This is a genomic window from Rheinheimera muenzenbergensis (genome assembly GCF_036984005.1).
GTDB classification, from domain to species: Bacteria; Pseudomonadota; Gammaproteobacteria; order Enterobacterales; family Alteromonadaceae; genus Alishewanella; species Alishewanella muenzenbergensis.
This window is the reverse complement of the sequence record NZ_JALAAR010000008.1, coordinates 115,344-217,144: the sequence shown is the minus strand read 5'-3', so window position 1 is coordinate 217,144 and position 101,801 is coordinate 115,344. Positions and strand designations below refer to the sequence as shown.

Genomic DNA, 101,801 nt, shown 5'->3' with positions numbered 1-101,801 from the left:
AGAAGTGTTAAATCGAGCAAACTTAAGTATCCCGTTAAAAAGAAAAATGCCGGTCAGCTTAACTGACCGGCATTAGGCCGAAGCCGCCTTGTTAGTATTACTGATATCAGAAGTTAACGGTTAAATCTGCTGAGCAGGAGTCAGTACCTGCCAGGCATATTTTATAGGTTACCGTTGCCGCCTGCGAATTAAAGCGATCACGATAGCGGCCATTGGCGCTGGTGGTATCGATTAATTGACTGTCGCGGTAAATATCAACCGAGTCTGCTGTTCCGGTCCAGCGCAGGTCAACGATAGTTGAACCGGTGCGGGTACGGATTGAACGATGTAACGTTAGTGATAAGTCACTGTCAGCTTCGCTAACACTAACCGCTTTCGTTACTGTGTGGCTTAAGCCGGTAACGTCGGTGGCGGTTAGGCTAACGTTGTAGCTACCTGCGGCTGCATAGCTGTGTGTAACGTTGGCATCGCTTGAACTGGTGCCGTCACCAAAATCCCAGCTCAGGCTCTGAATATCATTGTTTGCATCAGTTGACATGTCGGTGAAGCTGGCAGTTAAACCCGATACCGTGAAACTAAAATCGGCAACCGGAGCCACCGGATCTGGCCCGGTATCACCATCGGTCAGTGCTGTGATGGTCAGATCCCAGCTATTTAAGGTACCAGTGTCAAGACCTGCATTGTCAGATACCAATAAGGTCCAGTCGCCCTGCATAGCTTCGCCGTTAAAGGCAGATGTTTGCCAGTTTTGTATCAGATCGTCCTGATTACCGCCGCTGCGATTGTGCAGTGTATGCTCCGTGCCTTCTGGTGAGCGCAGTTTTACCAGTAAGTCACCTTGCCAGGTGTGTGTAATGTTTACACCCACATTGGTGCCAAACACAAAGCCGGCTTGCGGTACATTTATAACGCTGCTGATCCCCTCAGCATTATTGTCCGGGATTGCAACAGGCGTGGTATTGTCATACTCATAATCCTGCAGGCCTTGTGGCAGAACGCTCAGGCTGGCATTAACCGATTTAACTAACTCACCAGTGGCTACATCGGTACCGGTAACGGTGAATTGGTAATTACCCCATGGCGTATCGGCTGCAGTAGTGACATCCAACGTCAGGGTTTGACCTGGCTGGCCGCTGCTGGCAGATAAACTAACACCGGCTAATGCTGGCTGAACATCAACGCTTAATGCTACATCGCCCATCCAGTCTGAAACATTACCGATATCCAACGTATATTGCGCGCTGTCGCCAGCGGTAATTTGTTGGGTTCTTGGCGTTAGCGACAGTTTAAATGTTGGGGTCGGATCTGCTTCGTCCAGCGCATTTACCAGGTTTAGTCGTTTACCTGATACGGTTTTACCTTCCAGCGCCGGCAATGCATCACCGGAATCCATCAGTATGGCTTTCATTTCTGCCGGAGTCAGATCCGGATTAACCGACCATAACAGCGCTGCAGCGCCTGCTACATGAGGAGACGCCATCGAGGTGCCGGAGTAACTGGCATAACCGTTACCTGGTACTGTCGATAAGATGGCTGAACCTGGCGCACCTAAATCAACAGACGTTGCACCGTAGTTTGAAAATCCTGACATGGCATCATTACGGTCAGTAGAGGCCACTGACACTATGACGTCCAGGTCATAGGCTGCCGGATACATAGGGGTAGAATCAGCATTACCACCATCGTTACCGGAGGCGGCAATAAACAATATGCCGGCATCGCCCGCAGATTCTATCGCCGCTTTTAAGGTTTCAGAGAAACCACCGCCGCCCCAGGAGTTATTGGTCGCTTTAATATCAACACCGTGATTGATTTTCAGGTCAGTAAAGTAGTTGATACACTCAATGGCTCCGGCAGTGCTGCCACCACTTGGGCCTAAAAACTGACAAGGCAGCAGCGTAACGTTCCAGTTAACGCCGACAACACCAGTACCGTTGTTGCCAGAAGCACCGATAGTGCCAGCAACATGGGTACCATGGCTATCGCTATCCATTGGGTCCAATTCAGCGTTTAACGTAGAGTAGCCGTAAGTGCTACCAGGCAATGAACCCGGATTAACCCAGCGGTTATCAATCAGATCAGGATGGTTGTAATCCATACCGGTATCAATAATACCTATAATAATGTCCTGGCTACCAGTGGTAATATCCCAGGCATCGACTGCTTTAATGTCTGCACCGGCAGTACCACCTGACTGACCAGTATTGTGTAAACCCCATAAATCGCCAAAGCTTGGATCATTTGGCGTGGCCAGCGCTTTTAATGGAAAGTCCGGCTCAGCAATTTCAATGGCCGGATGTAAAGTCAGCTTTTTAATCAGTTTGTCTCTGTCAGCACCCTTAGGTAGCGTTACTTTGACAATTCTGCCATCGGCAACATAACGTAGCTTCATATCACGGCCATTGTCATCCAGCTGGCGTAAGCTGGCACCGCTACCTTTAACCGCGTCAATACGTTCTTGTTTGCCGACACCCGGCTTAAACATTACCAATATTGCGTCTTCTCCCGGAACAGCTGCAGCAACTGCTGAAACTGAAGCAAGGCTTGCCGCTATGGCAAGTGCGATAAGATTTTTTCTCATCATAGTTATTATCCATTTTTAATTAAGTGTTAAACATATGTTCCAAGTGTTGCTCAATAATGGATAGCACGTGCTGCAGCATTGTTTAAACGTTTTTGTAAAAATAACCCGAAAGTATTAGTCATATAGGGTGGGTAAATGTAAACGGCATTCGCTATGTTACTGATATTCAGACTTATAATAAATGGCAATGTGTTAAGCCTATGTGAAAAAATAGGTGTTTATTCCTATTGCAGCTTTTGAACAGTGCTTTAGCCTAGGTCTGTAAATTAAGTGCGGGGTTAAAAGTGAATAAGATGTTGAAGTTGTCTGCAGTGGTGCTGTTTGCGCTGACAAGCTATCAGGTAAAAGCGGATGTATCGCTACAGTTTACTTCATTACTAGAACGCCACGCGCTGGCAAATGGGGTTGATATTGCCCAATTTGGCGATTTAAACGTTGCAGATGTTACTCAGACAGGACAGGGACACTACGCGGTGTTGTTACAACAAGGCGTACTGAACCAAATTCTGTTGCAACAAACGGGGAGCGGAAACAGCGCGCAAATCAACCAATATGGCAGCAATAATTCTGCTCTGGTTGTTCAACATGGTGAAAATAACCAGATCCAGATCGAGCAGTGGGGAAACCGGCATTTTTCGATTGAGCAGTCCGGCGTCGGTGAAGCCATTTCTATAGTCCAGTACTAATACATAGTTCAGTACTAATGAAATACTAATAATAAGTTAGGGAGAATGTGATGAAACTGAGTTTTCCACGTAAACATATGTTGGGGTTAGCTATAGCGCTAGTTGTCAGTGGTCAGGCAATGGCTACCGGTAATGAAGCAATTATCAATCAGACATCAACTTCTGTGGCTGAAGGTAACACTGCTGAAGTAACACAGAGCGGCGATATTAACCTGGCCGTTGCTGAGCAAAATGGTGCCTTAAATACCACAGCTATCAGCCAGACCGGTGTATGGAATGAGGCCTATACTCTAAGTTCAGGTGATGATAACCAAATACGCATTGAGCAAGCTGACGACTGGCATATCAGTACCGTAGAAATTGCCGGGCAGGAAAATACTGCTACCGCAACACAAAGCGGTTTTTTTAACCAGGCTCAAGTGTTAGTAGACGGCAATGCCAATGATGCCGCTGTAACTCAGGCCGGCGACCTTAATGAAGCCATCGTTACTTTAACCGGTAACACTAACCTGGCAGAAATCGAACAAAATGGTGACAGCAACTGGGCAAATGCCGGTTTTGTTGGCGATGAAAATGAATTAAGTGTGCTGCAAGAAGGCAATAGCAACGAAGCTGGCATGTTTAATCTTAGCGGCAATGCCAATATCTTCGCGTCTGAACAATACGGCGACGGCAACGTTGGTGGTATTGTTGGTGTACAGGGCGACAATAATGACATCGCGATACTTCAGGATGGCAATGCTAACGTTTTTATTGCCTTTGACGTCAATGGTAACAATAACCTGGTTGATGTCTTTCAGCGTGGTGACGGTAACGAATTTTTGCTCGACCCGCTGGCTGGCAATGACAACGTGGTGGCAATCGATCAACGTGGTAACGGTAATGTGATTGAAGCTCCACTGGGTTTGGTTGGTAACGATAACCAGATTGATGTCTGGCAAAACGGTGACGGCAACAGTGCTTTCTTTGCTACTGTTGGTGATGGTCACAATGTCGAAATCCATCAGCATGGCAACGGCAATATCAATGAAATGGTATTGGTTGGGGCAAATAACATCGGTAACATTTACAGTAATGGCGATAACAATATTGCCGGTATCGGCCTGAATGGCACCGGTAACCTGGCTGAAATTCGTCAGATGGGCGATGATAACTTTGCCGTAGTTGATGTTATCGGTGATGACAACACCTTTGATATTGAACAAAGCGGTGTAGAAAACACCACACTCTTTACCAGTGAGATGGCTGTGTCTGCAAACAGCGCCACAGTTAAGCAGGACGGTGGTATTAATCTGGTTGATATTTTACTGGCCGGCAACGCTAATAGCATTGATATATTGCAATCTGGCAGCGGTAACTGGGTTGCCGGTGACAGCGGCTATTTCGCCGTAACCGGCGATAATGGTTTGCTGAGCGTTACTCAGCAGGGCAATGACAACCTGGTATTAGGCAGCCAGGGTGGCAACAGCAACCTGATGTCAGTAACCCAGGTCGGTGATTTTAATACCGCTATTGTGGTACAAAACTAAGTTGTAGTAGGGCGGCGCAAGCCGCCTTTACCTTGTAGATCAGAATGAAAACATTTCTAACTCAGCTGTTTGTATTGCTGTTATTCAGTGTTCCGGCACTGGCGGATGATATCGCCTTGGGTGGTTTGGTGCTGGATCGTACCATTTCCCGTTTCGGAAAAGACTTTTCTTTCTATTACTCTGGCTATTGGCGTGATATGCCTGCGACAGAGGGCGTCACTGTGGTGATCTATGAGCAGGTTTATCCGCAGGCTGGCACCTTCCTTTGGGTTGAGATGAATCAGAAACGTATCTATCAGACCTATTTTGGCCGCCGCTACAATGATGTAAAACATATGGCTGAGCAAGCCGTGTTACTTAGCGTAAATGAACTGGCTAATATACAAACTGAAAAAATGTTAGGACAGAATGATCTGTCTGTGTGGTAAGGGGAATAATAATAATGAAACTGATGTACCTCTTGTTGTTTGCATGCAGCTTTGTGGCAAGTGCCACTGAGCTGGTTTATACGCCAATTAATCCCAGCTTTGGTGGCAACCCGCTAAACGGCAATTTTTTGTTGCAAAAGGCACAAAGCCAGAATGCGCACAAACCGGAAGATCGCGGTTTGTCATTTATCGAAAAATTTCAGGATGCTTTGGAGCGTAATATTATTAACTCGCTTACACGCCGTATTGCAGATGGCGAGTTAGTTGAAGGTGTGTATAACACCGGCGAGTTTTTAATTGAAGTGCAAAACGGTACTGACGGCAGTGTAATCGTCAACATTACCAATTTGGAAACCGGTGAAATAACCGTCATTACTATTCCGGTTATTGGGGGCTAAACATGAAAATTGCATTACTCATGACAGCCTTGCTACTGGGCGGTTGTTCTATGGTGCCTAAACCAGAATTAAACATTACACCTGCAGCTATCGATAGCATTAGTCCGCTAATGCAACAATTACAACAACAGGGAACACCGCGCTCGGCGATTCCGGTATCGGTATACGCGTTTCGCGACCAAACTGGGCAGTATAAACCGCAGGCCAACGTATCAAGTTTTTCTACCGCGGTAACGCAGGGGGCCACCTCGGTACTGACTCAAATTTTACTCGACAGTGGCTGGTTTGCCCCGCTGGAGCGGGAAGGGTTACAAAATCTGCTTACCGAGCGCAAAATTCAGGGTGCCAACAAAAAGTCGCAGGAATTGCCTCCTCTTAAAGAAGCCCGGCTGCTATTTGAAGGCGGTATTACCGGTTATGAAACCAATTTAACCACTGGTGGCATTGGTGCCGAGTACTTTGGTGTCGGAGCATCTGAGTTGTACCGGGAAGATCAGGTAACGGTATATCTGCGTGCTGTTGATGTGCATACCGGCCAGGTATTGTTGTCGGTGTCGAGCACCAAAAAGGTGTTTTCGCAGGAACTACGTGCCGGGCTGTTTCGTTACGTGGCGCTAAATCGTCTGGCTGAAGTTGAAGGCGGCTATTCAACCAACGAGCCGGTACAATTTTGTGTGCGTCAGGCTATGGAAGCGGCTGTGGCTGAAATAGTTGCGCAAGGGCAACAACGTGGCTTCTGGAAAGCTGACAGTCAAAATGCTTTAAATGACGCCGGAGCATCATAACGTGCTGAGCCTTGTTGTGAACGTAGCAACTCGACCCGGTTTCTGGCCTGTGTTTTACGAAAAATAGCCGACAAGTGGGCTTTGACAGTATGTGCACTAATATTGAGTTGCTCGGCAATTTCTTTATTACGTGCACCTTCTGCTACCAGTTGAATAATACGTTTTTCTTGTCTGGTCAGTAAATTACTGTCCGGTAACTTGGCAGATTGTTGTGCCAGGGCCAGTTTAGGTTTAAGCATTTCATCCAATAATTCAGACATAATTGGCCGGCTATAATACAGCTGGCCATTCATCATGGTTTTTAATGCCGTCAGCACCCGGTCAAGTTGTTCGTCGCGAAACACTACACCACGAATACCGGAATAAACGGCCATTTTTATGTCAACCATAGACCGCTCAGCCTGAAATAAAAAGCACGGCGCCTTTTTCTGCAGATACTGCAATTCAATCGACAAGCCTTTTTTATTTAAATCTGAGCTTAAATAAGGACAGGCAAATAAAGTACCGGCTTTTTGTTCGGCGGCAGCCATAAGCGCTATTCGGCTTTTTTGTTCAACTTGCAACCCAACTGATTGTGCCAGCAATACCAGACTATGCGGAGACTCCTGCTCCGTGATTACAACAAGTTTATTAAACTTATCCATCAGATAAACTTCCTTACAACCTAACTACATTGATACTGCTATCGCTTATACTGTACCCGCTGTGATTGTAATGCAACCATTTAACTTAATGTTTAATATTTGGTGACAAACATTGTTAGCATACAAGGATGAAAATGAAAAAACTGTTATTGGTTTGTCTGGGTAATATCTGTCGCTCACCGACGGCACATGCCGTATTGCGGCAGAAAAGCGCTGAATTAGCCGTGGCACTGGAAATTGAATCGGCCGGAACCAGTGCCTCACACAAAGGCCAGGCACCGGACCCTCGCAGCGTACGGGAGGGCGAGCGGTTGGGTTATAGTTTTGCTGGCATCAGATCACGCCAGGTTCAGGACACGGATTTTGCCTACTACGATCTGATCCTCGCTATGGATACAGATAATCTGGCCGAACTGAAACGTCGCTGTCCACCCGCGTTCCAGCATAAACTACAGCTGTTCTTGCAGTATCATCCGCAATATCCGCAGTACAGCGAAGTACCGGATCCTTATTATGGCGGTAGCAAGGGCTTTGCCCTGGTTTTGCAATTGATTGAACAAGGTTGTGCCGGTCTGTTGCAGCAGCTTAAATAGCGGGTACAGGCCTGTTTAAGCTACGCAGCGCTTAAAAAATAACCGGCAATGTGTAAAAGTGGTGAATTTGTCATAAATTATGCCATCTGCGGCATTGAATTTACGTCCAGAAGTCTATAACTTGCTTGGCAGGTTAATAAGCATAGGAAAAACATCGTGACCACCTGGACGCCTCAAAGCTGGCGCAGTCTGCCGATCCAACAGCAACCAAACTATCAGGATCAACATTTATTACATAGTGTTGAACAACAGCTGCACAAATACCCTCCACTGGTATTTGCCCAGGAAACCCGGGATTTGTTTAGCCAGTTGGGCAATGTTGCCGAAGGTAACGGCTTTTTACTGCAAGGTGGCGATTGCGCCGAAAGCTTTAACGATTTTAACGCCCCCAAAATCCGCGATACCTTTAAGGTATTATTGCAGATGGCAGTGGTGCTGACTTTTGCCGGTGGGCTGCCGGTTGTTAAGGTCGCCCGCATGGCCGGCCAATATGCCAAGCCACGCTCCAGCGATCTGGAAACCATCAACGGTATTGCCTTGCCAAGTTACCGCGGCGATATCGTCAACAGCTTTGAATTTACTGATGCTGCACGTCAGCCTGATCCGAACCGGCTGACAACGGCCTATCATCATTCTGCAGCTACGTTGAACCTGCTACGGGCTTTTGCTCAGGGTGGCTTGGCCGATTTACACCAGGTAAGTAAGTGGAACCTGGGATTTGTTGAGTCCAACCCGTTAAAGGACCGCTATCAGGACGTGGCGCAGCGGGTACAGGAAGCCCTGCGTTTTATGGAAATTTGCGGGATCACCGCGCAAAACTCTCCGTCGATCCGGGAAACCCAGTTATTCACTTCACATGAAGCGTTGTTGCTGAACTACGAAGAGGCGCTAACCCGACGTGATTCGCTGACCGGCGACTGGTATGACTGCTCTGCCCATATGGTGTGGATTGGCGAACGCACGCGGCAGCTGGATCATGCTCATATTGAATTCTTCCGTGGTATTCATAACCCGGTTGGCGTGAAAATTGGCCCGGGCATGCAGCCTGATGAGTTAATAAAGCTGATTGATGCATTAAACCCGAATAATATTCCGGGTCGCTTAACGCTGATCACCCGTATGGGGGCTGATAAACTGGCCGACAAACTGCCACAGTTGGTACGCAGGGTACAGCAGGAAGGCCGTAAAGTCGTATGGAGTTCAGATCCGATGCATGGCAACACTGTTAAAGCCAGCAACGACTACAAAACCCGTGACTTTGAAGCCATACTGCGAGAGATCCGGAATTTCTTCGCCGTACACAAGGCCGAAGGCAGCCATGCCGGTGGTATTCACCTGGAAATGACCGGTGAGCACGTGACGGAATGTACCGGCGGTGCTTATGGCTTAAGCGAGCATGATTTGGGCAAGCGCTACTTTACTCAGTGCGATCCGCGTTTAAATGCTGATCAGGTACTGGAATTAGCCTTCCTGATTGCCGATACTCTACGCTTAGCGCGTAAATAGTCTGCGCGCTCTGAGGAGCGCTATGTTATCAACACATCCATCAACGCAGGACGCTGGTCAGCTGGCAACAGCTGGTCAGCGTTATTGTGTTGGCATAGTCGGCGCCGGTAATGTTGGCTGTTATTTTGGCGCACACCTGTGTCAGGACAGTGCGCTGGATGTGAAGTTTTTTGGCCGTGAAACTATGGCACTGGAGCTGGCAGCGCACGGCCTCTGTGCTATCTCGGTGGATAAACAAAACTACTTTGCGCAACCTGTTGCCTTTTACAGCGCGTTAAATAGCTTAATTGAATGTGATGTAGTGTTGTTAACGGTAAAAGCGACAGCATTACTTGCCATGATTGCTCAGCTAAAACGTTTTTTACGACCGGACGTGCCAGTCATTGCGCTGCAAAACGGTATTGGCATAGCGCAAATGCTGGCGCAGGACTTACCCAATCCAATACTGCGCGCTCTGGTACCCTTTGCCATCAGTAAAGGCAATGCCGGCCAATTTTGCCGCAGCACAGATGGCAATATCAGCTGGCAGCAAAATGATTTTGCGGTGGTGAATTACCTGATTTCAGTATGCAATAGACTGCAGTTAAAGGTTGAGCTGCACACTGACATTATTGCCGCAGAATATGGCCAGTTGTTGCCGGCACTGAATGACGCCATTAATGTGCTAAGCCAAATACCACTACAGCAGCAATGGCGCAGTGCTGATTACCGGCATTTGCTGGCAGCCGCTATGCAGGAATGGCTTAAGGTATGTACTGCCGCAGGCATAGCCACGCAACCCTGTTGTGGAGTCCCTAACCGTTTGTTGCCGTTTTTACTGCGCTTACCCACCCGAATGTTTAGTATGCTGCTGGGGCGGCGCTTAAATATCGAAGCGCCCGGGCACAGCGCCATGTGGGAACAGCTGCAGGCAAAAAAGCCGACCGAAATAATGTTTTTAAATGCGGCAGTGGTGCGCATGGCACAACGTTATGCGATAGCTGCGCCGGTAAACCAATTGCTGACGGACTGGATAAAGCGGGCTGAAGCCGGTGAAACGGATTTTCCATCGGCCAGGGCGCTATTAGCGCAGGCCGGCAAACGCTGAGCTGCCGTCACACCGCTTAATATTTGTGCCGTTTTAAGCCGGTTTTTGCGATTATTTTCGCTGAGATTTCTTCAATCGATAAATGCGTGGAATTTAAAAAAGGGATTTGCTCGCGCTGATACAGGTTTTCCACTTCGGCCAGCTCTAACTGACACTGGCGTATAGACGCATAACGGCTGTTGGCCCGGCGCTGTTCGCGAATTTGGCTCAGCCGCTCCGGGGTAATAGTTAAACCAAATAGTTTAGCTTTATTGCGTTTTAGCACCTCAGGCAGGCGCAATTGTTCCATGTCTTCTTCAACAAAGGGGTAGTTAGCCGCCTTAATACCGTATTGCAGCGCTAAATACAGACTGGTGGGTGTTTTACCCGAGCGGCTAACGCCCACCAGAATTATATCGGCCTGGTCAAAGTTCTTTAAATTGGATCCATCATCGTTGGCCAGCGCGAAGTTAACCGCATCAATACGAAAATCGTAAGTTTTTTCATGAATGCTATGCGTGCGATGGGTTTTCGGTACTGGTGCAACACCCAATTCGCGTTGTATTGGCTCAACAAAGGTATTAAGAAAGTCATAGCAGACGCCATTACTGCTGTTAATAATTTGCCGCAGCGTATCGTCAACAAAGGTTTGAAAGATTAACGGCCGTTGTCCCGTTGTTTTATAACGATCGTTAATGCGTTGCTTTACCTGCTCGGCCATATCGCTGGTTTCAACAAAAGGTATGGTAACGTGTTCAAATTGTGCAGGAAAAAGCGTAAGTAAGGCATGGCCAAACACTTCTGCCGTTATGGCTGTACCGTCTGAAATATAAAAGGCTGTACGCACAAAGTCTCCATTTGTCGTTATAAAATTACATTGAAAATTAAGGTTTTAATTCATTCCTGCACCGGTGTAAAATTATCCGGCCTTGTAACGCTTGCTGTAAGCTTACACGCCATACGACAAAAATTGGAGACGAACTGTGCAAGAATTTGTGATTTGGTATGAAAACCTGGGGATGCACGATGTAAACCGGGTTGGCGGCAAAAATGCTTCCCTCGGCGAGATGATCAGTAATCTGGCCAATGCCGGTGTGCAGGTGCCCGGTGGTTTTGCTACCACGGCCTATGCCTTTAACCAATTTCTTGAACAAAGCGGCGTTAACGAGCGCATCTACCAGCTGCTTGATGGTTTGGATGTCGATGATGTTACGGCTTTAGCCAAAGCGGGTGCGCAAATACGCCAGTGGGTTATTGATACGCCATTTCAGCCAGAGCTGGAACACGCCATTCGCGACGCCTACCAACAATTACACCCGGATGCGGCGCACGATGTATCCTTTGCCGTGCGTTCATCAGCCACAGCCGAAGATATGCCGGATGCTTCCTTTGCCGGTCAGCAGGAAACCTTCTTAAACGTGCGTGGTTATGATGCGGTGATCGTTGCCATTAAACACGTGTTTGCCTCGTTATTTAACGACCGTGCTATTTCGTACCGTGTGCATCAGGGCTATGACCACCGTGGCGTGGCATTGTCGGCCGGTGTGCAAAAGATGGTGCGCTCAGATTTAGCCTCATCAGGCGTCATGTTCAGTATAGATACCGAATCTGGCTTTGAAGATGTCGTGTTTATCACCTCCTCTTATGGCCTGGGTGAAATGGTGGTGCAGGGCGCAGTTAACCCGGACGAATTCTATGTGCATAAACCAACGCTGGCCGCAGGGCGCCCGGCAGTGGTGAAACGCAACCTGGGCAGCAAAAAAGTCGAGATGGTGTACTCCGGCGAGCAGGGCCATGGTAAACAGGTAAAAGTGGTCGACATTGCAGCCCAGCGCAGCCGGCAGTTTTCACTGACCGACGCTGAGGTAGAAGAGCTGGCGAAACAAGCCGTGATCATTGCTAAGCATTATGGTCGGCCGATGGATATCGAATGGGCCAAAGACGGTAACGACGGCAAGCTGTACATCGTACAGGCCCGGCCGGAAACCGTAAAAAGCCGTGAAGACAGCAACAGTATGGAGCGTTTTCAGCTATTGGCGAAAGCGCCGGTATTAGTAGAAGGCCGCGCTATAGGCCAGCGCATTGGTAGCGGCACTGCCAAGGTGCTAAAAGGCATCGAACAGATGGATCAAATTCAGCCTGGTGATGTACTGGTCACTGATATGACCGATCCGGATTGGGAACCGATCATGAAGCGCGCTTCTGCTATCGTAACCAACCGTGGTGGCCGCACCTGCCATGCCGCCATTATTGCCCGTGAATTAGGTATTCCGGCCGTGGTAGGTTGCGGCGATGCCACCAGTAAAATCAGCACCGGCCAGCAGGTTACCGTGTCTTGTGCCGAAGGCGATACCGGTTTTATTTACGACGGTAAGCTGGAATATAAAGTGGTGAGCAGCCGCGTTGATCAAATGCCGAAGCTGGATTTAAAGATTATGATGAACGTCGGCAACCCGGAGCGGGCATTCTCTTTTGCCAAGCTGCCGCATGCCGGTATTGGTTTGGCGCGCTTAGAGTTTATTATTAACCGTATGATTGGCGTGCACCCTAAAGCACTGCTTAACTTTGACGCCCAAACCTCAGAGCTTAAAGCCACTATCAGCGAGATGATTGCCGGTTATGCTAACCCGGTCGAGTTTTATATCGCTAAGCTAACCGAAGGTATTGCCACCCTGGCTTGTGCTTTTGCACCGCAAAAAGTCATAGTGCGGATGTCTGATTTTAAATCAAACGAGTACGCCAACTTAGTCGGTGGCCGCCAGTATGAGCCGCACGAAGAAAACCCGATGATCGGTTTCCGTGGTGCTTCGCGTTATATCTCACAAGACTTCCGTGACTGCTTTGCGTTAGAAGTTGAAGCATTAAAGCGGGTACGCAATGTGATGGGCTTTACCAATGTCGAGGTAATGATCCCGTTTGTGCGTACTTTAGGTGAGGCCAGTGCGGTAATCGATTTGTTAGCCGAGCACGGCTTAAAACGCGGCGAAAACGGTCTGCGCGTAATTATGATGTGTGAGTTGCCATCTAACGCCTTGTTAGCTGAAGAGTTTTTAGAATACTTCGATGGTTTTTCTATCGGCTCTAACGACTTAACCCAGTTAACGCTGGGGCTGGATCGTGACAGCGGCCTGATTGCACATCTATTTGATGAGCGTAACCCGGCGATATATAAATTGCTGGAAATGGCCATTAAAACCTGTAAAGCCAAAGGTAAGTACATCGGAATCTGCGGCCAGGGCCCGTCAGATCACGAAGATTTTGCTGCCTGGTTAATGCAGCAGGGCATCGACAGCGTATCGCTTAACCCTGACACCGTGCTGGAAACCTGGCTGTATCTGGCCGAAAAATACGGTAAGTAAATGTCAGCCCCGCCAAGTGCGGGGCTTTTTTATCAGGTGCCACAAAACGTATTGCTGATGCACTGCTCAGGCTTTGGCGGCAGTGCTAAGTCAGCCTGTGCTTCGCTTAATGTAAAAGGGGTTTTCAGCGCAGTATGCAGGCAGTTAAACAGCGTTAAATCCCCTTCGGTTGTCGCACGTTCTATCGCCCGTGCAATCTGATGATTACGCGGGATCAGCGCCGGATTGCAGTTATCCATCTGCTGTTGCACCTGCTCTGATGCTATGTTTTGCGCCGCCAGTCTGGCATGCCAGCTGGCACACCATGACTGCCAACTGCCGCTATCGGCAAACTGTATAGCCGCGCCTTGTGAGGCATCGGGCACAGACCGGCTTAGCAGGCGAAATGTCTGGCTAAAATCGGCTTTACTCGCACTCATCAGGTTAAGTAAATCCCGGATCAGCCCTTCATCATCTTTAGTTGCTGCCTTAAGACCTATTTTTTCACCCATCAGCTGTAAAAACGCCGCTTCATTCTCAGCGTTAAAGCTGTGCAGCGTCGCTGTGGCCTGCTCAACAGCCTGTTCTGGCTGCGTAGCGATGAGCGGCAGCAGTGTTTCAGCAAAACGTGCCAGGTTCCAGCTGGCAATACGAGGTTGGTTACCCCAGGCATAGCGGCCTTGTTTGTCGATAAAGCTGTACACCTGCGCAGGATTAAACGCATCCATAAAAGCGCAGGGGCCATAATCGATGGTTTCGCCGGCAATGCTCATATTATCGGTGTTCATTACACCATGAATAAAACCAATGCTCATCCATTTGGCAATGAGCTTAGCCTGAGCACTCACCACAGCACTTAACAGCGCCAGATAGGGATTAGCACTATCTGCACATTCTGGGTAATGGCGTTGTATTACATAGTCGGCGAAGGTTTTTAATTGCTCCCGATCGCCATGGTTGGCAATATACTGAAAACTGCCAATACGGATATGGCTTTTCGCCACCCGGGTAATTATCGCACCGGGCTCTGCCGTTTCACGTTGCAGCCAGTCACCGGTCAGCACTGCAGCCAGGGCGCGGGTGGTTGGCACACCCAGCGCATGCATCGCTTCACTGACTAAATATTCACGCAGCACCGGGCCTAATGGCGCGCGGCCATCACCGCGGCGGGAAAACGGCGTTTGGCCGGCGCCTTTAAGCTGCAGATCAAACAGTTGGCCGCTGCTATCTGCCAGCTCTGCCAGCAGCAACGCCCGGCCATCACCTAACTGCGGCACAAAATGGCCAAACTGATGTCCGGCATAGGCATGCGCTACCGGCTTTACCCAGTCGGGCAGGGTATTGCCACTAAACAGCGTTAAACCGGCATCGGTAAGCCAGTATGATTCGGGTAACTGCAGCTGAGCAGCCAGTTCCGGGTTAAACGCCAGCCACTGCGGCACGGCAACCGGCGTTGGATTGCAAGGCAGTGAAAAAGGCGTACCTAAATCCGCCAGGCTGTGTTGTACGGTAAAATTGCTCATATCAGCTTTTAGCTTTGATGGGTTATAGCGCTAGTGTACAGAGCGGGCACTATAGTTACAAAAAAACCAGCTAAATGCTGGTTAAGATGTTGGTTGCGGGAGCCGGATTTGCAGACCTTCGCCCCGCGGTTATAAAGAGGAGCCCGAGGGCGAATAACAGGCACAAAAAAACCGACGTTTAAGTCGGCTTAAGTGTTGGTTTCGGGAGCCCTGATCTTTGTGAAGAGCGAACCGACGACCTTCAGGTTGTTGAAATTTAGGCACAAAAAAACCAGCTAAATGCTGGTTAAGATGTTGGTTGCGGGAGCCGGATTTGAACCGACGACCTTCGGGTTATGAGCCCGACGAGCTACCAGGCTGCTCCATCCCGCGTCCGTGATATTACAACTGAGCAGTTATTGTAATATGTTGTTTTACAATGCCGTTTCAACGTTAAGTTGGTTGCGGGAGCCGGATTTGAACCGACGACCTTCGGGTTATGAGCCCGACGAGCTACCAGGCTGCTCCATCCCGCGTCCGTCATTGCGGGGCGCATCTTAGTGTTTTTGCAGATGCCTTGCAAGCGCTTAACAGCTTTTATTTTTAATAAGTTGTTTAACTGCCGCTTTCTTATACAAGCCGCTATTAAATCCAGCAATTATGGCGTCAGATAAAAAGCCAACCGGTTAAAGCTGGTCTTCTGCTATACTGTGCGCCATTTTTGTTTCGGGTGTAATGCAATGCTGCAATTCTGGGCGTTAACGTCTAAAGGGGTAGAGGAGTTGCTGGCGGATGAAGTTCGTCAGCACGGCGGTGAAGTCTTAAAAGTGACCATGGGTGTGGTGCGCTTTACGGCGGAGCTGCGTACAGCTTATCAGCTATGTTTATGGTCGCGCCTGGCGACCCGTATTTTGCGCCTTATACAGTCAGAGCCGGTTACCGCCGACAGCGACTTATATCAGGTCGCACAGAAAATTGACTGGCTGCAGCATATGGCGCTGCGTAACACCTTAGCAGTAGAGTGTGTGGGTAAACACCCTAAGATTGATAATACTCAGTTTGGTGCGATTCGCTTAAAAGACGCCATAGTAGATCAATTCCGCGAAGAAACCGGTAACCGGCCTGACGTTGACCGCATGGCGCCGGATGTGCGCTTTCAGGTGCGGTTAGATAAAGCACATTTTCACTTTTTACAGGATTTCTCCGGCCCGTCCTTGCACCAGCGTGGTTATCGCGCCGGTCAGGGCGAGGCGCCGTTAAAAGAACATTTAGCCGCAGCATTAATAAAGCGCTCTGGCTGGCAAGTTGAGCAACCCTTTTTTGACCCGTTTTGCGGCAGTGGCACCATAGTGGTGGAAGCGGCGCTGATAGCGTTGAACAAAGCGCCTGGCTTAAGCCGGGAGAAGTTTGCTTTTGAAGGCTGGCCAGGCCATCGTGATGCAGTTTGGCAGCAATTAAAGCAAGAGGCTAAAGCGGCAGAACACAATTTGCCCGCAACTGTGCAGTTTTGGGGCTCGGATTTTGATGAGCGCAATTTGGCCAAAGCCAAGCAAAATGCTGCCCGTGCCGGAGTTGCCGCTTATGTACAGTTTGATTATGCTGATGCCACAGCGTTAAAAGCTGCGGTATCTAATACGCCAGGCGTAATTGTTACCAACCCGCCTTATGGCGAGCGATTGGGCGACTTACCCTCGTTAATACCGCTGTACAGTAAGTTTTCACTGGCGTTAAAGCAGCATTATAGTGGTTGGCGTTTAGCCATTATTACCTCAAATACCGATTTGTTGCGTGCGCTGCGTTTATCGAAAAGCAAAAGCTATAAATTTACTAATGGTCCGCTCGATTGTGACTTTACCCTGTTCGATTTAACCGAAAAGCAAGTGGCGGTAAGCTCTGATGCACCGGCATTGTTTTTTAGTGAGAGCAGCTCTTTTGGCAATCGTTTGGCGAAAAATCTCAAGCAATTACAGAAATGGGCCAAAAAAGAAGGTTTAAGCTGCTACCGGTTGTATGACGCTGACATTCCTGAGTATAACGTTGCTGTTGACTGGTACGACGGCGAAGTTGTGGTGCATGAGTACGCAGCACCTGGCACAGTCGATGAGCAGGTATCACAAAAGCGCTTATTTGATGTGGTAAACCAGGTACCCCAGGTATTAGGCATCAGCTCAGATAAGATGATTTTAAAGGTACGGGAAAAGCAAAAGGGTACATCGCAGTATCAGGCGCTGAACAAAGCCGGCCAGTACAAAGAAGTAACAGAGTACGGCGCTAAGTTTTTAGTTAACCTGCGTGATTATCTCGATACCGGTTTGTTTTTGGATCACCGTATAACGCGGCGCATGATCCAGCAGCAGGCCAAAGCTAAAAGCGTATTAAACCTGTTTGCCTACACCGGTAGTGCTTCTGTGCACGCGGCGGTTGGCGGCGCAGCCAGCGTAACAACGGTGGATATGTCTAACACTTATTTAGACTGGGCTAAGCGCAACTTCAGCATCAATGGCTTAAGCGGTAAGCAGTACCAGTTTGAACAGGCCGATTGTTTGCAATGGTTAAGCCGTTGTCGTAACCAGTTTGATTTAATCTTTGTCGATCCGCCGACGTTTTCTAACTCAAAGCGGATGCAGGATAGCTGGGATGTACAACGTGATCACGTTAACTTACTGAACATGTTAACTGCACGCTTAGCGCCAGGTGGCAAAGTCATTTTCTCTAACAATAAACGCCGCTTTAAAATTGACGCCCAGGCGCTGAATGATGCGGGCTGGCAGGTAAAAGATATTTCTGCAGCTACCTTGCCGGAAGATTTTAAACGTAACCCGAATATTCACGTTTGTTTTGAGTTAACACGGTAAAGCATGCAGCCGGTATTAACCTTATACACCACCTGGGGCTGTCATCTGTGCGAGCAGGCCGAGCAGCTATTGCTTAATCTTGGCCTGGCCGGACAGTTTCAATTGGTGGATATCGTAGACGATGAAGCGGCGTTCGCACGCTACCGGGTGGCGATACCTGTGCTAAGACAGGGTGATAACGAATTATACTGGCCCTTTGACGAGAGCCAGCTTGCAACATGGCTTAAGGATGTAAAGTAGTGGAATTATTACGTTTTCAGCAGGCGTGTTTAGCCTTTGGCACCCACCCGATTTTAGATCATGTCGACTTTAGCTTATTTAGCGGCGAGCGGGTGTGTCTGGTTGGTCGTAATGGCGCCGGTAAGTCGTCTTTTTTAAAATTGCTGACCGGTCAGCAAAATCTGGATGATGGCCAGATAGTCGTCAATACTGGTGTCGTATTAAGCCGTCTAGAGCAGGATCCGCCGGCAAAAATGGATGTGAAAATAGCCGATTTTATTCGTGAAGGTGCCGGCGATTTAGCGCAAAAAGCGCAGCAGTTTTATACCTTGTCAGAAAACTTAGATGGCGCAACAGATGCCGACTATCGCCTGTTTGAGCAGCTGCAGGCTGAAATGGATACCCGTGATGGTTGGGGGTTGGAGTCACGCGTTACCGATTTATGCCAGCAATTTGACATGAACCCCGACGCCAGTTTAGCAACTTTATCAGGCGGTTGGCTGCGTAAAGCAGCCCTGGCGCGTGCACTGATAGCCAAACCGGACATTTTGCTGCTGGATGAGCCAACCAACCATTTGGATGTGGCGGCAATACAGTGGCTGGAACAGTTTTTACTGAATTTTTCCGGCGCCATTATTTTTATCTCGCACGACCGGGCTTTTATCCGGGCGTTGGCCAGCCGTATTATTGATCTTGACCGTGGCCAGTTAACCTCTCATCCGGGCAACTATCAGGAATATCTTGATCGCAAACAAAAGATGCTGGAAGACGAGCAGCAACACAATGCATTGTTTGACAAAAAGCTGGCCGAAGAAGAAGTGTGGATCCGTCAGGGCATTAAAGCCCGTCGTACCCGTAACGAAGGCCGGGTAAGGGCACTTAAAGCCTTGCGCCGCGAGCGCGCCGAACGGGTAGAAACCTTAGGCAAGGTCGATTTTAACATTGAGCAGGCCGATCGCTCCGGCAAGCTGGTATTTGAAACCAAAGCCATCAGCTGCGGTTTTAATGGCAAAACGGTGATTGATAAGCTCGATCTGCTGGTAATGCGCGGCGATCGTATTGCGCTGGTCGGGCCAAATGGTGTTGGTAAATCGACACTGATCAAGCTGTTACTGGGCGACTATAAACACGATAGTGGTGATATTAAGCGCGGTACCAACATTGAAGTGGCCTATTTTGACCAGCACCGCATAGCCCTGGATTTAGAAGCCACAGTGCAGGACAACGTGGCCGAAGGCAAGCAGGAAATTACCCAAAACGGCAAAACCCGCCATGTACTGAGCTACCTGCAGGACTTTTTATTTCCACCGGCGCGGGCGCGCACGCCGGTAAAAGCCTTATCGGGCGGTGAAAAAAACCGCTTGTTGCTAGCAAAGTTATTCGCCAGACCCAGCAACCTGTTAATACTGGATGAACCAACCAACGATTTAGACGTTGAGACACTGGAGTTGCTGGAGGACATACTGCAGCAATATCAAGGCACAGTGCTGCTGGTTAGCCACGACCGTGAATTTGTCAATAATACCGTTACCAGCTCGCTGCTGTTTGCCGGCGAAGGTAAAATAATTGAAATTGCCGGAGGCTATGACGATGTTATTGCCTATCAGCAACGCAATCAAGTTACCGCCACCTTACAAAAAGTGACAAAAAATAGCCCGGCTGCAGTTGAACAAACTGCGGTACAGGCTTCTGTTAGCAGTACTAAGAAGTTATCATACAAAGAAAAACGTGAGCTGGAAGAGTTACCGGCACTAATAGAGCAGCTGGAAACCGAACTGGAAGCATTGCAGTTAACTGTAAACGACGCCGAGTTTTTTAAACAAAGCAGCGAGCAAACCCAGAGCACGTTGAACCTATTGCAACAGACCGAGTCGAAGCTGGCGCAAGCATATCAGCGCTGGGAACAACTAGACGCATAAGAAGAAGTATTTTAGGGGCTTAGAATGAAGTTATCTCGTATCAGTCTGGCAATAGTGCCGCTGTTAAGTGTGTTTTCTGTACAGGCGGCAGTATACAGCGTCGTTGAAGTTGGCCAGGTTGAAGAGCTTAAATCTACCTACGCTGCAGGCATCAATAATGCAGGCGATATGGTGTTTAACGGCGCCATTAAGGTAACCAAGTATGATGCTATTTTAAACCGACAGTATACGGACTTCCAATTATTTGATTTTCCACTGGATTTAAGCTTAATTGACTTTGAAAACGAGGCGATACAAGGCTTATTTACTGAAGCGGAATTGGCCGATCTGCTAAACGGCATTGTCAGCGCTGAATCGTTGAAAATTTTGTTAGAGCTTAACACGATATCGGCATTTCAGCCTATGGGCGATGCTATCAGCTATCTGAAAACTACCAATGCCGATGCAGAGAATATTTTGCTGCGTGATAGTCAGGCCAAACGCGGTAACAGTGAATATTTGCTGGCAATTAATGATGCCGGTATCGCCGCGGGTTTTGCCAGCAGTACCTTTAGCTATCAGAGCTTTACACCAGCGCCAACCGACGACGTGCCAGAGCCTGAGGCGGTAAATTATTGGGTACCAACTTTACCCTATTCATCAGCAGTCGTGTTTAACAACAATACTGTAACGATGTTATCTGCACCTTACACCGAATTAGGTGGTGGTTTTAGTGTCGCCAGAAATATCAGCTCTGACAACCGCATTGCCGGTTATGGCAGTAGCGGCATGGGTGAAGCGAGTTTTGAAGCCATTACAACCACTTGCAATGGTGCCACCTTGCCTGTCGATTTATGTTTGTATAGAAATGCCATTAGTGGCAGTTATCAGCAGCGGGCCTTGGTGTGGCAGTTGCAGAGCGATGGCAGTGTGAACGCGCCGCAAGTTTATGGCTATTTAGGTGACAAAAATACCGGTGAGGCGTTTGAAGGAGTGGGTATTAACAATATTACCTACTATAGCCAGGCCAATGCTGTAAACAATAAAGGTATTGCCGTTGGCATATCGATGTTTAGCGATTCTGATCGCATAAACCGCTACATATTTGGCAATGGATATGCCGACGGTATTTACCGTCAGGCCCACGCCAGTATTTTTGTTGATGATCAGGTGTTACCTATAGTTGACCCGAAAGAATGGTTCATTATTCCAGGCAACATTGGTAACAATGTTGCTGGTAGTGTCGCTATCGATATTAATGATAATAATATTGTTGTGGGCTATGCCAATAAAATCATTAACAGCAATGCAAGCAGCAAGATGTTTGTGCACGACTATGCCAGCGGTGAAACCAATTTTCCAACCGGCTTTTTCACCAGTTCGTCGACCATTCCCAATGCGATTAATAATATCAATCAGGTCGTCGGCAATGCAGAAGTGATCATAGGTGGTACTACAACCCGGCGTAAGCACGGTTTTGTCTACGACATCGCCAGTAATAGCTTTACTGACTTAAATAGCCTGATTGGTTGTAACACCCCTTACACCATCGTTGATGCTGTTGATATTAACGACCATGGTGTTATTACGGCCACGGCTTTGATGAAAAGAGAAAGCCGCGATCTGCTGGGTGAACCGGTACTCGACAGTGCCGGTAACCCCGTGTTGGAAGATGTCTCAACGGTGTTACAGCTGCAACCGATTGCCAATGGCGAAGCAGAAGATTGTAATGCTGCCGACGCAGTGTATGAACGTCAGGGCGGGGCGGTTAGCTTTGCCTGGTTGTTAGCTGGAGCTGGGTTATTATGGCGTCGGCGTTTTAGCCGTTAATACGATAAAAGCTGCTGCGGCAGCTTTTTTTTTGCCCTCAATCGGTTGGATAAAAAAAGCATAAAACCCAGATTTTTTAGTTTAATTAGATCTAAATAAAATTGTCATCAAATCTTAAACAACTTCAGTTCGTTAGCTTTTGTCAAGCTTATAATTTGCTGAATGCAGATTGAACCTTTTGTCCTGCTCAGCTATCAATTAAAGGGTAGCCGCTGCTGAGTTAGCGGTTATTTTAATCTTAAAAGTTGAGGAAGACTGCCGTATGAAAAGACAAAAACGTGATCGTCTGGAACGTGCTCATGCTCAAGGTTACCGCGCTGGTGTTACCGGACGGTCAAAAGAAATTTGCCCATATCAAGGTTTAGATACGCGCTCCCAATGGTTAGGAGGCTGGCGCGAAGCAATTGAAGACAGAAATGTAGGCTTGTTTAATAAAGGTCAGTGATTTTCGCTAAATTAGCAGTAAAGCCCCGCCAACAATGCGGGGCTTCGTCATTTTACAGCAGGGTAAACTTAGAAGTTGGACGTATCCTGAAACAGGCCTACTTTTAGATCTGTAGCGGCATAGATATCGCGGCCGTCAACGCTTACCACACCATCGGCAATGCCCATAAACAGCTTACGTTTAATTACGCGCTTAATATTAATGGTATAAGTTACTTTTTTGGCGGTTGGTAAAACCTGGCCGGTAAACTTAACTTCACCAACGCCTAAAGCCCGGCCTTTACCTGGTCCACCGGACCAACCTAGAAAAAAGCCCACCAATTGCCACATTGCATCCAGACCTAAACAGCCTGGCATAACCGGGTCGCCTTTAAAGTGACAGGCAAAAAACCATAAATCCGGCGATATGTCTAATTCGGCGATGATTTGGCCTTTGCCATACAGGCCGCCGTCTTCAGAAATATGCACGATACGGTCAATCATCAGCATGTTGTCTGAGGGTAATTGGGAGTTGCCATCACCAAATAAGGCGCCATTACCGCAGGCGATTAAATCTTCTTTTGTAAAGCTATTCTTTGTCATGTATGTTTAATCCAGTGAAAATGCGCGGCCACTTTAGCGAACACTTGTACGCCAAACAAGTCCGATTTGTCTTATTATCGTAAATTACACCGCAATCAGTAGTTTAGTGCGGGTATGACAAGGTTATTGCCACAGAGTGACAATATGACTAGTAAAACAGCAAAAGCTTTAACGAATGCAGAAAAACAACAACGCTATCGCGAGCGGCAAAAACAATCGGGTAAAAAAGAGTTACGCGGTTATTTGACGCAGGAAGCGCTGAGTTGTTATCAGGAAATACAACAAAAAACTGAATGGACAGACAGCGTGCTGCTAAGCAATGCTATCCGCTTAATGTATGCCGCACATAAATGTGGCCAGGTCGGCATTTTAAATAGCTGGTTAACCGAACATAAGCGTTAAAACTGCCGCTACCCGGTGTTGTCATCGCGGCTATACCGGTATAATAACGGCCTATTTTTGCTTGTAGAGAGCCAGCCATGATTTTGTTTGTACGGGATTTAACCGTTATTGATTTTTCTTATTTGTGTGCTGAACGCGGCATGCTGGGCGAGAGCTATATTGTTGATGTCGAGCTGCACGGCAAGCTGGATGCCACCTCTATGGTGCTGGATTTTTCTAAAGTAAAAAAACTGATTAAGCAGGCTATTGATCAACTGGTTGATCACAAATTAGCGTTACCTGCCAACTGTCGCAGCCTGACATTGCAGCAAGAGGGCGAACAAAACGTACTGCAATTTGACAGTGGCCGCGGCCGCATTAGTATGGCCGCCCCGGCAGAAGCCATAGTTGCCATAGCGGCAGAGCAGATAAATGAAGCCAGTCTGACCGAGTTTTTGCAGCAACAAATAAAGCCATTATTGCCCGACAATGTGGCTCAGCTGGTGCTAACCTTACGGCCAGAAGCCAGCCAGGGCTTTTATTATCACTACAGTCATGGCCTGAAAAAGCACGATGGCAATTGCCAGCGCATTGCCCATGGCCACCGCTCTACTATTCAAATTTATACCGACAATATGCTGTCGCCACGCTTAAATAAATACTGGTGTGAACGCTGGCAGGACATTTACCTTGGCACCACGGAAGATTTATGTGACTCAGCTGCACTGCAGCACCTGAGCGCCTCTGCAGATGATTACAGCTTTCGCTATCAGGCCGCGCAGGGCTGGTTTGAGCTGTGCATTCCCAAAGCACATTGCGAAATTGTGCCCTGCGATACCACTGTAGAATGTCTGGCCGACTATATTGCAGCCGAGCTTAAACAACTGGACAACACAAAAGACTATAAGGTAGTAGCCTATGAAGGCGTGGCTAAAGGCGCTGTTGCTTACAGCTAGTGTATCTGGCGCTGCAGCAGCTATTGAGGTGGAATTAAATGGCGACTTTACCCAGGGCGCTATTATTTTCGGTAAGGCACCAGCAGGTAGCCAGGTGTTATTTAATGACACTGTACTGCAGTTGAATGACGAAGGGCGTTTTGTCTTTGGTGTTGGTCGCGATGCGCCGCTAGAGCATAGTCTGACTGTAAGCTTTCAGGATCAAACCCTGGTTAAACCCCTGACGCTAAAAGCCAGACAGTACGATGTGCAGCATGTTAATGGCGTAGCTCAAAAATACGTTACGCCACCGGCAGAGGTTACCGCACGTATTCAGCGTGATAATCTACGTGTTAAAGCGGCCCGACAAAATATATCTGACTCGGAGGCTATATTTCAGCAGCCTATAATGCCGGCACAAGGGCGTATTTCAGGCGTTTATGGCAGCCAGCGGGTGTTTAATGGCCAACCCCGTAATCCGCATTATGGGCTGGACGTGGCCGCAGCTGTTGGTGCGCCGGTTGTAGCACCATTGGCAGGTAAGGTGCTGCTGGCAGACGATCTGTATTACTCTGGTCTGACGCTAATTATTGATCACGGTTTTGGTATCAGTTCTACTTTTATGCATTTAAGTAAGATGGATGTTGCGCCTGGTGATACTGTGGCCAAAGGCGACAAAATTGCCGAAGTAGGGGCGACAGGCCGGGTAACCGGGCCACATCTGGATTGGCGCATTAACTGGCTACAGGAACGGTTAGACCCGGCACTGTTGCCGGGCTTACCTGTTAGTCGCTAGCAACCAGCCATTGTTGGCATAAGCCCGGATCGGTAACTGTAAGCACCGCTACCTGTTGCGTAGCGACAGCTAACGTTATGCTGGTTTGCAGTAAGCGATCCTTACGAAACAAACTCAGCTGCACGGTACTGTTTAGTGGGTGACGCTGCAGCAATTCTGGCCAGGTAGAAGCGGTAATTTTACGGCCATCCAACGCCAGCAACTGATCAGCCACCATTATGCCAGCCTGGTGTGCGCTGCTGCCATGATAGACCTGCGTCACTTGCAACAGGCCGTTATGCCATTTGCTCTGAATACCGATAAAAGCCACCTCAGTTGTAACTTCGCCTCCCAGGTCATCACTATGCTGCATTGGCCTGAAACTAAGGTGTAAACCAAGCTTGCTCAAGGCCGAGGGGAGCGGCAGCGCTTGGGCATTATGGAGCCAGTTATCGCATTGTGCTGCCAGTTCTGCAAAGCCCATGTTCTGCAGGGTTAGCTGCAGTGCATTGTCAGGCGTACCGCCAGGCAAATAGCTCTGCCACAACTGGGCCACAACGTTATCCAGACTGCTTCCGGCCGCTGCCAGCTCACTGTGCAGGCACAAGGCCAGCAGTGCGCCTTTGGCATAATAACTGACTACAGCATTAGGTGCGTTTTCATCTTGCTTATAAAACTTTGTCCAGGCATTAAAGCTGCTATCGGTAAGGCTTTGCTTGTCATTGCTTGGGTTACGCGTGACTCGTGAAATGAGTTTTTCCAGTGTGGTGATATAGCGCTGCTGGCTAATCAGGCCGCTGCGCACCAGGGCCAGGTCATCATAATAAGAGGTAAAGCCTTCATACAGCCAAAGTTGGGGAGTGTACTGCTCAGTATTTAACTGATAGCTGGCAAAACACTGCGGTTTTAACCGTTTTACCCACCAGGTATGAAAATACTCATGACTACACAGCGCCAGTAAATCCTGATAATGCTCATTAATCTCTGTCACCGTGCCGGCTGAATGGGCGGGTAACGGCAAGGCTTTGCGGTTACTTAGCAATAACGTGGCATCTTTATGCTCCAGACCGCCGTAACCGTCTTCGCTGATCCAGAGTAAAAACCAATAGCGGGTTAAATCTGTTGGCAGGCCACCAAACAGCTGTTTTTGTGTCTGGCAAATACGACTTAAATCAGCGGTAAACCTGGCTTGATCCGTCTGATTGTCACCGCTTATCACCAGATAGTGCGGTATAGCGTCAATACTAAACTCTGACAGGCTAAACACCCCGGCTAAAACCGGCGCGTCTATCAACTCGGCATAGTTTTTTGCACTATAGCCACCAAAATCAAGCCAGGCGGTGTCTGCAGCCGGTGTTAACGATGTGGCCAGGCGCCAGTGCTGGTAATTGCCAGAGGAGGGTTTTATCAGCTCGAGCTTATGTAGGTGTTGCTGCAATCCACTAACGGCTAAGCACAGGCAAGCGGGGTTGAGTATTGCAATTTCATCATCAACATAGGCCGCTCGTACTGACAGGTCATAGGCGTACACCCGGTAACGGACTGTCACGCGGTGTTGTCGGCAGCTTAGCTGCCAGCTTTGTTTATCGGTTTGCTGTAGCTGCAGAGCACCTTCACTGTCACCGGCGCTGATGCTGGTAATATTCCGGGCAAAATCGCGGATCATATAGCTACCCGGGATCCACGCCGGCAGAGTCAGGCTATGCTGCTTTTCTGTCGGCGTAAAGTGCAAGCTAATCTCAATAATATGGCCAGCGATATCTGCAATATCAATTTGATAAAACACCGATTTTGTCATAATTCACTTTGCCTGCATGCTGTGGTCGTATTAAGCTGGTTATTATGCCGCGAAAAGCAGACAAGGAAAACGCCATGGCAACAGAAACGGTATTCAGTAAGATAATCCGCCGCGAGGCAAGCGCTGATATTCTGTACCAGGACCAGTTGGTCACGGCGTTTCGGGATATCCGCCCGCGGGCGCCGGTGCATATTTTATTGGTTCCTAATCAGTTGATCCCAACGGTAAATGATGTTGAACCGCAACATGAAGCCGCACTTGGCCGTTTGTTTACTGTGGCGCGAAAACTGGCTGCCGAGCATGGCATTGCAGATAAAGGCTATCGGTTAATTATGAACTGTAATTCGCATGGCGGGCAGGAGGTTTATCATATCCATCTGCATTTGGTCGGCGGCAGAGCACTTGGCCCGATGCTGAGCCGGTAAAGGCCAGCTTGAATTCTGCACGGCTGGCGTTTTTATCAACCATACTGTTGCAATTGCGCACTGGTCTTATAGAATCCGCGCCTTGCAATGGTAAAGAGTAATATTATGAGTAATGAAGCGCTGATCGCCAAACGGATAGAATACGCAGTAACCCGGGTAACTAAAACCGTGTTTCCCGGCCGGACAAATCATCACAACACCTTATTTGGTGGCGAAGCGTTGGCCTGGATGGATGAAGCCGCTTTTATCGCCGCTACCCGGTTTTGCCGCAAACCGCTGGTAACGGTGAGCTCGGACCGGGTTGATTTTAAGGAATCTATTCCGGCCGGTACTATAATTGAGCTGGTCGCTAAGGTGGAACACGTTGGCCGCACCAGTATCCGGGTGCAGGTTGATATCTTTGTCGAGAATATGTACCACGATGATCAGCACAAGGCTATCTCCGGTAGTTTTACCTTTGTCGCCTTAGGGCCGGATCGCAAACCGACTCCGGTACTGCCTTAAATGGGCAACAAATGCGATTAATGTCTGTTGCAATACGGCAGGTGTTACAGGCAGCAACAGCTGAATTAGCTATAATCGGCCGTTATCATTAGCCCCTCAGGTTGGTATTTTGAAGCATATTTTTGAAGACAGAAACCGACAGTTTTGGCTGCTACATACGTTAGGCTGGCTCGGCTTCGCTATTGTTAATTACCTGAACTCGCTGGTTCTCGAAACCCGTGATGCCTATGTTATTGTGGTAGTTCTGGATGCCTATATTGGCTGGCTAATTACGATTCCACTGCGATATGCCTATCAGCGTATCTGGCACTGGTCGCCGTGGAAACTTGCCAGCACCGTATTGCTGGTAACAACCCTGATTGCTGCAATCTGGACGGCAGTGCATAATTTCAACTATTGGGAAATTTATAAACATGGTGGCCGGCCGCAAGACTGGCTGAAGTATGTGCGTGATACCCCCTTTGCTTTTTACGTAATGCTAAGCTGGAGTGGCTTATATTTTGGTATTAAGTACTATCAGACATTGCAGCAGGAAAAACAGAAGTCATTAACTGCCACCAATAAAGCGCACGAAGCCCAGCTAAAAATGCTGCGCTATCAGCTAAACCCGCACTTTTTGTTTAATACCCTCAACGCCATTTCTACGCTGGTGCTGATTAACGAAACTGACACTGCGAATAAAATGGTTACCAGACTTAGTGACTTTTTACGCTATTCGTTGTACAAAGATCCTATTAACAAAGTGGCACTAGAACAGGAAATTTACGCCGCCAGATTATATCTGGAGATTGAAAGAGTGCGGTTTTCTGAACGATTGTCGATAGTGTTTGATATTGAACCCGGGACAGAAAAAGCTCTGGTACCCAGTTTGATTTTACAGCCATTGATTGAAAACGCGATTAAGTATGCTGTCGCCAGCCAGATAAATGGTGGCGAAATTGCGATTACGGCGAAAAAGTTCGGCCATGATCTGCTACTGGAAGTAGCCGATAACGGGCCGGGCATGAGTATCACTAACGGTTTGCCGAAAAGTAACGACAGTGGCGTAGGCCTGGTTAATACTAAAGAGCGCCTGGCTGCTTTGTACGATAATGACTTTGCACTGGTGCTAACCCATAATCAGCCGCGTGGCCTGAAGGTGAATATCAGGATCCCATTACAATTAGAACAAACGGAACAGGAACATGCTTAAGGTTATAGTAGTTGATGATGAGCCGCTGGCACGCAAAGGTATGCAAGTCAGGTTAAAAGAGTTTACTGAGCTGGACGTAATTGCTGAATGCAGTAATGGCGAACAGGCAATTGAAGCCATTAGTCGCTTGCAACCCGATTTGGTCTTTCTGGATGTTGAAATGCCTGGCATGGACGGTTTTACCGTACTGAAACAGCTGCAGCAATTAAACAGCCCGTTACCTTATGTAGTCTTTGTTACCGCTTATGATCATTACGCCTTTAACGCCTTCGAAGTCAGTGCTCTTGATTATGTGTTAAAACCAGTTGAACCGGAGCGACTAAAACAAGCGGTTGAAAAAGCCATCAAAGTCGCCCGGGCAGACGATTCTCGGCTGCACAAAGGCCAACTGGCCGAAGCAGTAGCCCGCCTGACTGGCGACGATGCAGACAATATCCTGCAGCGGTTGGACAACGCTGAGCCAGTGGTAAATGAGCGTTACCCTGAAGCAATCAGTATTAAAGATAGTGGCGAAATTACCCGGGTGCCGGTTAGCGCCATTGAATGGGTAGACGCCGCCGGTGATTATATGTGTATCCATACCCGCGATGGCCAAACCCATATTTTGCGGCGCACCATGAAAGAGCTCGAGCAAGAGCTGGATCCGCGTTTATTTGTGCGGGTGCATCGCTCAGCCATCGTCAATGTGCATACCATTGCCAAACTGCAAATGCTGGCAAACGGCGAGCATCAGCTTATGCTGACAAACGGCCAGGCTGTTAAAGTAAGCCGCAGCTACAAAGATCGCGTCAAACAGGTATTTAGCCAATAACCTTAGTCGCTGGCGATCTGTTGTTGCCAGCGTACTAAATAAGGATCTATCTGCTTAGTCCGCTCGCCGGTTTGAGCCAGCGGATACAGCACCGCCTGCTGGTTTAATTCGCCGGCCATCATCAGATGCGCACCATTAACCAGTTGTTCTACCGCATAGGCACCCAGCTTGGTTGCCAGTATGCGATCAGCCCCTACCGGTTTACCGCCACGTTGAATATGCCCAAGTATACAAGCGCGACATTCAGTGCCGAGCTCAGCTGAAAGATCTTCTGCCAGCGCTATGGTACCGCCGGGATAACTGTTTTCCGCCACCACCATAATGTAGCTGCTTTTACCCCGTAACAGCTGTGCATGTTGTATAGGTGCCAGTAGCTTAGTGAGCTGCGCTTTTGACACCGGACCAAACTCGGGGCAAATTATTTGCTCGGCACCGGCGGCTATTCCCGCCGACAGCGCAATATAACCCGAATGACGCCCCATTAACTCGACCAGAAAAATCCGTTCGAATGCATCTGCGGTATCGCGTATTTTATCGATCGCGTCCAGCGCAGTATCAATAGCAGTGGCAAAACCTATAGTGAAGTCAGTACCGTCGACATCATTATCAATAGTGCCGGGCACGCCAATTAACTGTCCATGATAATGTGGTGCTATCGCCAGAGCACCGCGAAAGCTGCCATCACCACCAATAATAACTAAGGCGTCCAATTGTAATTTATGCAGCACCTGCGCTGCCTGCACGGCGCCAGCGTCGGTGTACAGTGCCTTGCAGCGGGCACTTTTTAAAATGGTACCGCCATGCTGAATGATATGCTGAACATGTTGCGGCAACAGTGTTTGATAATCTTCGTCTAACAAGCCATTGTAGCCATGATGAAAGCCGACGACGTCAAGGTTATACGCCGCCGCTGTCAGCACCACGGCACGGATACAGGCATTCATACCTGGCGCGTCGCCACCTGATGTCAGCACACCAATTCGTTTCATCGTCTAAACCTCATACGCTGCGTGTTAAACGTTTAATGCCGCTTAGTATAGGTGTTAATTGTCAGTGCTTTGTTTGATGTGACGCAAGCTGTAGTCAATTAGTCTGATCTGTCGCAGATTAAGCAGACAAGCCAGTGGCTTTTGCGAGACAATAGACGCCTTTATTAAAGCTGCAGCTCTGGCGCTGCCTGTCATCCGGGATACCACTATGCACCAAATTACCGGTAAAAGCTTGCTGGGGTTACTGCTGGCACTCACTACCGCTGTGCTGTGGGGCATATTGCCTATTGCACTAAAGGTACTACTGGACGTGTTAACGGCTAATACCATTACCGCCATTCGCTTCCTGGCCGCAGCTGTGCTGGTAGGCCTATGGTTGTCAGCCCGCGGTAATCTGCCCAAAATGGCGCTGTTGTTCAGCTCCAGGGTTGCCAAACTGATGTTGATTGCCGTGCTGGGGTTGCTATCAAATTATATTATGTATCTTAGCGGCCTGAATTATCTGACGGCTGAGACAGGGCAGGTGGTTATTCAACTGGCACCTTTTTTGATGATGCTGGGCGGTGTTATTATCTTTAAAGAGTCTTTGTTATTGTGGCAAAAAGTAGGCGCGGTAGTGTTGGTTACCGGCTTGCTGCTGTTTTTTAATGAACGTTTGCTGCAGTTGATATTGCAGGCAGGCAGTGAAACCTTGGGGGTGCTGCTGGTCATTGCCGCGGCAGTAACCTGGGCAGCCTATGCGCTGGCACAAAAACAGCTGCTGGTGCACTACAGCTCTAAACAAATTATGTATCTGTTGTACTGCGCCGGCACCTTTGCTTTTATTCCGGTAGCGGATTTTAATCCGTTCAGCCAGTTAACTACACTGCATTGGGGCCTTTTGATATTTTGTTGTCTGAATACCGTGGTGGCCTATGGTGCATTTGCCGAAGCACTGCATCATTGGGAAGCGTCTAAAGTCAGCGCTGTACTGGCTATTACACCGCTGTTTACCATTTTATTTGCCAATATTATCGGTTCTCTGCTGCCGGGCTTTTTAGTACCACAACAACTTAATGCATTGTCCTGGCTGGGAGCAGTAATGGTAGTACTGGGTTCGGCGCTCACCGCTCTGGCACCACAGTTTGTTGAATATCGGGCCGCACGTAAAGTGCGCAAGTTACAGCGTGATGTGTTTTAAGCCAGATTACAGGTAATAAAAAAGGCTCTGTTGAGCCTTTTTTATTACTGAAACTGACAGCTTACTTAACTTGCACAATCTTACAGGTGTTAGAGGCACCGATAGTTTCCATCACGTCACCATGGGTCATGATCACCAGATCGCCACTTTTTAGACCGGCTTTGCTTTTTATCGCGTCTATAGCAGCGTCGGCCAGCGCTTGACCATTAAGGGCTGTGCTGTCAAAAAATGCCGGGTATACACCACGGTATAACGCCATTTTGTTCAGCGTTTTGCTATGGCGTGACAGTGCAAAAATTGGCTGAGGTGAAGTAATACGCGACATTAACTTAGCAGTGTAACCTGATTCAGTCAGGGTAATAATGGCCTTTATACCCTCCAAATGGTTAGCGGCGTACATAGCAGATAAGGCTATGGTTTCACTGATTTCAGTGAAGGTGACATCCATCCGGTGCTTGGAAATTTGAACACTGGGGTGTTTTTCTGCGCCATCACAGACCCGTGCCATCGCCCGAACCGTTTCAGTCGGGTATTTACCTGCAGCGGTTTCTGCTGACAACATAACCGCATCGGTGCCATCCAGTACCGCGTTTGCCACGTCCATAACTTCAGCGCGGGTCGGCATCGGGCTTTCAATCATACTTTCCATCATCTGGGTGGCGGTAATCACTACCCGGTTTAGCTGACGCGAACGGGCAATAATGCGTTTTTGCTGGCCAACCAGTTCGGCATCGCCAATTTCAACGCCAAGATCACCGCGGGCCACCATCACAGCATCTGAAGCACGGATAATATCGTCGAGGGTTTCGTCATCGGCTACCGCTTCAGCACGTTCAATTTTAGACATTATGCGGGCTTCAGAGCCGGCAGCCTGCGCTAATTCGCGTGCTAAGCGCAAGTCGTCGCCGCAACGTGGAAAAGATACCGCTAAAAAGTCGACGTCAATTTCAGCAGCGGTAATAATATCGCGTTTATCTTTGTCGGTCAGGGCAGGGGCGGTTAAACCACCGCCCTGGCGGTTTATACCCTTATTGTTGCTTAACTTACCGCCAACGGTAACAGTGGTATAGACGCGCTGGCCTTCTACCCGATCCACCAGCAGTTGAATACGACCGTCATCTAGTAATAGTAAGTCACCGGCGTTTACATCTTGTGGCAACTCTTTATAGTCAATACCTACCTGTTGCTCATCGCCTTCACCTTTGCCAAGTTCGGCGTCCAGCACATAGCTTTGACCTTCATCCAGCGTGACTGCGCCATTTTTAAAGGTTGAAACGCGGATTTTTGGCCCTTGTAAGTCACCCAATATGGCAACGTGCGCACCGAGTTTAGCAGCGGCGGCCCGCACCATCATTGCGCGCTCACGGTGATCGTCTGCGCTGCCGTGCGAGAAGTTTAGCCGAAATACTGACGCGCCGGCCTGGATCAGTTTTTCAATAGCTACCTGAGTACTGGTAGCCGGACCCAGAGTTGCGACGATTTTAGTTCTTCTGTGCATGGTAATAATCCTGCGTGATGCAATGAGGGGATATCAGATGACTTTTAGTGTAATGTAATTTTATTACATAATACAGTACGAAAAAGCAGAAAAGCGACAGGTTGGTGCAGTTGCGCTGACAACTGCACCAGGCGGTTAACTGGCAAAGTCTTTTTTCTCAAAACGTGAGCCACGTAAGCTGTCTTTAACTTTTTTCAGATTTTCGCGAAATTTGCTGCCACGGCGCAGTGTAAAACCGGTCGCCAGTATATCTATCAGTACCAGCTGTGCAACGCGTGACGCCATTGGCATATACATATCGGTGTCTTCCGGCACGTCTAGCGACAATACCAGAGTACATTCTTTTGCCAGCGGGCTGTCATAAGCAGTAATACCTATGACTGTAGCGTCATTTTCGCGGGCAATAGCGGCAATATCACACAGATTTTTTGTGCGGCCGGTATGGCTGATACATACCACAACATCGCCTTCAGCACTGTTAATGGCACTCATACGCTGCATAACGATATCGTCAAAACACACCACAGGCACGTTAAAACGAAAAAACTTGTTCTGAGCATCATGAGCAACTGATGCAGAAGCGCCAAGGCCAAAAAATGAGATTTTCTTTGCCTGGGTTAACACATCAACAGCGCGGTTAATCATAGGAATATCAACACGTTGTCTTGCTGTGTCTAAGGCAGCCATGGTTGATTCAAAGATTTTTGCCGTGTAGGCTTCAGGGCCATCTTCTTCTTCAACATGGCGGTTTACATAAGGTGTGCCATTGGCCAGGCTTTGCGCTAAATGCAGCTTAAAATCAGGAAAGCCCTTGGTATCCAGCCGGCGGCAAAAGCGGTTTACCGTTGGTTCGCTTACATCAGCCATTTTTGCTAAAGCGGCGATGCTGCTATGTATCGTAGTTTGTGGATTCGCCAGTATTACGTCAGCAACTTTGCGCTCAGACTTGCTAAAATTGTTCACGCTAGTAACGATTTTTTCCAGCACGTTCATACGGCTATTCCTGCATTATAATAATAAGCGGCTACAGGCTGTAACTCAGAGTGTAACCTGGGTTGTTTTTCATCAGAGCTGTCAGCAAAATAGTATTAAATTTACCACAAAATGACAGATCCGTTGCTAAGGCTGCCTTATTATATAAGAATAGTCAAAGCATTACGCAAACTGTAATTTAATTACAAGATCTTCGGTTTACAACCCGGTTATGCTGCGCTAGTATGGCTTAAGTGTTGTAAAATTACATCTAATTCAAGGTTCAGCTATGACAACCACAGCACAAAACTCAGCATGTGACTTAATACTGTTTGGTACCAAAGGGGATTTAGCCCGCCGTAAACTGCTTCCGGCAATGTACCAGCTGGAGAAGGCCGATTTACTCTGTGCTGAATCGCGCATTATCGGCGTTGCCCGCGATGACATGTCGTCAGAAGCTTATGCCGAACTGGTGTTAACCAATCTGAATAAGTTTTTAAAGGAGCCACTGGATACCGCAGTATGGCAGCGTCTGCAGCAAAAGCTGGTGTATGTGCAACTGGACCTGGCGAACGAGCAGGATTACAACAAGCTAACAGCGGTGGCCGATATAACTAAGCGGGTGCCGGTAAGTTATTTTGCCACGCCACCGTCCTTATTTGGTGTGATCTGCAAAGGCCTGGCGGCAGCAGGGCTGGCAGCTGAGCCAGCACGGGTAGTGCTGGAAAAACCTATTGGCCACGACTTAGCCTCATCTCAGGTGATTAACGACCAGGTCGCTGAATTCTTCAAAGAAAGCCAAATCTACCGTATCGACCACTACCTTGGCAAAGAAACGGTGTTAAACCTGTTGGCTCTGCGTTTTGCCAACGCTATTTTTGCCGGCAACTGGGACCACAACTCGATTGACCATGTGCAGATTACCGTGGCCGAAGAAGTTGGCGTTGAAGGCCGCTGGAGCTACTACGACGATGCCGGCCAGATGCGCGACATGGTACAAAACCACTTATTACAGGTGCTGACGCTGATTGCAATGGAGCCGCCAGCGCGGTTGGATGCCGATAGCATCCGGGATGAGAAGTTAAAAGTACTTAAAGCGCTGCGCCGCATTGATATCAGCAATATTCAGGAAAAAACCGTTCGCGGCCAATATGCGAATGGCTTTGTTGCCGGTAAAGCGGCGCCTGGCTATCTGGAAGAAGAGGGCGCCCGGCCAAACAGCAAAACCGAAACCTTTGTTGCCTTAAAGGTAGATATTGATAACTGGCGTTGGGCTGGGGTGCCGTTTTACCTGCGTACCGGTAAACGTATGGCAGCAAAACTCAGTGAAGTGGTTATTTGTTTTAAGCCGCAACCGCACAATATTTTTCATGCCACCTACAGCCAATTACCGGCGAATAAGTTGATTATCCGCTTACAACCGGATGAAGGTGTGGAAATTCAGGTACTGAATAAAATACCCGGCCTGGGCGAGCATATGCGTCTGCAGGAAAGTAAGCTCGATTTAAGCTTTGACGAAACCTTTAAATCGCAACGCATTGCCGATGCTTACGAGCGTTTATTACTGGAAGCCATGTTAGGTAATCAATACCTGTTTGTGCGCCGTGATGAAGTAGAGCATGCCTGGAAATGGGTAGACGGTATTCTGGAAGCCTGGAAAACCAGTAACGAGCCGCCAAAAAGCTATCAGGCAGGCAGTTGGGGGCCGGTGTCAGCCATTTCATTACTGGCGCGGGACGACCGTAACTGGGAAGAATAACGATGATGCAACTACAACAATTTACCGATACCACGGCATTAAATCAGGATTTTGCAAACCGGTTGCTGGCCTTGCTGCAGCAGGCAATAGATGAGCGTGGCGCTGCATATTTAGTGGTATCAGGCGGTAAAACACCTCAAGCCTTATTTCAGACACTCAGCCAAACCGAGCTGGCCTGGGATAAAGTAACGGTACTGCTGGCAGATGATCGCTGGCTGGACGATAGCCAGGCTGACTCCAACGAGCGCTTGGTTAAAGCCACGTTGTTGCAAAACAACGCCAAAGCAGCGCAGTTTATCAGCCTGTATGCCAATACTGCGTCGGCCTTTGATGGTGTTGCTCAGGTGCTGCCGCGCATTGCGGCGTTACCCACCTTTGATGCAGTGATCCTTGGCATGGGCGAAGATGGCCATACGGCATCATTGTTTCCCTGCAGCGGCCAAATTAAACAAGGTCTGGCACCAGACGCACCGGCGGTACTGGCAACTGAGCCGACGACAGCACCGTACCAGCGTATGTCACTTAGTTTGCCGCGTTTACTTAACAGCCGGCTGATATTTTTACATCTGGTGGGCAGCAACAAACTTTCAGTACTGGATAAAGCCATGGCAGACACTGATGTTTATGCCATGCCAATCCGGGCATTTTTACAACATCCTGTTGCTAACGTAACGGTGATGTACACAGCTAAGTAGGGGATAGTCATGGATCCTGTGATTCAGAAAGTAACGGACAGAATTATTGCCCGCAGTCAGCGCAGCAGAGACATTTATTTGCAACGACTTGAACAGGCCCGGCTGAAAGGCCCGCATCGGGGCGTGCTCAGCTGCGGTAATCTGGCGCATGGTTTTGCCGCTTGTAATCAGCAGGATAAAAGCGATTTACGCAGCCTGACTAAAGCCAATATCGGCATAGTGTCGTCATACAACGATATGTTGTCGGCGCATCAGCCGTATGAGCATTATCCGGCGCTGATTAAGCAAGCTGTTAGTGACGTTGGCAGCGTGGCGCAATTTGCCGGTGGCGTACCGGCCATGTGTGACGGCGTAACGCAAGGCCAACCTGGCATGGAACTTAGCCTGCTAAGCCGCGATATTATTGCCATGTCAGCAGCAGTAGGCTTGTCGCACAATATGTTTGATGGCGGCTTGATGCTGGGCATTTGCGATAAAATTGTGCCGGGTTTATTTATGGCGGCGATGAGCTTTGGCCATTTACCTTTTGTATTTGTGCCCGCCGGCCCCATGCCATCAGGCATTCCTAATAAAGAAAAAGCCCGGGTACGCCAGCTGTATGCTGAAGGAAAAGTGGGTAAAGAAGAGTTGCTGGCCGCAGAGTCGGCGTCTTATCACTCTGCCGGCACCTGCACATTTTATGGCACCGCCAACTCAAATCAGTTAGTTGTAGAAATTATGGGGCTGCATTTACCCGGCTCATCTTTTGTTAACCCGGGTACGCCACTACGTGATGAACTGACCAAAGCGGCGGCACGTCAGGTTACCCGTTTAACTGATCTGGGTGCTGACTATTTACCCGCCGGCAAGATGATTGATGCCAAAGCCATAGTTAACGGCATAGTAGGCCTGTTGGCAACCGGTGGTTCAACCAACCACACTATGCACTTAATTGCCATGGCGCGCTCTGCCGGTTTTATAGTTAACTGGGACGATTTTGCCGAGCTGTCGGCTGCCACACCGCTGCTTACCCGCATTTACCCTAACGGCCAGGCCGATATCAACCACTTCCAGTATGCCGGTGGTATGGCGCTGCTAATTCGTGAGTTGCTCGACGCCGGTTTACTGCACGAAGACGTACAAACCGTTGCAGGCCCGGGCCTGCGCCGTTATACCCAACAACCGGTGCTACAGGACGGTAAGCTGGTTTGGGTAGATGCCCCGGCACAATCGTTAGATCCGGATGTGTTAGCCACAGTGAAAAAACCGTTTAAAGCCCATGGTGGCTTAGAAGTGTTGTCTGGCAATGTCGGTCGTGGCGTCATTAAAACCTCAGCCCTGCGTGAAGGCACTGAAGTGGTAAAAGCGCCGGCGGTAGTGTTCTCAAGCCAGCATGAGCTGGATGCAGCCTTTAAAGCCGGCGAATTGAACAAAGATTGTATTGTTGTCGTGCGCTTTCAGGGGCCAAAAGCCTGTGGCATGCCAGAGCTGCATAAATTGACACCGCCACTTGGCGTATTGCAAGACCGCGGCTTTAAAGTGGCACTGGTCACAGATGGCCGCATGTCTGGCGCGTCGGGCAAGGTGCCTGCCGCTATACATGTCACACCGGAAGCCGTTGACGGTGGCAATATCGCCAAAATAAAAACCGGCGATATGATGCTGGTCGATGGCAATAGTGGCCGCTTAGAAGTACTGGTGCCAGAGGCAGAGTTTGCTGCACGTGAAGTTGCAACTATGGATATGGCATCAAGTTATTATGGTATGGGCCGCGAAATGTTTGGCGCGCTGCGCAGCCAGCTGACCGGAGCCGAGCAGGGCGCTTGCAGCTTGTTTACCACTGAGGAGCATCTGCATGGCTAAGCTGCCGTCTCACGCTATAGTGGCCGATATTGGCGGCACTAACGCCCGCTTTAGCCGGGTGGCGCTGGACAGTCTGGTGCTGGATAAAGTTGCGGTGTATCCCTGCGCGCAATTTGCCACCCTCGCTGATGCGCTGACACATTATATGCAACAACAAGATGTCGCTGACATTAAGCATGTTGCCATTGCGATCGCCTGTCCGGTGACCGGTGATCAGATCAGCATGACCAATTTTCACTGGCAGTTCTCCGTTAAGGCCATGCAGCAACAACTTGGCCTGGCGGCACTGAATGTAATGAACGACTTTACCGCAGTAGCCATGTGTTTACCGGCATTAAGTGAAGAGCAAAAAGTTAAAGTGGGTGGCGGCCAGGCGCAAGATGCTAAGCCAATGGCGGTACTGGGTGCCGGTACAGGCCTGGGAGTGGCGCATCTGATTAACGTACATGGCCAGTTTATCCCTTTACCCGGTGAAGGTGGCCACATCGATTGGGCCGCGCAGAATGAGCAGGAATGGTTTATTCAGCAAACCCTGGCCAAACAATATGGCCATGTGTCACCCGAGCGTTTGTTGTCCGGCCCCGGGCTGGAAGCCATCTATCAGGCACTGGCGTTATACCGTCAGCAACCGGCAGAGCCGGTAAATGCAGCTGAAATTGCCAGCCTGGCACTCAGCGGACAAAGCACCCTGGCGCAAGACACCGTTAAGCAGTTTTTTGCCAGCCTGGGCAGTGTAGCCGGTGATTTGGCATTAACCCTTAGCACCTTCGGCGGTGTTTATATTGCCGGTGGCATAGCCCCCAAATTATTACCTCTGCTTGCTGACAGCGAGTTCAGAGCCCGTTTTGAAGCAAAAGGCCGGTTTAGCGCTTTTAATCGCCAGATCGCCACCTATGTCGTGACAGCAGAACAACCGGGCTTAGTCGGTGCTGCGGTCTACCTGAAACAATTTTTGGCGAGTAATGAATATGGCATTTGAAAACTGGCAGTTACAACCGGGCAACTTATTTGAGCAGGGGCCAGTGGTTCCGGTGATCGTCATTAAAGATTTGAATGATGCCGTGCCGATGGCAAAAGCATTGTTAGCCGGTGGTATTAAAGTACTGGAAGTAACACTGCGTACACCGGTAGCGCTGGATGCGATTCGTTTGCTGGCACAGGAAGTACCGGATGCGATAGTTGGTGCCGGCACCGTTACAACTGCTGCGCAATTACAGCAAGTGGTCGACGCCGGTGCCAAGTTTGCCATCAGCCCGGGATTAACCCGCGAACTGTTGCAAGCTGGTAAAGATGCGGCTATCCCGCTTATTCCGGGTATTGCCAGTATTTCTGAATTAATGGAAGGCACTGGCCTTGGCTATACCCACTTTAAATTTTTCCCGGCCGAAGCCGCAGGCGGCGTGAAAACGTTAAAATCTATCCATGGCCCGTTTGCCGATATCCGCTTTTGTCCAACCGGCGGTATTAACGAGAAAAACTTTCTTGAATACCTGGCACTGCCAAATGTGAAATGTGTTGGTGGCTCCTGGATAGTACCGGATGACGCTGTTGCCGCTAAAGATTGGGGCCGTATTACCGAGCTGTGTAAAACAGCAGTAGCTCAGGCGCAACAACGCTAAAGCTGTAACAATACAGTTTAATACTTAAGCGCCCGGTTAAACCGGGCGTTTGTTTTGAGTTTACGCCCAAAAAGGCGTATAGTAGCGCACTTTTTACCCTGCTGCGTCCCGACATCCGGGCCTGTATGCCGTTTTAACCTGTTCTGGAACACACTGTGATATCAACTGCTAACATTACGATGCAATTTGGCGCCAAGCCGCTGTTTGAAAATATTTCGATTAAATTCGGCGAAGGTAACCGCTATGGTTTAATCGGTGCCAATGGCTGCGGTAAATCTACCTTTATGAAGATTTTAAGCCGTGAGCTTGAGCCAAGTGCCGGTAATGTGTTTGTTGAGCCAAATCATCGTGTTGCTAAGTTGCATCAGGATCAGTTTGCCTTTGAACAGTATTCTGTTATCGACACGGTAATAATGGGCCACGCAGAACTGTGGGCAGTAAAGGAAGAGCGCGATCGCATCTATAGCAGCGCCGAAATGAGCGAAGAAGACGGCATGAAGGTTGCCGACCTTGAAGTGGCTTTCGGTGAAATGGATGGCTACACCGCAGAGTCACGCGCCGGTGAATTGCTTATTGGCGTTGGCATACCGGTAGAGCAACACTTTGGCCCTATGTCAGCGATAGCACCGGGCTTTAAGCTTCGGGTACTTCTGGCGCAGGTATTGTTTGCCGATCCGGAAATTATGCTGTTGGACGAACCTACCAACAACCTGGATATTAACACTATACGTTGGTTAGAAAACGTGTTGGCTGAGCGCAACAGCACTATGGTCATCATTTCGCACGACAGACACTTTTTAAACAGCGTTTGTACCCATATGGCCGATCTTGACTATGGTGAACTGCGCCTGTACCCGGGTAATTACGACGAATATATGTTTGCCGCTACCCAAGCACGTGAGCGTTTGTTATCTGATAATGCCAAGAAAAAAGCCCAGATCGCTGAGCTACAAACCTTCGTTAGCCGCTTCTCTGCCAATGCTTCTAAAGCTAAGCAGGCCACATCACGTGCTAAGCAAATTGATAAAATTCAGCTGGAAGAAGTTAAAGCCTCCAGCCGGGTTAACCCCTTTATCCGCTTTGAGCAGCAAAAGCAGTTATACCGTCTGGCATTGGAAGTCGAGGGCTTACATAAAGGCTTTGGCGAGCTTAAACTGCTAAAAAACCTCGGTATGACGATAGAAGTCGGCGAGAAGGTGGCGATTCTTGGTGCTAACGGTATCGGTAAGTCGACATTATTGAAATGTCTGGTAGGCGATTTAACTCCCGAGTCCGGCACGGTGAAATGGTCGGAAAATGCCAAAATTGGTTACTATGCGCAAGATCATGCGCATGAATTTAGCGAAGCGATGAGCCTGTTTGACTGGATGAGCCAGTGGAAACAACCCTCCGATGACGAGCAGGTTATCCGCGGCATTTTAGGCCGCTTGTTGTTCTCGCAGGACGAGATTAAAAAGTCGGTAAAAGTGCTGTCGGGTGGTGAAAAAGGCCGGATGTTATTTGGTAAGTTAATGCTGCAGCGCCCGAATATCCTGGTGATGGATGAACCAACTAACCACTTGGATATGGAATCCATTGAATCGTTAAACTTAGCGCTGGAGCATTACAAAGGCACCTTATTGTTTGTCAGTCACGACCGCGAGTTCGTCTCCAGTCTGGCTAGCCGTATTATCGAAATTACGGATAAAGATATCCGTAACTTTGTCGGCAGCTACGAAGAGTACCTGGCAGCACAAACCGTGTAACCTGGCGCACGTTAAGCTATCGCGTAAAAGACCGGCCGGCCAGGCCGGTTTTTTTATGGCTTGAAATTGTGCCGGTTCGTCGCCATGTCTTAACAATCGTCTGATTGCACAAACAAAATCACAGTCAGAGTTAACCAGCCCTGACACCGTTATCAGGTCTTGTGCTAAGGTGAATTTGTTTCCGTGCTTAACCCAAGGAGTCGTTATGAAGATCAATATTGGTATTGAAGAAGATCAACGTAAAGCTATTGCTCATGGCTTATCGGTATTGCTGGCTGATACCTATACGCTGTATTTAAAAACGCACAACTATCATTGGAATGTTACCGGCCCGATGTTTCAGACGCTGCATACCTTATTTGAAACCCACTACAACGAGCTGGCCTTAGCCGTAGATGAAATTGCCGAGCGTATTCGTGCTTTGGGTGAGTTTGCGCCGGGTTCTTACAAAGAGTACGCCAAACTGACCAGTATTAAAGAAGCCGATACGATCCCGTCTGCCGAAGACATGATTAAAGATTTGGTAAAAGGCCAGGAAGCCATTGCCAAAACAGCCCGTTCTATAGTGCCGGTTGCAGATGCTGCCTCTGATGAAGTTACGCTGGATTTGCTGACCCAACGTATGACTGTGCATGAAAAAAATGCCTGGATGCTGCGTAGCCTGGTGGCCTAATTCAGTTCTGGCCTCAGGTACAAGTAGCTGTGCCTGAGGCTGTTATACCCACTCGTCAGATAAAATCGTCTATCCGGCAAAAATTACTAAGTTTTTCCTGCCAAAGCTTGTAAAATCGCGCCCAGCAGTAACACTTATAGCTGACACCCTATGTCAGGTGTCCGCTGAAGGAGACTATATTCAATGAAAGCTTTGCAATATGCACAGTCTGTTGCAGACCTTTTTGCCCTGCCGGAAGGATATCTCAGAGTTAAACAATTGATGGACTCTGATACGGCCAGTCTGGATGAGATTGCCGACGTTATTTTGCTGGATCCGGTGTTAACATCTAAATTGTTAAAACTGGCAAATAGTGCAATATATAGTCTGCCTTATCAGGTAGAATCGGTCAGTAAAGCACTGTTAGTGCTTGGAAAAACTCAGGTTTATAATCTGGTGCTCAGCATAGGTATAGCCTCTGCTTGCAGTCGGGTAGATACCTCAGCTATTGATCTGGAACGATTTTGGGAGCAAAGCATTAATGCTGCGCTTATCGCCAAGTTTTTAGCTCAGCAGTGTCAGTTAAAACCGGCTGATCGTTATTATGTCGCCGGCCTGTTACACAATATTGGCGAAATGGTAGTACTGAACTTCGACGCCGAACAAGCCAAGCAATGCCAGCAGTACAGTGCTGAAGTCAGGCCCTGGCAACTGCAGCAAAGCCTGTTAGGCTTCACCTATGCTGAATGTGGTGCAGAACTACTACACCTGTGGCAATTACCCGACAGTATTATTGAACCTGTAGCTTTGCAGCACAGCAGCCGTTTTGATCAGAAAAACAAAGCGCAGCTGGTTATTCATCTTGCGGTACGGTTGGCGTTGGCCAACCAGCATCCTGATATCTACAACACGCGCCAACTGGTCGATCCTTTTGTTTTAGAGTTGCTAAACCTGACACAACAAGACATCATCCGGGCTATAGATTTCTGTAACACCGAAGGCTTGTTTTTATTGTCGGTGTTAAACCCCAGGATCAGCACCATTTATTAATCTTCTGTGATCGGCGGCCTATAGGCCGCCGTTGCCTTATTGGGATCTTATTTTTGAGCTGTACTATGAAAAAATCACCTTTGTATACTGCCTACGCCGGTTCGGCCCTGTTAGAAACGCCGCTATTAAATAAAGGCAGTGCCTTTACTGCAGAAGAGCGCTTAGCCTTTAATCTGGCAGGTTTGTTGCCACCACGCTATGAATCGATTGAAGAGCAGGTAAGCCGTGCCTATTTGCAATATAAAAGCTTTGATACCGCCATTAACAAGCATATATACCTGCGCGCCATTCAGGACAACAACGAAACCCTGTTTTACAGTCTGTTGCAGCAGCATCTGGAAGAGATGTTGCCCATTGTATACACGCCAACAGTAGGCGATGCCTGCGAGCAATTTTCTGATATTTATCGCAGTGCCCGTGGTTTGTTTATCAGTTATCAGGATCGGCATCATTTAGATGATGTGCTGCGTAATGCCACTAAACGCAAGGTTAAAGTAATCGTTGTCACCGACGGTGAGCGGGTGCTGGGCCTTGGCGATCAGGGTATTGGCGGCATGGGTATTTCTATCGGCAAACTGTCGCTGTACACCGCCTGTGGCGGCATCAGTCCGGCCTATACGTTACCGGTAATGTTGGACGTAGGCACCAACAACGAAAAGCTGCTAAATGATCCGATGTACATGGGGCTGCGGCAAAAGCGGGTGAGCCAGGCTGAGTATGATGAGTTTGTTGACTTGTTTATTCAGGCAGTAAAACGGCGCTGGCCAGAGGCCATTATTCAATTTGAAGATTTTGCGCAGCCCAACGCTATGCCGCTGTTACAACGTTACCGCGAGCAAATCTGCTGTTTTAATGATGATATCCAGGGGACTGCAGCCGTTACCGTTGGCACGCTGTTGGCCGCGTGTCGCAGCAAAAATGCACGTTTATCGCAGCAAAAAGTGGTCTTTGTCGGAGCAGGTTCTGCCGGCTGTGGTATTGCCGAGCAGGTGATCAGCCAGATGGTAGCCGAAGGCATCAGTGAGCAACAGGCTCGCAGTCAAATTTACATGATAGATCGCTTCGGTTTGTTAACCGAAACCACGCCTGGCTTACGCGATTTTCAACAAGCCTTGGTACAACCCGCCACCGCTATTGCTGACTGGAGTTATAGCAGCGAGTTTCCAAGCCTGCGCGATGTAATGAACTGCGCCAAACCCGGTATACTGATTGGTGTGTCCGGCCAGCCGGGGTTATTTACAGAAGCTGTAGTGCGGGCAATGAAAAAAGGCTGTGATACGCCGATTATTTTTCCGTTGTCTAATCCGTCACGTCAGGTAGAAGCTACCCCCGAGCAGGTAATTAACTGGACCGACGGTGATGTGATCATTGCGACCGGCAGCCCGTTTAAAGCAGTAAGCTATAAAGGTAAAAGCTATGCGATTGCCCAGTGCAATAACAGCTATATATTTCCGGGTATTGGCTTAGGTGTACTGGCAGTTAAGGCACGTATCATCAGTGATGAAATGCTGCGAGCCGCCAGTAAAACTCTGGCCGATGCCTCACCACTGGCTAACAGCGGCAGTGGTGGCTTACTGCCGGCCTTTACCGAGCTGGCGGCGCTGAGTAAGCAAATTGCGTTTAATGTGGCCAAAGTGGCCATGCAACAAGGCCTGGCACTGGAACTGGACGACGAGCTGCTACAACAGAAAATCGAACAGAATTTCTGGACACCGCAGTACCGCCAATATAAACGCGTTAGTGCCTGATCCTAAGCAGATCGCAGGACAAATCTGCTTACAATTTGTTTTAGGCTAAGATGCATCACAGCGTTAGTATGATTAACCTATATCCATACTAAAAGGAAACTGTGATGTACAAGTCTGTACTGGCTTTGGCTATTGCTGCCATCTTATCCGGTTGTAATCCTGCTCCGGAGCAAACCACCACGTCTGTGCCACAACCTGCTGTGGCAACAGAAGCGGCGATATCTGAAACTGCGCGTTTAAATCAATGGTTTGAAGAAAAATACGAACAGCAGTTACAACAAAGTCCGCTGCAAATGACCTTTCTTGGCCGTAAAGACAAGTACGATCAGGTTGATGATACCACCGTCGCTGCCGAAGACGCGCAATTGGCATGGCTTGGCGCCACGGTAGCTGAGCTCAAAGCCAGTTTTGACTACACCAAACTCGAGCCTGAAGCTCAAACCTCATATGATGTGTGGATTTATCAGTATGAGCAGGCAAAAGAGGGCGTAAACTTCCGTAGCAACGCTTATATTTTTACCCAGATGCAAGGCATTCACGCCATGCTGCCGCAGATCATGATTAACTTTCATAAAGTGGACACAGCCGAAGATATGCAGGCTTACGTCAAACGGATTGAAGGGATCAGCGTCGCCATTACCCAATTGCTCGAGCGGGCGCAAAATAATAGCCGGCATGATGTCCGGCCACCACGCTTTGCCTATGACGGTGTTCTGCAGCAAATTAACAACTTGCTAAATGGCGCTCCCTTTACTGACAGTGAGCAGGATATTCCGCTTTGGAGTGATGCTAAAGGTAAAATAGCGGCTCTGGTGAAAGAAGATAAACTTACCGACGAGCAGGCAAAACAGCTTACCGATGAAACCCGCGCTGCACTGCACAGCCACTTTTTGCCGGCGTATAACGCGTTAAAACAGTGGCTTGAGCAAGATATTGCTAAAACTGATGCCATAGCTACCGGTGTCGGCAAGCAGCCAAATGGCAAGGCGTATTACGATTACCAGTTGAAGGTGTCGACGACCACCAATTTAACTGCCGAGCAGATCCACCAAATCGGTCTGGACGAAGTAGCGCGGTTAACCGACGAGATGATCGCGATTAAAAACCAGGTAGGGTTTAACGGCGGGTTAAAAGATTTTTTCCGCTTTATCAAACAGGATGACCAGTTCTATTACCCTGATACCGATGCCGGCCGCGAAGGCTACCTGGAAGACTCGCGTCAGTACCTGGCCTTTATTGAAGAAAAATTGCCGCAGTACTTTGGCATTCTGCCCAAAGCTGATCTTATCGTTAAACGGGTAGAACCGTTTCGTGAACAACCGGGCGCAGCGCAGCATTATTTCCCCGGCACACCAGATGGCGCCAGACCAGGCATTTACTATGCGCACTTATCCGATATGCGCGCTATGCCGAAAAATGAAATGGAAGCCATCGCTTATCACGAAGGCAGCCCGGGCCACCATATGCAAATCTCTATTGCGCAGGAGCTGACAACAGTACCGACGTTCCGTACCCAGGCCGGTTTTACTGCTTATGTCGAGGGCTGGGCGCTGTACTCAGAATTATTGGCGAAAGAAATGGGCGCTTATCAAAACCCGTATTCTGATTTTGGCCGGTTAATAACCGAAATGTGGCGTGCGGTGCGCCTGGTCGTTGACACCGGCTTACACAGCAAAGGCTGGACAGAGCAGCAAGCGATAGATTATTTTCTGGACAAAACGCCAATTGCCGAAGGCGCAGTAATATCTGAAGTACGCCGTTACATTGTCTGGCCAGGGCAGGCGACAGCATACAAAATTGGCATGATCAAAATACTTCAATTGCGCGATAAGGCCCGGCAACAACTGGGAGATAGCTTTGATATCCGCGCTTTTCATGACACTGTACTCAGTGGCGGCGCCTTGCCGCTGGATGTACTGGAAAAGCGGGTAGACAATTGGATCGCCAGCGTTAAAAGCCGCTAGGCCTGTGCAGTAGCAAATCAGGCCGGCTTAAGCTGGCCTGAAATCTGCTGTAGCAAATTGCTGATACTACGTTGTGCCTGTGCTGACTGTTGCTGTAGCTGTGACAGTTCCAGCAGCGTGTTTAACGTGGTAAGCACCAGCAACTGATCGCGGCTGCTAAGTGGTGACTGGCTGTGTAGCACAGACAGTTTTTCATTCAGGCTATCTGCCAACTGTTGCAACTGTGTTTGTTGGCCTTGTGGCACCTTAAACTGATAGTCGCGGCCAAATACCGTTACAGCTAACACCGGCTGTGACACCGACATTAGCCGTTTCCGGCATTAACTGCATCCAGCAGGCTTTGCATGCGTGCGGTTGCAGCGTTTTGTTGCTCTTCTTTTTCCATAACGTCTAATTGTAATAGTTCATGTTGTTCATTCAATTCATTCAGTTGCTGCTTTAGCTGACTATTTTGCTGCAGCAGTTGTTGAACCGCGGTTTCCAGTTGGGTAAGTAGAGCTGACATTGTGATTTCCATAACGGCATTAAAGGAGCGGCACCTTACTGAATTTAGTCCTGCAACTCCAGTAAAAATAAGGTCTGCCGCGCTGTTTGCTTATTAAAACAACAACTTAAACAGAAACCATCGCACTGTGCGCTTATACAGCAGCATTTATGCTAAAAAGGCCGCCCGCAAACCGCTTGCCACAACCGCTGCTAGAGCCCAAACTGAGCAAAATCAGCACTGCTATGGCGCTCGGCTAATTGTGGCCCGTCGCCCCAATTACGGTTTACTATGTAACCGCGTTTAACCGCCGGACGAGCTTGAATCTGTTTTGCCCAGCGCATTAAGTGGCTATAACTGGCGGTGTCTAAAAACTCTGCCGCCGCATAAACCAGGTTCAGGGCTATAGCACCATACCAGGGCCAAATCGCCATATCGGCAATACTGTATTCGTCACCGGCGACAAATTCATGTTTAGCCAGCTGCTTATCCAGTACATCAAGCTGACGCTTGGTTTCCATAGCGTAGCGGTTGATGGGGTACTCAAACTTTTCTGGTGCGTACGCATAAAAGTGGCCAAAACCGCCGCCGACAAAGGGGGCACTGCCCATTTGCCAAAACAGCCAGTTCATTACTTCGGTACGTTTGGCGGTGTCTTCAGGCAAAAAGGCACCGAACCTTTGTGCTAAATAAAGCAAAATAGAGCCAGATTCAAATAATCGCACACCGTTAGTGTTATCAAACAATGCCGGGATCTTTGAATTAGGGTTGATATCAACAAAGCCGCTGCCAAACTGGTCGCCATCTTTTATGCTGATAAGCCAGGCATCATACTCGGCATCGGTTTTACCGGCCGCCAGCAACTCTTCTAACATGATGCTGACTTTGACGCCATTTGGTGTTGCCAGTGAGTACAGCTGCAAAGGCTGTTTACCCTGTGGCAGCACTTTATCATGGGTAGCGCCTGATACCGGGCGGTTAATACTGGCAAACTGGCCACCATTGGCTGCGTTCCAAGCCCAGACTTTGGGCGGAGTATAAATTTGGCTCATGCTAATTCCTTATCTGCTGCGTATTAATTCATTGAACACTTAGGATATAGTTGTCGCGATACCACATCACAAGATGGCAAATAAACATTATGCATACGGCTTTATTCTACCTGATAACCAATCTGACTAACTGCGATGCAAATTAAATGGCTGACCTCACTGACGCAGGTGTCGGCAGCGCAGTGGGATGGGTTATTTACTGCCGCTGACGACAACCCGTTTTGCCGGCATGCTTTTTTACTGGCGCTGGAGCAGGGCGGTAGCGTTGATACGGCAAGCAGCAGCTACCATAGCGGCTGGATCAGCCAGCATCTTACCGTCTGGCAACAGGATACGTTGCTGGCGGCAGTGCCGGGTTACTATAAACTGCACTCATACGGTGAATACCTGTTCGACTGGCAAATAGCCGAGGCTTACAGACAATATCAGTTGCCGTACTATCCAAAGTGGATAGCTGCCATACCTTTTACGCCGGTCAGCGGGCCAAGACTGGGAATATTGCACGACACGCTTAGCGCTACACTGATGCCTATACTGTGCGATACGCTAAAACAGCGGCTGGCAACTAAAGAATTGCACAGCGTGCAATGGTTGTACCCTTGTGCAGGCTTAGCGCAGCAGCTGGCCGCTGAAGGCTTTTTATCCCGCCATGATGTGCAGTTTTTATGGCACAACGAGGCGTATGGCAGCTTTGATGATTTTTTGCAGCGACTCAACGCGCGCAAACGCAAACAAATCCGGGCTGAACGCAGCAACAGCGGCGCTTTTACTCTGGCTACGCTGCACGGCAATCAGCTCACTGACAACCAGTGGCAAGCCATTATTCGCTGCTATCAGGCCACGTACATTAAACGCTCTGGTCATCAGGGTTATATCACTGAGGCAAGCTTTAAGATGTTGGCAAAAACCATGGCCGACAGCCTGGTGGTATTTGCTGCGCTGGCCGCCGGCGATGAGCAGCAAATTGTCGCTGCCGCACTGTGTTTTCGCAGCAACAACACCCTGTATGGCCGCTATTGGGGCACGTTAATACCAGCCGACTGCCTGCACTTTGAGCTGTGTTATTATCAGGGTATAGATTATTGCATTAGGCATAAGCTGGAGTATTTTGATGCCGGCGCCCAGGGTGAGCATAAGCTGAAACGCGGCTTTGTTCCGGTTACGCGTTATGGCAGTTATCTGTTTGCTGACACCCCGTTAACCGGCGCCATTGCTGACTATTTTACGCGCGAGACGGCGCAGCTGCAGCACTATAAAAACCAGGCCATGCAGGCTTTGCCTTTTAAACAACTACCAACTGATATGCCGGTAAATAGTTAGCAAACAAGCGAAACTTTAACCCAGGCTGTCTATACTGGTTTAGCGCTGAAACACAACTTTTAATATAAGGTAGCTATGACATCCACTTCGTTGGCGGCTGCACTGATGTTAATGTCAGCAGTAATGGTGCAGTGTTATGCGGACGAGCCTATTTGGCTTACCGATATGGACGATGCTGCAGTGGTGTATAAAAATGTACCCGGTATCGATATCAATGCTGCGACAAGGCGGCTGTTACTCGAACATATGCCGGGTTATCAGGACAGTGTCAGTATTGTAAATAATGAACGCGCCTTTCAGATCCTCAAAAGCAATACATTGGCGTGCACCGGCAATAAAGTGCGTAATGCAGAGCGCGAAACTTTCGCTTATTTTACCGCACTGCCACAGCTTATTTTTCCTGGCTTACGTTTGTATATGCTGCAGGCTACTGCAAAGCAAGCCGGGCTTAGCCAAAACCAACCACAGGAAGCGACGCAGTCACTGGCCGCTCTGAGTGCAATATTACCGCAGGCGCGGATCGGTATCGTTGGTGGGCGTAACTATGGTGAGCCGCTACAGCAATTATTTGCGCAGCTAGCCAGGCGTAATCGAATTTACACCCGCACTGCCAGCGACATGACAGCCGCAGCGCTACTGGATATGCTGGTGAACGGCCGTATAGAGCTGATCGTCGAGTATCCTAATGTGGTGCAACATTATACCGAAGCACTACATCACGCTGTCCCCTTAGCCAGTGTCAATATCACTGAAGCAACCGAATACAGCGGTGGCTACATTATGTGCAGCAAAACCGAACAGGGGCAAAAGCTGGCACAGTTGTACAATGACGCTATCAGACAGGCAAGCCAGGATAAACGCTACCTGCAGGCGCACTTGCGCTGGTTTGACAGCAGTTCACACGCCAAGATCACAGCACTGTACAATCAGGTGTATCACACCAATTTTTAACGCACTAAGGCTTGCTACTTACAAACTGCAGTAAACGGTTGTTGGCGGGCATGCTGTGATCCTGCTGCAGCGTAAAACCTTCAGCAGCAGCCAAAGCAACAACGGCAGCACAGTCGCGAATACCCATCGCCGGATCCCGGCTTTTTAGAGACTGATCAAACAGTCGGTTGCTGTCGCTGGTAAAGTTACCGTTATAGTTAAACGGGCCATAAATGCACAGTGTAGCCGGCTGACAGAGCAACTGGTTTAACCTGCTGAAAAACTGTTTAACCACGTTCCACGGCATGATATGCAAGGTATTGGCGCTAAACAACGCATCAAAAGCTGGCTTTGGTACTGTGTCCTGGCAAATATCCAGCGCGACAGGCAAGGGGAGGTTAGCTAAACCGGCCCGGCGTAAACGCTCTGCCAAAGGGGCTAAGTATTGCGGTTGTTCAGATGCCTGCCAGGTTAAATGGGCTAAATGCGAAGCAAAGTACTCAGCGTGCTGGCCAGTACCGCTGCCCACTTCCAGTACCTTACTGCTGGCAGCAAAGGCTTGATGCAACACCGCCAGTATGGCCGCTTTGTTGTTTTCACAGGCCTGAGAATAGGGTAAATCGGGATAAAGCATAGGTTTTAAGCCTCGCGTAGCATTGCTATTAGTTGGCACCGCGGCTTGCTAATACGGTTTAGCGTTGCCGCCAATGCTGTGCTGTTTTGGTTATGGTCATCGTCTTACCTGTTAGGCTATACTTGATACCACATCTTAGCTCTGGTTGCGATAAAGGATACGCATTGCCAAACCGCATAAGTCTGTTGTTTACTGCCATGTTACTGTCTGATGTAGCAGCGGCTCAGCCTGAGCAGTTGCTGTGGTGTCTCGACCACGTGCCTAAGCGGCAACACTATGAGCCTGGCAAAACGCCATACGGCCCAATGGTTAACCTGATGCAGGACCTCGCCAGTCGGCTTAATGTTGAATTGACCTTTACCTTACCGACACCGGTAAACCGCTGCTTGCAGCAACTTGAACACGGGGAGGTCGATATCGTCGCCAGTTTGTTGTATTCGCCACAACGGGAACAACGTTTTCATCTGATGCCATTTGATATTGCCCGTTCAGAAAGCTGGTTTATTCATAAAGACTACCAATTGCAGGATCAACCAGGCTTAAGAGTTATGCTGGTAAAAGACCTGATTTATTCAGCCGGGTTGCAAGATAACTACAAAGCCGCCGGTTATGTTATCACCACAGCCAATAATATGGATGAGGCGCTGGCTGCATTGTTTTTTCGTGATACTGACATCGTCGTGGGCCCAGAGCATATTACCCAGGCAAAAATTGCCAACAACGCCCGTTACAAAACTATCCTTACACTGGCGCCGTTACATCAACAACCCGTTATAGAAGCCCATATTGCTATTTCAAAAACCGGCCGTTATGCCAAGCGGCATGAAGCCTTCCGGCAGGCACTGCAACAGATCAGGCAAGAGGGTAAATATGCGCTTTATAATTAGTTTATGTGCGGCAGACTAAATGTCACCGACGATCCGGATGTCATCGCACTGTGCGAAGGCCTGCAGCTTGAATTGTTTTCTACACCGTTGATTGTAAACCGTTTTATCCGCGCGACACAGCCACTTAGCATAATACGGCAAAGCCATGGTCAAAGACGTATGGACAGCGCTATCTGGTGGTTGCTGCTAGAGCCGACAGCACAAGGTTTTAGCCCGTCTAAGTACACTTCTTTTAATACCCGCTACGACAAACTAAATGTTAAAGGTTCTGCCGGCTATCTGCCGTACCGGCATAGCCGCTGTGTCATACCAGTAAAGGGTTTTGGCGAAAGCGAATACGTTAACGGCAAAGCGCTGCATTATCACGATTTGACGGCCAAACATGGCGGCCTGTTGTTAGGTGGTTTATACCGTGAATGGTTAAACCGGCAAACCGGTGAGACGGCGCTATCCTGCTCGATAATAACCTTGCCACCACATGCCAAACTCAGTGCCATTCACAGTAAATCTATGCCACTGATACTGCCACAAGACAGCGCTTTAATTAACGCCTGGCTCGATGAAACTAACAACAATACCGACATGTTTACCACCTTACTAAAACCACATTTACCCCAAACCCTGGTGGCACAACAAATAGATAAACCCAGCACCTATTTGCCGCTAAGTGCCGGTTTTGACATTGAAAAAGATGACTAGCTAAAAAACATACATAGGCTATAAAGTATACTGATTGCTGCATATTGCAAAAAGGCTGCGCTAAATGGATATGAAAACAACCAACTATAGCGAGAACAATCTTGTCACGTTACAGTTAAAGTTTAATTTGGCAGTGATTACTAAGTTATCATTACAAACCGATTCGTTATCGTTAACAGACACCATGCTACACGCTTTGTTAGCCGTACCCGCCATTACCTCGGTTTCTATTTATGAAGTTCACCAAACTAAAGGCACATCTCTTGCGACTATTGCCGACATCAGCCATCTGAGTATTAAATTACTGCGCGAAATGCCATGGGTGGCAAAGGATGGCAGTAGAATATCTGAGTTTCTTTATCAAAGTGTACTGAAACAGACTTACTGCACCGAGACTAGCAAGGCAGATAAATCGGTTCATATCTACATTCCTGTACTACTTGCTGAAAGTTCAGTTGGCCATGTCTTGCACCTTGAGTTTAAGGAAGAATCAGCTTTGCATGGTTTTATAAATAACAAGCATGCAATGTTTGATGTGTTTGGCAATTTACTTAAGTTATTCGATAAACTGGAGCGGGATACATTAACCGGATTTTTCAACGGTAACTCACTGGAAAAATCGCTGCATAATTACTGCAACCAGGCAATAAAATCAGCAAAAGAATCCAACCGAAATGCTGAGCAAGTGTGGATCACCGCCATCAGAGTCGCCCAGATGCAAAACATAGCGCTAGAGCGGGGACAACGCTATGCCGATGAAATCCTGCTAAATATTTCTTATTTTCTGGAAAAATCCTTTAGAAATACCGATTTATTTTTCAGGCGTAGCATAGGGGACTTTTATGTATTGTTACCCTGCAATGACGAAATCAGTGCCCGGCTGGCTCTGGAGCGGTTAATGGCCAATCTTGAAACAGAAACCTCTACAGCTTTGGCAAATCACCACTTTCATATCGTTTACTCGGTGATCAAGCCAGAGCTGACGCCGATGGTGCAACTAGGCGAATTAGTACAAGGGCTAAATAAACTGGATGCAGTGAAATCAAGATCAGTTATTCAGAGCATCAATGAAGTGCGGACACAAACGTAAGCTGAGTTTTTAGTAAGCGTAGCTTTTCCCGTGTCGTCTCGAGCTGTTTTGCTGATTGCCAGTGGCAGGCGGCCAGTGTTGTGTATAGCCAGTGTTACAGCTTTTAATTGATTTTTATATTATTACGCCAATAGCTTTCAAACTGGATTTTCTGTTTTGCCTTATCATCAGCACAGGCGACAAAGTCATGATTTGCTGAGTTCTTTTGTCTGCATTTTGCCGGCATCTTATAAAAAGCTGCCCAGGCCTTTAACTTTTCACCTTCGTAAGTGCGATTTTGTGCCGACCAATTATCATTGATAGAACTACTATCGTATGAGATTTCGGGGATGCTATCCGTTTCACCTTGTTTATAATCGACACCATCATTTGGTTTAATTGGTGCTACACAATACTTGCGCATAATTTGGAAAAGTTCTCTGTCGCGATCGTTTAAGTAATTGCCTTCAGCGACACCATAGCCCTTGGTGAAACGTTCTTGAATGCGTTCTTTTTCTTTCTTAAGTTCGTTGCAGTGGGTTTCGCTGTACTGTTGATCAGCGTATGTAAAAAGGGGAATGAGTACAAATAGAAGGTAAAACTTTGATCGCATGAGTAAATCCGTTGTTACTTGTCCTGAAATGAGAGTTTTGCAATATAGCATGGGGTAGTATTAGTAACGAAAAATAAAGCGAACTAATATTAATAGTCCATTTAACATAATATACATTATGAGCTATTGAATATGGCCGATAAAAAGTATGCTGCATTATGTTATTCATATCGCTAGATATTCTGCTTAATCTTGTTTTGCTACCACCGGCTTAATACCCACCTGGGTTGCTTCACCGGCGTCGTTTACCTGGCGCACCGTTAATAGCAACTGATCTAATTGTACCTGGTCACCAATAACCACCCGGCGATGGAAGCGCTGTGCTATATAGCCAGCCAGGGTTTGCTGACTATCCTGACCAACAAGATTAATGGTATAGAATGCATCTAAGTCACCCAGACTGATATCGCCATTCAGCACAAAATCACCAAAGAAGTTGCTGTTACTCAGTACTGATTTTTCTGCATCATTGGCCAGTACTTCACTTATTTTCTGTACATGCTTTAACTTGGCCAGCACCATAAGAGTGTCTTTGGCGTTAAATACCGGTTTTTTCTCTGGTAGTAGCCATTCGCCGTCGCGCAGCACGCCTAAAAACTGAATTGGCTGCTTAAACTGCAGATCCTGCCAGCTTAATGCTAGAACCGGAGAGCTATCGGTTACTTTAAACGCCAGCACTTCCATTACATCATTGCTGGGTACTGCATCCAGCGGCATCGCCTGATCCGGTGCCAGTTCTTTTGGTACCTCCAGCTTTAACCAGCGTGCTACCGGTACTATGCTCCAGCCTTGTAACACCAGAGATACGATAACTACGACGAAGGCAACGTCAAAATACAAATGTTCATCCGGCATGCCGGCTAACCATGGAAACAGCGCCAGAATAATGGGCACAGCACCACGTAAACCTACCCAACTGATAAATAACTGATCTCTTACCGGAAAACGAAATGGGATCAGGCTAATGACTACCGCAATTGGCCGGGCAACAAAAATAAGTATTGCTGCCAGCAATAATGCCGGTACCAGGTGATTTAACAAATTGGTAGGTACCACCAGCAATCCCAGCATCAAAAACATACTGATTTGACTGATCCAGGCCAGGCCGTCATGCATGCGCAATATATGGATTATCTGCGGCAAACGGGCATTGCCTACCAGATAGCCCATTAAATACACCGCTAAAAATCCACTACCACCAAACATATTGGTTGCCGCATAGATAAAAATACAACTGGCTACAGCCAGTAATGGGAAAAAGGCAAAACTCAACGGTAATTTACGACATAAATAGACAAAGACGCGCCCTGCTGCATATCCCATTACCGCACCAACCACAGCTTGTTGTAAAAAGGTTTTGCCAACGTTCCAGTTCAGTGGCTCGCCTTGTGCCAGTACACCCACAAGAGTTAAGGTCAACATAACCGCCATCGGGTCATTACTGCCCGACTCTATTTCCAGCGTTGATGCCACCCGCTCTTTAATGCGCAAACCTTGTGATTGGAATATTGAGAATACTGCCGCTGCATCGGTAGAACTTAAAATAGCGCCCAGCAGCAGGCCTTGCAGTAAGGTCAAGTCAAGCAAATAGGCGGCTGCGACGCCAACAATACCGCAGGTTAGCACCACACCAACCGTGGCCAGCATTGATGCCGGCGCTAAGGCAACACGAAAACGTTCGGGGTGAGTTCGCATACCGCCATCAAATAATATGATGACCAATGCAATAGAACCGATAAAAAAGGCAACTTCGGGATTATCAAACTGAATGCCGACCAGACCTTCTTCGCCGGCCAACATACCAATGATCAGAAACACTAATAGCATAGGCGCGCCAAGGCGCGCTGAAATCAGGGTAGCAACAATACTGATTACAAAAAGAAAACCGCCAACTAATATTGCGAGGTTTATGCCATCCACCCTAACCTCCTATTAATTAAGCGTTTGAAATCTCCCGTACTATGGCATGCAAGGCATCAAGTGGCTGTGCAGCCTTAGTAATTGGGCGGCCGATCACCATGTAATCGACGCCAGCCTGTAGTGCCTGCGCCGGCGTCATTACCCGACGCTGGTCATCTTGCGCGCTGCTGGCAGGCCTTATACCTGGCGTTACCAGCATAAAATCTTTACCAAATTGTTGTTTTAACAGTGTAGCTTCCTGCGCAGAACACACCACACCGTCTAAACCGGCTTGCTGTGTCAGGTTAGCAAGCTTTATTACCTGTTGCTGTGGTGTAAGGGTTATACCCAGCTCAGTTAGATCGCTCTGCTCCATACTGGTAAGCACAGTAACAGCAATAAGGTGTGGTTTTTCAGTGCCATAGGATACCAAAGATTCACGGGCTGCGCTCATCATTCTGCTACCACCACTGGCGTGAACATTCACCATCCAGACACCTAAATCTGCCGCGGCTTTTACTGCCTTAGCGACCGTATTGGGAATATCATGAAATTTTAAATCTAAAAACACATCAAATTTGCGGCTTTGCAGCTCTTGTACCAACGTCGGACCAAAATGGGTAAACATCTCCTTGCCCACTTTAAGCCGGCATAAGCCAGGGTCAAGCTGGCTAACTAAATTAAGCGCTTCAGCTTTATTTTCAAAATCAAGAGCAACCACCACAGGGGTCTGACAAGACATGCTTTTTCCTTTACTTTAACGACCGTCGATGCCGCCGATGGGCTCTACTGTTTCCCACTGCTGACATGACGGACACAACCAATAATGTTTGCGGGTTTTAAAGCCGCAGTTACGGCAGCTATACAGCGACTTTTTTGCCAGATAGGCGTTTACCAGCTCTTCAACTGACGATAACGCCTCTGCCGCCGGTGCCGATTGTTGCTGACGCAGTTGCAACAGCTTTTGAAATAAACGGATACTGGGTTGTTGCCGCAGCTTATCGAGTAAAAAATGCTCTGCTGCAGTGGCCGAACCATGTTCAGCCAGCCAATCGGCCAGTAATACCACGGCGCTGATATTATTATGTTTGTTAGCCAGCTGGCTCAGTAACTGATACCACTCTTCGGCGGCCAATTCACACTGTTGCAATAAAGGCAGGATATCCGCGCTCCATTGCGGTTTATGTTCAACTATGTAGCGCAAGGCTGATTTAGCTAGCGGCTTATTCTGTTGTTGCAGTGCTGCTGTTGCTAACGCATATTTCGGTCGTATTGCTGCCGGACAACTGTCTGCCAGTTTATTTAGCAGCTGAAGATCGCTGGTATTGTCTGCAGCAAGCGCCTCTGCATGCATATTGGCCAAAGCGATGCGCAAAGAGCGCGAATCTGTTTGCAGCACAGCATCCTGGTATTGCAACGCCTTTTGCCACTCGTGAGTGGCTATAAATATACTGAATAACTGCTTTAAAGCCAGTTCTGCCAGTTGCGGTGCCCTGACCAAATTGACCAGCAGTTTTTCTGCTCTGTCATATAAGCCGGCAGCAAAGTAATCTTTGGCCAGCTCAAACTGAATTTGCTGCGCCTGCGGTTTAGGCAATTTCAGCTGATGTAACTTTTCGTGTATGCGGATAGCTTTGTCCCAGTCACCTTTACGGCGGAACAAATTGGCTAACGCCAGGTAAGTTTCAATGGTTGCCGCTTCAATATCCAGCAGTTCAAGTAACTGCTCTATGGCTTTGTCTTCCTGATCGGTAAGCAGAAAGTTTAAGCCGGAGGATAAATTACGGGTAATGCTGGCACGGCCTTTTAGCTCTTTATGCTTAACGCTATTACGTCCCATAAACCAGCCATAAGCTGCAGCTACCGGTAACAATAAAAACAGCAGCTCTAACATAGCTTAACTGTGGTCCGCTGATTTACGCAGCCAACCTTTAGCTTTGCGTTGCAAAGAGTACAACAAGGAAATGAGCAAACCGAGCACAAGGCCAAGTAACAGGAACAGCAGTGCGATGTCCACAACACGTAATTGCACGTTGATAATAAGAAGATGTAAATCAGCCAGCTGCTGATTTATAGAGCCAAACAGTACCCCTACTACAATCAGGGCTACTATTACTGCAATAAAAAGTAGTCTGCGCAAGGGAAACTCCGTTTACGCCTGCAAACACTAAGGCTTGAGGATCAGGTGTTATCTTTTACCCGGTCACGTAACTCTTTGCCCGGTTTAAAATGCGGTACATATTTACCGTCCAGTTCCACTTTGTCACCGGTCTTAGGATTACGACCAACGCGTGGTGCACGATAATGCAGTGAAAAACTGCCAAAGCCACGGATCTCTATGCGTTCGTTAGAAGACAGAGACTGTGCCATCTGCTCGAGGATTTCTTTAACTGAAGCTTCAACATCCTTGACCTGAATATGGGGGAAATCAGTAGCTAATTTTTCAATTAATTCAGACTTGGTCATAGACCCTCCGGCAAACCTGCTAATTAATAAAGCAGGAGGCAGTTGCCCCCTGCTTTGTCAGCAATTAATCCTGCTTCTGAGCAGCTTTAAATGCTTCGGCCATAGCGTTACCACCAAAATCAGCTTCTTGTTGCTTGCTGTTGATAGTATCCATAGCTTCTTTTTCTTCAGCTTCGAACTTAGCTTTGATTGACAGGCTGATTACGCGGTTTTTGCGGTCAACACCCATTAAACGAGCTTCAACTTCTTCGCCTACTTTCAGTACAGTAGTGGCATCTTCGATACGCTCACGCGCGATGTCAGATACACGAACGTAACCTTCAACTGCACCTTCTAACATGACAGTAGCGCCTTTAGCGTCAACGGCAGTTACTTCACCTTTAACGATAGCACCTTTTTTGTTGTCAGCAAGGTAGCCGTTGAACGGGTCTTCGTCCAGCTGCTTGATACCTAAAGAAATACGCTCGCGCTCTGGGTCAACTTGTAACACAACTGCGTGTACTTCGTCGCCTTTTTTGAAGTCGCGAACCGCTTCTTCGCCAGTGGCATTCCAGCTGATGTCTGATAAGTGAACCAGACCATCGATGCCGCCGTCCAGGCCGATGAAGATACCGAAGTCAGTGATTGACTTGATCTTACCGCTTACGCGATCGCCCTTGTTGAAGCCCTTAGCGAACTCTTCCCATGGGTTAGCTTTACACTGTTTCAGGCCTAAAGAAATACGACGACGTTCTTCGTCAATTTCCAGAACCATAACTTCCACAGAATCACCTAAGTTAACAACTTTAGATGGGTGGATGTTTTTGTTAGTCCAGTCCATTTCTGAAACGTGTACTAAACCTTCAACGCCTTCTTCGATTTCTACGAAGCAGCCGTAATCAGTCAGGTTAGTTACGCGACCAGTGATGCGTGCACCTTCTGGGTAACGTGAAGCGATAGCTGCCCACGGATCTTCGCCCATTTGCTTCAGGCCTAAAGATACGCGCTGCTTCTCGCGGTCGAATTTCAGTACTTTTACTGGAATTTCGTCGCCAACGTTAACGATTTCGCTTGGGTGCTTAACGCGCTTCCATGCCATATCAGTGATATGCAGTAAGCCGTCTACGCCACCTAAGTCAACGAATGCACCGTAGTCAGTCAGGTTCTTAACGATACCTTTAACTTCCATGCCTTCTTCCAGTGTTTCTAACAACTGGTCACGTTCATGGCTGCTTTCTGATTCGATAACCGCACGACGTGATACCACCACGTTGTTGCGCTTCTGATCCAGCTTGATAACTTTGAACTCAAGTTCTTTGTTTTCCAGGTGCAGAGTGTCACGCACCGGACGTACGTCTACTAATGAACCAGGCAGGAATGCACGAATACCGTCAACTTCAACTGTGAAACCACCTTTAACTTTACCGGTAATAACACCGATAACAGTTTCTTTGTCTTCACAAGCTTTTTCCAGGCGTACCCAGGCTTCGTGACGTTTAGCTTTTTCGCGAGACAGTAAGGTTTCGCCGAAACCATCTTCAATGGCGTCTAATGCTACGTCGATGATGTCGCCAACGCTAACTTCGATTTCGCCGCTCAGAGATTTGAACTGCTCAACCGGAATTGCGGCTTCTGATTTCAGACCGGCGTCAACCATAACGACGTCTTTCAGAACAGCAACAACAGTACCTTTAACAATGGCACCCGGACGGGTTTCGATGGCTTTGAGGCTTTCCTCAAATAATTGTGCAAAATTTTCAGTCATATTCACTTTTTCGGTTGAGTGCTCCACGCTGCATCATGCGTTGTGGGGTTGCTAAATTTACCTGATTAAATCCATTTAACAGGCTGTCCAAAATGCGGTTTTGGCCTGGTTCACAACGTTGCTGGCAATTTCATGCCGGCGTAGTTCAGTACCTCTTCCAACACTTGTTCAATCGTTTTATCTGTCGAATCCAGCATGTAGGCGTCGGCCGCAGGTTTCAGTGGCGCGGTGGCGCGATTGATATCACGCTCGTCTCTGGCTTGGATTTCGCTTAAAAGGTCGCCGATGTTAACATCAAAGCCCTTTTCTTTCAACTCTAAAAAGCGCCGTCTGGCGCGCTCTTCCGGCGTAGCGGTTAAAAAGATTTTAACCTCAGCATGCGGAAATACCACTGTGCCCATGTCACGGCCGTCTGCCACTAACCCCGGTGCTTCAGAAAAAGCCCGCTGACGGCGTAGCAGCGCCTCACGCACCCGGGGTAACGAGGCAATTTTTGAAGCAACATCAGCTACTTCCTGCGTACGTATGGTGTGCGTTACATTTTCGCCTTCCAGCGTAATGCGCATATTACCTTGTTCATCACTACCAAATTGCACATCTAAATGCGCGGCTAACGGTTGTAATGCTTCTTCATCGTCGCTGGCAATCTGATGATGCATAGCCGCCAGCGCCAAAACGCGGTATATGGCGCCACTGTCGAGTAATTGCCAGCCTAAGCGTTGAGCCAGCAAACGACAAATTGTGCCTTTGCCTGAGCCACCCGGGCCATCTATGGTAATTACTGCTGCAGAGTGTGGCATCCTACCCCCTTAAAAACTGCTGGTTTATCGGATAAAAAACGGCGCTATTATACAGACTTTTGCGACAAAAACTGTGTTTAATTCGGTGAAATTACTGCAAATGCACGCAGCCGGACGGCTGCGCGTCTGGATGATAGTTAGCGTTAACCGGCCAGGCCGGCAAAAACGCTAAAGTAGTCCGGGAAGGTTTTGGCGGTGCAATCCGGATCTTCAATGGTAACGGCGGTATCGCTTAGTGCCACCAGTGAGAAGCACATGGCCATACGATGGTCATTGTAGGTAGCAATACTGGCATGTTGCAGTGTAGCTGGCGGTGTGACTTTAATATAGTCATGACCTTCTTCCACTTCGGCCCCGACTTTTCGCAGCTCCGTTGCCATCGCCGCTAAGCGGTCGGTTTCTTTAACCCGCCAGTTATACACATTGCGGATCACCGTTGGCCCCCTGGCAAACAGCGCCGTGGTTGCTATGGTCATAGCGGCGTCCGGTATAGCGTTGTAATCCCTGTCTATGCCGTTTAACTCATTACGCGTAACCATAATATAGTCGTCGCCCCATTCAACCGCAGCGCCCATTGCCTCAAGTGCATCGGCAAAATGGATATCACCCTGTACCGCATGTTTGCCAATACCGGTGACTTTAATGCTACCGCCTTTAATGGCCGCTGCTGCCAGAAAGTATGATGCCGACGATGCATCGCCCTCTACCAGCCAGTGGCCGGGCGAGCGGTATACCTGATTACCCCTGATACTGAAACGTTTGTAATCATGGTTTTGCACCGTTACGCCAAAACGCTGCATCAGCGCCAGGGTAATGTCGATATAAGGTTTGGAGACCAGCTCGCCGATGATGTCTATCTGGCTGTCACCTTCAAGTAGCGGTGCCACCATTAGCACGGCGGTTAAAAACTGGCTGGAAATACTGCCGTCAATCTGCATGCTGCCGCCTTGCAGCGGCTTGCCTTTAATCTGCAGCGGCGGAAAGTCTTCACTGCCGATATAACGAATATCTGCTTGCCATTGGCGCAGTGCATCAACCAAATGACCGATAGGCCGCTCGTACATACGCGGTTCGCCGGTGAGGGTAACATCGACATTCGACGCTGCCAGAGCTGCAGTCAGCGGCCGCATTGCCGTGCCGGCATTGCCAAGAAACAGGCTAACTGCATCGGGATGGTTAAACAGGCCGCCAATGCCTTTTACCTCACATTTACTGCGACAAGCAGATAACTTATAACTGATACCAAGTGCGGTTAACGCATTAAGCATGTGCTTAATATCATCGCTATCGAGCAAATTAGTGATCTGTGTCGTACCTTCTGCCAATGCCGCTAACAGTAATACCCGGTTGGAAATACTTTTTGAGCCCGGCAGATGGACTTCGCCACTAACGCGGTCTATCGGAGATAAGGTTAATGTTTTCATCCGTGCACCCGTTCAAATTCCTGCATAAAGCTAACCAGGGTTTGTACCCCTTCAATTGGCATAGCGTTGTAAATACTGGCACGCATACCGCCAACCATACGATGGCCTTTTAATGCCAGCAAACCATGTGTTTCTGCCTGGTCAACAAACATATCGTTTAATCGCTCGTCACCTAAGAAAAACGGCACATTCATCCAGGACCGATATTCCGGGTCAACGTCATTGCTGTAAAAGTCACTTTTATCAATATAATCATAAAGTAAGCTGGACTTAATCTGGTTACGCGTAGCCATTGCCGCCACGCCACCCTGCTGCTTCAGCCATTTAAACACCAGCCCTGCCAGGTACCAGGCAAACGTCGGAGGCGTGTTAAACATACTGTCGTTTTCGGCGGCTAAGCGGTAATCCAGTACCGAGGGTATAACGGCGTCTTTGCCGGGCAGTAAATCGTCGCGCACTATCGCCAGTGTTAAACCGGATGGGCCAATATTTTTTTGCGCACCGGCATAAATTACGCCATAGCGGCTGACATCAATTGGCCGCGATAAAATGGTAGAGGATAAATCAGCGACAATTGGACTTGTGGTTTCAGGTAAAGCGGTAAACTCTACGCCGTCGACGGTTTCGTTCGGGCAGCAATGTACATAAGCTGCGCCGTCGGTTAACTGCCAGTCTTTGGGCGCAGTAACAGTACGGATGCCGCCTGCGCTTTTCTGCCGGATGTCCTGTGTTTTAATGCTACCGAATTTGACGGCTTCTTCTACCGCTGATTTTGACCAGGCACCGGAGACAATATAGTCTGCCGTTTGGCCGGTTTTTAATAAATTAAGTGGCACTGCCGAAAACTGGCCACGGCCACCGCCGTGCATAAACAGCACCTTGTAGTTTGGCGGAATACTGAGTAAATCACGTAAATCCTGCTCCGCTTCTGCGGCAACACGGATAAAGGCTTTGCTGCGATGGCTAAGTTCCATCACTGAGCAGCCATGTTGTTGCCAGTTTATAAATTCCTGTTGCGCCTGCTGCATCACCTCAACCGGTAACATAGCCGGGCCGGCGCAAAAATTAAAAGTGGTCATCTTTACTGCGAGCTCCTGATTTAGCGTCTTATTTTCACTGGCCTGGTTGTATATTGTGCCGGCTTATACCGATCTTATTTGCTTTAAAAGCAAAACGAGCGCATAAGCGCCCGTTTTTGTCTGGTGTTACTCTTCTTCATCCTGAGCTAACTGGGTATCCGTCAGCACAGTGCTGGCGGCTTTTTCAGCCTCGGCTGCTGCCAGCTCTTCTGCATCCTGAATTTCGTCCACTTTTTCTACGCCAACAACTTTTTCATTGTCAGCAGTGCGGATCAGGATCACGCCCTGGGTATTACGGCCAACTTCAGAGACTTCATTAACGCGGGTACGCACCAGCGTGCCCTTGTTAGAAATCATCATAATTTCATCCAGCTCATTCACCTGCACTGCCCCAACAACCAGGCCGTTGCGTTCAGAAACCTTAATTGATACCACACCCTGGGTGGCACGGCTCTTCGCCGGATACTCGGTTAATGCAGTGCGCTTACCATAGCCGTTTTCGGTCACCGTCAAAATAGGACCGTCGCCGTTTGGAATGATCAGCGATACCACTGAACCGCCTTCGCGCAGCTTAATACCGCGCACACCGGTTGCGGTACGGCCCATGCCGCGTACCTGATCTTCGGTGAATCGTACTACTTTACCGTCATCTGAGAACAACATAATTTCGTTGTTGCCATCGGTAATGCCAACGCCGATTAAACGGTCACCGTCGTTCAGGTTAACAGCAATAATGCCGTTTGAACGTGGCCGCGAGTATTCGACCAGTGAGGTTTTCTTCACGGTACCGTTAGCGGTGGCCATAAATACATACTTGTCTGCTTCGTACTCACGCACTGGCAGAATAGCATTAATACGCTCACCCTCTTCCAGCGGCAGTAAGTTCACTATCGGCTTACCACGGGCAGTACGGCTGGCCAGCGGTAATTGGTATACCTTCATCCAGTACAGACGACCGCGGTTAGAGAAGCACAAGATAGTATCGTGCGTGCTGGCAACTAACAGCTTATCGACAAAGTCTTCATCTTTTACTGTGGTTGCAGCTTTACCCTTACCACCACGGCGCTGTGCTTCGTAATCAGACAGTGGCTGATACTTGGCATAGCCCAGATGCGACAAGGTCACGACTACGTCTTCTTCGGTGATTAAATCTTCCATATTGATATCCAGCATATTGTCCTGGATATCGGTGCGGCGTTTATCAGCATATTGCGCTTTAACCGCTTCTAACTCTTCGCAAATCACTTCCATTAAGCGCTCTGGGCTCGCCAAAATGTGCAGTAACTCGGCAATCAGCTCTAACAGTTGTTTGTATTCGTCGAGGATTTTTTCGTGCTCAAGCCCGGTCAGCTTATGTAAGCGCAAATCCAGGATCGCTTGTGCCTGTTGCTCGGTAAGGAAATATAAGCCGTCACGAATACCGAAGTGCTCTTCTAACCACTCAGGCCGCGCCGCATCTTTACCGGCACGTTCTAACATGGCGCTGACGTCACCTAATTGCCAACCGCGGTCAACTAAACGTAACTTAGCTTCAGACGGGCTGGGTGAGGTTTTAATCAGCTCGATAATGTCATCGATATTGGCCAGCGCTATGGCTAAACCTTCTAAAATGTGGGCACGATCACGGGCCTTACGCAGATCGTACACAGTACGACGGGTAACCACCTCACGGCGGTGCAGTACAAAGCACTTGAGCATTTCAATTAAGCTAAGCAGCTTAGGCTGGCCCTGATCCAACGCTACCATATTGATACCAAACACCGTTTGCATCTGGGTGTTGGTATATAACTGGTTTAGCATTACATCGGTAGACTCACCGCGCTTCAGCTCGATAACAATACGCATACCGTCTTTGTCAGACTCATCGCGCAGCGCCGAAATACCTTCGATGCGTTTTTCTTTTACCAGCTCGGCGATTTTTTCAATTAAACGGGCTTTATTAACCTGATACGGAATTTCGTTGACGATGATGGCTTCACGGCCAGTTTTCTCATCGGTTTCAATTTCCGTTTTGGCGCGGATATACACCTTGCCGCGGCCAGTGCGGTAAGCTTCTTCAATGCCTTTGCGGCCATTAATAATAGCGGCGGTCGGGAAATCCGGACCCGGGATATATTGCATCAGCTCGTGCAGTTCGATATCCGGATTAGCAATTAAGGCTAAGCAGCCATCGATAACTTCAGTTAAGTTATGCGGCGGAATATTGGTAGCCATACCAACGGCAATACCACTTGAGCCATTGATTAACAGGTTAGGTACCTTAGTTGGCATGACTGCCGGGATTTGTTCTGTGCCGTCATAGTTGGGCACAAAATCCACTGTCTCTTTATCTAAATCGGCCAGCAGTTCGTGCGCAATACGCGCCATCCGCACCTCGGTGTAACGCATTGCTGCCGCCGAGTCACCATCAATAGAACCAAAGTTACCCTGGCCATCTACCAGCATATAGCGCAGCGAAAACGGCTGCGCCATCCGCACTATAGTGTCATATACAGCGCTGTCGCCGTGCGGGTGGTATTTACCGATAACGTCACCTACCACACGGGCAGATTTTTTGTAGGCTTTGTTCCAGTCATTGCCTAGTTCCTTCATCGCGAACAGCACGCGACGGTGTACCGGCTTTAAACCATCCCTTACGTCCGGTAAGGCGCGGCCAACAATAACGCTCATGGCGTAATCGAGGTACGAATTTTTTAATTCGTCTTCGATATTTATAGGAACTATTTCTCTGGCCAGATCTGTCATAAAACGCTAATTTCCCTTAAATCAAATAGATAACTCGCTTTTGTCGCTGTTATAAAGCGCGAGACAACGCGGGATTCTAACACAGAAAATCACAGTTGCCATGCCCCAAATGTGATGCAAATTACACGCTGGCATTGCTCTGGCCGATCAAGGCTTTATAATGCGCAAAAACGACAGAGCAAGCAGCATGACAGTACAAAGCAACGTTGATCACGCCGAGATCGCCAAATTTAATGACATCGCCTCACGCTGGTGGGACCCGTCAGGCGAATTTAAACCTTTGCATTTACTTAACCCGGTGCGGTTAAGCTATATCAGTGACGAATTACAGGGGCTATTTGGCAAAAGCGTGATTGACATCGGTTGTGGCGGCGGCATTCTGGCCGAAAGCATGGCCCGTTGTGGTGCTACTGTTACTGCGCTGGATATGGCAGCCGACTCACTGGAAGTCGCCCGGCTGCACGCCCTGGAAGCAGGTGTCGAGGTTAACTATCAGCAAGCCACAGCCGAAGACTATGCTGCAGCACATGCCGCTAGTTTTGATGTTGTCACCTGCATGGAGATGCTCGAGCATGTGCCGGATCCGATGTCGGTGATCCAGGCCTGCGCAGACTTGGCCAAACCGGGGGCTACATTGTTTTTTTCTACGCTGAATAAAACCTGGAAGGCCTATATGCTGGCAATTATCGGCGCCGAACAAGTATTAAAATTGGTGCCAAAAGGTACGCATAAGTTCAGCAAATTTATCCGGCCATCGCAACTGATGCGTTATCTGGAGCAAGCCGGCCTGGAGCTGGTCGATGCCACCGGTTTACACTTTAATCCGCTAAACGAAAGTTTTAAAACTGGCCCTGGGCTGGATGTTAACTATATCGTCGTGGCGCGAAAAACTCTTTAACACGACGTTAGCGGTATAAAGCGTAATGTAACGGGCACCGCAACAGCCCTGGCGCAGCGCTGAAGTGCTGGTTTTATCAGCACTTAAATAGCGATGAGATATAAAAAAAAGATTGATAGAACAAATAAATTTATTGCGAAAAAAAGCTTGCGTCGCTGGCGGGTATCTTTGCACACTAGCGACGCGGTTAGCAGCTACTAACTGCAGTTTTAGCACTACAAATCTGCCGAATTACACCCTTGCAAAAATACCAGATCCACACTATCTTGTGATGACTTTCTAAAAAGCATCTATATGTTGTGTAATTAAGCAACAATAGCTGCTGCTAAAATGGCCGTGCGCTACATGGCTGATGATAACAACATATACAACTGAAACGGAAATCTGCAGCGATGACTCAATCTCTTTTCGTCACTAAACGTGATGGCCGCCGTGAACCTTTGGATCTCGATAAAATTCACCGCGTTATTACCTGGGCCGCCGAAGGCTTATCAAATGTCTCGGTGTCGCAGGTTGAGCTGAAGTCTCATATCCAGTTTTATGATGGCATTAAGTCAGAAGATATTCATGAAACCATCATTAAAGCCGCCGCAGATCTTATTTCAAAAGACTGCCCTGATTACCAATACCTGGCAGCACGTTTAGCGGTATTTCACCTGCGTAAAAAAGCTTATGGTCAATTTGAGCCACCGCACCTATATGATCAGGTAGTGAAGATGGTTGAAGCCAAACGCTATGATCAGCATATTCTGGCCGATTACAGCCGCGACGAGCTGGAGCAGATGAACAGCTTTATCGATCACAGCCGTGATTTAAACTTCAGTTATGCCGCAGTAAAACAACTGGAAGGTAAATATCTGGTACAAAACCGCGTCAGTGGCGAAATTTACGAAAGCGCGCAGTTTTTATATATGCTGGTGGCAGCCTGTTTGTTTGCTAACTACCCCAAAGCGACCCGGTTAGATTATGTGCGCCGTTTTTACGATGCCTGTTCAACCTTTAAGTTGTCACTGCCAACACCGATAATGTCCGGTGTACGCACCCCTACCCGTCAGTTCAGCTCTTGCGTACTGATAGAATGCGGTGACAGCTTAGATTCGATTAACGCTACCTCAAGCGCCATCGTTAAGTACGTCAGCCAGCGCGCCGGTATCGGCATTAACGCCGGCCGTATTCGTGCACTGGGCAGCCCAATCCGCAATGGTGAAGCCTTTCATACCGGCTGTATTCCATTTTATAAGCATTTTCAGACAGCCGTTAAAAGCTGCTCACAAGGTGGTGTCCGCGGCGGTGCGGCAACCCTGTTTTACCCATTGTGGCATTTAGAGGTTGAATCGTTACTGGTGCTGAAGAACAACCGCGGCGTAGAAGAAAACCGCGTTCGTCACCTGGATTACGGCGTACAGTTTAACCGCCTGATGTACACCCGCCTGATTAAAGATGACTACATTACGCTGTTCAGCCCATCCGACGTGCCGGGCCTGTATGATGCCTTTTTTGAAGATCAAGAAAAATTTGAACAGCTGTATGTTAAATACGAAGCCGATACCACTATTCGCAAGAAGCGTTTAAAAGCGCTGGAGCTGTTCACCTTGTTTATGCAGGAACGCGCCAGTACCGGCCGCATTTATCTGCAAAACGTTGACCACTGTAATACGCACAGCCCGTTCAACCCGAAATTTGCCCCGGTACGCCAGAGCAACCTGTGTCTGGAAATCGCTTTGCCGACCAAACCGATGAACGATGTAAACGATCCGGAAGGCGAAATTGCGCTGTGCACGCTGTCAGCGTTTAACCTAGGCGCGATTGAAGATTTAAGCGAGTTAGAGCCACTGGCAGAGCTGGCTGTGCGGTCACTGGACAGCCTGCTGGATTATCAGGACTACCCTATTCCGGCGGCGTTTCATGCCTCAATCAACCGCCGTACTTTAGGTGTCGGTGTGATTAACTATGCCTACTATCTGGCTAAAAACGGTGTGAAATACTCTGATGGTTCTGCCAACGGTTTAACGCACCGTACTTTCGAAGCTATTCAGTACTACCTGTTAAAAGCCTCAAATAAGCTGGCACAGGAGTTTGGCGCCTGCCCTAAATTTAACGAAACCACCTATGCACAGGGTATCTTACCCATTGATACCTACAAGAAAGATTTAGACAAAGTATGCAACGAGCAATTGCAGTTAGATTGGGAACAATTACGCCAGGATATTCTGAACCATGGCCTGCGTAACTCAACGCTGTCAGCCTTGATGCCATCGGAAACGTCATCGCAAATTTCCAACGCGACTAATGGTATCGAACCACCGCGTGGCCATATCAGCGTTAAAGCCAGTAAAGACGGCATTTTAAAACAGGTAGTACCGGAATATGAGCGGTTGAAACACCAGTACGAATTGTTATGGGATATTCCGAACAACAGCGGTTATATATCGCTGGTGGCGATAATGCAGAAGTTTATTGACCAGACCATCTCGGCTAACACCAACTATGATCCGAACAAATTTGAGGCCGGCAAAGTGCCAATGAAGTTGTTACTACAGGATCTGTTGTCTGCCTATAAGCTGGGTGTAAAAACCATGTATTACCATAACACCCGCGATGGCGCGTCAGATGTGCAGGAAGATATTAAACCTGAAGCAGAAGACGACGGCTGTGCCGGCGGTGCTTGTAAAATTTAATCGTTAACTAAACGGGCTGCAACTGCAGCCCGTATTTTGTAATAAATCCCTGTTAGGACACTAAGTGGCAATGGCGTACACAACCTTTAACCGACAAATAAATGATCAGATGAAAGAGCCGATGTTCTTCGGTAATCCGGTGAACGTTTCCCGCTATGATCAACAAAAATACGGTATTTTTGAAAAACTGATAGAAAAGCAGCTGAGCTTTTTCTGGCGTCCGGAAGAAGTCGACGTCAGTAAAGACCGCATTGACTATCAAAACCTACCACCGCATGAAAAGCATATCTTTATCAGTAATCTGAAATATCAGACCTTGCTTGACTCGGTACAGGGCCGTTCGCCTAATGTGGCGTTTTTGCCGATAGTGTCATTGCCAGAATTAGAAACCTGGATTGAAACCTGGGCTTTTAGCGAAACCATTCACAGCCGCAGTTACACCCACATAGTGCGTAATATCAGTTCGGAGCCGCATAAAGTCTTCGACGACATTATGCTAAACGAAAAAATTCTGCAGCGCGCTGATGATGTCACCCGCTACTATGATGATCTGATAGACGGCATTAACCTTTACCAGCGCTGTGGTGAAGGCACGCATACGATAAACGGCCAAAACCACAGTATCAGCCTGTACGAATTAAAACGTCGCTTATACCTGTGTGTAATGTCGGTTAACGTGCTGGAAGCGATCCGCTTTTACGTCAGTTTTGCCTGCAGCTTTGCCTTCGCTGAGCGTGAATTAATGGAAGGCAACGCCAAGATTATCCGCCTGATTGCCCGTGATGAAGCCCTGCACCTTACCGGCACCCAGCACATGCTGAATATTATGGCTGCCGGTGAAGACGATGCCGATATGGCTAACATTGCCAAAGAATGCGAAGAAGAAGCTTACGCCATCTTCCGTAAAGCCGCTGAGCAGGAAAAAGACTGGGCAGAATACCTGTTTAAAGACGGCTCTATGATAGGCCTGAATAAAGACATTCTGTGTCAGTATGTTGAGTACATAACCAATAGCCGGATGCAGGCTATCGGTTTAAAACCTATTTTCTCAACCACGCAAAACCCTATTCCGTGGATAAACACCTGGTTGGTATCGGATAACGTACAGGTGGCACCGCAAGAGGCAGAAATAAGCTCGTACTTAGTCGGACAAATCGATAACGAGGTTGATGGCGCCGACTTCGGCGACTTTGATCTGTAAGTGTGTAAGTGATGTACCGGGTAAAGGTTGGCAACAACACTGTCGTTGAGTTCGATGACAGTGCGGCCAACCTGCTACAAGCGCTGGAGCGACACCAATTGCAGGTTAATTTTCAATGCCGTGAAGGTTACTGCGGCGCCTGTCGCTGCAAACTTAATAGCGGAGAAATCCGCTATCTGCACGAACCTCTGGCATTCGTCCGCCAGGGGGAGTTTTTACCCTGCTGTAGCATTCCACTGACAAATATTGACATTGAAATTCCGTAACAACGTAGCAATTACACTGGAAATCCAGCACACTAGCGCTATTTATCGCTGATCTTTAAGGAGATCTCTCCCGATGAAATCCTTGCTACTGCTGTTGAGTGCGGCACTTGGTAGTGCTGACATAGCCCATTTTGAGCAACTGCTGGCTAAATCACAGTATACCGAGCTTGAACATCAGATGATCCAGACGCCGGATTATAAACAGCACGGCGACTTGCTCGTTATTTATGCCAAAGCCTTAATCGCCCAGCAACGGCTGGATGACGCTAACACCCTGCTTAATTTCGCCATTGAGCAATTTCCGCAAAATATTGAACTAAGTTATCTGGCCGGGCTAAGTAAAATCCGTTTAGCCAGTGACGGCAATGTGTTTGCTGCCAAAGATCGCGCTGCCCGTGGGGTCGCCTTACTGCAAAAAGCGATTAGCCTTAAACCAGATCACTACGCAGCCAGAGCGGCATTGATTGACTTCTACAGCATAGCGCCTGCCGCTGCCGGCGGTGATAAGGAGCTGGCGCAACAAATGACCGAAGAGCTGGCAAAAGACAACCCGGCGCAAGCTTTGTTGGCACAAAGCCGTATCTTACTTAACGAGAATAAGCCTAACGAAGCTTTGGCCTTGCTCAATAGCATGATGCCCAACCCGCCGACCGCACGGCTGCTGGCGCGAAAAGCACAGATTTTAAATGAGATGGCAGAGTATAAGCAGGCGTTTGAAACCTACAAAGACGCGGCCGAACTGGCGACAGATTTGACCGAGCGCTATAACGCCCTTTATCACATAGGTCGCCTGGCGGTAATTGCAGATCAAAGCCCTGATGTTGGCATCAGCGCGCTGCAAAAATACATCGATTTTTATCAGGACACGGAAAATAAAACTCTGCCCTGGGCAAAATTACGTTTAGCACAACTGATGTACCGCACCGGGGACAGTTTTGAGGCGAGCTTGTTAGTTGGCGGCTTAACAACCACGCAGGTGGCAGACGAAGAGTTTAATCTGATCCTGGTCAGCTTGCTTAGCGCACTCAAATCTAAAGAGCAATCCAAAGCTAACCAGTTGAACGAGGGTACACCGCCTTAACAGCGGCGTACCCTTTGATATTACTGACGAATACCTTCAACAGTTAAGTCCAGCTGCACGGTAGATGAGGCCGGTCCTAAATCCATTTTGATATTAAAATCTTTCAGCGTTAAGGTAGTGGTGCCGGCAAAACCCGCGCGGTAACCACCCCAGGGATCGCTGCCCTCGCCCAGTTTTTCTGCTGCTATTACCACTTCTTTAGTGACGCCATTTAGCGTCAGGTTGCCGTGCAAATCAAAAGTATCAGCGGCTTTAGGCACAATTTTGGTGCTGACAAAAGTTGCTGTCGGGTACTTGCCCACATTTAAAAAATCGGCACTGCGTAAGTGCTTATCACGCTCGGCATGGTTAGAGTCGACACTGGCGGTATCTATCGTCAGCTGAATTTTTGACTCGGCCAGTTTGGCCGCATCATAACTAAAGTTACCCGAAAAGGTATTAAAACGGCCATATAACCAGCTGTAGCCCAAATGGCTAATTTTAAACTGGACAAAAGCATGGGCGCCCTGAGTATCTATTGCATAGTCAGCAGCTTGGGTAGGTAAAGCCATCATTGCTGCCATTGACGCAGCCAGTAACAGTTTTTTCATCGTTATCTCCGGGTTAAGGTTTACGGCCAAACATACGCATCAGCGTATGGTCTTTATCAATAAAATGGTGTTTTACGGCCGCCAGGCCGTGTAATAGCGCCAAACTAATCAAAGCATAAGCGGTGTATTCATGGATGAGGCCTGCAATGTCAGCCTGATTAGCAAATAATTTTCCCATTGATGGTACGTCAAACCAGCCAAATACTGCTATGTCCCGGCCATCTTCTGTAGAAATTAAATATCCGCTTACGACCAACACTAAAATGCCGCAATACAGCGCAAACTGCACCAAGGCAGCAGTGCGCCGCTCCCAACTTTTATGGCTTGCCAAAGGTTGTGGCGCCGGGCTGATAAATCGCCACAACAAACGCAACAGCATCACCAGCGCCAGCAAAATACCGACACTTTTGTGCCAGTGCGGTGCAGTACGATACCATTGACTGTAATAGCTCAGATCGACCATCCAGAAACCGACGGCAAACAAAGCAAAAACGCTGATAGCCACCAGCCAGTGTATTACAACACTGACAACACCAAATTGAGTTTGTGAATTTTTAAGCATAAGTACTCCTGACAGCGTGCAATGATAGCCCTAAATACTAAAACTAAAATCGCATTTTTACCGTCTTAATATTCCATTTTATCGAAAGAACAACTTTGAACCGATAAATTTAAGTTAAAAAAAAGCCAGCTTAATGCTGGCTTTAGTTAATAGCGCAGGTGGCGCTTTATTCAAATTTACCATCACGGATGTGTTTTTCGCCACGTTGTTTGGCCAATTCTACCTGGCGCTGCCGCTCAGCAAACGCCGCTTTTTGCTCATCGGTAGTTTTGTCATGGCAGTGCGGGCAACTTAAGCCTTTAACATATTCATCCGACTGCATTTCATCAGCGGATAACGGCATACGACAGGCGTAACATTGATCATAACTACCTTGCTCCAGGCCATGTTTTACCGCAACGCGTTGATCAAACACAAAGCACTCGCCCTGCCACAGGCTGTTTTCTTCTGGCATTTCTTCCAGATATTTTAAAATGCCACCATCGAGGTGGTATACCTCGTCAAAGCCCTGCTCTTTCAGGTAGGCAGTCGATTTTTCACAGCGAATACCACCGGTACAAAACATCGCCACTTTTTTATGTTTGGTTTTGTCCAGATTGTCTGCCGCCCACTGCGGAAACTCACGGAAAGTCGTAGTGTTTGGATTGACGGCATTTTTAAAAGTGCCAATAGCCACTTCGTAATCGTTGCGGGTATCAATAAGAATAGTATCGGGGTCGTTTATCAGCTGGTTCCAATCATCACCTTTGACATAGGTGCCAACGATATGTGCCGGATTAATGCCCGGTACACCCATAGTGACAATTTCGTTCTTCAGTTTAACTTTAGTGCGGTAAAACGCCTGTTCGTCAGATAGTGATTCTTTGTAGCTCATACCCGCGAAACGGCCATCGGCATCCAGCCAGGCTTTTACTGCATCGACACCTTCACGTGGGCCACAGATAGTGCCGTTTATGCCTTCCTCAGCCAGCAACAGGGTACCTTTTACCTTATTGGCAACCATATGATCATACAAGGCATCGCGCAAACTGACATAATCAGATAACTGAACAAACTTATATAAAGCAGCTACTACGTACATAATTTACCTCTTGCAGTGCCGGAGCGTAAATCCGGAGCAATATTAAAAACCGCGCGTATTATAGCCATGATACGGCTGATAGCAAGACCATAAATTTAATGTGGATATAGTGGCAATGCACTGATATTAAGTTGCAACTGATGTTCACCGTCGGTGATGTGCAGTAAGGGATCTTCGCGCCAGACGCTAAGCTGCATATGGCTTTTCAGCATCAGACAAAATGCATCCAGCTGGGCATGATCTAACGTAAAAATATGCTGATTAAGCGGCTGAGGTAAATGACGGGCTTTATCGGTTTCGTGCTCGTCCAGCACCAGTACTAATTTATCGGCCTGGTGCGCTGCCCGCAGCAGCCGCTTTTCCGGCACCAAAGCGACCTGACACCATAGCTGAACATGTTGGTACTGATCGGCAACAAACAGATCGGGTGTCTTACCACCGGAATCGTCTTTGGCAAAACTGGGGTGCTGTTCATACAAACTCAGATAAGCCAGTAAGCGTTTGGCAAAATGCTCAGCACTTTCACCCTGCCAGGGTGAAACATAATGCCGTTGCTGTTGATAAGCATGACTGGCATCACAACTGTAATTCAGATCCAGACAGATCACTTTGCTTGCCATTTGCATAAGCCCAACTCCAGATCGCCAAACTGCATCAGCGACGTGCTCAAAGTTTAGTTGCTAAAACTACTGACTAGCAAATGCATAGCCAGTGCCAACAATAGCAATCCCATTGCGCGATCGGACCAGTATCCTTTAAGCAGTAAAAAAGCCCTTACTTTTGTGTGTGTTAGCAGCATAGATAACATACAGAACCAAGCTGCGGTGGCAACGGCCATATAAACCCCGTAAATGACTTTGTAAAAAAGTGGCGTAACTGGCGAAATAATGACTGCAAATAACGACAAGAAAAAAAGCGTAGCCTTAGGGTTTAAGCCGTTGGTAATAAAGCCGGCAATAAAGGCCTTTTTAGCAGACGGCACTGTGTCATTATCAGCACCGGCAACGGCCTGTTCCGGGTGCGGCACAGCCTTACTTTTCAAGGCCTGCACACCGATATACGCCAGATACGCCGCTGCGGCTAAACTCAGCACTTTAAACAGCCAGGGGGTAGTTTGAATAAGCACAGCAATGCCAACCAGCGACCAGCTAACGTGCAGCAGTATCGCCAGGCCAATACCTATACTGGCAAAGAGCGCCTGACGCCGGCCAAAACGCACAGCATAACGCAGCACTATGGCAAAATCCGGCCCCGGGCTGGCAACGGCCATCAGGTGTACGCTTGCTATAAGTAAAAACTCCGGCCAAAAACTCATACTACATCCTTAAACTATAAATACCGGTCTTTAAACCGACCCCATTGATAATACGCTTGCTGGCCTAAACGGCGAAACTGCGGTAATGGAAAGGGTGTTAAACCGCTTTGATAAATAGGCAATGGCGGTAACGTCACACCACTGGCCAGCTGCGCCAGGCGTTTTCCCGCCAGACTACTGAATGATAAGCCGCTTCCGCAGTATCCTGCCGCATAAAATAAGCCTGGTTCGCTCTGACAGATCCGTGGCATGTCATCAAAAGATACCGACACCCAGCCACTCCAGTGGTATGCCATCTCTAACTGCTGCAACTGTGGAAAACACTGTTTTAACGCCACTAACAATCGCTCCGGATAACAGGCTTTGTCAGCATCCTTACCATAAACGGCACTTCGGCCACCAAACAACAACCGGTTGTCGGGTAATTTGCGGTAATAATATTTTAACGCCCGGGTGTCCATTACCAACTGTGTATGGTTAAGTCCGCTGGCCGCTAACTGCTGGGCTGTTAACGGTTGCGTAACGATAACACTGCTAAGCGCCGGCAAGCTGGCCCGGTTAAGCTGCGGATAAAAACCTTTGCCGGTGTAGGCATTGGTGGCCAGAATAATTTGCCGGCACTGCACCGTTGCCTGTGGGGTTTGCACAATAAAGCCCTGGCCACTGCGTTGCCAGCTTAGTACCGGCGTAGCGCCATAAATTGCAGCACCAGATTGCTGTGCCAGTTTTGCATAGCCCTGCGCCAGCGCCAACGGATTAACACCGAAACAATCGGGAAAACGGATAGCACCAAAAGCCTGTGTATTGTGCATATAACGCTGTTGCAGCTCGGCCTGGCTAAGGTATTCCACCTGATAGCCAAACTGACGTTGTAAATACTCAGCTTGCTGCGGCAACTGCCGGCCCAGTGCTGCTTTGTGAGCCACTTTTAAATAACCTGGCGCCTGAGCCTGGCAGTCAATGTCTGCGGCCGCGATAAGCTGCTGTACCCGCTCCAGTGCAGCGCCATATTCCAGATGAAACTGCTGTGCGGTTTCAGTGCCATAGCGCTTTGCCAATTGAGCCAGACCTAACCGACCCGTGCCCCTGAGCACAAAACCGGCATTACGGCCGCTACAGCCCCAGCCGCTTTGGTTAGCGTCCAGCACTGTCACCTCCCGGCCTAATTCGCCAGCCAGCTCAATTGCGCAGCTGAGACCGGTATAGCCAGCACCAATCACCAGCACATCGGTACTGATGTCTGCCATAAGCGGATTACAAGGCTCAGTGCTGGCGGTACTGGCCGCCCAATACGACGCCGGATACGGCTGTGCAGCAGGTACTGCAGGATCAATTAGCGGATCATACATCGGCTAAAGCCTTAAACGACAGCTCCATCTCTGCCGCACTGCAGTTACATAAGCTGCCGCACAGCGGACAGATATAACCTGCAGTTACTGACAAATGCCGCCAACGCTGCGGATGTACTTTCAGCAATCTCGCCCCAGCAAAACTAAAATAACGTTCGGCGGCATTGCCCGGGCTTTCACGCCAGATATGCGCTAAGCCGGCCCTGGCCCCCTGCTGCGCCAACACCTGAGCCGAGGCTTTTAACAACGCACTGGCCACACCTTTACCACGCATAGATGCTGCTACTGCCACCGACTTAAAATAAGCCATTTGCTCAACAGGTACAGACCACAGCGCCGTGCTACACCACTGATCTAACTGCCATTGGCCCGGCGCAAAACTAAGCCGGTATCCCACTACTGCACCGCTGGCGTCCACGGCAACAAAACTGGCATTGAGTTGCTGTTTTATACCTTGCTGGTACATCTGCTGCAGACGATCGGTATCAAGATAGTTGTCACCATGTACCTGATTCGCCAAGGATATTACAGCGGGAAAGTCGTTTTCGCTTAAAGGAAGCAGTTGCACTGAGAAACTCCGTCAGGCTTTTTTGCAGTTATAAACAGTCTGCAACGGACAATCAATCTGTTTTTTTAAGACTTCAAAGCCGAAATTCCCTACTTTCACGACAAAATAACAAAAAACTACGTTAGACAACGGCGCATTTATCTCATATTGTTTATTGGACGCAAAAATAAAAGCATAAGCGTCTGGTATCAAAATAATAATCCAGGAAATATCACTCATGAAAAATCATAATAACTACCATCCGCTAAGCCGCGCGATAAAATATGCTTTGGCGGCGTCGCTAACATTGGGCGTTACTGCAACCGCTACAGCACAGGAAGCCGCGCCGGATACGGCGAAAAAAGAACAAGCCGTAGAGAAGATCGCCGTTGTCGGTACCCGCTCTGCCCCCCGCTCTATTGGTGATTCGCCGGTCCCGGTCGACATTATCGGTGGTGAAGAACTGAACAAAAACGGTAATTCCGATATGCTGAATTTGATCAGCACCACAGTACCGTCACTCAATGTGCACGCACAACCTATCAGCGATGCCGCGACGTTGATCCGGCCTATCAACTTACGTGGTCTGTCATCTGACAGTACGCTGGTGCTGTTAAACGGTAAACGCCGCCACCGTGCTTCGGTTATATCTTTCCTTGGTGGTGGTATCAATGACGGTGCTCAGGGCCCTGACTTGTCGGTAATACCTGGCATTGCGATGAAACAGGTAGAGATATTACGTGACGGCGCCGCAGCACAATACGGCTCAGACGCCATTGCCGGCGTAGTCAATTTTGTCTTAAAAGATGCCTCTGATGGCGGCACCATTGAAATTAAACACGGCGAATACTACGCCGGTGATGGCACCTCGACAGAGATCGCTGCAAACGTCGGTATGCCGCTGACCAAAGACGGCTTTGTAAACCTCAGCATGCAATATAAAAATGTTGATGCCACCAGCCGCAGCGTACAACGTGATGATGCTCAGGGCCTGATCGATGCGGGTAACACCTCTGTATTGACACCAGCCCAGGTATGGGGCGCACCGGAAATTAAAGACGACATAACCATTTTTGCCAACGCCGGTTTAGATTTAGACAATGGCGGCCAGGCTTACATGTTTGGTAACTATTCTGAACGCGATGTCCGTGGTGGCTTTTACTTCCGTAACCCGCATAACCGCGGTGGCGTATTTTCCAATGACGGCGGTGAAACGCTGGAAGTTGTCGATACCACTGGTGCCGGCGGTTGCGCCAATGTGCCAATTTCAGGCTTAGATCATCAGCAAATCACCAGCGCGGTTAATGCCCTGCCAACCAATTGTTTTACTTTCTTCCAAATGTTCCCAGGTGGTTTTACCCCTAATTTTGGCGGTAATATTACCGATACCTCCTTGGCCATAGGCACTAAAGGTGAGTTTAAAGGCGGTTATTTTGACGGCGTTCTTTACGATTTCAGCGGTGTAGTCGGACGCAGTGAATCAATGTTCCAGCTGTTTAATTCAGTAAACGCGTCTTTAGGCCCGGATACGCCAACAGACTTCGATGCCGGTAAATATATCCAGTTAGAAAAAACCTTTACAGCCGACTTTGTTAAGTATGTTCCTGCCGGCTTGTATGAAGATCTGACCGTTGCATTCGGTGCGCAGTGGACCGAAGAAACGTTCGAAATTGTTGCCGGTGAACAGGCATCATGGGAAGTTGGCCCTTACGTTGATCAGTTAAGCAATGGCTCCAATGGTTTCCCTGGTTTCCAACCACAAACTGCTGGCACCTCAAGTCGGCGTAACTATGCCGCCTATGTTGATATCGAAGCTGAGTTTACTGAAGACCTGCTCGGTGCTCTGGCCGTGCGTTTTGAAGACTATGACTCTTTTGGCACCACGACCAACTATAAACTGACCGGCCAGTATCGCATTAACGATGACTGGGCGCTGCGTGCCTCAACCAGTACCGGCTTTCGCGCACCTACTGTTGGTCAGGCCAACGTCAGCAACGTTCGTACAGAGCTGAACCAGGGTGTGTTAGTTGACGTAGGCGTACTACCGCCAACTAATCCGGTTGCCATTTTAAAAGGCGCAACTGAACTAACACCTGAAGAGTCAACAAGTTACGCTTTAGGTTTGGTATACACTGGCTATGATTTCTTCGTCACAGCCGACTACTACCGTATTGATGTTGACGACCGCATTAGTCAGTCTGCAGCATTTGAAATTACGCCGGAAGAAATTGCCGCACTAAAAGCTGCCGGTGTGCGTGGTATTGATTCACTAACCAGTATCACTTACCTGACCAACGACTTTGATACCCGTACTCAGGGTATTGATATCGTGGCCAACTACGCTATGGATGCCTTTAACGGCCGCAGCAGCTTCGCGCTGGCGTACAACTGGAACGACACTGAAGTTACCCGTTTTAGCGATATTACCGGTGAATTCCGTGTATCCCGGTTAGAGGATGACTTGCCTAAACATCGGGCTACCTTTACCTGGACGCAAACCTGGGATGACTTGACTGCATTTGTGCGGACTAATTATTACGGTACCTATCAGGGTGTTCACGCCGATGATCCGGGCTTTGCGGTCAAAGCAACCTGGGAAGTAACCCTGGATGCCGAAGTTAGCTACTATATCAACGACAGCTTTATCGTGTCTGTTGGCGCACAAAACCTGCTGGATAACGATCCGGCTGAATTACCGGCCGAATGGCAGGGTATTTTGGGTGGCAAATATTTTGAAACCTCACCCATGGGTATCAATGGTGGTTATTACTACTTAAAAGGCACCTATAAGTTCTGATCAGCTCATAGCTAAGTTGCTAATATAAAAATCCGCCTTAACCGGCGGATTTTTTTTAATCAAAAACTATTGCCAGCGGTTATAACGCTGCCAACAGCGCCTGTAGCGGGTGCCGGGGTTTATCGCCAACCAGCCGCTTAACCTGGCTGCGACAGGAAAAGCCGGTTACCAATATCTGTTCAGTGCCAAATTGCTCAACCGGTGCACGCCAGCTCATATCAAACAATGCCTTGCTGTTAGCCAGGTTTTGCGCTTCATGGCCGTAGGTACCGGCCATACCACAGCAGCCTACACTAACGGGCTTTAAGCTTAAGCCTGCCTGCTGAAAAATCTGCTGCCAGGCTTTTTCAGTTGCCGGTAGCGCCGTTTTCTCGGTGCAATGCGCCAATAAGGCAAATTCTGCGCTGGAGTTTACCTGCGGCAAGTTTTGCTGTACCAGCCATTCATGCAGCAGTTGCACATTAAAATCACCGCGCTTTTCACTCAGCGCTTTATGGTATTCATCGCGATATACCAGCACTAAAGATGCATCTAGCCCCAGCATTGGCAATCCCAGTTGCTGCAATTGATTCAGCAATTGGGCGGCATTAGCAGCGGTTTTGGCAAACTGGCGCAAAAAGCCTTTTACATGCTGTGGCTTGCCATTGGGTAAAAACGGCAGCAACACCGGGTTAAAGCCTAATTTGTGTAATAATTGCAGCGCATCTGCCACCAGCTCAGCTTCATAAAAGCTGGTAAAAGGGTCTTGCACCAACAGTACTGTGCGGGCCCGCTGCTCTGCGCTTTGTTGTTGCAGCGCGGCTAAATCAAAGCGGTAGCGCTCACCAATCTGCTGCGCCAAAGTAGGCACCGACAGTAGCGGCGTATCAACATAGCCGACCGTTTTTTCCAGTACCGCAGCCGTCAGTTGGCGTTTAAGCATAAAGTTAACCAGTGAAGGCGCTTTGGCCAACCAGGGCGCAGTGCGTTCGATATTTCCAACAATATAATCTTTTGCCGGGCGTAAATAGCGGCTGTGATACAGCTGCAAAAATCTGGCCCTAAAGGATGGCACATCCACTTTGATCGGGCATTGACCGGCACAGGCTTTACAGGCCAAACAGCCTTCCATAGCTTCCATCACTTCGTGCGAGAAATCCTGTTCACCACGACCTTTAGCCAGGGTGTTTTTTGTGCGTTGCCACAAGCCTTTAATACCGGCTGACTGCTGCAACAATTGCTGCTCCTGCGCCAAAACGTCGACACCCTGCATTTCGGTTAGGCGTAACCATTCGCGCATTAACCCGGCCCGGCCTTTTGGGCTGTGGCGGCGGTCTTTAGTCACTTTACTGGACGGACACATCGGCGAGTTTTCTTCGTAGTTAAAACACAGGCCGTTGCCATTACAGTTTAAACTGCTATCAAAGCTGTCTTTAACAGCGACCGGAATTTGCCGGTCAAAGTACGCCCGTTTTGTGCCATCAACCGAAACTAAACTGTCGGCACTGTTAAACGGCGTACAAATTTTACCGGGGTTTACCCGGTTGCGCGGATCAAACGCCGCTTTAATTTTACGCAGTTCATTAAACAGCTCGTCACCAAAAAACGCCGGGCCGTATTCACTACGATAACCCTTGCCATGCTCGCCCCACATCAAGCCGCCATATTTGGCGGTAAGTGCCACCACCTGATCGGAAATGGTCCGCAGCAATTGCTCCTGCGCCGGATCACACAAGTCCAGCGCCGGACGCACATGCAATACACCAGCATCAACATGGCCAAACATGCCGTATTGCAAACCATGGCTGTCGAGCAAAGAGCGAAACTCGATGATAAAATCGGCCAGATTCTCCGGCGGTACAGCGGTATCTTCGGCAAAGGCAAGCGGCTTTTGCCGGCCGGCGGTATTACCCAACAAGCCCACCGCTTTCTTACGCATGGCGTAAATATTGCCAATAGCCGCGTTATCATAAGTTAGCTGATAGCCGATAATGCCGTCGGTTTTATCGCTGATGGCGTTATCTAAACGAGCCGTTAGCGCGGTAATTTTTTGCTCAATCTCAGCCTGGCTTTCGCTGTTGTACTCCACCATGTTAAGCCCCTGCATTTCAACGCCGGGCACATCGGTGATTAAATCTTTAACCTGATGCCAGATAATATCGGCACGGGCTAAATTCAGTACCTTACTGTCGACCGTTTCTACTGATGTTGCCTCTGCCGCCACCAAAAACGGCGCATTTCTCAGCGCACTTTCAAAGCTGTCGTATTTTACGTTAACCAGACATTTGTATTTGGCTATCGGCGTAATATTCAGTTTGGCCTCAACCACAAAGCCTAATGAGCCTTCCGAGCCGGTAATAATGCGCGACAAATCAAACTCGGTTAAGTCGTCATTAAACACATGCTCTAAGTCGTAGCCGGTTAAAAAGCGGTTTAAGCGCGGGAATTTTTCTAATATTTGTGGCCGCAAGTCACGACAGCTATCCAGCACCTGACGATAAATGCGGCCGATACTATTGGGCTGCTCGGCGCGGTGTTCAGCCTCAAAGGTGGCCATTTTGTGCGTTTTTAATATATTGCCGTCTATCAGCACCGTTTTTAGTGCTAACACGTGATCGCTGGTTTTACCATACACCAAAGAGCCCTGGCCTGAGGCATCGGTATTGACCATGCCGCCAATAGTGGCACGGTTAGAAGTAGATAAATCCGGCGCGAAGAAAAAACCGTACGGTTTTAAAAAAGCGTTTAACTGATCTTTAATCACCCCGGCCTGCACTCTTACCCAGCGCTGCTCCAGGTTAATTTCCAGAATGTTGCGCATATGGCGCGATAAGTCTACCACCACATGCTCGGTTAAAGCCTGGCCATTAGTGCCGGTACCACCACCACGCGGGCTGAATTTAATATGCGAAAAACTGGACGTTTGCGCCAGCGAGGTCAGAATAACCAGGTCATCAGTAGATTTGGGTAACAGTACCGCTTGCGGCAGTGCCTGATATACGCTGTTATCGGTGGCAACAGCCAAACGGCTGCCGTAACTGGTTTCGATATCACCACTAAAACCGGCGGCGACTAGGGCTTTACTGAAAGCGACAATGCTGGCATCCAGCGCGAGTTCGGGATTAAGCTTTGGGATCATAACGGCAGACACTCGGCAATAAGTGCCTGCAGTATAACATTAACTTTGTCGTTGGATCAGCTGGCAGCAGGACGGAATTTCTGTGAAATACCGCGTAAAAAATAACGCAGTACTTGCTCCTGGCAGGCACGATAGTGTTTATGATCCGGCCGGCGGAAAAAGGCGCTCAGTTCATGCTTGCTTAAGCGAAAATCAGCGCCCTCTAACAAAGCTAAAATATCATCGTCTTTTAAATCAAAGGCGATTTTCAGTTTGCGCAAAATGATGTTGTAGTTCAGCTTAGTTTCCGCTTGTGGGATCACGCCGTCTTTGGCGCCACGGCGCTGGATAATGACGCCATTGAGAAAGCCGGCCAACAACTCATCACTAATCAGTGCAAAGCTTTCGCTTTCGTCCGCTTCCAGCCAGGCCATCACCTGCTCTTTGGTAACGGTGACATGAGTGAGGGCAAAAATGGCGATCATGCCGTGGTTAGGTGCATTTAGCGTGTAGCGCAGGCTGCGCAGTACGTCGTTGTTGGTCAAGATGATGTCCTGTAAGCAAAAGTGGCATGAAAAACGGCGGCTATCATAGCACAGCCGCCGTTAAATCAGTATCTTGCTGCTTATTATAGCGCTGGTTAAGGTAAGTGCCCCAGTTTACTGGCCTTGGTAGCCAGATAACGATGGCTGTGAGCGGTGGTTTTTACCCGGTGCTGTACCCGCTCTAACACATTGACGCCGGCATCGGTTAAGGCTTTAAGCTTACGCGGGTTGTTAGTTAACAGCCGCACCTGGTTAATACCTAATTGTTGAAACATTTGCGCCGCGATATCGTACTCGCGCATATCCGGTAAAAAGCCGAGAATTTCATTGGCTTCTACTGTATCCAGGCCTTTGTCCTGCTCGGCATAAGCACGAATTTTATTGATAAGGCCAATGCCACGGCCTTCCTGGCGTAAGTACAAAATACAGCCACGGCCCAAATCGGCAATTTTCCGCATCGCCGCTTCTAACTGTGGGCCACAATCACAGCGCAGGCTAAACAGCGCATCACCGGTTAAACATTCAGAATGCACCCGCGCCAGCACCGGCTCGGCGCCTGTTACATCGCCCAGCGTTAAGGCGACATGCTCTTTACCATTAGGCGCTTCAAAGCCATGCAAACGAAATTCGGCAAAAGGCGTGGGTAACAAAGTTGAGGTTACAAGTTTTAATTTCATCATGACTTCTCAGAAAACGGCCGCGCTGCATACAGCACAGGCGTTATTAGCTACAGCGCACACTTTATTGGGCCAACAGCGGCAAAATTCAAGCTAAGCTGTTGTGGCATTATAGCAGCCTTAGTAGCGATGGATAGAATGCAAATGTGATATTATCACAAAATAATGCACTCAACTGCAGTGATTGTCCACAGCGATAAAATCCGGCTAACCAGCGCAGCAGCCATGCAATTTTTATTAAACCCGTTACAATAGCCGCTCTTATAGCTACGGGTTCTGTGCAATGCTAAGTTTTTTCGAACGTATTATTAAGCCGTTTCCGGCCGTTGAGCCAACGCAACCGCCTAAGGGCATTTTTGCCTTTTGCCGCCATTATACCCAGGGCATGGAAGCGTCACTTATTCTGATGTCGATAACCACCGCTATTCTGGCCATGCTGGAAGTGTCGTTATTCAGCTTTATGGGCCAACTGGTTGACTGGCTGGTACAGAATGAGCCCGAGGCGCTGTTTAGCACTGAACGCGCCACTCTGATAAAGATGGCCGTGGTAACGGTGGTTTTGTTACCGGCACTGAGCTTTCTTCATGCCGCCATAGTGCATCAGACCTTGTTGGGCAATTACCCTATGTCTATCCGCTGGTTAGCCCACCGCTACCTGTTGCGCCAGAGTATCAGCTTTTATCAGAACGACTTTGCCGGCCGCATTGCCACTAAGGTGATGCAAACCTCACTGGCGGTGCGCGAAACAGTAATGAAGCTGCTGGATGTGATGGTGTACATCCTGGTGTATTTCGGCTCTATGTTATTTTTTATTGCCGATGCCGACTTGCGACTGATTATTCCAATGCTTGTATGGCTGGTTATTTACATTGCTATGCAGTTTTATTTTGTGCCACGTTTAAAGGCGGCCTCTACCCGCCAAGCCGATGCCCGTTCAGAAATGACCGGCCGCATTGTCGACAGCTACACCAATATCACCACTATTAAGCTGTTTTCGCACACTAACCGCGAAGAGGCTTACGCTAAAGACAGTATGGAAGTGTTTTTAAAACCGGTGTACCGGCAAATGCGTTTGGCCACAGGGTTAAGCGTGTCGGTACAAACGCTAAATTACTTTTTAGTGTTCGCCATAGCGGCATTATCCATTTATTTATGGGCTGACAGCGCCATTAGCGTTGGTGCCATCGCTATAGCGGTGAGTTTAGCGCTGCGTTTAAACGGTATGGCGCAGTGGATCATGTGGGAAGTCAGCAGCCTGTTTGAAAACATCGGCACCGTAGCCGATGGCATTACCACCCTGTCGCAACCGGCGCAGGTGCTGGATGTTAAAGATGCCAAACCGCTGCAGGTTAGCCAGGGGGCCATCAGCTTTAATAATGTGTGCTTTAACTACGGTAAGGCCGGTGATCATAACGGCAAAGCGCCGGTGTTACAGCAGTTAAACCTTGAAATTAAACCCGGTGAAAAAGTGGGTTTGGTTGGCCGCTCCGGTGCGGGTAAATCTACGCTGGTGAATTTGCTGCTGCGTTTTTACGATGTCGAAAGCGGCAAAATCCTGATTGATGGCCAGGATATCAGCCAGCTAAATCAGGAAAGCCTGCGCCAGCATATTGCCATGGTAACCCAGGATACGTCCTTGCTGCACCGCTCCGTGCGTGACAATATCGCCTATGGTAAGCCCGATGCCAGTGAAACGGAGTTACAGCGGGCAGCAGAGCAAGCCGAAGCCAGTGACTTTATCAGTGACTTAACCGATCCTAAAGGCAATACCGGTTTTGACGCCCAGGTTGGCGAGCGCGGCGTTAAATTATCCGGCGGCCAGCGCCAGCGTATTGCTATCGCCCGCGTGCTGCTTAAAAACGCACCGATCTTAATTCTGGATGAGGCCACCTCAGCACTGGATTCCGAAGTAGAAGCCGCTATTCAGGCCAGTTTAAACACCCTGATGGCCGGCAAAACGGTAATCGCCATTGCCCACAGGTTATCTACCATAGCGCAGATGGACCGCTTAATTGTGTTGGATCAGGGCAATATTGTTGAACAAGGCACGCACAGCGAACTGATTGCCAGCGGCGGTATTTACGCCCAGTTATGGGCGCACCAAACCGGTGGTTTTATTGGCGTAGAATAAAACGTCTTTCAGGTTAAAAAAACGCCCGGCTTAACCGGGCGTTTTTGTGTCAGGGCTTAATATCAGCCGCTATAGGTGCCGTTAATGGCTCGGCCTTTAACGGTGCCACCGGTTGTTGTTGCAGTTTTTGCTGCAAATAATCAATGGCTCGCAACAGCTGGGCGTCTTTACCGTTAAAGCGCTCATAGGGCAAATTGTCTACTTCCAGATCCGGCGTTACACCATAACCTTCAATGATCCAGCGGCCATCCATCGCAAACTGAGCGGTTTCGGCAACCCTGGCCATGCCGTTGTCGGCCAGCCGGTTGCGGCCAGATAACCAGACACCGGCACCGGCAGTGCGCTTACCAATCAGTGGGCCTAAGCCAAGCGCTTTTACGCCGGCAGAAAAGGTTTCACCATCGGAGTAAGTAAGCTGGTCGGTTAGCACCACTAAATGACCGCGAAAGGTTTGCTGCATATTGGTATAAGCTGCGCCCTGTGTTGGCTGCCAGAATGCCCAGGTCCGGCGCAACAGCTTTTCAATCAGCCAGCTATCAATATTGCCACCACGGTTGCGTCGTACATCAATGATTAAACCCGCTTTATCATAATGGGCATAAAATTCACGGGAGAAGTTGGCAATATCATTAGGACCCATTGCATACAGATGCAGGTAGCCAAACTGGTTATTACTGGCTGTGGCTACACGTTGCTGATTACCAACAACCCAATCCTGATAGCGTAACTGACTGTTCTGACCTGCACTTACCGGCTCGACTACCGTTTGCCATTGCTGTTTGCCGCGCTTTAACGTTAACAATACCTGTTTACCGGCCTGATTACGCAGTAGCTCGGTTAATCCGGCCAGATCAGTAACAGCTTTGCCATTAATGGCGATCAGGGTATCGCCTTCGCGGGCATTAACACCGGGTTTAGCCAGTGGCGCAGCCTGTGCCGGTATTTCTGCATCGGTACGATAAATATGTTTGAGCAGCAAACCATCTTTTACCGGGCTAAACTCGGCGGCCAGACTGGCTGCTTTAGCTCCTGCATTGTCATCGCGATACTCGCCACCGCGCACTTGCGAATGCAGGGCATTCAGTTCGCCCATCATCTGGGCAAAAATATCGTCAAGCTCATGCCTATCGGTTACCCGCTGCAACAGCGGTTGATATTTCGCTTTGCTGGCAGCCCAGTCTAAACCGCGCATACCTTTATCAAACAAAAAGTCGCGGTGCATACGCCAGCCATCGGCAAACATTTGTTGCCACTCTTGTACCGGGTTAACACTCAGCTGCCAACTGGCGATGTTTAATTTATGTTTATTCAGCTCAGAGGGAGCTTTAGCGCCGGCTTCAACCACATACATGTCGCCGCCGCCCTGACTGGCGTGCTTGCGCATAAACAGCTTTTTGCCATTGGCGGCCAGCTGGAAATCACTGATATCACTGGCGAACACTTCGGCATTGGCTTCTGTGCGGCTAAATTCAATCTGTTTTAACACTGGTTTAGCGCCAGCGCTGCTGTCACGCTCCAGCAAATACAGCCGTTTATCATTGGCTGCCAACTGGCTATAGTTACCCGATGCCAGCGGCACCTGCCACAGACGCGCGCTTAAACCGTCCCAGTCGACTAAGCGGCCTTTTTTTGCGCTGCGGCTTTCTTTGGCGGCTTTATCATCACAGTTATCCAGCTCTTGCTCTGGCCGGAAGGCAAAACAAGCCTGCTGCTTTAAACTGACAGCAAATAGCTGACTGCGTTTGTCAAACATAGGCCCCAGATTACGATCGCCCCACGGGTGTCCCGGTGTCGCCGTAAATTGGCGGTTAGAAATAAAATAAAGCCACAAGCCGTCAGGGCTGAACGCTGGTGCATAGGCGTCGTATTTATCAGAAGTAATTACCGCACTTTGCTGCTCTGCCAGGCTGTACAACACCACCTGAGCACGGCTTTGCCGTGACGGGTTTAAGGTAAATGCCAGCAATTTGCTGTCGGCCGACCAGCTAATATCGTCATAGGCCGATAACCCTATGCCGCCAGTGTAAATTTTGCTATTGCGCCCGCTTGGCAGATGTAACAGCCACAAATCTCCATTTTTATCATCATGGGCCAGATAGTTACCGTCGGGTGATAATCGAAGCTGCCAGCGATGCACACTGCCATCGGTCGTCAGCTGTTTGGCGTTGTCTGAACCGTCCGCGGCAAAACGCCAGATCTCATGCTCGCCACTGTGATCATTGATGGCGTACACCCAATTGCCGTCTTTGGATAATACGGCCTCGCGTGAGCGGCTGCCAACAGGCGTGCTGATTTGCACCAGCCGCTGTTTGCCCGGCATGGCTAACGCAAGTTGGCTGCGCGCTGTTACCAGCACCTTATCGCTGTCGTCCTGCTGCGCCTGATAATAGGCCGAATTAAAATACTGCAAAGGCTTGGCAATTACCCGCTCGCGCTGTTGCACTAAGTCCGACTGAATTTGCACAGGCAAGGTACGGCTGTTGCCATCAGCAAGTTGCAACAGCTGTAAATCGGCACCTAACTGATATAACACCTGGCCGTTTGACACGCTGATACGACCAATACGCCAGTCTTTATGATAACTGTGCTGGGTAAAATCGCCGCCTGTTGCCGCCACAGACCAGATATTGCTGTTGCCATCGGCATCACTGACAAAATAGACCCGGCCCTGATAAAACACCGGCTGGCTGATGCTGCCTTTGTGGCCGCTACTTAGCAGCGTGGCTTCTGCTTTGCTGCCCAGCGTCCAGCGCCACAGTTCACCCATAGCACCGCCACGATACACTTTGCTGTTATCGCCGGTTAATTGCAGGCCAAAGCGGGTAAAAAACACTGTGCCGCCCTGCTCGTCTATGCTGCCAGCTGAGGCATCGGCCAGCGGCAAGGTATCAGTTTGCAGGCTTTGCGGGTCGACTGTTTTTAACAGCCAGTAGTTGGCCGGTCCGGCTGCGCTGTCGGTAGCATACAAAATACGGCCGTCGGCCAGCCATTGCTGAATACGCACCCGGCTGTTTTCGAAACTAATACGTTTGGCTACACCACCGGACAGTGGCATCAGGTATATTTCGCTGGCGCCGTCATAGTCAGCGACAAATGCCAGTGCTTTACCATCGGGCGACAATAAAGGTTGAGATTCTTGCACCAGATGACTGCTTAAGCGGCGGGCAGTCAGATCGCCAAGTGTGGCCTGCCATAAATCACCTTCAGCTGTAAAAACCAGTTGATCCTGCTGCAGCACAGGTGAGCGATAATAGCCCTGCACGGCATGCAGCGGCAAAGACAGCAGGCTAAGTAAGCTGGCACTTAGCAAGGAATAGCGTAGTTTCATTCAGGCCTCGGATTTTATTTAGTGTTTATAATGAGTACTTTGCTGCTTCAAATTAGCAGAAGCGGCAAAGTACACCAAATAAAAACGGCCAGATGCCAAATATTAATGATTAGTTAAAACGTCTGCCAGTGCCTTTAAGCACAAGGCGATATTTTCACGCCGTGCGCCATAGCCCATCAGGCCAATACGCCAGGCTTTACCGGCTAAATCCCCCAGGCCGGCGCCTATTTCCAGATTATATTGCTCCAGCAACTGTTTGCGCACAGCAGCATCATCCACGCCTTGCGGAATATATACGCTGTTAAGTTGCGGCAGCCGGTACGGCTCTGCTACCACAAACTTAAGCCCTAACTCATTTAAGCCGTGCTTTAACAGCTGATGCATATCACGGTGGCGTTGCCAGCTTTGTTCCAGGCCTTCGCTGGCTAACTGACGCAATGATTCATGCAAAGCATAAAGCGCATTAACCGGCGCCGTATGATGGTAACTGCGCTTGGCGCCACCACCCCAGTAACTCATGACCAGGCTTTGATCTAAAAACCAGCTTTGCACCGGCCTGGTGCGCGCTTTGATGCGTGCAACCGCTTTGGCTGAGAAGGACACTGGTGACAAACCCGGTACACAGGATAAACATTTCTGGCTACCGGAATAAATGGCATCAATGCCCCACTCATCTACTTTTAGCTCAACCCCGCCTAACGAGGTTACCGCATCAACAATAGATAAACAGCTATACTGCTGAGCCAGCGCACACAGGGTTTTGGCATCCGACAGTGCGCCGGTTGAGGTCTCAGCATGCACAAAAGCCAGATATTTCGCCTGCGGATGAGCTTTTAACGCATCTTCTACCTGCTCTGGGCTTACCGGCTCGCCCCAGGCGTTGTCTACGACTATAGCGCTGGCACCGCAGCGTTCGACGTTTTGCCGCATCCGCTCACCAAAAACACCATTACGGCAAACAATAACCGTATCGCCTGGCTGCAGTAAGTTAACAAAGCAGGTTTCCATACCGGCGCTACCGGGTGCCGATACCGCCAGCGTCATGTCGTTTTCGGTTTGAAAGGCATACTGCAGCAGCTGTTTTAGCTCATCCATCATGCCGATAAACAGCGGATCAAGATGGCCGACGGTAGGTTTAGCCTGCGCGGCCAGTACCTGCGGATAAACATCCGACGGCCCCGGCCCCATTAAAATTCGCCGCGGAGGTAAAAAAGCTGAAATTACGGGTGGCTTATTCATAGAATTTCCTTAATGTTCGTCATTACACCTTAACAAATTACTGGCACCAGCTGGCCAATTCTGCATTAATAATCAGTATTCAACAGACAAATGCCAGGCAAGACACTGGCAGTTAACCAGCTAGCGGAACCTATTAATGCCTGCGCTATTACGCCTGCCAATAACTAATGTGTATGCCAACGGCGATTACACTGTCACGGTTTGTGTCGGTAGCGAAGCCGTGCCGCTGCAATTAGTACTGGATACCGGCAGCAGCACACTGGCACTGCACACAACAGCATACCAAACAGAACAAGATAGCGATCTGGTTACTACCAGCCTGGTGCAGGAAGTCATTTACGGTATAGGTGGCTGGGCCGGTGCTGTGGTGCAAACGTCAATGCAGTTACACGGCGACACCAGCCTCAACTTAGCAGAAAATTATATAGCCGTTGCAGCAGTCGGTGCTTTGGCGTCTACCAAAGCCGACGGCATTCTTGGTTTAGCCTATAAGCGGTTAAATCAGGCAACAGACATCAGCCAGTATCTGCAGCAGCAACTCCCCCCGGCGCAAAGCAGTCTGCCATGGCCATTTGCCAGCGGTAACGACACCCAGCTAAGCCAAATTCAACAATTGTTGGCTGATTACCCCAAGCGCAACCTTTGCCCCTGGTTTAGCAATATTGCGCAAGCTGGCGTGGTAAATAACTGTTTTGCCTTCTATTGCCGCCGCTCTTCCGTACACTACGCAAAAGATATGGCAACGCCGCAGCCGGACGATCCGTTAAATCAGGGCTGGTTTATTCTGGGTGGTGGCGCCGGGCAAACTGATTTATATCAGGGTGAGTTTGACAATATCAGCGTGTTACATGATGTTTACTACAATGTGCAGCTTACCGCGCTGCAGGTGGATGAGCTGCCGCTATTACCTTGTGCACCGGGCAACAACGACGATCTGGCCAATGGCTTTTTTGACACCGGCGCGTCTGCCATCTTACTACCCAACCCGCTTTACCAACAGCTATTGCAGCAACTTGCACAATATAACCCGGCGCTGTCGCCAGTGTTACAGCAGCTGCCTGTTTTTAACGGCGTTGAACAAGGCATAGATGCCAAACTGGTAGAACTGGCGCAGTGGCCGCCGTTACATTTTTACTTTGCCGGCGAAAACGGCCACACCGTTAAGCTAACCTGCCCGCCGGGCGATTACTGGCAGCACAATGCCCCCGCCTTTGGGTTGTGTAGCTTCAAGTTAATACCGCAGTTGCCACATTTTGCCAGTCAGCACATTATCGGCTTACCACTGTTGTGTAACTACTACAGCATATTTGACCGCGCGGCGCATCATACCGGTATCATCCGTTGTGCTAAAGCCAGACGTTAATTTTATCTGCGCCGGCCTGTACTAAAGGGGTATAATGCGCGTTTTTGCGCTTAAGCGCCCTGTCGGAGCCCTGCTATGAGTACTTTACCCGCCTGCCCGAAGTGTCAATCTGTCTATACCTATGAAGATGGCGCCCTGTTAATGTGTCCGGAATGCGGCCATGAATGGTCAGCCATTGCGGTGGATGCCAGCGATGAAAAGCAAATACGCGATAGCGCTGGCAACGTGCTGCAAGATGGTGACACGGTGACAGTGATCAAAGACTTAAAAGTAAAAGGCTCATCGTCCGTGGTTAAAATTGGCACCAAGGTGAAAAACATCCGCCTGGTAGAGGGTGATCACGATATCGACTGTAAAATTGATGGCTTTGGTGCCATGAGCTTAAAATCTGAATTTGTGCGTAAAGTGCAGGAGTAAAAAAAGGGGCAGATTATTCTGCCCCTTATTCGTTTGACTCTTTAATTAAAACTGCTGACCACGCAGCGCCGCTATGCGCTTTTCCAGTGGCGGGTGGCTTAAAAACAGCTCAGATTTTTTCGCACCACCGGCAATACCAAAGGCCATCATGCTGCCTTCAAGGCGGCTTTCGTGGTTGTATTTCAAGCGTTCCAGCGCCGCAATCATTTTACCGGGGCCGCCTTCAAGTTTGGCAGCACCGGCGTCGGCCCGGTATTCACGCTGGCGGGAGAACCACATAACAATAATGCTGGCCAGCACACCAAACACCATTTCCAGCACGATAACGGTAGCAAAATAAGCCAAACCGCCACCCTGATTATTATTGCCGTTGTTATTCAGCATACCCGCCACTAAACGCGCCAGGAAGATGACAAAGGTGTTTACCACGCCCTGAATTAATGTCAGCGTCACCATATCACCATTGGCAATGTGCGACACCTCGTGTGCCAGCACCGCCTCGACTTCATCCTCGCGCATATTGCGCAACAAACCTGTGCTTACCGCTACCAACGCATCGTTACGGTTCATGCCGGTAGCAAAGGCGTTCATCTCAGGTGAGTCATACACTGCCACTTCAGGCATACCGATACCGGCGGCTTTAGCCTGACGCGCTACTGTTGCCATTAACCACTGCTCGGTGGCATTGCGCGGTTGCTCAATCACTACAGCACCGGTAGAGCGTTTTGCCATCCACTTTGACATCGCTAAGGATATAAAAGAGCCGCCAAAGCCGAACACCGCAGCAAATACCAATAAACCGCCGATACTGCTGCGGTCAACGCCCAAAAAGCTGAATACGATATTGAGCACTATGCTCAGCACCAGTATCACCGCCAGGTTAGTGGCTAAAAACAAAAATACTCTTTTCATACTGCTTTACCTCAATTGGCTTGATGGGTTGAACTATATGGGCTGGCTGGCCGTTTTCAATCTTATCTGGCGGGTTAATTTGTAAGAAAAGGTGTCTGCAGTTGCGCTTTTGGCTACAATGGCTGCAACATGAAGGAGTTAGCCATGCAATTATTATTACTTAGCAGTTCACGCGCCAATAACAGTGCTTATCTGGCACCTTATATCAGCTGGATTAAGCAGCATCTTCAGGCCACAGACGAGTTGTTATTTATCCCGTACGCCGGTGTCAGTATCAGCTACGATGACTATCTGCACACTGTGCAGCAGGCACTGGCGCCGCATGGCATTAAGGTTAGCAGTATTCATCAATACCAAGATGCGCGCCAGGCTGTATTAAACGCCAAAGCTATCGCTGTCGGTGGTGGTAATACTTTTAAGCTGCTTTATCAGTTATATCAACAAGATATATTAGAGCTTATCAAGGAACGCGTAACCGAAAACATCCCCTACATTGGCTGGAGTGCCGGCTCAAACATTGCCGGAGCCACTATTCGCACCACCAATGATATGCCAATTATTGAGCCGCCGTCGTTTAATGCGCTTAACCTGTTACCACTGCAGCTAAACCCGCATTACACCGACTACAAGCCGGAAGGCTTTCATGGTGAAACCCGCGATATGCGCCTGGCTGAATTTATGGCGTTAAACCCTGTATCACCTGTTATTGCGCTGCCCGAAGGTACTGCACTAAAACGCAGCGGCAACAGCCTGACCTTGCTTGGTAGCGAGGGTGGTTATCTGTTTCTCGGCGGCAATAAAACCGCTCTGGCACAGAACAGTGATTTAACGGATATGCTGGAATAACGCAGCAGTATTAGGCTCGGACAACCGGTTTGCCCACACCAACACGCCGTGAATACATCCCTGTAGGCTCGATTCAGGCATCCATGCCTTCAACGGTTGGTTTAGAGCAAACCTCATGTCCTTAGTTCTGAGTTAGCTGTTCTACATGCTTTGCCAAATCCCGCGCCAACTGCTGATACTGCGCCGGCGCTGGCGCATAAGGCACTACCGCCAGGCAAGGTGCACTGATGCGCTGGCGTAGATCAGCAATATTCTGCTCTAGCAGCAACATATCAGGGGCAATACAATTGGCCACCCAGCCAATAAGCTTGCAACCACTGCGTTCAATTTCGCGCACCGTCAGCATGGCATGGTTTAAACAGCCCAGTTTGACGCCTACCACCAATAGCACCGGTAAACCCTGCTCTGCCACCCAATCAGCCAGATAACGCTGCTGGCTTAGCGGTAATAACCAACCGCCAGCGCCTTCAATCAGCAAGTGTTCGATATTCTGATTTTGCCAATGTAGCAAGGCATTGTTTAACAGCGTTTCGTCTATCGGCTGTTGCTCGTTTACAGCGGCCAGATGCGGCGCTACCGGCGCCTGATAACAGATTGGATTGATCTGCCGATACGGTAACGCGATACCGGAATATTGCTGCAACAGTAACGCGTCACTATTTCGCCCCTGCTCGTCAGCACCCGCCGCTATTGGCTTTACACCCAATGCAGCGATATTTAGCCCGCTAAGGCCTTGCAACAATAAACTGCTGATATACGTCTTACCCGCATCGGTGTCGGTTGCGGTTATAAATAGCGCTTTAGCTGCCATGTTTTACTCCGCTTATTATCAGCACCTGATAACTGGCCGGCAAACCCAGCATAGTGCGGTGTATCTCATAGGCTTGTGCCAGTTGTTGCCAGTACCCTTTGCCGGTTAAACCATTGCGCCGCCCCGCTACCTGATTTGCCCCCAGCAGTTTTAGCTCTCTGGCTAAGCTTTGTACATCCGGGTAATACAACGGATAGCGGCGCAGTTCAAACTGCCAGTGTATAGCTTTAGCTGTTAACGCCGCCTGTTTAACGGCATCAACAGCAAAAAACCGGCTGACATGGGGATAAGTGTCTAAACTGGCAAAGGCCTGCGCAAGCTCCGTCAGGGTGCCATCTACCAGCGTGGTAATCACAACCTTAGCGCCCGGTGCCAGTACCCGTTCTATTTCAGCAAAAACTGCTGCTGGCTTAGCGCACCACTGCAACATCAGGCTGGAAAATACCGTATCTACACTGCCATCGGCCAGCGGTAACTGCTGCGCATCCGCCTGCAGATAGCGTTGCGCCAGGACCGCCTCTGCTGCCTTTTTTAACATGCCGGCGCTTAAATCTACTGCAGTGAAGCTGCTGCAGTGTTCGGCAAAACGTGGGTGCAGCCAACCAGGGCCACAGCCCAGATCAAGCAAATGCCCGCTTTGCGTTTTTGCCAGCAAGGCTAACGCGTCCAGCGCGACCTGCTGTTGTAAACGGGCACCCTGCATGTAGCTTTGTGATGCCGCGCTAAAACTATTGGCAACTTGCTGTTTAAACCCGCTGTCACTGTCTGAATGGTGTTGCATTACAGCACTCATACTAACTGCCTTAACTGCTGTACTAATTGGCGAATATCCTGCTCAGTATGCTGAGCACTTAACGTAATACGCAGCCGCGCACTGCCTTGCGGTACTGTGGGTGGCCGGATAGCACTTAGCCAGATGCCGGCCTGTTTTAATTGCGCACTGGCCGCCACTGCGCGCTCGCTGCTACCCAATAACAAGCCCTGAATGGCGGTGTCAGAAGGTAATACAGGTAAGTCAGCGGCCAATGCCCGAAACAACGCGATATTGCTGTGTAACTTTTCCCGCCGCCAGTTTTGGCTGCGGCACAGTTCGATGCTTTTTATCACTGCAGCACACAGCGCCGGCGGTAATGCCGTGCTGTAAATATAATGCCGGCCAAACTGCTCAATATAATCAATCACAGTTTTACTGCCGGCTAAAAATGCCCCGCCAACGCCAAGCGCTTTACCAAAATTGGCCATAGTGCAATACAAGTCGCCTGGCTTAACGCCCTGCGCTGCAGCCGTGCCGATGCCCTCTGGCCCCAGCACGCCTAAACCATGGGCATCGTCCAGCAGCAGCGGCGCATTAAACTGCTGGCAAAGCTTAAGCATGGCAGGCAGATCCGGACTGTCACCATCCATACTAAACACGCCTTCGGTAACAACCATTGGCTGCTGAGCCTGGCTGAGTAATGTATGCAGTGCTGTCTGATCGTTATGAGCAAAGCGCTTAAGTGTCGCGTCGCTGTGCCGCGCGGCGTCAATTAGCGAAGCATGGCTAAGCTTATCCAGCAACAGGCTGTCGTTTTTACTGCTAAGCGTCAGCAACATTGCCTGATTTGCCGCAAAGCCGGACGAAAATAACAATACCCGCTCTACGTCCAGCCAGTGACAAAGGCTGTCACACAGTTGCTGATGCACAGCGTGCTGGCCGGTAACCAAAGGCGAACCGCTGCTGCCGGCACCAAATTGCATGGCACCGTCGGCAAAAGCCTGCAGCACTTGTGGCTCAGTGGCTATCCCCAGGTAATCATTGCCACTAAAGTTTATAAAGCTGCTGCCAGCCACCGTTAACAGCCTGCCGTTGTAGTGCTGCAAGGTTACCGGCCTGCGCAACAGTTGTTGTGCTGCACGCTCCTCCAGCGCCTGTTGCAACTGCGCCAGTCTGTCAGCAGACATCTTATTGCGCCGCGTGAAACAGCGGCGGATTAGCCTGATCTTTTATCGCATCGGCCAGTGCCAGTTCGTGAGCTTGATCAGACACATCATGGCGCTGCTCTGGCTTAATACCCAGCTTGGCAAACAGTTGCATATCGGCGTCCGCTTCCGGGTTATCAGTGGTTAACAGCTTATCGCCGTAAAAAATTGAGTTTGCCCCGGCGAAGAAACACAGCGCCTGCATTTGCTCGTTCATGCGCGAACGGCCGGCCGATAACCGCACATGGCTTTGTGGCAGCATAATCCGCGCCACTGCTATGGTACGGATAAATTCAAAAGCGTCTAAATCATCAACGTTTTCCAGCGGTGTGCCCGCCACTTTAACCAGCATATTAATCGGCACGCTTTCCGGGTGCTCTGGCAGGTTGGCCAGTTGCATTAATAATGCAGAGCGATCATTGGCGCTTTCGCCCATGCCCAAGATACCGCCACAACATACTTTCATACCGGCATCGCGCACATGGCTTAGCGTATCTAAGCGATCCTGATAAGTGCGGGTGGTAATAATTTCACCGTAAAACTCCGGCGAGGTATCCAGGTTATGGTTGTAATAGTCCAGGCCGGCGTCGGCTAATGTTTTGGCCTGATCACCGCTAAGCATGCCCAGCGTCATACAGGTTTCCAGCCCCATGGCTTTAACGCCCTGCACCATTTCAATAATGTACGGCATGTCACGCTGCTTCGGGTTGGTCCAGGCGGCCCCCATACAAAAGCGGCTGGCACCCTTGTCTTTGGCTGCTTTAGCCTGGGTAAGCACTTTTTCCACTTCCAGCAGGCGCTCGCGCTCCAGGCCGGTATTATAGTGGCCGCTTTGCGGGCAATACTTGCAGTCCTCTGCGCAGGCACCGGTTTTTATCGATAATAAGGTACTAACCTGCACTTCGTTGGGTTTAAAGTGTTGACGGTGCACAGTTTGCGCCTGAAACAGCAAATCGTTAAATGGCAGTGCATATAGCGCATTAACCTGCGCTAAGGTCCAGTCGTGGCGGACAACAGAGTGCATAAATATCCCTGATAAAATTGAGGTTGTAATAGTTTTCGGCTAGTCTAACCGCCGCCACCGGGTTGTCAACGCTGACCAGGTTTAAAACTTTACTACAGGTTAATATATGAGCATTGATTTAGCTTTTGATCGTTCGCATATCTGGCATCCTTACACCTCTATGCTTAACCCGTTACCGGTCTATCCGGTGGTAGCAGCAGAGGGCTGCGAGTTGATCCTGCAAAATGGTCAGCGTTTAATTGACGGCACCGCTTCCTGGTGGTCGGCTGTGCATGGTTACAATCACCCCGAGCTTAACGCTGCAGTAACTAACCAACTTAGCAAGATGGCGCATGTGATGTTTGGCGGCATTACCCACCCGCCTGCCGTGCAGCTGTGCCAACAATTACTGGGTATGGTGCCAGACAATTTAACCAAGGTCTTTCTGGCTGACAGCGGCTCTATAGCCGTTGAAGTGGCGATTAAAATGGCGTTGCAGTACTGGTTGGCAAGCAGCACTCCCGGCAAACAAAAGCTGATTAGCCTGCGTAAGGGCTACCATGGTGACACCTTTGCCGCGATGGCCGTGTGCGATCCTGTTGATGGTATGCACGATATGTTCGCCGCTTTATTGCCACAGCACTATTTTTTACCGGCACCACTAAGCCGGTTTAACGGCGAATTTTTACCCGAAGATATTGCCCCACTGGAGCAACTGTTAGCGCAACATCACACTGAAATAGCCGCGCTTATTCTTGAACCGATAGTACAGGGCTATGGCGGTATGCGCTTTTATCATCCGGAGTATTTACGTCGCGCCCGCGCGCTGTGTGATAAATATCAGGTGCTGCTGATAGCCGATGAAATTGCTACCGGTTTTGGCCGCAGCGGCAAACTGTTTGCCTGTGAGCACGCCGCCATACAACCCGACATTATGTGCGTCGGTAAGGCGCTAAGCGGGGGCTATATTACGCTGGCCGCTACCCTGTGCACCGATGAAGTGGCCCGTGGCATCAGTTTAAGTGCCGCCGGTGGCTTAATGCACGGCCCAACCTTCATGGCTAACCCGCTGGCCTGCGCAGTGGCCAGCGCCAGTTTGCAACTTATCGCTAAAGGTGACTGGCAGCAACAGGTAGAAGCCATTGAGGCGCAGCTTAACCATGAGCTGGCGCCCTGCCAGCAGTCAGCGCTGGTAAAAGATGTGCGGGTGCTAGGCGCCATCGGCGTGTTAGAGCTGCATAACAAGGTAGATGTTGCTGCGCTGCAACAGCGTTTTGTTGAACTGGGTGTGTGGATCCGCCCCTTTAATAACCTGATTTATGTGATGCCGCCTTTTATTATCAGCCCGACTGAACTTAGCAAGCTGACAGCGGCCATGTGCAGCGTGGTGGGCTTCTAAACAAACCAGTACAAATACAGTAAAAAGCCGGCACAGCTTAACAACAACAAAATAATATTCAGATGCAGATGGTCATTTCGCCGGCGCGAGCGCAGGTAATTCAATAACAAACTTGCTGCACTTAGCGCCGCAATCAACCACAGCATAAGTTGCAGATATAACGTGAGTTTAGGCCGCCAGTCGGTGCGGATCTCAATGCCCCAATAGCGAACCAGGCCGGTGTCCATTTCCGGCCGGGCATAGTGCGCCAGTACCAGCGCCAGCAAAAATATCAGCCAGGCACTGATAGCCAACCAGGCAAAGGCCCGGCACAGCAGATCCGGCCCTTTACGGCGCTCGGTTTTCAGCGGTGTTTCATCACTTGACGTCAATTTTAGCGTCCTGATAACTTTTACTTGTGTTGTGCGTTTGGCTCAGTATCATTACAGCCTTTATGCTGTTTG

90 protein-coding genes and 2 tRNA genes are annotated in these 101,801 nt (G+C 49.0%); 48 read left to right on the top strand and 44 right to left on the bottom strand.

Going from position 1 to position 101,801, the window contains the following annotated elements; genetic code table 11:
* Window positions 1-106: 106 nt before the first annotated feature.
* Window positions 107-2,584: a S8 family serine peptidase gene (locus tag MN202_RS11370; protein WP_335736239.1), complete on the bottom strand. Its 2,478-nt coding sequence runs from the start codon at window positions 2,582-2,584 to the stop codon at window positions 107-109.
* A 293-nt stretch (window positions 2,585-2,877) separates the two neighbouring features.
* Here MN202_RS11370 and MN202_RS11365 point away from each other — a divergent pair, with 293 nt between their 5' ends.
* From MN202_RS11365 to MN202_RS11345, 5 genes are read left to right on the top strand one after another with little or no spacing between them, the layout of a single operon-like run.
* The gene (locus MN202_RS11365) at window positions 2,878-3,270 is read left to right on the top strand and encodes a curlin subunit CsgB (RefSeq protein WP_335736238.1); all 393 of its coding nucleotides are present in this window, start codon (window positions 2,878-2,880) and stop codon (window positions 3,268-3,270) included.
* Window positions 3,271-3,320: 50 nt separating this feature from the next.
* On the top strand, window positions 3,321-4,799 hold the full coding sequence (locus tag MN202_RS11360; protein WP_335736237.1) for a hypothetical protein: 1,479 nt from the start codon (window positions 3,321-3,323) through the stop codon (window positions 4,797-4,799).
* 44 nt (window positions 4,800-4,843) lie between these two features.
* Window positions 4,844-5,227 carry a curli production assembly/transport protein CsgE gene (locus MN202_RS11355; protein WP_335736236.1) on the top strand — a complete coding sequence of 128 codons (384 nt, stop codon included), beginning with the start codon at window positions 4,844-4,846 and terminating at the stop codon, window positions 5,225-5,227.
* A gap of 14 nt (window positions 5,228-5,241) precedes the next feature.
* On the top strand, window positions 5,242-5,625 hold the full coding sequence (locus MN202_RS11350) for a curli assembly protein CsgF (protein ID WP_335736235.1): 384 nt from the start codon (window positions 5,242-5,244) through the stop codon (window positions 5,623-5,625).
* A gap of 2 nt (window positions 5,626-5,627) precedes the next feature.
* Window positions 5,628-6,410, top strand: a complete 783-nt coding sequence (locus MN202_RS11345) for a CsgG/HfaB family protein (protein WP_335736234.1) — start codon at window positions 5,628-5,630, stop codon at window positions 6,408-6,410.
* On the opposite strand, the gene MN202_RS11340 is transcribed toward MN202_RS11345, so the two are convergent.
* Window positions 6,377-7,054: a response regulator transcription factor gene (locus tag MN202_RS11340; protein WP_335736233.1), complete on the bottom strand. Its 678-nt coding sequence runs from the start codon at window positions 7,052-7,054 to the stop codon at window positions 6,377-6,379. The genes MN202_RS11345 and MN202_RS11340 overlap by 34 nt on opposite strands.
* 134 nt (window positions 7,055-7,188) lie before the next feature.
* Between MN202_RS11340 and MN202_RS11335 the strand changes: the two genes are divergently transcribed.
* The 3 genes from MN202_RS11335 (at window position 7,189) to MN202_RS11325 (ending at window position 10,240) form a co-directional block, all read left to right on the top strand.
* Window positions 7,189-7,647, top strand: a complete 459-nt coding sequence (locus MN202_RS11335) for a low molecular weight protein-tyrosine-phosphatase (RefSeq protein ID WP_335736232.1) — start codon at window positions 7,189-7,191, stop codon at window positions 7,645-7,647.
* Between the two features lie 156 nt (window positions 7,648-7,803).
* Window positions 7,804-9,153, top strand: coding sequence for a class II 3-deoxy-7-phosphoheptulonate synthase (locus MN202_RS11330; RefSeq protein ID WP_472511567.1), 1,350 nt, complete (start codon window positions 7,804-7,806; stop codon window positions 9,151-9,153).
* 22 nt (window positions 9,154-9,175) lie between these two features.
* Complete coding sequence (locus MN202_RS11325) at window positions 9,176-10,240, top strand: 2-dehydropantoate 2-reductase N-terminal domain-containing protein (RefSeq protein WP_335736231.1); 1,065 nt, start codon at window positions 9,176-9,178, stop codon at window positions 10,238-10,240.
* Window positions 10,241-10,256: 16 nt separating this feature from the next.
* On the opposite strand, the gene ppsR is transcribed toward MN202_RS11325, so the two are convergent.
* Window positions 10,257-11,066 carry a posphoenolpyruvate synthetase regulatory kinase/phosphorylase PpsR gene (gene ppsR, locus MN202_RS11320; protein ID WP_335736230.1) on the bottom strand — a complete coding sequence of 270 codons (810 nt, stop codon included), beginning with the start codon at window positions 11,064-11,066 and terminating at the stop codon, window positions 10,257-10,259.
* Window positions 11,067-11,202: 136 nt separating this feature from the next.
* On the opposite strand from ppsR, the gene ppsA reads away from it, so the two are divergent.
* Complete coding sequence (ppsA, locus tag MN202_RS11315; protein ID WP_335736229.1) at window positions 11,203-13,578, top strand: phosphoenolpyruvate synthase; 2,376 nt, start codon at window positions 11,203-11,205, stop codon at window positions 13,576-13,578.
* 32 nt (window positions 13,579-13,610) lie between these two features.
* Here ppsA and MN202_RS11310 read toward each other — a convergent pair whose 3' ends face one another.
* The 3 genes from MN202_RS11310 to MN202_RS11300 all read right to left on the bottom strand — a co-directional run bounded on the left by MN202_RS11310 (window position 13,611) and on the right by MN202_RS11300 (window position 15,595).
* Window positions 13,611-15,080, bottom strand: coding sequence for a protein adenylyltransferase SelO (locus MN202_RS11310; RefSeq protein ID WP_335736228.1), 1,470 nt, complete (start codon window positions 15,078-15,080; stop codon window positions 13,611-13,613).
* Window positions 15,081-15,375: 295 nt separating this feature from the next.
* Window positions 15,376-15,452 (bottom strand) — tRNA-Met (locus MN202_RS11305).
* 66 nt (window positions 15,453-15,518) lie between these two features.
* Window positions 15,519-15,595 (bottom strand) — tRNA-Met (locus tag MN202_RS11300).
* Window positions 15,596-15,799: 204 nt separating this feature from the next.
* Between MN202_RS11300 and rlmKL the strand changes: the two genes are divergently transcribed.
* The 5 genes from rlmKL (at window position 15,800) to rmf (ending at window position 22,306) form a co-directional block, all read left to right on the top strand.
* Window positions 15,800-17,914 (top strand): bifunctional 23S rRNA (guanine(2069)-N(7))-methyltransferase RlmK/23S rRNA (guanine(2445)-N(2))-methyltransferase RlmL, encoded by a 2,115-nt coding sequence (gene rlmKL / locus MN202_RS11295; protein ID WP_335736227.1) that lies wholly within the window; start codon window positions 15,800-15,802, stop codon window positions 17,912-17,914.
* 3 nt (window positions 17,915-17,917) lie between these two features.
* Window positions 17,918-18,154, top strand: coding sequence for a glutaredoxin family protein (locus MN202_RS11290; RefSeq protein ID WP_335736226.1), 237 nt, complete (start codon window positions 17,918-17,920; stop codon window positions 18,152-18,154).
* On the top strand, window positions 18,154-20,052 hold the full coding sequence (uup, locus tag MN202_RS11285) for an ATP-binding cassette ATPase Uup (RefSeq protein WP_335736225.1): 1,899 nt from the start codon (window positions 18,154-18,156) through the stop codon (window positions 20,050-20,052). Before MN202_RS11290 ends, uup begins: the two co-directional genes overlap by 1 nt.
* Window positions 20,053-20,076: 24 nt before the next feature.
* Entirely contained in the window at window positions 20,077-21,861 is a 1,785-nt protein-coding gene (locus tag MN202_RS11280; protein WP_335736224.1) for a DUF3466 family protein, read from the top strand.
* 262 nt (window positions 21,862-22,123) lie between these two features.
* Window positions 22,124-22,306: a ribosome modulation factor gene (gene rmf / locus MN202_RS11275; protein WP_068238104.1), complete on the top strand. Its 183-nt coding sequence runs from the start codon at window positions 22,124-22,126 to the stop codon at window positions 22,304-22,306.
* A gap of 68 nt (window positions 22,307-22,374) precedes the next feature.
* Here rmf and fabA read toward each other — a convergent pair whose 3' ends face one another.
* The gene (fabA, locus tag MN202_RS11270) at window positions 22,375-22,887 is read right to left on the bottom strand and encodes a 3-hydroxyacyl-[acyl-carrier-protein] dehydratase FabA (protein ID WP_335736223.1); all 513 of its coding nucleotides are present in this window, start codon (window positions 22,885-22,887) and stop codon (window positions 22,375-22,377) included.
* A 144-nt stretch (window positions 22,888-23,031) separates the two neighbouring features.
* On the opposite strand from fabA, the gene MN202_RS11265 reads away from it, so the two are divergent.
* The 3 genes from MN202_RS11265 to MN202_RS11255 all read left to right on the top strand — a co-directional run bounded on the left by MN202_RS11265 (window position 23,032) and on the right by MN202_RS11255 (window position 24,999).
* Window positions 23,032-23,289 carry a hypothetical protein gene (locus MN202_RS11265; RefSeq protein ID WP_335736222.1) on the top strand — a complete coding sequence of 86 codons (258 nt, stop codon included), beginning with the start codon at window positions 23,032-23,034 and terminating at the stop codon, window positions 23,287-23,289.
* A gap of 77 nt (window positions 23,290-23,366) precedes the next feature.
* Window positions 23,367-24,224 (top strand): 6-pyruvoyl trahydropterin synthase family protein, encoded by an 858-nt coding sequence (locus tag MN202_RS11260; protein ID WP_335736221.1) that lies wholly within the window; start codon window positions 23,367-23,369, stop codon window positions 24,222-24,224.
* Window positions 24,187-24,999 carry a M23 family metallopeptidase gene (locus MN202_RS11255; protein ID WP_335736220.1) on the top strand — a complete coding sequence of 271 codons (813 nt, stop codon included), beginning with the start codon at window positions 24,187-24,189 and terminating at the stop codon, window positions 24,997-24,999. The genes MN202_RS11260 and MN202_RS11255 overlap by 38 nt, the downstream gene beginning before the upstream one ends.
* On the opposite strand, the gene MN202_RS11250 is transcribed toward MN202_RS11255, so the two are convergent.
* Window positions 24,989-26,776 (bottom strand): M61 family metallopeptidase, encoded by a 1,788-nt coding sequence (locus MN202_RS11250; RefSeq protein WP_335736219.1) that lies wholly within the window; start codon window positions 26,774-26,776, stop codon window positions 24,989-24,991. The two genes, MN202_RS11255 and MN202_RS11250, sit on opposite strands and share 11 nt — an antisense overlap.
* A 44-nt stretch (window positions 26,777-26,820) precedes the next feature.
* On the opposite strand from MN202_RS11250, the gene MN202_RS11245 reads away from it, so the two are divergent.
* The 4 genes from MN202_RS11245 to MN202_RS11230 all read left to right on the top strand — a co-directional run bounded on the left by MN202_RS11245 (window position 26,821) and on the right by MN202_RS11230 (window position 29,708).
* Complete coding sequence (locus MN202_RS11245; RefSeq protein WP_472511566.1) at window positions 26,821-27,201, top strand: HIT domain-containing protein; 381 nt, start codon at window positions 26,821-26,823, stop codon at window positions 27,199-27,201.
* Between the two features lie 105 nt (window positions 27,202-27,306).
* Window positions 27,307-27,705, top strand: coding sequence for an acyl-CoA thioesterase (locus MN202_RS11240; RefSeq protein ID WP_335736218.1), 399 nt, complete (start codon window positions 27,307-27,309; stop codon window positions 27,703-27,705).
* A 109-nt stretch (window positions 27,706-27,814) separates the two neighbouring features.
* The gene (locus MN202_RS11235; protein ID WP_335736216.1) at window positions 27,815-28,897 is read left to right on the top strand and encodes a sensor histidine kinase; all 1,083 of its coding nucleotides are present in this window, start codon (window positions 27,815-27,817) and stop codon (window positions 28,895-28,897) included.
* Entirely contained in the window at window positions 28,890-29,708 is an 819-nt protein-coding gene (locus MN202_RS11230) for a LytR/AlgR family response regulator transcription factor (RefSeq protein WP_335736215.1), read from the top strand. Before MN202_RS11235 ends, MN202_RS11230 begins: the two co-directional genes overlap by 8 nt.
* A 2-nt stretch (window positions 29,709-29,710) precedes the next feature.
* Here MN202_RS11230 and MN202_RS11225 read toward each other — a convergent pair whose 3' ends face one another.
* Window positions 29,711-30,697, bottom strand: a complete 987-nt coding sequence (locus MN202_RS11225; protein ID WP_335736214.1) for an ATP-dependent 6-phosphofructokinase — start codon at window positions 30,695-30,697, stop codon at window positions 29,711-29,713.
* A 208-nt stretch (window positions 30,698-30,905) separates the two neighbouring features.
* Between MN202_RS11225 and MN202_RS11220 the strand changes: the two genes are divergently transcribed.
* On the top strand, window positions 30,906-31,877 hold the full coding sequence (locus tag MN202_RS11220) for a DMT family transporter (RefSeq protein ID WP_335736213.1): 972 nt from the start codon (window positions 30,906-30,908) through the stop codon (window positions 31,875-31,877).
* 61 nt (window positions 31,878-31,938) lie between these two features.
* On the opposite strand, the gene pyk is transcribed toward MN202_RS11220, so the two are convergent.
* The gene (gene pyk, locus MN202_RS11215) at window positions 31,939-33,375 is read right to left on the bottom strand and encodes a pyruvate kinase (protein ID WP_335736212.1); all 1,437 of its coding nucleotides are present in this window, start codon (window positions 33,373-33,375) and stop codon (window positions 31,939-31,941) included.
* A 135-nt stretch (window positions 33,376-33,510) separates the two neighbouring features.
* Window positions 33,511-34,368, bottom strand: coding sequence for a MurR/RpiR family transcriptional regulator (locus MN202_RS11210; protein WP_335736211.1), 858 nt, complete (start codon window positions 34,366-34,368; stop codon window positions 33,511-33,513).
* A gap of 268 nt (window positions 34,369-34,636) precedes the next feature.
* Here MN202_RS11210 and zwf point away from each other — a divergent pair, with 268 nt between their 5' ends.
* From zwf to MN202_RS11160, 10 genes are all read left to right on the top strand, one after another.
* Window positions 34,637-36,106 carry a glucose-6-phosphate dehydrogenase gene (gene zwf, locus MN202_RS11205; protein WP_335736210.1) on the top strand — a complete coding sequence of 490 codons (1,470 nt, stop codon included), beginning with the start codon at window positions 34,637-34,639 and terminating at the stop codon, window positions 36,104-36,106.
* Between the two features lie 2 nt (window positions 36,107-36,108).
* The gene (pgl, locus tag MN202_RS11200; RefSeq protein WP_335736209.1) at window positions 36,109-36,801 is read left to right on the top strand and encodes a 6-phosphogluconolactonase; all 693 of its coding nucleotides are present in this window, start codon (window positions 36,109-36,111) and stop codon (window positions 36,799-36,801) included.
* Between the two features lie 9 nt (window positions 36,802-36,810).
* Window positions 36,811-38,643 carry a phosphogluconate dehydratase gene (edd, locus tag MN202_RS11195; RefSeq protein ID WP_335736208.1) on the top strand — a complete coding sequence of 611 codons (1,833 nt, stop codon included), beginning with the start codon at window positions 36,811-36,813 and terminating at the stop codon, window positions 38,641-38,643.
* Window positions 38,636-39,622 (top strand): glucokinase, encoded by a 987-nt coding sequence (locus tag MN202_RS11190; protein WP_335736207.1) that lies wholly within the window; start codon window positions 38,636-38,638, stop codon window positions 39,620-39,622. The genes edd and MN202_RS11190 overlap by 8 nt, the downstream gene beginning before the upstream one ends.
* Window positions 39,606-40,262, top strand: coding sequence for a bifunctional 4-hydroxy-2-oxoglutarate aldolase/2-dehydro-3-deoxy-phosphogluconate aldolase (locus MN202_RS11185; protein ID WP_335736206.1), 657 nt, complete (start codon window positions 39,606-39,608; stop codon window positions 40,260-40,262). The genes MN202_RS11190 and MN202_RS11185 overlap by 17 nt, the downstream gene beginning before the upstream one ends.
* 155 nt (window positions 40,263-40,417) lie before the next feature.
* Window positions 40,418-42,007, top strand: a complete 1,590-nt coding sequence (locus MN202_RS11180; RefSeq protein WP_335736205.1) for an ABC-F family ATPase — start codon at window positions 40,418-40,420, stop codon at window positions 42,005-42,007.
* 205 nt (window positions 42,008-42,212) lie between these two features.
* The gene (locus MN202_RS11175; RefSeq protein ID WP_335736204.1) at window positions 42,213-42,680 is read left to right on the top strand and encodes a Dps family protein; all 468 of its coding nucleotides are present in this window, start codon (window positions 42,213-42,215) and stop codon (window positions 42,678-42,680) included.
* A 183-nt stretch (window positions 42,681-42,863) separates the two neighbouring features.
* Window positions 42,864-43,709 carry an HDOD domain-containing protein gene (locus MN202_RS11170; protein WP_335736203.1) on the top strand — a complete coding sequence of 282 codons (846 nt, stop codon included), beginning with the start codon at window positions 42,864-42,866 and terminating at the stop codon, window positions 43,707-43,709.
* Between the two features lie 65 nt (window positions 43,710-43,774).
* Entirely contained in the window at window positions 43,775-45,457 is a 1,683-nt protein-coding gene (locus MN202_RS11165) for an NAD-dependent malic enzyme (RefSeq protein WP_335736202.1), read from the top strand.
* 104 nt (window positions 45,458-45,561) lie between these two features.
* Window positions 45,562-47,421, top strand: coding sequence for a DUF885 domain-containing protein (locus MN202_RS11160; protein ID WP_335736201.1), 1,860 nt, complete (start codon window positions 45,562-45,564; stop codon window positions 47,419-47,421).
* A 17-nt stretch (window positions 47,422-47,438) separates the two neighbouring features.
* On the opposite strand, the gene zapA is transcribed toward MN202_RS11160, so the two are convergent.
* The 3 genes from zapA to yghU form a co-directional block, all read right to left on the bottom strand.
* Window positions 47,439-47,726: a cell division protein ZapA gene (gene zapA, locus MN202_RS11155; RefSeq protein ID WP_335736200.1), complete on the bottom strand. Its 288-nt coding sequence runs from the start codon at window positions 47,724-47,726 to the stop codon at window positions 47,439-47,441.
* Entirely contained in the window at window positions 47,726-47,926 is a 201-nt protein-coding gene (locus MN202_RS11150) for a hypothetical protein (protein WP_335736199.1), read from the bottom strand. The genes zapA and MN202_RS11150 overlap by 1 nt, the downstream gene beginning before the upstream one ends.
* A gap of 191 nt (window positions 47,927-48,117) precedes the next feature.
* A complete protein-coding gene (yghU, locus tag MN202_RS11145) occupies window positions 48,118-48,957 on the bottom strand; it encodes a glutathione-dependent disulfide-bond oxidoreductase (protein ID WP_335736198.1) in 840 nt (279 codons plus the stop codon).
* 135 nt (window positions 48,958-49,092) lie between these two features.
* On the opposite strand from yghU, the gene MN202_RS11140 reads away from it, so the two are divergent.
* Both MN202_RS11140 and MN202_RS11135 read left to right on the top strand, forming a co-directional pair.
* A complete protein-coding gene (locus MN202_RS11140; RefSeq protein WP_335736197.1) occupies window positions 49,093-50,277 on the top strand; it encodes a GNAT family N-acetyltransferase in 1,185 nt (394 codons plus the stop codon).
* A gap of 75 nt (window positions 50,278-50,352) precedes the next feature.
* Window positions 50,353-51,228, top strand: a complete 876-nt coding sequence (locus MN202_RS11135; RefSeq protein WP_335736196.1) for a hypothetical protein — start codon at window positions 50,353-50,355, stop codon at window positions 51,226-51,228.
* Between the two features lie 4 nt (window positions 51,229-51,232).
* On the opposite strand, the gene MN202_RS11130 is transcribed toward MN202_RS11135, so the two are convergent.
* Window positions 51,233-51,841, bottom strand: a complete 609-nt coding sequence (locus MN202_RS11130) for a DUF938 domain-containing protein (RefSeq protein ID WP_335736195.1) — start codon at window positions 51,839-51,841, stop codon at window positions 51,233-51,235.
* 164 nt (window positions 51,842-52,005) lie between these two features.
* On the opposite strand from MN202_RS11130, the gene MN202_RS11125 reads away from it, so the two are divergent.
* From MN202_RS11125 to MN202_RS11115, 3 genes are all read left to right on the top strand, one after another.
* Complete coding sequence (locus MN202_RS11125; protein ID WP_335736194.1) at window positions 52,006-52,728, top strand: substrate-binding periplasmic protein; 723 nt, start codon at window positions 52,006-52,008, stop codon at window positions 52,726-52,728.
* Between the two features lie 3 nt (window positions 52,729-52,731).
* Window positions 52,732-53,427 carry an SOS response-associated peptidase family protein gene (locus MN202_RS11120; RefSeq protein ID WP_335736193.1) on the top strand — a complete coding sequence of 232 codons (696 nt, stop codon included), beginning with the start codon at window positions 52,732-52,734 and terminating at the stop codon, window positions 53,425-53,427.
* Window positions 53,428-53,491: 64 nt separating this feature from the next.
* Complete coding sequence (locus MN202_RS11115; RefSeq protein WP_335736192.1) at window positions 53,492-54,517, top strand: GGDEF domain-containing protein; 1,026 nt, start codon at window positions 53,492-53,494, stop codon at window positions 54,515-54,517.
* A gap of 103 nt (window positions 54,518-54,620) precedes the next feature.
* On the opposite strand, the gene MN202_RS11110 is transcribed toward MN202_RS11115, so the two are convergent.
* The 11 genes from MN202_RS11110 to gyrA form a co-directional block, all read right to left on the bottom strand.
* Entirely contained in the window at window positions 54,621-55,109 is a 489-nt protein-coding gene (locus MN202_RS11110; RefSeq protein ID WP_335736191.1) for a hypothetical protein, read from the bottom strand.
* A gap of 186 nt (window positions 55,110-55,295) precedes the next feature.
* Window positions 55,296-57,029: a potassium/proton antiporter gene (locus tag MN202_RS11105; protein ID WP_335736190.1), complete on the bottom strand. Its 1,734-nt coding sequence runs from the start codon at window positions 57,027-57,029 to the stop codon at window positions 55,296-55,298.
* 16 nt (window positions 57,030-57,045) lie between these two features.
* Complete coding sequence (gene pyrF / locus MN202_RS11100) at window positions 57,046-57,750, bottom strand: orotidine-5'-phosphate decarboxylase (protein ID WP_335736189.1); 705 nt, start codon at window positions 57,748-57,750, stop codon at window positions 57,046-57,048.
* A gap of 15 nt (window positions 57,751-57,765) precedes the next feature.
* Entirely contained in the window at window positions 57,766-58,902 is a 1,137-nt protein-coding gene (locus MN202_RS11095) for an N-acetylglucosaminyl transferase (RefSeq protein WP_335736188.1), read from the bottom strand.
* Between the two features lie 3 nt (window positions 58,903-58,905).
* Entirely contained in the window at window positions 58,906-59,148 is a 243-nt protein-coding gene (locus tag MN202_RS11090; RefSeq protein WP_335736187.1) for a DUF1049 domain-containing protein, read from the bottom strand.
* A gap of 41 nt (window positions 59,149-59,189) precedes the next feature.
* Window positions 59,190-59,498 carry an integration host factor subunit beta gene (ihfB, locus tag MN202_RS11085; RefSeq protein WP_472511569.1) on the bottom strand — a complete coding sequence of 103 codons (309 nt, stop codon included), beginning with the start codon at window positions 59,496-59,498 and terminating at the stop codon, window positions 59,190-59,192.
* 40 nt (window positions 59,499-59,538) lie between these two features.
* Window positions 59,539-61,218: a 30S ribosomal protein S1 gene (gene rpsA, locus MN202_RS11080; RefSeq protein WP_418334321.1), complete on the bottom strand. Its 1,680-nt coding sequence runs from the start codon at window positions 61,216-61,218 to the stop codon at window positions 59,539-59,541.
* Window positions 61,219-61,328: 110 nt separating this feature from the next.
* On the bottom strand, window positions 61,329-62,018 hold the full coding sequence (cmk, locus tag MN202_RS11075) for a (d)CMP kinase (RefSeq protein ID WP_335736186.1): 690 nt from the start codon (window positions 62,016-62,018) through the stop codon (window positions 61,329-61,331).
* 143 nt (window positions 62,019-62,161) lie between these two features.
* A complete protein-coding gene (aroA, locus tag MN202_RS11070; RefSeq protein ID WP_335736185.1) occupies window positions 62,162-63,442 on the bottom strand; it encodes a 3-phosphoshikimate 1-carboxyvinyltransferase in 1,281 nt (426 codons plus the stop codon).
* On the bottom strand, window positions 63,439-64,521 hold the full coding sequence (gene serC / locus MN202_RS11065) for a 3-phosphoserine/phosphohydroxythreonine transaminase (RefSeq protein WP_335736184.1): 1,083 nt from the start codon (window positions 64,519-64,521) through the stop codon (window positions 63,439-63,441). The genes aroA and serC overlap by 4 nt, the downstream gene beginning before the upstream one ends.
* A gap of 126 nt (window positions 64,522-64,647) precedes the next feature.
* Window positions 64,648-67,266: a DNA topoisomerase (ATP-hydrolyzing) subunit A gene (gyrA, locus tag MN202_RS11060; RefSeq protein WP_335736183.1), complete on the bottom strand. Its 2,619-nt coding sequence runs from the start codon at window positions 67,264-67,266 to the stop codon at window positions 64,648-64,650.
* Window positions 67,267-67,453: 187 nt separating this feature from the next.
* Here gyrA and ubiG point away from each other — a divergent pair, with 187 nt between their 5' ends.
* From ubiG to MN202_RS11035, 5 genes are all read left to right on the top strand, one after another.
* Window positions 67,454-68,164, top strand: coding sequence for a bifunctional 2-polyprenyl-6-hydroxyphenol methylase/3-demethylubiquinol 3-O-methyltransferase UbiG (ubiG, locus tag MN202_RS11055; RefSeq protein WP_335736182.1), 711 nt, complete (start codon window positions 67,454-67,456; stop codon window positions 68,162-68,164).
* 392 nt (window positions 68,165-68,556) lie between these two features.
* Window positions 68,557-70,842 (top strand): class 1a ribonucleoside-diphosphate reductase subunit alpha, encoded by a 2,286-nt coding sequence (nrdA, locus tag MN202_RS11050; RefSeq protein WP_335736181.1) that lies wholly within the window; start codon window positions 68,557-68,559, stop codon window positions 70,840-70,842.
* 70 nt (window positions 70,843-70,912) lie between these two features.
* Entirely contained in the window at window positions 70,913-72,043 is a 1,131-nt protein-coding gene (gene nrdB / locus MN202_RS11045; protein WP_335736180.1) for a class Ia ribonucleoside-diphosphate reductase subunit beta, read from the top strand.
* Window positions 72,044-72,054: 11 nt separating this feature from the next.
* Window positions 72,055-72,309 (top strand): class I ribonucleotide reductase maintenance protein YfaE, encoded by a 255-nt coding sequence (yfaE, locus tag MN202_RS11040; RefSeq protein ID WP_335736179.1) that lies wholly within the window; start codon window positions 72,055-72,057, stop codon window positions 72,307-72,309.
* Between the two features lie 73 nt (window positions 72,310-72,382).
* The gene (locus MN202_RS11035) at window positions 72,383-73,390 is read left to right on the top strand and encodes a tetratricopeptide repeat protein (RefSeq protein WP_335736178.1); all 1,008 of its coding nucleotides are present in this window, start codon (window positions 72,383-72,385) and stop codon (window positions 73,388-73,390) included.
* A gap of 20 nt (window positions 73,391-73,410) precedes the next feature.
* On the opposite strand, the gene MN202_RS11030 is transcribed toward MN202_RS11035, so the two are convergent.
* The 7 genes from MN202_RS11030 to MN202_RS11000 form a co-directional block, all read right to left on the bottom strand.
* Window positions 73,411-73,980, bottom strand: coding sequence for a YceI family protein (locus tag MN202_RS11030; protein ID WP_335736177.1), 570 nt, complete (start codon window positions 73,978-73,980; stop codon window positions 73,411-73,413).
* Window positions 73,981-73,993: 13 nt separating this feature from the next.
* Window positions 73,994-74,542 carry a cytochrome b gene (locus MN202_RS11025; RefSeq protein ID WP_335736176.1) on the bottom strand — a complete coding sequence of 183 codons (549 nt, stop codon included), beginning with the start codon at window positions 74,540-74,542 and terminating at the stop codon, window positions 73,994-73,996.
* Between the two features lie 166 nt (window positions 74,543-74,708).
* Window positions 74,709-75,623, bottom strand: a complete 915-nt coding sequence (gene trhO, locus MN202_RS11020) for an oxygen-dependent tRNA uridine(34) hydroxylase TrhO (protein ID WP_335736175.1) — start codon at window positions 75,621-75,623, stop codon at window positions 74,709-74,711.
* Between the two features lie 95 nt (window positions 75,624-75,718).
* The gene (locus MN202_RS11015; RefSeq protein ID WP_335736174.1) at window positions 75,719-76,249 is read right to left on the bottom strand and encodes a YaeQ family protein; all 531 of its coding nucleotides are present in this window, start codon (window positions 76,247-76,249) and stop codon (window positions 75,719-75,721) included.
* 47 nt (window positions 76,250-76,296) lie between these two features.
* Window positions 76,297-76,938, bottom strand: coding sequence for a LysE family translocator (locus MN202_RS11010; RefSeq protein WP_335736173.1), 642 nt, complete (start codon window positions 76,936-76,938; stop codon window positions 76,297-76,299).
* 14 nt (window positions 76,939-76,952) lie between these two features.
* Window positions 76,953-78,287 (bottom strand): NAD(P)/FAD-dependent oxidoreductase, encoded by a 1,335-nt coding sequence (locus MN202_RS11005; RefSeq protein WP_335736172.1) that lies wholly within the window; start codon window positions 78,285-78,287, stop codon window positions 76,953-76,955.
* The gene (locus MN202_RS11000; protein WP_335736171.1) at window positions 78,280-78,855 is read right to left on the bottom strand and encodes a GNAT family N-acetyltransferase; all 576 of its coding nucleotides are present in this window, start codon (window positions 78,853-78,855) and stop codon (window positions 78,280-78,282) included. Before MN202_RS11000 ends, MN202_RS11005 begins: the two co-directional genes overlap by 8 nt.
* 217 nt (window positions 78,856-79,072) lie before the next feature.
* Between MN202_RS11000 and MN202_RS10995 the strand changes: the two genes are divergently transcribed.
* Window positions 79,073-81,631, top strand: coding sequence for a TonB-dependent receptor plug domain-containing protein (locus MN202_RS10995; protein WP_335736170.1), 2,559 nt, complete (start codon window positions 79,073-79,075; stop codon window positions 81,629-81,631).
* A 79-nt stretch (window positions 81,632-81,710) separates the two neighbouring features.
* On the opposite strand, the gene ydiJ is transcribed toward MN202_RS10995, so the two are convergent.
* From ydiJ to ribA, 3 genes are all read right to left on the bottom strand, one after another.
* A complete protein-coding gene (gene ydiJ, locus MN202_RS10990) occupies window positions 81,711-84,749 on the bottom strand; it encodes a D-2-hydroxyglutarate dehydrogenase YdiJ (RefSeq protein ID WP_335736169.1) in 3,039 nt (1,012 codons plus the stop codon).
* A 56-nt stretch (window positions 84,750-84,805) separates the two neighbouring features.
* Window positions 84,806-85,273 (bottom strand): YehS family protein, encoded by a 468-nt coding sequence (locus MN202_RS10985; RefSeq protein WP_335736168.1) that lies wholly within the window; start codon window positions 85,271-85,273, stop codon window positions 84,806-84,808.
* Between the two features lie 95 nt (window positions 85,274-85,368).
* Window positions 85,369-85,950, bottom strand: coding sequence for a GTP cyclohydrolase II (gene ribA / locus MN202_RS10980; protein ID WP_335736167.1), 582 nt, complete (start codon window positions 85,948-85,950; stop codon window positions 85,369-85,371).
* Window positions 85,951-86,233: 283 nt separating this feature from the next.
* Between ribA and MN202_RS10975 the strand changes: the two genes are divergently transcribed.
* Window positions 86,234-88,081 carry an ABC transporter ATP-binding protein gene (locus MN202_RS10975; RefSeq protein WP_335736166.1) on the top strand — a complete coding sequence of 616 codons (1,848 nt, stop codon included), beginning with the start codon at window positions 86,234-86,236 and terminating at the stop codon, window positions 88,079-88,081.
* Between the two features lie 49 nt (window positions 88,082-88,130).
* Here MN202_RS10975 and MN202_RS10970 read toward each other — a convergent pair whose 3' ends face one another.
* A complete protein-coding gene (locus MN202_RS10970) occupies window positions 88,131-91,409 on the bottom strand; it encodes a S41 family peptidase (RefSeq protein WP_335736165.1) in 3,279 nt (1,092 codons plus the stop codon).
* Between the two features lie 102 nt (window positions 91,410-91,511).
* On the bottom strand, window positions 91,512-92,648 hold the full coding sequence (locus tag MN202_RS10965; RefSeq protein WP_335736164.1) for a pyridoxal-phosphate-dependent aminotransferase family protein: 1,137 nt from the start codon (window positions 92,646-92,648) through the stop codon (window positions 91,512-91,514).
* Between the two features lie 136 nt (window positions 92,649-92,784).
* On the opposite strand from MN202_RS10965, the gene MN202_RS10960 reads away from it, so the two are divergent.
* Window positions 92,785-94,011, top strand: a complete 1,227-nt coding sequence (locus MN202_RS10960; RefSeq protein ID WP_335736163.1) for a pepsin-like aspartic protease — start codon at window positions 92,785-92,787, stop codon at window positions 94,009-94,011.
* A 75-nt stretch (window positions 94,012-94,086) separates the two neighbouring features.
* Window positions 94,087-94,428 carry a zinc ribbon domain-containing protein YjdM gene (locus tag MN202_RS10955; protein ID WP_335736162.1) on the top strand — a complete coding sequence of 114 codons (342 nt, stop codon included), beginning with the start codon at window positions 94,087-94,089 and terminating at the stop codon, window positions 94,426-94,428.
* Window positions 94,429-94,473: 45 nt separating this feature from the next.
* On the opposite strand, the gene htpX is transcribed toward MN202_RS10955, so the two are convergent.
* Window positions 94,474-95,340 carry a protease HtpX gene (htpX, locus tag MN202_RS10950; RefSeq protein WP_335736161.1) on the bottom strand — a complete coding sequence of 289 codons (867 nt, stop codon included), beginning with the start codon at window positions 95,338-95,340 and terminating at the stop codon, window positions 94,474-94,476.
* A gap of 144 nt (window positions 95,341-95,484) precedes the next feature.
* Between htpX and pepE the strand changes: the two genes are divergently transcribed.
* Window positions 95,485-96,186 (top strand): dipeptidase PepE, encoded by a 702-nt coding sequence (pepE, locus tag MN202_RS10945; RefSeq protein ID WP_335736160.1) that lies wholly within the window; start codon window positions 95,485-95,487, stop codon window positions 96,184-96,186.
* 121 nt (window positions 96,187-96,307) lie between these two features.
* Here the strand turns inward: pepE and bioD are convergent, their stop codons facing one another.
* Genes bioD through bioB form a run of 4 tightly spaced genes read right to left on the bottom strand, consistent with a single transcriptional unit; the run spans window position 96,308 to window position 99,980 of the window.
* Entirely contained in the window at window positions 96,308-96,997 is a 690-nt protein-coding gene (gene bioD, locus MN202_RS10940) for a dethiobiotin synthase (RefSeq protein ID WP_335736159.1), read from the bottom strand.
* Window positions 96,987-97,790 (bottom strand): methyltransferase domain-containing protein, encoded by an 804-nt coding sequence (locus tag MN202_RS10935; RefSeq protein ID WP_335736158.1) that lies wholly within the window; start codon window positions 97,788-97,790, stop codon window positions 96,987-96,989. Before MN202_RS10935 ends, bioD begins: the two co-directional genes overlap by 11 nt.
* Complete coding sequence (locus MN202_RS10930) at window positions 97,787-98,938, bottom strand: aminotransferase class I/II-fold pyridoxal phosphate-dependent enzyme (protein ID WP_335736157.1); 1,152 nt, start codon at window positions 98,936-98,938, stop codon at window positions 97,787-97,789. Before MN202_RS10930 ends, MN202_RS10935 begins: the two co-directional genes overlap by 4 nt.
* 1 nt (window position 98,939) lies before the next feature.
* Window positions 98,940-99,980, bottom strand: coding sequence for a biotin synthase BioB (gene bioB / locus MN202_RS10925; protein WP_335736156.1), 1,041 nt, complete (start codon window positions 99,978-99,980; stop codon window positions 98,940-98,942).
* A 106-nt stretch (window positions 99,981-100,086) separates the two neighbouring features.
* Here bioB and bioA point away from each other — a divergent pair, with 106 nt between their 5' ends.
* Entirely contained in the window at window positions 100,087-101,358 is a 1,272-nt protein-coding gene (gene bioA, locus MN202_RS10920) for an adenosylmethionine--8-amino-7-oxononanoate transaminase (protein WP_335736155.1), read from the top strand.
* On the opposite strand, the gene MN202_RS10915 is transcribed toward bioA, so the two are convergent.
* The gene (locus tag MN202_RS10915; protein WP_335736154.1) at window positions 101,355-101,729 is read right to left on the bottom strand and encodes a hypothetical protein; all 375 of its coding nucleotides are present in this window, start codon (window positions 101,727-101,729) and stop codon (window positions 101,355-101,357) included. The genes bioA and MN202_RS10915 overlap by 4 nt on opposite strands.
* Window positions 101,730-101,801: the final 72 nt, after the last annotated feature.

Excerpts from the sequence above, each read along its gene's own strand:
- MN202_RS11150 (WP_335736199.1), bottom strand. The coding sequence starts at position 47,926 with ATGTCAGCTCTACTTACCCAACTGGAAACCGCGGTTCAACAACTGCTG.
- MN202_RS11340 (WP_335736233.1), bottom strand. The coding sequence starts at position 7,054 with ATGGATAAGTTTAATAAACTTGTTGTAATCACGGAGCAGGAGTCTCCG.
- MN202_RS11245 (WP_472511566.1), top strand. The coding sequence starts at position 26,821 with ATGCCGCGAAAAGCAGACAAGGAAAACGCCATGGCAACAGAAACGGTA.
- MN202_RS11095 (WP_335736188.1), bottom strand. The coding sequence starts at position 58,902 with ATGTTAGAGCTGCTGTTTTTATTGTTACCGGTAGCTGCAGCTTATGGC.
- MN202_RS11170 (WP_335736203.1), top strand. The coding sequence starts at position 42,864 with ATGAAAGCTTTGCAATATGCACAGTCTGTTGCAGACCTTTTTGCCCTG.
- MN202_RS11325 (WP_335736231.1), top strand. The coding sequence starts at position 9,176 with ATGTTATCAACACATCCATCAACGCAGGACGCTGGTCAGCTGGCAACA.
- yfaE (WP_335736179.1), top strand. The coding sequence starts at position 72,055 with ATGTACCGGGTAAAGGTTGGCAACAACACTGTCGTTGAGTTCGATGAC.
- MN202_RS11135 (WP_335736196.1), top strand. The coding sequence starts at position 50,353 with ATGACATCCACTTCGTTGGCGGCTGCACTGATGTTAATGTCAGCAGTA.
- fabA (WP_335736223.1), bottom strand. The coding sequence starts at position 22,887 with ATGACAAAGAATAGCTTTACAAAAGAAGATTTAATCGCCTGCGGTAAT.
- MN202_RS10960 (WP_335736163.1), top strand. The coding sequence starts at position 92,785 with ATGCCTGCGCTATTACGCCTGCCAATAACTAATGTGTATGCCAACGGC.
- pyk (WP_335736212.1), bottom strand. The coding sequence starts at position 33,375 with ATGCACAGAAGAACTAAAATCGTCGCAACTCTGGGTCCGGCTACCAGT.
- MN202_RS10930 (WP_335736157.1), bottom strand. The coding sequence starts at position 98,938 with ATGTCTGCTGACAGACTGGCGCAGTTGCAACAGGCGCTGGAGGAGCGT.
- MN202_RS10965 (WP_335736164.1), bottom strand. The coding sequence starts at position 92,648 with ATGAATAAGCCACCCGTAATTTCAGCTTTTTTACCTCCGCGGCGAATT.
- ydiJ (WP_335736169.1), bottom strand. The coding sequence starts at position 84,749 with ATGATCCCAAAGCTTAATCCCGAACTCGCGCTGGATGCCAGCATTGTC.
- MN202_RS11250 (WP_335736219.1), bottom strand. The coding sequence starts at position 26,776 with ATGACAAAATCGGTGTTTTATCAAATTGATATTGCAGATATCGCTGGC.
- MN202_RS11165 (WP_335736202.1), top strand. The coding sequence starts at position 43,775 with ATGAAAAAATCACCTTTGTATACTGCCTACGCCGGTTCGGCCCTGTTA.
- bioD (WP_335736159.1), bottom strand. The coding sequence starts at position 96,997 with ATGGCAGCTAAAGCGCTATTTATAACCGCAACCGACACCGATGCGGGT.
- MN202_RS11225 (WP_335736214.1), bottom strand. The coding sequence starts at position 30,697 with ATGAAACGAATTGGTGTGCTGACATCAGGTGGCGACGCGCCAGGTATG.
- zwf (WP_335736210.1), top strand. The coding sequence starts at position 34,637 with ATGACAACCACAGCACAAAACTCAGCATGTGACTTAATACTGTTTGGT.
- MN202_RS11015 (WP_335736174.1), bottom strand. The coding sequence starts at position 76,249 with ATGCAAATGGCAAGCAAAGTGATCTGTCTGGATCTGAATTACAGTTGT.
- MN202_RS10970 (WP_335736165.1), bottom strand. The coding sequence starts at position 91,409 with ATGAAACTACGCTATTCCTTGCTAAGTGCCAGCTTACTTAGCCTGCTG.
- ribA (WP_335736167.1), bottom strand. The coding sequence starts at position 85,950 with ATGAAATTAAAACTTGTAACCTCAACTTTGTTACCCACGCCTTTTGCC.
- MN202_RS11335 (WP_335736232.1), top strand. The coding sequence starts at position 7,189 with ATGAAAAAACTGTTATTGGTTTGTCTGGGTAATATCTGTCGCTCACCG.
- MN202_RS11130 (WP_335736195.1), bottom strand. The coding sequence starts at position 51,841 with ATGCTTTATCCCGATTTACCCTATTCTCAGGCCTGTGAAAACAACAAA.
- MN202_RS11365 (WP_335736238.1), top strand. The coding sequence starts at position 2,878 with ATGTTGAAGTTGTCTGCAGTGGTGCTGTTTGCGCTGACAAGCTATCAG.
- edd (WP_335736208.1), top strand. The coding sequence starts at position 36,811 with ATGGATCCTGTGATTCAGAAAGTAACGGACAGAATTATTGCCCGCAGT.
- MN202_RS11035 (WP_335736178.1), top strand. The coding sequence starts at position 72,383 with ATGAAATCCTTGCTACTGCTGTTGAGTGCGGCACTTGGTAGTGCTGAC.
- yghU (WP_335736198.1), bottom strand. The coding sequence starts at position 48,957 with ATGAGCCAAATTTATACTCCGCCCAAAGTCTGGGCTTGGAACGCAGCC.
- nrdB (WP_335736180.1), top strand. The coding sequence starts at position 70,913 with ATGGCGTACACAACCTTTAACCGACAAATAAATGATCAGATGAAAGAG.
- aroA (WP_335736185.1), bottom strand. The coding sequence starts at position 63,442 with ATGAAAACATTAACCTTATCTCCGATAGACCGCGTTAGTGGCGAAGTC.
- MN202_RS11140 (WP_335736197.1), top strand. The coding sequence starts at position 49,093 with ATGCAAATTAAATGGCTGACCTCACTGACGCAGGTGTCGGCAGCGCAG.
- MN202_RS11280 (WP_335736224.1), top strand. The coding sequence starts at position 20,077 with ATGAAGTTATCTCGTATCAGTCTGGCAATAGTGCCGCTGTTAAGTGTG.
- nrdA (WP_335736181.1), top strand. The coding sequence starts at position 68,557 with ATGACTCAATCTCTTTTCGTCACTAAACGTGATGGCCGCCGTGAACCT.
- MN202_RS11210 (WP_335736211.1), bottom strand. The coding sequence starts at position 34,368 with ATGAACGTGCTGGAAAAAATCGTTACTAGCGTGAACAATTTTAGCAAG.
- htpX (WP_335736161.1), bottom strand. The coding sequence starts at position 95,340 with ATGAAAAGAGTATTTTTGTTTTTAGCCACTAACCTGGCGGTGATACTG.
- pepE (WP_335736160.1), top strand. The coding sequence starts at position 95,485 with ATGCAATTATTATTACTTAGCAGTTCACGCGCCAATAACAGTGCTTAT.
- MN202_RS11350 (WP_335736235.1), top strand. The coding sequence starts at position 5,242 with ATGAAACTGATGTACCTCTTGTTGTTTGCATGCAGCTTTGTGGCAAGT.
- MN202_RS11345 (WP_335736234.1), top strand. The coding sequence starts at position 5,628 with ATGAAAATTGCATTACTCATGACAGCCTTGCTACTGGGCGGTTGTTCT.
- MN202_RS11160 (WP_335736201.1), top strand. The coding sequence starts at position 45,562 with ATGTACAAGTCTGTACTGGCTTTGGCTATTGCTGCCATCTTATCCGGT.
- MN202_RS10935 (WP_335736158.1), bottom strand. The coding sequence starts at position 97,790 with ATGAGTGCTGTAATGCAACACCATTCAGACAGTGACAGCGGGTTTAAA.
- MN202_RS10955 (WP_335736162.1), top strand. The coding sequence starts at position 94,087 with ATGAGTACTTTACCCGCCTGCCCGAAGTGTCAATCTGTCTATACCTAT.
- serC (WP_335736184.1), bottom strand. The coding sequence starts at position 64,521 with ATGACCACTTTTAATTTTTGCGCCGGCCCGGCTATGTTACCGGTTGAG.
- rmf (WP_068238104.1), top strand. The coding sequence starts at position 22,124 with ATGAAAAGACAAAAACGTGATCGTCTGGAACGTGCTCATGCTCAAGGT.
- cmk (WP_335736186.1), bottom strand. The coding sequence starts at position 62,018 with ATGCCACACTCTGCAGCAGTAATTACCATAGATGGCCCGGGTGGCTCA.
- trhO (WP_335736175.1), bottom strand. The coding sequence starts at position 75,623 with ATGTACGTAGTAGCTGCTTTATATAAGTTTGTTCAGTTATCTGATTAT.
- pyrF (WP_335736189.1), bottom strand. The coding sequence starts at position 57,750 with ATGTCTTGTCAGACCCCTGTGGTGGTTGCTCTTGATTTTGAAAATAAA.
- MN202_RS11010 (WP_335736173.1), bottom strand. The coding sequence starts at position 76,938 with ATGAGTTTTTGGCCGGAGTTTTTACTTATAGCAAGCGTACACCTGATG.
- pgl (WP_335736209.1), top strand. The coding sequence starts at position 36,109 with ATGATGCAACTACAACAATTTACCGATACCACGGCATTAAATCAGGAT.
- MN202_RS11370 (WP_335736239.1), bottom strand. The coding sequence starts at position 2,584 with ATGATGAGAAAAAATCTTATCGCACTTGCCATAGCGGCAAGCCTTGCT.
- MN202_RS11310 (WP_335736228.1), bottom strand. The coding sequence starts at position 15,080 with ATGAGCAATTTTACCGTACAACACAGCCTGGCGGATTTAGGTACGCCT.
- MN202_RS11120 (WP_335736193.1), top strand. The coding sequence starts at position 52,732 with ATGTGCGGCAGACTAAATGTCACCGACGATCCGGATGTCATCGCACTG.
- MN202_RS11005 (WP_335736172.1), bottom strand. The coding sequence starts at position 78,287 with ATGTATGATCCGCTAATTGATCCTGCAGTACCTGCTGCACAGCCGTAT.
- MN202_RS11220 (WP_335736213.1), top strand. The coding sequence starts at position 30,906 with ATGCACCAAATTACCGGTAAAAGCTTGCTGGGGTTACTGCTGGCACTC.
- MN202_RS11030 (WP_335736177.1), bottom strand. The coding sequence starts at position 73,980 with ATGAAAAAACTGTTACTGGCTGCGTCAATGGCAGCAATGATGGCTTTA.
- MN202_RS10975 (WP_335736166.1), top strand. The coding sequence starts at position 86,234 with ATGCTAAGTTTTTTCGAACGTATTATTAAGCCGTTTCCGGCCGTTGAG.
- MN202_RS11175 (WP_335736204.1), top strand. The coding sequence starts at position 42,213 with ATGAAGATCAATATTGGTATTGAAGAAGATCAACGTAAAGCTATTGCT.
- bioA (WP_335736155.1), top strand. The coding sequence starts at position 100,087 with ATGAGCATTGATTTAGCTTTTGATCGTTCGCATATCTGGCATCCTTAC.
- rlmKL (WP_335736227.1), top strand. The coding sequence starts at position 15,800 with ATGCTGCAATTCTGGGCGTTAACGTCTAAAGGGGTAGAGGAGTTGCTG.
- MN202_RS11110 (WP_335736191.1), bottom strand. The coding sequence starts at position 55,109 with ATGCGATCAAAGTTTTACCTTCTATTTGTACTCATTCCCCTTTTTACA.
- MN202_RS11255 (WP_335736220.1), top strand. The coding sequence starts at position 24,187 with ATGAAGGCGTGGCTAAAGGCGCTGTTGCTTACAGCTAGTGTATCTGGC.
- MN202_RS11260 (WP_335736221.1), top strand. The coding sequence starts at position 23,367 with ATGATTTTGTTTGTACGGGATTTAACCGTTATTGATTTTTCTTATTTG.
- MN202_RS10995 (WP_335736170.1), top strand. The coding sequence starts at position 79,073 with ATGAAAAATCATAATAACTACCATCCGCTAAGCCGCGCGATAAAATAT.
- zapA (WP_335736200.1), bottom strand. The coding sequence starts at position 47,726 with ATGTCGGTGTCACAGCCGGTGTTAGCTGTAACGGTATTTGGCCGCGAC.
- MN202_RS11185 (WP_335736206.1), top strand. The coding sequence starts at position 39,606 with ATGAATATGGCATTTGAAAACTGGCAGTTACAACCGGGCAACTTATTT.
- MN202_RS11290 (WP_335736226.1), top strand. The coding sequence starts at position 17,918 with ATGCAGCCGGTATTAACCTTATACACCACCTGGGGCTGTCATCTGTGC.
- MN202_RS11355 (WP_335736236.1), top strand. The coding sequence starts at position 4,844 with ATGAAAACATTTCTAACTCAGCTGTTTGTATTGCTGTTATTCAGTGTT.
- MN202_RS11190 (WP_335736207.1), top strand. The coding sequence starts at position 38,636 with ATGGCTAAGCTGCCGTCTCACGCTATAGTGGCCGATATTGGCGGCACT.
- rpsA (WP_418334321.1), bottom strand. The coding sequence starts at position 61,218 with ATGACTGAAAATTTTGCACAATTATTTGAGGAAAGCCTCAAAGCCATC.
- MN202_RS11240 (WP_335736218.1), top strand. The coding sequence starts at position 27,307 with ATGAGTAATGAAGCGCTGATCGCCAAACGGATAGAATACGCAGTAACC.
- MN202_RS11230 (WP_335736215.1), top strand. The coding sequence starts at position 28,890 with ATGCTTAAGGTTATAGTAGTTGATGATGAGCCGCTGGCACGCAAAGGT.
- MN202_RS11360 (WP_335736237.1), top strand. The coding sequence starts at position 3,321 with ATGAAACTGAGTTTTCCACGTAAACATATGTTGGGGTTAGCTATAGCG.
- MN202_RS11025 (WP_335736176.1), bottom strand. The coding sequence starts at position 74,542 with ATGCTTAAAAATTCACAAACTCAATTTGGTGTTGTCAGTGTTGTAATA.
- ubiG (WP_335736182.1), top strand. The coding sequence starts at position 67,454 with ATGACAGTACAAAGCAACGTTGATCACGCCGAGATCGCCAAATTTAAT.
- bioB (WP_335736156.1), bottom strand. The coding sequence starts at position 99,980 with ATGCACTCTGTTGTCCGCCACGACTGGACCTTAGCGCAGGTTAATGCG.
- MN202_RS11265 (WP_335736222.1), top strand. The coding sequence starts at position 23,032 with ATGACTAGTAAAACAGCAAAAGCTTTAACGAATGCAGAAAAACAACAA.
- MN202_RS11115 (WP_335736192.1), top strand. The coding sequence starts at position 53,492 with ATGGATATGAAAACAACCAACTATAGCGAGAACAATCTTGTCACGTTA.
- gyrA (WP_335736183.1), bottom strand. The coding sequence starts at position 67,266 with ATGACAGATCTGGCCAGAGAAATAGTTCCTATAAATATCGAAGACGAA.